Here is a 113,069-nt window from a genome sequence, read left to right as displayed (position 1 = left end):
TCCTCGGGGAAGTGGCGCGGGAAGAAGGCGCGCGCCTTCGCCAGCGAGTCGTCGCACGCCTCGGGCGACATCGGTCCGCGGAAGTCCGGTATGTGCACGCCGAGGGCGGCGGCGCCGGGGCCGAGCGGCGCTCCGGCCGCCGCGAACCCCTCCCCCGTACGCCGCCCCAGTCGTACCCGCTCGAACTGCAGCCGCCCCAACTGGTAGAGCTCGCCGCGGAAGTGCCGGGTCGGCCACCACGGCACGAGCAGTCCCGTCGTGCCGAACCGCCTGCGGTGCACGGCGAGGTTGCGGCCGAGGTCGGCGAGCGTGCGCCGGGACACGTCGTCGGGTATGCCGCGCTCGCGGTGCAGGGCGCGGGTGTACGGAAGCGCGGCGACGAGGACGAACACGGCGAAGCAGCGGCCGAGTTGTCCGGTCGTCGCCGGGAAGACCGGCAGTCCGGTGCCCGCGCCGGGCTCGTCGGTGTGCCACAGCAGTCCGCTGACGGCCCGGCCGAGCAGCTCGCGCAGCTCGTCGGACGTGTCGAACTCACGGCGCAGCATGAGGAGTTGAGCGATGTCCTCGTGCGGTACGGACAGATCGAGCAGCACGTCCGGCAGGTCGAGCGGGCCGGGTATCGCCACCGGGAGCTGCGGTATCGACGCGTCGGCCAGCGCCTCGAGCCACTCGGCGCAGGTCTCGTCGCCCTTCAGTGCTTCAAGAATCATGCCCCCAACGTAACGGCCCGCCGCGCGACGAGAGCCGCCGTGAGGTGCTGGAGGTCCGCGGGCCTGGCCGGGGAGAAGCCGGTGAGGCGGGCTATGCGTCGCATGCGGTAGTCGACGGTGTTGGGGTGGACGTGCAGGGCGGTCGCGCAGCCGCGCCGGTCCAGGCCGTGCCGCAGATACGTCTCCAGGGTGTGCAGCAACTCCGGTTTGGCGTCCAGGGGTTGAAGGAGGCGGGCGAGCCCTTCGAGGGCGACGCTGGGACGGCTGAGCTGGTAGTCGAGGAGCACGGCACCCCGCGCCGCCTGCCGGGGAACCTCCAACCGGCCGCGTTCCGCTGCGAGATACCCCGTGCCGCGTTCACCGGGAAGCCGTCCCGTCCCGCCCTCTACGGACACGGCCTGCTCGGCAGCGCGAACGAGGTCGGCGCGGGCAACGTCAAGGCCATGGCGAACGAGCACGACTTCACCTTCTGCGCCACCGACTGGATCGGCATGGCGCAGGCGGACATCCCCGTCGTCCTCGGCGCCCTCGCGGACCTGAACCGGTTCCCGGCGATCCCCGAGCGCACCGAACAGGGCATGCTGAACGCGATGTTCGTGGGCCGCGCCCTGATCCACGCCGACGGCCTGTCGCGCGACCCGGCGTTCCGCACCGCGGACGGCCGGCCGCTCATCGACACCGCGCACGGGCTCACGTACGACGGCAACAGCCAGGGCGGCATCCTGGGCGGCGCACTCGTGGCCGCCTCGAAGGACGTCCGCCGCGGGGTGCTCGGCGTGACCGGCATGAACTACGGCCTGCTGCTCAACCGCAGCGCCGACTTCGCCCCGTTCCAGCAGGTCCTCGACGTGGCGTACCCGGACAAGCTGCGCCAGCAACTCGTCCTCGCGCTCTACCAGATGGTGTGGGACCGCGGCGAGACCGACGGCTACGCGGGGACCCTCGCGAGCAACGGCGACCGCGTCCTGATGCACATCGCCTACGGCGACCACCAGGTCGCGAACGCGGCCGCCGACGTGGAGGCCCGCACTCTCGGCGCCCGCCTGGTCACCCCCGCGCTCGTCCCCGGCCGCAGCCCCGACCGGGTCCCGTACTGGGGCATCCGCCCGGCCGGACCGCTGCCCCTCCGCACGGGCTCGGCGATGGTCGTCTGGGACAGCGGCACCCCGAGCCCGCCCGTGACGAACACGCCGCCCACGGAACCGGCGTACGGCAAGGACCCGCACTCCGACCCGCGCAGTACGGCGGCGGCCCGGCAGCAGAAGGCGACGTTCCTGGAGACGGGAGCCGTGACGGACGTGTGCGGCGGTACACCCTGCCGCTCGCTGCCCACACCGTGACGTCCCGCTCGGAGGCATCATGGAAAGGAGGGGAGATGACGGCCATGCCCCACCTGATACGCACGGGTGACGAGCCGGTCACCGCCCGCAGCCCCCTGCGGCTGCGGCTCGGCCTGGCCCTGTTCGGCCTGGTCTGGACGGTGTTCGGCACCGTCGCCTTCCTGCTGGCGCACCGCCCGTGGTGGGCGCTGGCCTGCGGGGTGCTGTGGCTGGTCACGACGGTCGACCTGTTCCTGATCCTGCGCCACATCCGCCAGGGCCCGCACTACCAGCCGGGCCGCGACATACCGCCGTACAGGCGCTAGGGCCTGTACGGGCAAGTGGCGTCGTCAATCGCCGGTGGTGTCAGTCGTCGAACCGCGCCGCCGCCAGATACTCCGGCTGCGGATCGAGCGCGGCGGCGAGCCGGAAGTGGCGGCGGGCCTGCTGCGGCCGCGCCCAGCGCTCGTACGTGCGCGCCAGCGCGAAGTGCGCGAACGCGTTGTCCGGCTCGCGCTCCAGGACGATCGAGAACTCCAGCTCGGCAGCGCGCAGTTGGGCCGAGGCGAAGAAGGCGCGGGCCCTGAGCAGCCGGGCCGCCGTGTTCTCCGGGTGGGCCGCGATCACGTCGTCCAGAAGCTGCACCGCACCGCGCGGGTCGCGCGCGGCGAGCAGCTGCTCGGCGGCGCGGTAGTCGATGACGTGCGTCTCCGGGGTGGCCTCGGGCACGGTGGACTCCCTTCTGGTGTCGACGGTGTCACTCCCGTCAACACCACGGACCGTAGGGGCTATTCCTGCCCGCGGGCCGCACCGGGAACACCGGGGAGCGCCCGGTGCGGGATCGGCCCGGGTCAGCCCAGGGCCACCGCGAGCACCATCCCGGTCAGCACGAGAACCGCCCCGGCGATCATGAACCCGCGGTCGATGCCGGGCCGTTCCCCGCCGAGCACCACGGTCTCGCGCGGGTCATCGGTGTCGTACGCGAGCGTGACGACTCCCCCGGCGGGCAGCGGCCTGCGCTTGCTGGGCGGCACCGGCGAGACGACCTCCATCACGCGCCCGTCCACCGTCTCGAACTGCAGCAACGGCCGCTCGGAGCCCGGCTGCGGCTGCTTGACCAGGGCCTCCACCACGTTCCCCGCGGCCTGGATGCGGCGGGTGCGGCTGAGCCCGTACGCGCCCGCGAGGAGCGCGACGAGGCCGCCGACGGCGGTGCAGGCGGCCAGGACGATCACGCGGACGCGGCGCGCGCCCGGCGCACCAGGTCGGCCCAGACGGCGTCGACCTGCTCCGTGAGGCGCTCCAGCGGCACGTCGTTGTCGATCACCACGTCGGCGATCTCGCGGCGCTTGTCGCGACTGGCCTGCGCGGCCATCCGGGCCCGCGCGTCCTGCTCGCTCATGCCGCGCAGCCGGGTCAGCCGGTCGAGCTGCGTCTCGGGACTCGCGTCGACGACGATCACCAGGTCGTAGAGCGGCGCGAGGCCGTTCTCGGTGAGCAGCGGCACGTCGTGGACGACCACCGAATCGGGCTCGGCGGCGGCCTTGAGCTCGGCGGACCTGGCGCCCACCAGCGGGTGCACGATCTTGTTGAGCACGGCCAGCCGGTCGGGGTCGGCGAAGACGATCGACCCCAGCTTCGGCCGGTCCAGGCTCCCGTCCGGGGCGAGGACCTCGTCGCCGAACGCCTCGACGACGGCCGCGAGCCCGGGCGTACCGGGCTCGACGACCTCGCGGGCGATCTTGTCGGAGTCGATCAGAAGCGCACCGCGCTCCACCAGGAGTCTCGACACCTCGCTCTTGCCCGCGCCGATTCCTCCGGTCAAGCCCACCGACAACAAGTCCGTGCCTCCCACTCGCCTCGGCACCCCGCGGGTGCGGACGATCAGCAGACTAGTCGCCTTCGCGCTCGGCGAGGAACCTTTCGAATTCCTGCCCGATCTCGTCCGCCGACGGGATCTCCACCGGCTCCGCCAGCATGTTCCCCCGGGACTCGGCCCCGGCCGCGGCGTCGTACTGGTGCTCGAGGCCCTGGACGAGCGCGACCAGTTCCTCGTCGCCCTCCTGGATCTGACGGTCGATCTCCGTCTGCGTACGGTGTGCTTCCGTGCGCAGACCGTGCGCGATGCCCGGCAGGACCAGGCCGGTCGCGGCGGTGATCGCCTCCAGGACGGTGAGCGCGGCGTCGGGGTACGCGGACCGCGCGATGTAGTGCGGGACGTGGGCGGCGACGCCGAGGACGTCGAATCCGGCCTCCATCAGGCGGTACTCCACCAGCGCCTCCGCGCTGCCCGGCACCTGCGCCTCGTCGAAGGGGCTGCGGTGACCGGGGACCAGGTCCGTGCGGTTGCCGTGCGGGGTCAGGCCGACGGGCCGGGTGTGCGGGACGCCCATCGGGATCCCGTGGAAGTTCACCGCGAGCCGGACGCCGAGGCGCTCCATGACCTGCTGGACGGCCTCCGAGAACCGCTCCCACTCCACGTCCGGCTCCGGTCCTGACAGCAGCAGGAACGGCGCCCCGGTGGCGTCCTGGACGAGCCGCACCTCGATCGAGGGCACCTCGTAGTCGGTCCAGCGGTCGCGCTGGAACGTGAGCAGCGGGCGGCGCGCCCGGTAGTCCACCAGGCGGTCGTGGTCGAACCGCGCCACGACCTGGTGGGGCAGCGAGTCGAGGAGCCGGTCGACGATCTGGTCGCCGGTCTCACCCGCGTCGATGTATCCGTCGAAGTGGTAGAGCATGACAAGGCCGGCGGACTCCTGGGCGAGCGCCATGTCCACCACGGCGAGGCCCTTCGGCTCCCATGTGTACAAATCCTGCGCATCAAGCACTGTGACCGCTCCTCCTCGTGTTCATACGGGGAACGCACGGCAAGGGCGCGGGCATTCCCCGCCCGCGCCCTTTCTCAGCAGCCTCTTACACAGCGGTCAAGCGGAGCCGGAGTCCTTAACTCGCCATCACGCGCGCGTGCAGCTTGCTCACGGCCCGCCGCGCGGAGGTGAACGCCCCGTGCTGCCAGGCATCGGTGTAGCTCAGCCAGTCCCCCGCGAAGTACACGCGCCCGCCCGGCTCGTTGAGCGGCTTGTAGCGCACGTCGTCGGGCCCGCCGGGGGTGTTGTGCCAGGCGCCCTCCAGGTGCGGGGTCTGCCGCCAGTGGTGCGAGAACGACGAGGCAAGTTCGGTCCGGTACTTCTCGCCGTAGATCTTCACGCCCTGCGCGACGGCCCGCGCCTCCCGGGCCTTCGGCGTGAGCTTCGCGTACGCGTCGGCGTCGCCGCCGTAGTTGTAGTAGCCGATCATGACGCCGCGCTCGCCCTGGAAGCCGTACGACGGGTGCCAGATGTGGCTGAGGTCCATGTCGGTCTCGGTGATGCCGCCGTAGATCCCGTGGTCGAGCTCCCACCAGCGGGACCGGTACTCCAGGCCGATCTTCCCCGCGGACTGCGGGGTGATGGCCTCCAGGGCGCTCTGTACGCCGGAGCCGAGGTTGTGCGGGATCTTCGCGAGGATGTTGGGCGGCAGCGCGCCGACGCAGAAGTCGGCCTCGACGGACCGGGTGCGCCCGCCCTGTGTGTAGGTGACGCGCACCCCGTCGCCCTTGTCGGTGATGTTGCTGACGACGGCCCCGGTGCGCACCTTGTGGGCGCCTATGGCGCGGGTCAGCGCCTTGGGTATCTGGTCCATTCCGCCGACCGGCTGGAACATCAACATGGCCTGGTCGAAGCCGAATTCGAAGGAGAAGTAGCGTCCGACACCGCTCGCGAACACCTCCGACGCGGCCGGCACGTCGCCGAGGAGCACGCCCGGTGTACCGGTGGCGGCGGGCACGGTGGTGTAGCCGCGCCGCTCCCCGCCCTCGTACGTGAGCTTGTCGCCCAGTTCGCCGAAGTCCTTGAGGAACTCGACGAGCCGGTCCTGGTCGGCGACGGTCAACTCCATGTCGAGGGCGCCCTTGTCGCTCGCCTTGGCCAGGAGTTCCGACACGTATCCGTAGACGTCGGCCTTGGCGGTCCGGTACCGCATCGGCTTCGTCATGCCGGCGGACTCGTTGAAGATGTAGGCGTCGGCGTTGGTGTTCGTGAACACCTCGATGGGAACGCCGAGTTCGCGACAGTAGTCGAGCGTCACCATCCACTGCGGCAGCCTGGCAGGACCCGCGTTCATGTACTGCCCGTCGCTGAAGCGCGCGGTCTGCTTGTTGCCGTACAGGTCGACGGTCGAATCCCCGCCCCGCACGGTGAAGTTGCGCCCGCCGGTGCGGTCTCTCGCTTCGAGGACCGTACAGTCGTAGCCCGCCTTGCCCAGCTCGTACGCGGTGGCGAGGCCGGCGATGCCGCCGCCCACGATCACGACCTTGGCGGCGCCGCGCCCGGTCAGGGTGAAGTCCCCCGACTGCGGTGCCCGGTACGGGAGTTCACGCTGGGCGGCCTGCGCGGTGGGGGCGAGCCCCAGGGCTCCCATGGTGGCGAACATGGCGCCCGCGCCTCCGGTGAGCCCGACATTGCGGAGAAAGCCTCGCCGACTGGTCCCGGTGCCTGCCGTCTGCTGCTGTGCTGCTGCCATGTGCCCGGCTCCCTCACGATCCCGCGTGATCTTGCATGACGCGGAGATCCTGGCAACGCCCTGTTACGACACGACCGCAACTGTTGTATCCAGCATGTTTCTCTGTGCCCCGTCAGGGGCGCGGGGAACTGCGCGCTCAGCCACACACAGGGCGGCACCCGCGAACAAGGGGAAGCCCCCACGACGGGAGGGCGAAACAACAGTGGGCCCGCACCAAAAGGTGCGGGCCCACTGTCAACTACGTGCTAGCGCAGAGCGATTCAGCTCTGGCCGCCCGCCAGCTTCTCGCGCAGCGCGGCAAGCGCCTCGTCCGAAGCGAGCGCGCCCGAGGTGTCGTCCGACTCCGAGGAGTACGAACCGCCACCGGAGACGCCGGCCGGAGCCGCACCGGAGGCGCCGGCGACGGCACCCTCGGCCTCGGCCTGGGCGTCGGCCTCGCGGGACTTGATGACCTGAGCCTGGTGCTGCTCGAAGCGCTGCTGCGCCTCGGCGTACTGGGTCTCCCAGGCCTCGCGCTGGGTCTCGAAGCCCTCGAGCCAGTCGTTGGTCTCGGGGTCGAAGCCCTCGGGGTAGATGTAGTTGCCCTGGTCGTCGTAGGACGCGGCCATGCCGTACAGGGTCGGGTCGAACTCGACGGCCGACGGGTCGGCGCCGAAGGCCTCGTTGGCCTGCTTCAGCGAGAGGCTGATGCGACGACGCTCGAGGTCGATGTCGATGACCTTGACGAAGATCTCGTCGTTGACCTGGACGACCTGCTCCGGGATCTCCACGTGGCGCTCGGCCAGCTCGGAGATGTGGACCAGACCCTCGATGCCCTCGTCCACGCGGACGAACGCACCGAACGGAACCAGCTTCGTGACCTTACCCGGGACGACCTGGCCGATCTGGTGGGTACGGGCGAACTGCTGCCACGGGTCCTCCTGCGTCGCCTTCAGCGACAGGGAGACACGCTCGCGGTCCATGTCCACGTCGAGGACCTCGACGGTGACTTCCTGGCCGACCTCGACAACCTCGGACGGGTGGTCGATGTGCTTCCAGGACAGCTCGGAGACGTGCACCAGGCCGTCGACGCCACCCAGGTCCACGAAGGCACCGAAGTTGACGATGGAGGACACGACGCCGGAGCGGACCTGACCCTTCTGGAGGGTCGTGAGGAACGTCTGGCGGACCTCGGACTGGGTCTGCTCGAGCCAGGCACGGCGGGACAGGACCACGTTGTTGCGGTTCTTGTCCAGCTCGATGATCTTCGCCTCGAGCTCCTTGCCCACGTACGGCTGGAGGTCGCGAACGCGGCGCATCTCGACGAGGGAGGCCGGCAGGAAGCCACGGAGGCCGATGTCGAGGATGAGACCACCCTTGACGACCTCGATGACGGTACCGGTGACGATGCCGTCCTCTTCCTTGATCTTCTCGATGGTGCCCCAGGCACGCTCGTACTGAGCGCGCTTCTTCGAGAGGATCAGGCGGCCTTCCTTGTCCTCCTTCTGGAGAACCAGGGCCTCGATCTCGTCGCCGACCTTGACGACCTCATTGGGGTCGACGTCGTGCTTGATCGAGAGCTCGCGGCTCGGGATGACACCTTCGGTCTTGTAACCGATGTCGAGGAGAACCTCGTCCCGGTCAACCTTGACGATGACGCCGTCGACGATGTCGCCATCGTTGAAGTACTTGATCGTCTCGTCGATGGCGGCGAGGAAAGCTTCCTCGTTACCGATGTCGTTGACCGCAACCTGCGGGGTGGTGGCGGTGGTCTCGGTGCTGCTCGTCATGTGGGAAAGGGCTCCGGCGGACATTGAAGTCGGTGGGTACTGCTACGCCGGGAGCCTGTTTCGCACCGAAGAAGCCGGACAGCCTAGGAAGCACCAACCCGTGAACCGGGAGGCGCCTCGACAACCGAGGGGACATGCAACAGATGCGAGCACAGCCTGCTATGTCTGAGGTGCGCAGGCCCGCAGCGCAACTTGTAGCATACGGGGGCAGCCGGACAGGGTCAATGCGCGAAGTCGCACACCCGGGGCGGAACGCCACATACCCGGCACAAAACCTGTCGCACGAGGCTACGAGGGCCGCAGAGCCCGCTCCAGAAGCCCTCTCCGCGACGGGTTGGACGGAAGAGGCCGCAGACTAGTACGAGGGAGCCGATCATCCAAGAGTCCGGACCAATCGAAGCGTACGAGCCCGGAGCGTCGGTGGACGACGACTCGACGGCGACGCGGCGTGACGCGGGCACCACGGAGAGTGCGCGGGCCAACCGCGGCTGGTGGGACCGGAACGCGGACGACTATCAGGTCGAGCACGGCACGTTCCTCGGCGACGACCGGTTCGTGTGGGGCCCCGAGGGCCTGGACGAGGTGGAGGCCGAACTGCTCGGTCCCGCCGAGGAACTGGCGGGCAAGGACGTCCTGGAGATCGGGGCGGGCGCCGCGCAGTGCTCGCGCTGGCTCGCCGCGCAGGGTGCGCGGCCGGTCGCCCTCGACCTCTCGCACCGCCAGCTGCAGCACGCGCTGCGCATCGACGGCGGGAAGGTGCCGCTGGTGGAGGCGGACGCCGGGGCGCTCCCCTTCCTCGACGGCTCCTTCGACCTGGCCTGCTCCGCGTACGGTGCGCTCCCCTTTGTCGCGGACCCGGTGAAGGTGCTGCGCGAGGTGCACCGGGTGCTGCGGCCCGGCGGCCGGTTCGTCTTCTCCGTCACGCACCCGATCCGCTGGGCGTTCCCGGACGAGCCCGGGCCCGAGGGGCTGAGCGTCTCGGCCTCGTACTTCGACCGCACTCCTTATGTGGAGCAGGACGAGGAGGGACGGGCCGTGTACGTCGAGCACCACCGCACGGTCGGCGACCGGGTGCGCGACGTCGTGGCCGGCGGATTCCGGCTCGTGGACCTCGTGGAGCCGGAGTGGCCCGCGTGGAACACCCAGGAGTGGGGCGGCTGGTCCCCCCTGCGCGGAAACCTGATCCCGGGCTCGGCGATCTTCGTGTGCGAGCGCGACTGACCCGCCGCCTGTCCCCTTAGTCCACCGGTCCGGCCGTCGGGTCGGCCGTCAGCCACGCGGTCACCAGCAGCTCGGCCGCCTTCCTGCCGCCGTGCTGCTTGATGAGGCCTTCCTTCGCCGCGCCCCTGACGAGGACCGTGCTGCCCCCGACGGTTCCGGCGGGCGTGACGGTGAGCGTGACGACGGCCGGATTGAGGCCGCCCGCTCCGGTGCCGACGACGCCGCGGACCGCGCTGCCGCCGCCGGGGGCGGTGCCGGTGGCCGTGTCAGTGGCCAGGGCCTGGCCGTGCGCGGCGAGCAGGTGCTGTGCGTGGGACAGGGCGGAGTGCGCGGCGAGGTCCGTCTCGAGGCGGATTTCGTGTACGTCCTTCTTCAGGCGCTTGGCCGTGAAGCGGGCGCCTGCTCCTGCGCCGCCCGCGGCGTTCCCGAGCCGGCCGATCAGTTCGATGAGGGTCGCGTCTTCGTCGGGCAGTGGCATGCGTCGAGCGTAGGGGCGTGCTGGAGACTGAGGGAGTGATCCGCAGCGACCTTCTCGATCAGTTGCCCGTACGGTCCGCGCTGCCCGCTCTGCGGGATGCGCTCGACGCCGACGGGGCGGCGGTGCTCGTCGCGCCACCGGGCACCGGCAAGACGACGCTCGTGCCGCTGGTGCTCGCCGGGCTCGTGGACGCGGACGCTCCCGTGCGCCGGGTCGTGGTCGCCGAACCGCGGCGGATCGCGGCGCGGGCGGCCGCCCGGCGGATGGCGTGGCTGCTGGGCGAGAAGGTCGGGGAGCGCGTGGGGTACACGGTGCGCGGCGAGCGCCTGGTCGGGCCGCGGACGTGCGTGGAGGTCGTGACGACGGGGGTGCTGCTGCAACGGCTGCAGCGGGACCAGGAGTTGGCGGGCGTCGACGCGGTCGTGCTCGACGAGGTGCACGAGCGGCACCTGGACGCGGACACCGTCGCCGCGTTCCTGTGCGACGTACGAGAGGCGCTGCGGCCGGAGTTGGAGCTGGTCGCGGCGTCGGCGACGACGGACGCGGAGGGGTGGGCGGGGCTGCTCGGGGGCGTGCGGGTCGTCGAGGCGCAGGGCGTCTCGCACCCGGTGGAGGTGGTGTGGGCGCCGCCCGCGCGTCCGGTGCGGCCGCCGCACGGGATGCGGGTGGACCCGGCGTTGCTGACGCACGTGGCCGCGACGGTGCGGCGGGCGCTCGGCGAGCGGGACGGGGACGTGCTGTGCTTTCTGCCCGGGGTCGGTGAAATCGCCCGTGTCGCCGGGCAGTTGGGGCAGCTCGGCGACGTGGAGGTCCTGCAGGTGCACGGGCGGGCACCCGCGGCCGTGCAGGACGCGGTGCTCTCGGCGGGGACGCGGCGCCGGGTGGTCCTCGCGACGGCCGTCGCGGAGTCGTCCCTGACCGTGCCGGGCGTGCGGGTCGTGGTGGACGCGGGGCTCGCGCGGGAGCCGCGGGTGGATCACGCGCGGGGGCTGAGCGCGCTGACGACCGTACGGGCTTCGCGGGCGGCCGGGGCGCAGCGGGCGGGGCGGGCGGGACGTGAGGCGCCGGGGACGGTGTACCGCTGCTGGGACGAGGCGGAGGACGGGCGTCTTCCGCGGTTCCCGTCGCCGGAGATCAAGGTGGCGGATCTGACGGCGTTCGCGCTGCAGGCCGCGTGCTGGGGCGATCCGGACGCGGCGCGCCTTGCGCTGCTCGACGCTCCGCCCGGCGGGGCGATGGCCGCGGCCCGTTCGGTGTTGTCGGCGGTCGGGGCTGTCGAATACGGCGTCTCCGGCTCGGGGCGGGTGTCCGAGCGCGGGGTGCGGCTCGCGCGGCTCGGGTTGCATCCTCGGCTGGGGCGGGCGTTGCTCGATGCCGCGCCCGTGGTGTCCCCGAAGCGGGCGGCGGAGGTTGTCGCGCTGCTGAGTGAGGAGCCGCCGCGGGAGTACGGGGACGACCTGGGCTCGGCGTTGCGGGTCGCTCGGCGTGGGGGTGACGCCTATGCCCGGCGATGGGGTGCCGAGGTTCGGCGGCTTTCCCGGCTCGTCGGGGAAACCGCGCCTGCGGCGCGGGAGTTCACCCTCCCATCCGCCCAACTCTCCGCAGCAGAAAGCGACGGGAAGGGCGGCTCAGGCAACGGCTCCGACAACAGCTCCGACGATCACGTCGCCGGGCTCGTCGCCGCGCTCGCCTTTCCCGAGCGCATCGCCCGCCGCTCGGGCGGCTCCTACTTGATGGTGTCCGGGACCCGTGCCGACGTTCCGGAGGGTTCCGCGCTGGGGCATGCCGACTGGGTCGCCGTGGCGGTGGCCGACCGGCCGGTCGGGGCCGGGCACGCGCGCGTGCGGCTCGGGGCGGTCGTGGACGAGGAGGTGGCGCGGTGGGCGGCGGACTCCCTGCACGCCGAGGGCGACGAAGTCGCTTGGGCGGACGGGGAGTTGGTGGCCCGGCACGTGTCCAGGCTCGGGGCCGTGGAGCTGGCCGTGCGGCCGTTGAAGGAGGCCGCGCCCGGTCTCGTACGGGACGCTCTGCTGGAGGGGCTGCGGCGCGAGGGGCTCGGACTGCTGCGGTGGGACCGGGACGCGGAGGTGCTGCGGCAGCGGATGGCGTTCGTGCGGCGGCAGGCCGGGGAGCCGTGGCCCGAGATGGACGACGAGGCGCTGCTGGCCCGGGCGGACGACTGGCTGGAGCCGGAGTTGGGCGCGGCGCGGCGCCGGGCCGATCTGGGGCGGATCGACGCGGGGCAGGCGCTGCGGCGGCTGCTGCCGTGGGCGAGCGGTGCGGCACAGCGGTTCGACGAGCTGGCGCCGGAGCGGATCGAGGTGCCGAGCGGGTCGCGGGTGCGGGTGGACTACTCCGATCCCGAACAGCCGGTGCTGGCCGTGAAGTTGCAGGAGATGTTCGGGCTGAGTCAGACGCCGCGGGTGAGCGGCGTCCCTGTGCTCGTGCATCTGCTGTCCCCGGCGGGCCGGCCCGCCGCCGTCACCGCGGACCTGGTGTCGTTCTGGCGTGACGGCTACCGCGCGGTGCGGGCCGATCTGCGCGGCCGCTATCCGCGGCACCCGTGGCCCGAGGACCCGGCGACCGCGCAGCCGACGCGGCGGACCAACCCGCGCCGCTGACCGGGCCGGGCGGCCGCCGGTCAAAGGCAGGCCTCTCAGACCCCGGCCGGTTGCGGCTCCTGCACCGGGACGGACTCCGGCTCCCCCGGGCGGCGGCTGCGGGCCTCGAGCCACAGGGCGAGGGCGAGCAGCAGCACCCCGAGGATCAGGAAGCCCCACGGCAGGTACGAGGTGAGCAGCAGGACCAGGGTGCGCTGGGACTTGACCAGATCGACGGTGGACTTGATGAAGTCCTCGCGGATCTTCACGTCACCGGCGAACGCGGTGACCTTGCCCCGGTCGCCGACCAGGGAGCCGCCGCGCATCTCCTCCTTGTGCTTCTCCTCGCCGAAGACGGGGGCGCCGGTCGTGGGGTCGACGAGGAAGGTGCGCTCGGTCGTGTACCACATCTTGGTGCCGGAGTTGGCGAGGTCCTTCTGCGTGATGTTCGGGACGGGCAGCTTCTTGGGGAAGGGGACCTCCATCCACGGGATGGTCTGCTCGAAGCGGTAGACCTTGACGCCGCGGAACGTCTCGGTGCCCTTGTAGTGGATGGGCCGGGTGATGCGGGCGCGGGAGTCGAAGTACTCGTAGTCCCGCTTCTCCGTCAGGAACGGCCACTTGAACTCGATGCCCTCGCGGGTGACCGGGTCGCCGTCGACGGATTCACCGGTGGCGTGCACGGGCTCCTGACTGTGGGCGTCGAAGATGTAGCGCTCGGGGATCTGCGTGACGTACTTCCCGTCGGGGCCCACGACGTAGGCGAGTGCGTCCCAGACGACCACGTCGCGCCCGGCGCTCTTCTCGATCTTGTCGGACTCCTCGACGTTGCCCTTGAGGGTCTGGACGACGGTGAGTTTGGGGACCTGGCGCACCTGCATCGAGCCGTAGTCGATGAGGGTCGCGTTCTTCGCTTCCAGGACCATCGTCTGGTACTGGTTCGGCGGGATCTTCGCCAGGCGCGGGAACGCGTACCAGCGCATCAGCGGGGACATCGCCGTGAAGAACACGGCGAAGGCGAGCAGGATCAGGCTGGCCTTGCGGCGCATCTCGGCGGCCCTCCTCAACTACGGTCGCGCTAGGGGTGTTTGGGGATGGTGGTCAGGAGCGGTTTGGGGGACGTCTTGCCGGGCGGGGCGCCGATCGCCGTGATGGTGAGAACCAGGGCGAGAGCGACGGCGAGTCCGATCGACGCGGCGATGAGGGCGCGCATGTCCGACCTCCCTGCAACCGTGCGACACACGGGATCCAATGGAATCTGATGAGGCGTCAGGCCTCTGGGTCGGTGCACCGTAGCAATGCCGGGCCCAGATGAGAACACGTTGTACACACGACGAAGCCCCCCGGTCCCGTGGGACCGGAGGGCCTGGTGTGTCGCCCGGGTGTCAGGCGTTACGCGGAGGGGCTCGCCGACTCCGACGGGCTCGCGGAACCGCCGCCGCTCGGGGCCGCGGTCACCTTCAGCTCGACGGTGAGCGTCGCGCCGCCCGTCGTGTTGATCCGCAGCAGGAACGTGCCGGTGGCGTCGTCCGCGTACAGCTTGGGCAGCTTGAGCAGGCCGCCCTTGTCGGTCTTGAGGTCCTTGAGGGTGCGGACCGTCTTGCCGTCGGCGTCCTTGAAGTACGGGCCCTTGTCGGCCTCGGTCGCGTCGTCGGCGGACTTGATGAGGGTGGCGGTCGCGGCGACCGAGTCGGCGACCGCGCCGCCGTACGTCGCCTTCACCTCGACGGCGTCGGCGAACTCGCCGCCCGCGACGCAGCTGAGCTCCTTGTCGCTGGTGCGCACCAGCTTGTCGGCGGCGCGCGCGGTGACGGTCGCGGTGTAGTCGAGGCCCGGCAGGGAGCGGCCGATGACGGTGGCGCGGACCGTGAAGTCGCCGGTCGTCTCGCCCGCGACGAGCTTGGGCGCGGTGGCCACGCCCGCGCTGTTCGTGGTGACGAGGGCGTTGGTGGAGCCGTCCGCGAACCGCGCGTCCGTCGTGCCGACGATCGCGAACCGCACCTGCACCCGGGCGACGCCCGTGCCCTTGGCGTTCGTCGGGCGCACCGCGACCTGCTCGCCGAAGGTGTCGCCCGCCATGGCGCTGAGCTTGCCGGTCTTCGCGTCGGTGAGCTTGGTGACGGTCGACACCGGGGTGGCGGGCGGAGTGGTGGGCGGGGTGGTCGGCGGATCGGTCGGGTCGGGCGAGCCGGAGCCGCCCGAACCGCCGGAGCCGGGCGTGGTCGTGCCGGGGTTCGGCGTCGACGTGGCGGGCGGGGTGCTGGCCGACGGGGACGGCGAGGGCGACGGGGAGGCGCCCGAACCCGAGCCGCTGCCGCCGCTGGTCGGGTACTTGGGCAGCACGCCCGTACCGTTCGGCACCTGGTGCACGCCCTTGCGGTAGTACTCCAGCCAGGACAGGACGGTGTTGAGGTAGTCCGTGGACCGGTTGTAGCTGAGGATCGCCGAGTTCAGGTCGTTGGCGTCGGACAGGTCCCAGCCGTTGCGGCACAGGTAATGGCCGGTGGCGAGGGCCGCGTCGTAGATGTTGTTCGGGTCCTTCTTGCCGTCGCCGTTGCCGTCGCGGCCCGCCCATTCCCAGGTGGAGGGGATGAACTGCATGGGGCCCACGGCGCGGTCGTGGACCGTGTCGCCGTCGAAGAGGCCGCCGTCGGTGTCGCTGATGTTCGCGAAGCCCACCCCGTTCAGGACCGGGCCGAGGATGGGGGAGATCGTCGTCCCGTTCGCGTCCACGTTGCCGCCGCGGGCCTGGCCCGACTCGACCTTGCCGATCGCGGCGAGCAGCTGCCAGGGCAGGTTGCAGCCCGGCTTGGAGCTCGCGAGCTCGGCCTCGGCCTTCTTGTACGCGTCCAGGACGGTGGAGGGTATGCCCGCCTCGGCGTCGCCGCCTGCGCCCGAGCCCGGCGTGGTGGTCGGGGTGTCGGTGGGGCTGTCGAGGGGCGGCAGATCGGTGAAGTAGTCGGGTCCGGTCGCCGTGTCCGGCGTCGGCTCGTCGGTCCGGTCCGCGGTGGACTGGCCGCCCGCCTGCGGAACGGTCACGCCCGGGGCCTGGGACGCGGAGAGCGCCGCCACCGCCGCGGCCGCGACCGCCGCCGTCATCGCACCCCTGCGCAGCCGCTTGCCGAATACCGCCGCCATGCCGCGAACCCCTCCGTAGACACCGTCGTCCTACGCTCCCCAGCGCACGGACGCAGCCGACACTACGACAACTTCCGCCGCGCAGACACCCGTTCGTGCCCGTTATCTCCAGATTGGTCGCGTACGCGTTGTCGTACCCTTCGGCGCCTGCCGTTCCTGTTCTCCGGGGGGTCGCGTGCCGTTCACGATCAGTCATGCCGCTGCGGTGCTGCCCTTCGTACGGCGCGACCGGTCGGGGCGGGGGCGGTCCCCGGGGCGATGGAGTTCGGCGACGTGACGCACTCCTTCGCGGGCGTGCTCACCGTCGACGTGCCGATCGCGCTCGCCCTCGTGGGCCTGTGGCACCTGGTCCGCGATCCGCTGTTCGCGCTGCTGGCCGGTGTGCTGGTACGTCTCCGTGGTGCTCGGGGCGACGACGCACGTGGTGTGGGACGCGTTCACGCACCCCGGCCGCCGGGGCGTGCGCCTGATCCCGGCGCTCGGCGAGAACGTCGGCGGCTCACCGCTCTACTGGTAGGCGCAGTACGGGAGTTCGGCCCTTGCGCTGGTCCTGATCGCGGTGTTCGTGTGGCGGGTCCGGGCGGCCTGGTCCGCGTCCGGTCCCGCCGTGGCCGCGGCCTCGCCCCGCGAGCGCCTGCTCGCGCTCGTCCTGATCGGCGGGTGCGCGTGCGGCTGCGGGATCGCACGGGTGGCGCGCCCGCTCTCCTACGTGGAGGGGGCCGGGCTCGCATGGAAGCCCTGGGAGATCGTCCCCACGGTGTGCTTCGGGGCGGGTTCCGGTCTCGTGCTCGGCCTCGTCCTGTACGCGGTGGTGGTCAGGGCACGACGGGGAACGCTGCGGCGTCGCCGTCCGGGCCCACCAGGTCGTACGGATCGGGGAGTTCCGGTGCCCGCGGCGGAACCGAGCCGTCCGAGCGCCCGCTGATCTCGTCCGCCGGGGTGAAGCCGCGGGCGATGGCGCGGCCCTTGTTCAGACCCCGGTGGACGGCCTGCGCGACCCGCTCCACGGTGCGTACGCCGTACGACATCGACGGGTTGTCGTGGCTCAGGACGGCGAGGCGGTAGGTGCGGCCGCTGCCGGTGAAGACGCCGATGCTGTGGATCCGCCAGCCGTGCGTGGCACGCGGCAGCCAGCCGTTCTTCAGGTGGGCGCGCAGCCCCCGCGGCATGCCCGCCGTCACGCCCCACCGCTGGTCCTTGCGCACCTCGCCCATCAACTTCAGGGCGTAGGAACGGGACTTGAGGAACGAGTGGGGATTCGTCAACGCCCCGAGCAGCCGCAGCTGGTCGGCGGCGGTGGTGCGGGTCAGGCCCCAGTAGCCGTACGGGCCAAGGCTGGTGCGGGTGGTGCCGGCGCGGTTCAGGGTGGCGGCGAGGGAGGGCTGGCCCACGTCGTTCCACAGGCGGCTCGCGGCCATGTTGTCCGAACTGTGGATCATGGGGCGGATGTTGCGCCGCTCCCAGCCGGTGAGCGGGCGCCCCCACGCCTCGGCCCGCCGCAGCGTCGCCTCCATGATCAGGACCTTGACGATGGACGCCGAGTCGTACCGGATGCCTTCGCCGAGGACACAGCTCGCCCGGGTCCGGTCGTCGTACAGGGCCAGCGACACGGTGCCGCTGCGCTTGGCCAGAGCGGCGCGCAGGTCGCGGGTCAGCTGTTTCGCCAGGGCGGGGTTGTTGGGGGCGCGACAGATGGGGGTCCGCTCCGCGGCGGTCGCGGTGGGGGCGGCGCTCAGGAGTACCGCGCCCAGGAGTGCGGCTGCGGCCAGGGTGACGGTGCGTCTGTGCGGCATTGGCCCATCGTGGGGGCCGGTCCCGTGGCGGGGCGCGGTGTGACGGCTGAACGGGGGTGTGGCTTCACGCCTGCGCGCCGTGGCTCCGCCGGTGCGCCGTGGCTCCGCCGGTGCGGTGGGCGGCTGCCGGCCGGTGGGGCTTCTCGCGCAGTTCCCCGCGCCCCTGGGATGCGCACTTCGTGCGGCATCCCATCAGGGAAGGCAGCGGCGAAGCCGCAGCTTTCAGGGGCGCGGGGCTGTGTCATTAGCGGCTCCGCCGCGGGGCGCGACCAGCCCCCACCGGCCCGCACCCGGCAACGCAACAGGACCCGGCAGACGCACCCCGAAAAAACGGGGCGGCACCAACCGGCGCCGCCCCGTCATACGTCCCGCCCGCCGGAGGCTAGTGCGCCGCGGACTCCCAGTCCGTGCCGAGCCCGACCGACACGTCAAGCGGCGCCCGGAGGGCAACCGCCGCGGCCATCTCGCGCCGGACCAGCTCCTCCGCGGCCGCCGCCTCACCGGGGGCGATCTCCAGGACGATTTCGTCGTGGACCTGGAGCAGCATCCGGGAGGTGAGACCGGCCTCGGTGAGCGCCTTGTCCACGTTCAGCATCGCGATCTTCACGATGTCGGCGGCGGTGCCCTGGATCGGCGCGTTGAGCGCCATGCGCTCGGCCATCTCGCGCCGCTGCCGGTTGTCCGAGTTCAGGTCGGGCAGATAGCGGCGGCGGCCCAGCATCGTCTCCGTGTACCCGGTGGCCCGCGCCTCGTCGACGACCCGCCGCAGGTAGTCCCGTACGCCGCCGAAGCGCTCGAAGTACGTGTCCATCAGGCCGCGCGCCTCGCCCGGGTCGATGTTCAGCTGACCGGAGAGGCCGAACGCGGACAGGCCGTACGCGAGCCCGTACGACATCGCCTTGATCTTGCGGCGCATCTCCGCGTCGACCGCGTCCCGCTCCACGCCGAACACCTGGGAGGCGACCGTGGTGTGCAGGTCCTCCCCCGAGTTGAACGCCTCCAGGAGGCCCTCGTCCTCGGACAGGTGGGCCATGACGCGCAGCTCGATCTGGCTGTAGTCGGCGGTCATCAGGGACTCGAAGCCCTCACCGACCACGAAGCCGCGGCGGATGGCGCGTCCCTCGTCGGTACGGACCGGGATGTTCTGCAGGTTCGGGTCCGTCGACGACAGCCGGCCCGTCGCCGCCACCGTCTGGTTGAACGTCGTGTGGATGCGGCCGTCCGCGGCGATCGTCTTGATCAGGCCCTCGACCGTGACGCGGAGCTTGGCCTGCTCGCGGTGGCGCAGCATGATCACGGGCAGCTCGTGGTCGGTCTGCGTGGCCAGCCAGGCCAGCGCGTCCGCGTCCGTCGTGTACCCGGTCTTGGTCTTCTTCGTCTTCGGCAGGTCGAGCTCGCCGAAGAAGACTTCCTGGAGCTGCTTCGGGGAGCCCAGGTTGAACTCGTGGCCCACGGAGGCGTGGGCCTCCTTCACCGCCTGCTGCACGGCGCCCGCGAACATCTGCTCCATCGACTCCAGGTGGGCGCGGTCGGCGGCGATGCCGTGCCGCTCCATGCGCGCCAGGAGCGTGGAGGTGGGAAGTTCGATGTCGGTGAGCAGCTCGGCCGCGCCGACCTCCTTGAGGCGCTCGCCGAACGCCTCGCCCAGGTCGAGGATCGCGCGGGCCTGCACCATGAGCGCGTCGGCCTCGGCCTGGTCGTCCTCGTCGGTGCCGAAGGCCAGCTGCCCGTCGGCTGCACCCGCCGGGGCGAGCTCGCGGCCCAGGTACTCCAGGGACAGCGCGTCGAGTGCGAAGGAGCGGCGGCCGGGCTTGACCAGGTACGCGGCGAGCGCCGTGTCCATGGTGATGCCGTCCACGCTCCAGCCGTGCTCGGCGAAGACCCGCATGACCGTCTTGGCGTTGTGCAGGACCTTCGGCTTCTTCGCGTCGCCCGCCCACTTCGCGAACGCCTTCTCGTCGGCCTCGTCGAGCGCCGACGGGTCGAACCAGGCGGCCTCTCCCCCGGCGGCGGCCAGCGCGACCTCGGTCACCGAACCGGCGCCGAGCGCCCACCCGTCTCCCGCCGCCGCCCCTCCAACGAGGCGCTTTGCGCCGCCCCCCTTGTTCGTGTCGACGGTCGCCATGCCGAGGGCGGCCTTGCCGTGCTCGGCCAGCCACGGCGCCAACTCGCCGGTGGCGAGCACCTTTCCGTCCACGTCGACGCCCGGCTCGGCCGGTGCCTCCTCGGCCTCGGCGGCGCCCGGGTCGACGGCGAACAGGCGCTCGCGCAGCGACGGGTTACGGATCTCCAGGGTGTCCAGGATCATCGCGATCGCGGTGCGGTCGTACGGCGCACGCTCGAGGTCCTGGACCGTCCCCGGCAGCTCGACGTCGCGCACCATCTCGGTCAGGCGGCGGTTCAGCTTCACGGCGTCCAGGTGCTCGCGCAGGTTCGCCCCCGCCTTGCCCTTGACCTCTTCGGCGCGCTCGACCAGCTCGGCGAACGAACCGAACTGGTTGATCCACTTCGCGGCCGTCTTCTCGCCGACTCCGGGGATGCCCGGCAGGTTGTCCGACGGGTCGCCGCGCAGCGCGGCGAAGTCCGGGTACTGGGCCGGGGTCAGGCCGTACTTCTCCTCGACCTTCTCCGGCGTGAACCGCGTCAGCTCGGAGACGCCCTTGGTCGGGTACAGCACCGTCACGTGGTCCGTGACCAGCTGGAAGGAGTCCCGGTCGCCGGTGACGATGAGGACGTCGAAGCCGGCGGCCTCGGCCTGCGTGGCGAGCGTGGCGATGACGTCGTCGGCCTCGAAGCCGTCCACGGCGAAGCGCGGCGTGTGCATCGCGTCGAGCAGCTCACCGATGAGCTCGACCTGCCCCTTGAACTCGTCCGGGGTCTTCGACCGGTTCGCCTTGTACTCGGTGAACTCCGCGGAGCGCCACGTCTTGCGGGACACGTCGAACGCGACCGCGAAGTGCGTGGGCGCCTCGTCGCGCAGCGTGTTCGCCAGCATCGACGCGAAGCCGTAGATCGCGTTCGTCGGCTGGCCCGTCGCCGTCGTGAAGTTCTCCGCGGGCAGCGCGAAGAACGCCCGGTACGCCAGCGAGTGCCCGTCCATGAGCATCAGGCGGGGGCGTCCGCCTGTGCTGTTGCCTGCTGCCTCGGTCGCCGTCTTTGCTGCTTTCTCTGCCACGTCCCCGATCCTGCCAGACCCCACTGACAGTCCGGTCCACACCGGACCGACCCGGGGCGCTGTCAGCCGTCCGTGCGAGGATCGGAGACGCAGCTCACAGCACGCCCGCAGGACCCGCTCGAAGGGGAGCACGACATGGCCAGCAAGCCGCCCGCATCGGACCCGGTTCAGGACGCACCGCAGGTCGCGGCGCCGCAGCACCACGCCGCCGGGCTCCCCGCCGTCAAGCACAGCCTCAAGATGGCCCGCGAGCAGATGGGCGTGAAGCGCACGGCGCTGACGCTGCTGCGGGTCAACCAGAAGGACGGCTTCGACTGCCCGGGCTGCGCCTGGCCCGAGCCGGAGCACCGGCACGCGGCGGAGTTCTGTGAGAACGGGGCGAAGGCGGTCGCCGAGGAGGCCACGCTGCGCCGGGTGACCCCCGAGTTCTTCGCCGCGCACCCGGTCGCCGACCTGGCGAACCGGTCCGGGTACTGGCTGGGCCAGCAGGGCCGGCTCACCCACCCCATGTACCTAGCGGAGGACGCCGAGCGCTACGAGCCGGTGACGTGGGAGCGGGCCTTCGACATCATCGGCGAGGAGATCGAGGCGCTCGCCTCCCCCGACGAGGCGGTCTTCTACACGTCGGGGCGGACCAGTAACGAAGCGGCGTTCCTGTACCAGCTGTTCGCCCGCGAGTTCGGCACGAACAACCTGCCCGACTGCTCGAACATGTGCCACGAGTCGTCCGGTTCGGCCCTCACGGAGACCATCGGCATCGGCAAGGGCAGCGTCCTGCTCGAGGACCTCTACAAGGCGGACCTGATCATCGTCGCCGGGCAGAACCCGGGCACGAACCACCCGCGCATGCTCTCCGCCCTGGAGAAGGCCAAGGCCGGCGGCGCGAAGATCATCTCCGTGAATCCGCTGCCGGAGGCGGGACTCGAGAAGTTCAAGAACCCGCAGACCCCGAAGGGCCTCACCAAGGGCGCCTCGCTCACCGACCTGTTCCTGCAGATCCGCCTCGGCGGCGACCAGGCCCTCTTCCGCCTCCTGAACAGGCTGATCCTCGGCACACCCGGCGCCACCGACGACGCGTTCATCGCCGAACACACCCATGGCTACGAGGAGTTCGCCGAGGCCGCCCGCGCCGCCGACTGGACGGAGACCCTCGAGGCGACCGGCCTGTCCCGCGCCGACATCGAGCGCGCCCTGGAGATGGTCCTCGCCTCCCAGCGCACCGTCGTGTGCTGGGCGATGGGCCTGACCCAGCACAAGCACTCCGTGCCCACGATCCGCGAAGTGGTCAACTTCCTTCTGCTGCGCGGCAACATCGGCCGCCCGGGCGCGGGCGTCTGCCCCGTGCGCGGCCACAGCAACGTGCAGGGCGACCGCACCATGGGCATCTTCGAGCGGCCCGCGCCCGCCTTCCTGGACGCCCTGGAGAAGGAGTTCGGCTTCGCGCCGCCGCGCGAGCACGGCTTCGACGTCGTCCGGGCGATCCGCGCGCTGCGCGACGGCGAGGCGAAGGTCTTCTTCGCCATGGGCGGCAACTTCGTGGCCGCGTCGCCCGACACCGACGTCACCGAGGCCGCGATGCGCCGCGCCCGCCTCACCGTCCACGTGTCGACGAAGCTGAACCGCTCGCACGCCGTGACCGGCGCCCGCGCCCTGATCCTGCCGACCCTCGGCCGCACCGAGCGCGATCTGCAGGACAGTGGCGAGCAGTTCGTCACCGTCGAGGACTCCATGGGCATGGTGCACGCCTCGCGCGGCCGCCTGGCGCCCGCGAGCAGGCACCTGCTGTCCGAGCCGGCCATCGTCGCCCGCCTCGCCCGCCGCGTCCTCGGCCACGAATCCCGCACGCCCTGGGAGGAGTTCGAGAAGGACTACGCGACGATCCGCGACCGCATCGCCCGCGTCATCCCCGGCTTCGAGGACTTCAACGCGCGCGTGACTGCGACTGCTGGACGCCCTGGCGGCTTCGCCCTGCCGCACGCGCCGCGCGACGAGCGCCGCTTCCCCACCACCACCGGCAAGGCCAACTTCACGGCGGCCCCGGTCGAGTACCCGCGCCTCCCGAAGGGGCGCCTCCTGCTGCAGACCCTGCGCTCGCACGACCAGTACAACACCACCATCTACGGCCTGGACGACCGCTACCGCGGCATCAAGAACGGCCGCAGGGTGGTCCTGGTCAACGACGAGGACGCGCGCGAGCTGTCCCTCGCCGAAGGCTCCTACGTCGACCTCGTCAGCGAGTGGAGCGACGGCGTCGAGCGGCGCGCGCCCGGCTTCCGCGTCGTCCACTACCCGACGGCCCGTGGCTGCGCGGCCGCCTACTACCCGGAGACGAACGTGCTGGTCCCGCTGGACGCCACCGCGGACACCAGCAACACCCCCGCCAGCAAGTCCGTCGTGATCCGCCTGGAACAATCGGGAACCCACTGAGCGTTTGCTCAGCCAGCGTAGAAACAGCAGGCACGACGGACGGAGCCGGGCCCCATGGGCGAGCAGAACCACGTGAAGTTCCCGCAAGAGGTCATCGACGAGTACGCAGCGCTCGGCATCGACCTGACCTCCCTGTTCTCCGCCGGTCACCTCGGCACCCGCATGGGCATCGAGATCAAGGAGGCGTCCGCGGACCGCGTCGTCGCCACGATGCCCGTCGAGGGCAACACCCAGCCGTACGGCCTGCTGCACGGCGGGGCCTCCGCCGTCCTCGCCGAGACCATCGGCTCGGTCGGTTCGATGCTGCACGGCGGCATCGGCAAGCTCGCCGTCGGCGTCGACCTGAACTGCACGCACCACCGCAGCGCCCGCTCGGGCCTGGTCACCGGCGTGGCCACACCGGTGCACCGCGGGCGCACCACGGCGACGTACGAGATCGTCATCACCGACGAGCAGGACAAGCGGGTCTGCACGGCCCGCCTGACCTGCGTCCTCAAGGACTCCCCGATGAGCGCTACGAGCGAGACGGCGCCACCGGCAGCGTGAGCGACCCTGCCCCGGCGCGCACGGCCATCGTCGTGCCCGCCGGGTAGCGCAGCGTGTAGTCGTAGTCGGTCGAGATCAGCACCACGCCCAGCCGGTGCCCGGCCTTGAACACGTAGTCCTGCGGCTGCAGGTCCCAGCGCAGCCGGTACTCGCGCCCCTCGACGACCTTGGACTGGTGCGCGTACGAGACGCGGTTGCGGGCGTCCAGCCAGCCCCGCGTCACGATCTTGAAGTCGGCCGTCTGCACCGCGTGCTTCGACCGGTACGCACAGCCGGTCTCGCCCGGCGTCCCCGGCACGCCCTCGCCGTAGCAGACCTGCTGAGAGGTGTCGGTGACCGTGCCGGACGTGGCGCGGGTGTCACGGCCGTAGTCGACGAGCAGCGCGGTCACGTACGGCGACGTACCCGACAGTGACGCGCGCACGTCGACCGTCGGCACACCGTTGACGCGAACGTCCTTGTCCAGTACGCCCGTTGTGTACGCGAGCCGGTTCGGGTTCGCCGCGTCCGGCTGCGCCACCAGCTGTTCGGCGGGGACCGTGCGGCCCGCGTCCGTCAGCGACTGGACGGCGGCGGGTCTCGCGGTGCGGCCGAGCGTGCCGTCGGCGCGCAGCCGCAGCGTCGTGTCCCGGGTGCCGCGGGCTGGCCAGTCCGACTGCTGCTGCCAGCTGAAGTCGGCCTGCTCGACGTCGACTTGGGGCTCGTCGAGCACGCCGTTGTCGATGTCGTAGAGCCAGTAGTCGAACCAGTGGTGGACCTGGCGCAGCCACTCCTCCATGCGCAGCGGCATCGGGTTGGCGTGCCCGGCCTGGTGCAGCCACAGCTTGCGCGGCACGTGGTTCTCCTTCAGTGCCTGCCACAACCGTCCCGCGTTCTTGGTCTTCACGTTCCAGTCGTTGAGGCCGTGGACGACGAAGACGCCCGCCTTGATCCTGCCGGCGTCCTTGAGGTAGTCGCGCTCGTCCCAGTACGCCGACCAGTCACCGGTCGCCCGGTCCTGGTCGCGCTCCAGCGCGTCGAGGACCGGCTTGCAGATCTCGCGATCCGCGCGCGAGTACACGTACCTGGCCAGCACGTCGGTGTCCTCGCCCTGGTACGTGCCGGGCGCGACGACGCCGCCGTTCGCCCGGTAGTAGTCGTACCAGGAGGAGATCCCGGAGATCGGCACGATCGCCTTGAGGCCCTCGACTCCCGTGGTGGCGACGGCAGTTGGCAGGGTGCCGTTGTAGGAGATGCCCATCATCGCGGCGTTGCCGGTGGACCAGTCGGCGCGCACCGGGTTCCCGTCGGGGTCCCAGCCCTTGGCACGACCGCCCAGCCAGTCGATCGCGGCCTTCGCGCCCAGCGTCTCGTTGCGCCCGCCGGAGGTGGGACAGCCGGTGGAGCCGCCGGTGCCGAGGCTGTCGACCTGGGCGACGGCGTATCCGCGGGGCAGGAAGTAGTTGTCGTAGTAGCCGGAGTACGCGGTCGCAGGACCGGTCAACCCGGGCTGCCCGGAAGCCCGTTGAGGTGCCACGGGAAGGCCGTCCTCATCCAGGTCCACCCCGTGGTTCGGGACGTCGTTGCCACCCGCCCAGTACGGGCTCGCCTCGACGATCGTGGCGACCTTCAGCCGCGCCGTGTCGGTCTCCTCGGGCCGCAGGATCCGCATCCGTACGGTGTCGCGCCTGCCGTCCCCGTCGCTGTCGACCTCCGTCTGGATGTCGACCTGCTGATAGACGGCGTCGGCCCGGGAGAAGACGGGTTGCGTCTCGTGCCCCGATATCTTCAACCGCGCCTGTTCTGCGGGCTGTTGGGCGGCGTACGCGGACGGCGCGGCCAAGGTCGCGACCAGCGCGCACACCACGGCCACGCCACGCCTGCGACGTGCGCTCGTGCCGGTGGATCTCACCATCGTGCCTCCAAGGGCGCGGTACGGGAGTTCACTCGCGGGACGCCGGTATTCCACCGCGCGCAGCGACTCCCCGCCAGATGGCCTCAGTTGGGGCCGTCTGCAGGTCGGCGGGAAAGACACGGCTGCGCGCCGTGGAGGCGTCCGAGCGCACCCGACCGCTGCACCGTCATCGCCAGTCGCGCCCCGCGGCGGAGCCGCCGATGACACAGCCCCGCGCCCCTGAGATGCACGCACGTCGTGCGGCGTCCCCTCGACCAGCCCCCCACACACACACACACCCGCACCCGCACCCGCACCCGGCAACAAGACCCAGCCCCGCTCATTGGCGGAGCCCCCCACTCCGGCTTACCGTCCAGGCATGACCGGCATCGGGCCCGTCGAGCCCTACGACCCCCAGGGCACCCCTCCCGCCACGACGCACCTCGACACCATCGGCTCCAACTCCCCGCGCCTGACCGACCTTTGGACCACGCTGCCGCCGCGGCGTCGCCGCATCGCCGCCGGGATCCTCGCCCTCGCCGCGGCCACCACCGCACTGCTCGTGCTGCGACCCACCCCCGCCGACCCCACCCCCTCACCGTGGCCCGCGACCACCACGACCCTGGAGTACGACGGGCCCGCCCTGGACAACGGCGCCTTCCGCTTCACCGTGCACGTCCGCACCGGCAGTCCCGTGACCATTCGTCAGCTGGAGTCCTGGCTGCCCGAGTTGGGCGCCTCCACCACGCCCCGGCTGCCACTGACAGTGAAGCCCGGAGAGCCGGGGACCCTCACCGTGTGGTTCGCCATCTACTCCTGTTCGGGCCTGCCGCACGGCATCGACATCCCCCAACTCGACCTGGTGCTGCGCAATCAGCGCGCACAGCAGCAGCACAGTTTCCTCTTCGGCGGCGCCTTCGCCCGCGACCTGTGGTCGTTCCTCGGTGCCAACTGCGGACCCGCCCTGCCACCCGAAGCGCCGGCCCCGCCCGCCGGGAACCCCCACACCCCGCCCGGGACGATCTCACATGTAGGTAACACTCAGTTACCTCTGTCGCAATGAAGCAATGCGAACCTCAGCGCGCCGCCCGCACGCCTCCCCCGCCCCCGACCCGCCCCCGTCGCGCGCACAAACCCCGCGCACCCCGCACCGACCAAGATCAACTCAAGTTCCGTACCGGAACTGCGAGTTCTCGGCATGTGAACAACTCGGTGCCCGTGCCCCCTATCCCCTTACGCCCCAATCGTCCGCACTGCACCCACCCGAACTCGCCCCGGCATAACAAGAGCGTCACAGCCTGCCCACCGCGGCTCCCCCACCCCCTTACCTGCGCTTATAGTCACGGCCAGTCACCGCGCCGCCGGGCGCGTCCATTGCACGGCCCCTGTACCACCCAGTACGGCCCGGCGAGACTCACGGCCCCCATCCCGGGGACCGCGCCAGGGAGAGGAATGATCGTGCGACACCGTTCTCTGCTCATACTCACCACCGTGCTCACCACCGGAGCACTCACGCTGACCGCCTGCGGATCGCGCGACGACAAGGGTGACGGCGACAAGGGCGGCAGCAACACCACCGTCGTGATCGGCGTCGACGCGCCCCTGACCGGCCAGAACTCCGCCACCGGCCTCGGCATCAAGTCCGGCGTCGAGATCGCCGTCAAGGACGCCAACGAGAAGAAGCTCGTCCCCGGCGTCACCTTCGAAGTGAAGGCCCTCGACGACAAGGCCCTGCCGCCCACCGGCCAGCAGAACGCCTCGCAGCTCGTCGCCGACAAGAACGTCCTCGGCGTCGTCGGCCCCCTCAACTCCGGTGTCGCACAGACCATGCAGAAGGTCTTCGCCTCCGCCAACCTCGCCGAGATCTCGCCGTCCAACACGGCCCCGCCGCTCACCCAGGGCAAGGACTGGGTCTCCGGCAACAAGGTGCGCCCGTTCAAGACGTACTTCCGCACCGCCATCACCGACGAGGTCCAGGGCGGCTTCTCCGCCGACTACGTCTACAAGACCCTCAAGAAGAAGAAGGTCTTCGTCGTCGACGACAAGCAGACCTACGGCGCCGGCCTCGCCGGCATCTTCGCCAAGAAGTTCAAGGAGCAGGGCGGCCAGGTCGTCTCCACCGACCACGTCAACGTGGGCGACAAGGACTTCGCGACCCTCGTCACCAAGATCAAGAACTCCGGCGCCGAACTGCTCTACTACGGCGGCCAGTACGACGAGTCGCAGGTCCTCACCAAGCAGCTCAAGGACGCCGGCGCCAAGATCCCGCTCATGGGCGGCGACGGCATGTTCACCCCGACCTACATCAAGACCGCCGGCAAGGCCGCCGAGGGTGACCTCGTCACCTCCGTCGGCGTCCCCGTCGACACCCTGCCCGCCGCCAAGGACTTCATCGACAAGTACAAGGCCGGCGGCTACAAGGGCGACTACGGCACCTACGGCGGCTACTCCTACGACGCCGCCACCGCCATCATCAAGGCCATCGGCAACGTCGTGAAGGACGGCAAGGTCCCGTCCGACGCCCGCCAGAAGGTCGTCGACGAGGTCCAGAAGATCAGCTTCGAAGGCATCGCGGGCCCCGTCGGCTTCGACGAGTTCGGCGACACCAAGAACAAGCAGCTCACCCTGTACCAGGTCACCAACGGCGTGTGGAAGTCCGTCAAGACCGGCACGTACAACGCCAGCTGACTCACCATCAGCACTGAGTAGCACCCAGGGCCGCGCGGCCACGACGACCCGTCACCGCGCGGCCCTACCCCTATCCCCAGTCACTCTCCGCACCCACATGGAGGCCATGCGGTGCACACTCTGCCGCAACAGCTGGCCAACGGGCTGATTCTCGGCTCGATGTACGGCCTGATCGCCATCGGCTACACGATGGTGTACGGCATCGTCCAGCTCATCAACTTCGCCCACGGCGAGATCTTCATGACGGGCGGCTTCGGCGCCCTCACCACCTATCTCATCCTGCCCGACGGCACATCCATGTGGATTGCCCTCCCCCTCATGATCGTCGGCGGCGGACTCGTCGCCGTCCTCATCGCGGTGGGAGCGGAACGGTTCGCCTACCGCCCCCTCAGAGGCGCCCCACGCCTCGCACCCCTCATCACCGCCATCGGCCTCTCCCTCGTCCTCCAGCAGGCCGTCTTCAACTGGTACCCCGAGGCCGACAACGCCCGGAAATTCCCCCAACTCCCCGGCGGCCCCTTCAACATCACCGACAACCTCAAGATCCAGTCCGGTGAACTCTTCGTCCTCATAGCCGCCCCCCTCTGCATGGCGGCCCTCGCCTTCTTCGTCCGCACCTCCCGCACCGGCCGCGCCATGCAGGCCACCGCACAGGACCCGGACACCGCCCAGCTCATGGGCATCGACACCAACCGCATCATCGTCATCGCCTTCGCCATCGGCGGCTTCTTCGCCGCCGTCGCCGGCATCGCCTGGGGCTTCCGCGTCGGCAGCGTCAACTACGACATGGGCTTCGTCGCCGGCCTCAAAGCCTTCACCGCCGCCGTCCTCGGCGGCATCGGCAACATCTACGGCGCCATGCTCGGCGGCCTCGTCCTCGGCCTCGCCGAAGGCCTCGCCACCGCCTACATCGCCGACATCCCCGGCATGGAACAGTTCGGCGGCCAGGGCTGGGCCTCCGTCTGGGCCTTCGTCCTCCTCATCCTCGTCCTCCTGTTCAGGCCACAAGGCCTACTCGGCGAACGCGTCGCGGACAGGGCGTGACCGGCATGACCGACACCACGACGAAACCCCAGGCACCGGTGATCCCGCTGCCCGAAGGCGCCGCCCGCATCCTCATCGCCGTCGGCGCCGTCGCCACCCTCGCCTCCACCATGCTCTCCTGGACCTGGACCAGCGCCTTCCCCGGCGACCTCACCGTCACCGGCTACCCCGCAGGACTCCAACTCCTCACCCTCACCGGCGGCATCCTCACCCTCCTCTACGCCCTCACCCTCTGGAACGTACGAGGACTGCGCTGGCTCAACCCCTCCCGCGCCACCAGCCCCCTCTTCCTCATGGCCCTGGCCGCCTTCGCCGTCACCTGGTACACGGTCCTCGCCATCGCCATCGAACTCGGCGGCCTCGCCAACCTCGACCCCGGCGCCTACCTCGCCGCCGTCGCCACACTCCTCCCGGTCCTCGGCGCCCTCGCCCTGCCCCGCCCCGGCGACACCTGGAAGTCCTACTTCGCCAAGGCCGACCACATCCCCACCGCAACACCCGTACCCGCCTGGGCCGAACGCATCATCATCACCCTCGCGCTCGCCCTCGGCCTCATCGTCTTCACCTACGGCATCGGCACCCCCGACGACGAATACGGCGAAACCTTCAGCGGCTTCATGCTGCTCGTCATCTTCGCCGCCTGGGCCCTCTTCAGCGCCGGCCTCACCGACCGCTTCTCCACCCTCAACGCCCGCCACAAAGGCTTCGCCACCTCCATGGCGTTCCTCGCCGCGGCGATCTTCCCCTTCACCCAGTCCGAGGACCACAACGCCAACATCGGCGTCAACATCCTCATCTTCGCCACCGTCGCCCTCGGCCTGAACATCGTCGTCGGCCTCACCGGACTCCTCGACCTCGGCTACGTCGCCTTCCTCGGCGTCGGCGCCTACGCCGCAGCCCTCGTCTCCGGCTCCGAGTACTCCCGCTTCACCGGCACCCAATTCCCCTTCTGGGCCGCCGTACTGGTCGGCATGGGCGCCTCCCTCGTCTTCGGCATCCTCATCGGCGCCCCCACCCTGCGCCTACGCGGCGACTACCTCGCCATCGTCACCCTCGGCTTCGGAGAAATCTTCCGCATCGCCGTCAACAACCTCGACGGCTCCTCCGGCCCCAACCTCACCAACGGCCCCAACGGCATCGCCAACATCCCCGACCTCGAAATCCTCGGATTCAACCTCGGGAACCCCCACGACATCGCCGGCTTCACCCTCGGCCGCTTCGCCAACTACTTCCTCCTCATGCTGATCTTCACGGCCATCGTCGTGCTGGTCTTCACCCGCGCCGCCGACTCCCGCATCGGCCGCTCCTGGGTCGCCATCCGCGAGGACGAAACAGCGGCAACAGCCATGGGAATCAACGGCTTCCGCGTCAAACTCATCGCCTTCGCCCTCGGCGCCGCACTCGCAGGCCTCGCCGGCACGGTCAGCGCGCACGTCACCTACTCCGTCGTGCCCACCCCGTACCAGTTCGCCGGCGCCGCCCCGCCCAACTCCGCGTTCCTCCTCGCCGCCGTCGTCCTCGGCGGCATGGGAACCGTCAGCGGCCCCCTCCTCGGCGCCAGCCTCCTCTACCTCATCCCGGAGAAACTCAGCTTCCTCCAGAACTACGAACTCTTCGCCTTCGGCATCGCACTCGTCCTCCTCATGCGCTTCCGCCCCGAAGGCATCATCGCCAACCGCCGCCGCCAACTCGAATTCCACGAGACCGGCCAACTCGACATCCCCGAACAACAAAGCCTGCCCGAAGGCACCATCGGCGCCACCAAGGCGACCAAGGCAGGGGCGTGACACCACCATGACGAACACCGTGCTGGAAGCCAGCAACGTCACCATGCGCTTCGGCGGCCTCACCGCCGTCCGCTCCGTCGACCTCACCGTCAACGAAGGCGAGATCGTCGGCCTCATCGGCCCCAACGGCGCAGGAAAGACAACGTTCTTCAACTGCCTGACCGGCCTCTACATCCCCACCGAAGGCCAAGTCACCTACAAGGGCTCGGTACTCCCACCCAAACCCCACCTGGTCACCCAGGCAGGCATGGCCCGCACCTTCCAGAACATCCGCCTCTTCGCCAACATGACGGTCCTCGAGAACGTCCTCGTCGGCCGCCACACCCGCACCAAAGAAGGCCTCTGGTCGGCCCTCCTGCGCGGCCCCGGCTTCAAGAAGGCCGAACGCGCATCCGAAGAACGCGCCATGGAACTCCTGGAGTTCATCGGCCTCGCACACAAGCGAGACCACCTCGCACGAAGCCTGCCCTACGGCGAACAGCGCAAGCTCGAAATCGCCCGCGCCATGGCAAGCGAACCCGGCCTGCTGCTCCTTGACGAACCAACAGCAGGCATGAACCCCCAAGAGACCCGCGCCACCGAAGAGTTGGTCTTCGCCATCCGCGACAAGGGCATCGCCGTCCTCGTCATCGAGCACGACATGCGCTTCATCTTCAACCTCTGCGACCGAGTCGCTGTCCTGGTGCAGGGCGAAAAGCTGGTGGAGGGAACGAGCGAGGTCGTCCAAGGCGACGAACGCGTCATCGCCGCCTACCTCGGCACCCCCTTCGAAGGCGCCCCCGAGGACACAGCACTGCAGGAAGTCGAAGCGGCCGAAGTCCACGCCGCCGCCGAAGGCTCCCCGGAAGGAGAGGGCCAGTGACCGCCCTGCTCGAAGTCGAAGACCTCAAGGTCGCCTACGGCAAGATCGAAGCCGTCAAAGGCATCTCCTTCACCGTGGAAGAAGGCCAGGTCGTCACCCTGATCGGCACCAACGGAGCCGGCAAGACAACGACCCTCCGCACGCTCTCCGGCCTGCTCAAGCCCCTCAGCGGCAAGATCATGTTCAACGGACAGCCCCTCAACGGCGTCCCGGCCCACAAGATCGTCGCCATGGGCCTCGCCCACTCCCCCGAAGGCCGCCGCATCTTCCCCCGCCTGTCCATCGCCGAGAACCTCCAACTCGGCGCCTTCCTCCGCAAGGACGCGGCAGGCATCGAAAAGGACATGCAGCGCGCCTACGACCTCTTCCCCATCCTGGGAGAACGCCGCAAGCAAGCCGCAGGCACCCTGTCCGGCGGCGAACAGCAAATGCTCGCCATGGGCCGGGCCCTGATGTCCCAGCCCAAGCTCCTCATGCTCGACGAACCCTCCATGGGCCTCTCCCCGATCATGATGCAGAAGATCATGGCAACCATCGCCGAGCTGAAGTCCCAGGGCACGACGATCCTCCTCGTCGAACAGAACGCCCAGGCCGCCCTCTCCCTCGCCGACCACGGCCACGTCATGGAAGTCGGCTCCATCGTCCTCTCGGGCACGGGCCAGGACCTCCTCCACGACGAGTCCGTCCGCAAGGCGTACCTCGGCGAGGACTGACCCTCCCCTCGGCTCTACGCACATGAGGCCCGCCCCTTCTCAGGGGCGGGCCTCATTCACGTACGAGAGCGGGCGCAGGAGGTCAGCCCTTCGACGCCTTCTTCTCCGCGGCGTCCTCGATGACCGCCTCCGCAACCTGCTGCATCGAAAGCCGCCGGTCCATCGACGTCTTCTGGATCCAACGGAACGCCGCCGGCTCCGTCAGCCCGTACTCCGTCTGCAGAATCGACTTCGCACGGTCCACCAGCTTCCGCGTCTCCAGCCGCTGAGTGAGGTCCGCGACCTCCTGCTCCAACGTCTTGAGCTCGGTGAACCGCGACACCGCCATCTCGATCGCGGGCACCACATCGCTCTTGCTGAACGGCTTCACCAGGTACGCCATCGCGCCCGCGTCCCGGGCCCGCTCAACGAGGTCGCGCTGCGAGAACGCGGTCAGCATCAGCACCGGAGCGATCGACTCCTCCGCGATCTTCTCCGCCGCGCTGATGCCATCCAGCTTCGGCATCTTCACGTCGAGGATCACGAGGTCGGGCTTGTGCTCACGAGCCAGCTCGATCGCCTGCTCACCGTCACCGGCCTCACCCACGACGGTGTAGCCCTCTTCCTCGAGCATCTCTTTGAGGTCGAGGCGGATCAGGGCCTCGTCCTCGGCGATGACGACACGGGTCGTCAGCGGCGGGACGTGCGACTTGTCGTCGTCGGGCTGGGGCGACTCGGGGGCGGTCACGGGGGCGCTCCTTGGTTATGCAGGGCGGGGGTAGTGCTCCCAAGAGCGTACCTAGCTGCGGTATGGTGGTTCGCCAAGGGGGTGCCTACTCCCCTTTCTTTCTAAGGCCCCAGTACTCCAACTGGTTAGAGAGGCCGCTCTCAAACAGCGGACAGTGTGGGTTCGAATCCCACCTGGGGCACTTTTCCTTGGATTCCAAGGTCAGAACCTAGAAGCGGATGCTCACCTTCTCGTGAACATCCGCTTTTTGCTGCATGGCGTCACGATCCGCAACGCAGAGTGTCCGCATGTACGACATGGGCACACGCAAACGGGCACTCGCGCTGGTCGCGCAAGGGCGCAGCCTCAACGCCGTGAGCAAGCAGACCGGCATCTCCCGAGCGGCCATCCGCTCATGGCAATCGCGCATCGAGCCCCTCGGGCGTACAACGCCATGCCCGCGATGCCAGGACACACCAAGCCTCCCGGCCGATCCCGTCGCGTACGCCTACTTACTCGGCCTCTATCTCGGCGACGGTTGCATCAGCCATCTCCGGCGCAACACCCACTTCCTCCGCATCGCGTGCGCCGATGCCTGGCCCGGCCTGATCGACTTGTGCACCGAGGCCATGCAAGCCATCCGCCCGGACAACAAGGTCTTCCGCATCCAGAGGGAGGGTTGCCAGTACGTCACCTGCTACAGCAACCACTGGCCCTGCTTCTTCCCTCAGCACGGCCCCGGCAAGAAGCACCACCGCAAGATCGCCCTCGCCCCGTGGCAACAAGAGATCGTCGACGCGTACCCATGGGAGTTCATCCGGGGACTCATCCACTCCGACGGCTGCCGCATCACCAACTGGACCGAGAAGACCATCGGCGGCGAGCGCAAACGCTATGAGTACCCCCGGTACTTCTTCACCAACCTGTCAGCCGACATCATCCGCCTCTTCACCGACACCCTCGACGTAGTCGGCGTTGCCTGGAAGCAGGCCAACCGCCAGAACATTTCCATCGCCCGCAAAGCAGACGTAGCCCTCCTCGACCTCCACGTAGGCCCCAAACACTGACCCCGCAATGTGACCCGTCACACCACCCCCGCCCGCCCCCTGGGACCCGCCCCAATTCCCCCACCAGCTCTTGACCGCACCTCCCCCCTCACACGATGTTCGGGGTCACACCCACCCGTCGTCCGAAGAGGTACGCATGAGCCCGATCAACCGGCGCCGTTTCGTCGCGGCAGCGACAGGCGCTGCCGCGGCCGCCGTGGCCGTGAGCCCGGAGTCCGCGTTTGCCGCCGGCAGGCAGCACCACGGCAGCATCAGCGCGACGGACGAGGGTGACGTGAACTTCGACGACACGACCGACTTCACCAACGCCGACAAGGGCTTCATCGCCGCGCTCACCCCGGGCGTCGTGAAGAACTCGGACGGCAAGGTCGTCTGGGACAACGACGCGTACGACTTCCTGAAGAAGGGCGACGAGTCGGGCACCGTCAGCAAGAGTCTGTGGCGGCAGTCGCAGCTCGTCAGCAAGCAGGGGCTCTACAAGGTCACCGAGCGGATCTACCAGGTCCGCGGGCTCGATCTGTCGAACATGACGATCGTCGAGGGCGACACCGGCATCATCGTCATCGACCCGCTGATCTCCGCCGAGACGGCCGCCGCCGCGCTGAAGCTGTACCGGGACAACCGGGGCGACAAGAAGGTCACCGCCCTCATCTACACGCACCCGCACGTCGACCACTTCGGCGGCGCGTACGGCGTGCTGCCGAACGGGGCCCCGGCCGGGGTGCCGGTCGTCGCTCCCGAGGGTTTCCTCGAGCACGCGGTCTCCGAGAACGTGTACGCGGGTACGGCGATGACGCGCCGTTCCGTCTACATGTACGGCGCCCAGTTGCCCAAGTCGGCGAAGGGGCAGGTGGGTTGTGGTCTCGGGCAGAACGTGTCGCTCGGCACCGTGGGGCTCATTCCGCCGACCAAGAGCATCAGTGAGACCGGTCAGGTCGAGACGTTCGACGGGGTGCGGATCGAGTTCCAGATGACGCCGGGGACCGAGGCTCCCGCCGAGATGAACTTCGTGTTCCCCGATCTGCGGGCCGTGTGCATGGCGGAGAACGCGACGCACACGATGCACAACATCATTACCTTGCGTGGTGCGCAGGTGCGGGATGCCCGTGAGTGGGCGCATTACCTCAATGAGTCCATCGACCTGTTCGCGGGGCGCGTCGATGTCGCCTTCGCGTCGCACCACTGGCCCACCTGGGGCGGTGAGGAGATCTCCGAACTCCTCACTGAGCAGCGGGACTTGTACGCGTACATGCACGACCAGACGCTGCGGATGATCAACATCGGGATGACGGGGAAGGAGATCGCCGAGGCGATCGAGTTGCCGCCGGCGTTGCAGGGGTGGGCGAACCGTGGGTATTACGGGTCGTTGTCCCACAACGTGAAGGGCATCTATCAGCGGTACATGGGCTGGTTCGATGCGAACCCGGCGCATCTGTGGGAGCACACGCCCGTCGACGAGGCGAAGCGGTATGTGAAGGCGATGGGTGGGCGGGCCGCGACCATCACCAAGGCGAAGCTGTTCGCGCGGGAGGGTGATCTGCGGTTCGCCGCGACGCTGCTCAATCACGTCGTGTTCGCCGATCCGGAGAACAGGACGGCGAAGGCCGAACTGGCCGGGATCTACACCAAGTTGGGGTATGCGACGGAGAACGCGGTGTGGCGGAACTTCTACCTCACCGGGGCGATGGAGCTGACGGACGGGGTGAAGTCGGCAGAGTCGTCGACCGCGGGTCCGACCATGATGATGGCGTTGAGCGTCGATCAGCTCATCGATTCCGTGGCGATCCGGATCAATGGTCCGAAGGCCTGGGATCTGAGGATCAGGATGGACTGGAGCTTCCCTGCTCTGAACGCCGTCTTCCATCTGACGTTGCAGAACGGTGTGTTGACGTACAAGAGCGATGCGAAGGCCGACAGCGGTGCCGGTGTCACGCTCACCATGACCAAACCTCAGTTGCTCGCTCTGCTCGGTGGCAAGGGGCTCGGGGACATCAAGGTGTCGGGGGACGCTTCGTTGTTGCAGCAGCTGCTGGCTGTCGTCGACAAGCCGGATCCGAATTTCGCGATCGTCACGCCGTAGCCGCCTGAGGAATGAGGAATCAGGCGGGGGCCGCACCCGAGCCGATGGGGTGCGGCCCCAATTGCGTATATGCGCGGGCTACTTGGGGCTGTCGTCCTCGCCGATGTGGTGGACGCGGACCATGTTCGTCGAGCCGGAGACTCCGGGCGGGGAGCCGGCGGTGATGACGACGATGTCGCCCTTGGCGCAGCGGCCGATCTTCAGGAGTTGTTCGTCGACCTGGGCGACCATGGCGTCGGTGGAGTCGACGTGGGGGCCGAGGAAGGTCTCCACGCCCCAGGTGAGGTTGAGTTGGGAGCGGGTGGCCGAGTCCGGGGTGAAGGCCAGGAGCGGGATCGGTGAGCGGTAGCGGGACAGGCGCTTGACGGTGTCTCCGGACTGGGTGAAGGCGACGAGGAATTTGGCGCCGAGGAAGTCGCCCATTTCCGCTGCGGCGCGGGCGACGGCGCCGCCTTGGGTGCGGGGCTTGTTGCGTTCGGTGAGGGGCGGGAGGCCTTTGGCGAGGATGTCTTCCTCTGCCGCTTCGACGATGCGGCTCATCGTCTTGACCGTCTCGATGGGGTATTTGCCGACGCTGGTCTCGCCGGAGAGCATGACGGCGTCCGTGCCGTCGATGACGGCGTTGGCGACGTCGCTCGCCTCTGCCCTCGTCGGGCGGGAGTTGTCGATCATCGAGTCGAGCATCTGGGTGGCGACGATGACGGGTTTGGCGTTGCGCTTGGCGAGTTTGATGGCGCGCTTTTGGACGATCGGGACTTGTTCGAGGGGCATTTCGACGCCGAGGTCGCCGCGGGCGACCATGATGCCGTCGAATGCGGCGACGATGTCCTCGATGTTGTCGACCGCTTGGGGTTTTTCGACCTTGGCGATGACGGGGAGGCGGCGGCCTTCTTCGTTCATGATGCGGTGGACGTCTTCGATGTCGCGGCCGCTGCGGACGAAGGAGAGGGCGATGACGTCGGCGCCGATGCGCAGGGCCCAGCGGAGGTCTGCTTCGTCCTTTTCGGAGAGGGCGGGGACGGAGACGGCTACGCCGGGGAGGTTGAGGCCCTTGTGGTCGGAGACCATGCCGCCTTCGACGACTTTGGTGTGGACGCAGGGGCCGTCGACTCCGGTGACTTCGAGGCTGACTTTTCCGTCGTCGACGAGGATGCGTTCGCCGGTGGTGACGTCGGCGGCGAGTCCGGCGTAGGTGGTGCCGCAGCACTGGCGGTCGCCCTGGATGCCGTCTTCGACGGAGATGGTGAACTCGTCGCCGCGTTCAAGGAGTACGGGTCCTTCGCTGAAGCGGCCGAGTCGGATCTTCGGGCCTTGAAGGTCGGCGAGGACGCCGACGCTGCGGCCGGTCTCGTCGGAGGCCTTTCGCACGCGCTGGTAGCGCTCCTCGTGTTCGGCGTAGGTGCCGTGGCTGAGGTTGAAGCGGGCTACGTCCATTCCGGCTTCTACGAGTGCCTTGATCTGCTCGTACGAGTCGGTGGCGGGGCCCAAAGTACAGACGATCTTTGCTCGGCGCATGGTTCGAGCCTAGGCCCTACCGGTGGGTAGAGAATTGGCCGAGCGTGACTACTCAACAACCTTTGCATGAAGGGTTATTGACAAGCGTCGTTATGTTTTGAATTTGCGCGGAGCGGTGCTCGGATGAGCAATCCGGGGATGTTTGCTGGTGGTTACAGGGTGGGCGGGTGAAGGGTGAAGCGGGCGTTGACGGAGGCGTAGACGTGTTGGCGTTCGGGTTCGAGGTCGAGGGCGGGGGCCTCGGAGTCGTCGATGCCGCCTGCGAAAGCGGCGGCCTTGGACATGGGGGCCATGGCCCGGTCGAATCGGGCGCTGGGCCCTTCGGCGCCGATGTCGGCGAGTTCGACGAGGGCGGCGAGGCCGGTGCCGAGGGCGTCGGCGTATTCGCGGGCGCGCTGGACGGCTTCGTGGACGGCTTGGCGGCGGGCGGCGGCGTGCACGGGTGAGGTGGGGCGCAGGGACCACCAGGGGCCGTCGACGCGGGTGAGGTCGAGGTCGGCGAGGCGGGTGGTGAGTTCGCCGAGGGCGGTGAAGTCGGTGAGTTCGGCGCTGATGTGGACGCTGCCCTGGTAGGTGCGGATGCGTTCGCCGCGGCCGTGTTTGGTGAATTCGGGGGTGATGGAGAAGGCGCCGGTCTCGATCTTTTCGACGGCTTCTCCGTAGGTTTTGACGAGGTCGAGGACGGTGGTGTTGCGGCGGGTGAGGTCGTCGAGGGCGGTGCGGCGGTCGGTGCCGCGGGCGGTGACGGTGATGCCGATGCGGGCGAGTTCGGGGTCGGCTTCGAGGTGGGCTTCGCCGGTGACGGCGAGGCGGGGGTGCTCGGGGGTTCCGTAGGGGGTGCTCGGGTTCTGTCCGTCGTGGGTCATGGGTCCCACTTTGGCATGGTCTGGGTTCGATGGCAGGTCACCAGATCGAAACCTGTTGGGGCTGTTGCGGGTTGGGGTGCCTGGGCCAGAATCTGGCCAGTATCTACGCGCGTTACCAGGGTGCGTGATCGTACGAACGTCCCACAGTTCAGGTAGATCAGGTAGATCAGGCAGATGCAGATCAGGAGCCTTTCCATGCCGTTGAACCGCAGGTCCTTTCTGGGCAAGTCCGCCGCGACCGGTGCCGGTGTCGCGCTGACCGGTGCGGTGGTGGCGCCGTCGGCCGAGGCGGCGACCGCTGCGCACAAGCCCAAGAAGAAGAAGCGGTACTCCTTCACGGTGATGGGCACGACGGACCTGCACGGTCACGTCTTCAACTGGGACTACTACAAGGACGCCGAGTACAAGGACGCGGCGGGCAACGCGCAGGGTCTTTCGCGGATCTCGACGCTGGTGCAGCAGGTGCGCGAGGAGAAGGGCCGGCACAACACGCTGCTGATCGACGCGGGCGACACGATCCAGGGCACTCCGTTGACGTACTACTTCGCGCGCGTGGACCCGATCACGGCGGCGAACGGTCCGGTGCACCCGATGGCGCAGGCGATGAACGCGATCGGGTACGACGCGGCGGCGCTGGGCAACCACGAGTTCAACTACGGCATCGACACGCTGCGCAAGTTCGAGTCGCAGCTGAAGTTCCCGCTGCTCGGTGCGAACGCGGTGGACGCGAAGACGGAGAAGCCCGCCTTCAGGCCGTACGTGATCAAGAAGCTGCGGACGCCGCACGGCAGGGACGTGAAGGTGGCGATCCTGGGGCTGACGAATCCGGGCATCGCGATCTGGGACAAGGCGTACGTGCAGGGTGTGCTGAAGTTCCCCGGGATCGAGGAGCAGGCGGCGCTGTGGGTGCCGAAGTTGAAGTCGATGGGTGCGGACGTGGTGATCGTGTCGGCGCACACGGGTGCGTCGGGCACGTCGTCGTGGGGTGACCAGCTGCCGTACGTGGAGAACGCGGCGGCGAACGTGGCGAAGTCCGTGCCGGGGATCGACGCGATCCTCGTCGGGCATGCGCACGTGGAGATCGAGCAGCAGCTGGTGACGAACGAGGAGACCGGGAAGTCGGTCGTGCTGGCGGAGCCGCTGTGTTACGCGGAGCGGCTTGCGCTGTTCGACTTCGAGCTGGAGTGGGACAAGGGCCGCTGGTCGGTGGCGTCGGTGTCGTCGAAGCTGCTGAACTCGGCTTCGGTGGCGGACGACCCGAAGATCACCAAGCTGCTGCAGGACGAGCACGCGCTGGTCGTGAAGTACGTGAACCAGGTGGTGGGCCGGGCGACGACGACGCTGACGACGGTCGACGCGCGCTACAAGGACGCGCCGATCATCGACCTGATCAACAAGGTGCAGGCGGATGTGGTGACGGAGGCGCTGAAGTCGACGCAGTACGCGTCGCTGCCGGTGCTTTCGCAGGCGTCGCCGTTCTCGCGCACGTCGGAGATTCCGGCGGGTGACGTGACGATCCGGGATCTGTCGAGCCTGTACGTGTACGACAACACGCTGGTGGCGAAGTTGATGACGGGTGCGCAGGTGCGGGCGTACCTGGAGTTCTCGGCGGAGTACTTCGTGCAGACGGCGGCGGGTGCGGTGGTGGACGTCGACAAGATCACGAACGCGGGGAACCGGCCGGACTACAACTACGACTACGTGTCGGGTGTTTCGTACGACATCGACATCGCGCAGGCGGCGGGTTCGCGGATCAAGAACCTGAAGTTCAACGGTGCGGATCTGGATGACGCGGCGCAGTTCGTGTTCGCGGTGAACAACTACCGGGCGAACGGTGGTGGCGCGTTCCCGGGTGTGGCGACGGCGCAGGAGCTGTGGGCTGAGTCGACGGAGATCCGGACGCGGATCGCGGAGTGGGTGACGGCGAAGGGCGTCCTCGACCCGGCCGATTTCGCTTCGGTGGACTGGAAGTTGACGCGGGACGGGACGCCGGTGTTCTAGCTCGCTCGTGGGCTGCTAGCCCTGGAGTTTGACCATGGTGCCGCGCTCCCCTGCCTGTTGTCCGGGCCGGGGGGCGCGGTTTTCGTGTCCGGTGAGGCCGAACGTGGTGAAGGCGGTCCGCTGCGGCTGGGGGTAGGGGTCCTTGCCCGTCAGGGTGTTGAGGATGGTGGCGCTGCGCCAGGCGGCGAGGCCGAGGTCGGGGGCGCCGACGCCGTGGGTGTGGCGTTCGGCGTTCTGGACGTAGACCGCGCCTCCGGTGCTGCTGACGGAGTCGTCGAGGACGAGGCGGAACTGTTGGTCGATGCGGGGGCGTTCGGCGCTGTCGCGGCGGATGTAGGGGTCGAGGCCGGCGAGCATGCGGCCGAGGGGGCGTTCCCGGTAGCCGGTGGCGAGGACGACGGCGTCGGTGGTGAGGCGGGAGCGGGTGCCCTGGCGGCGGTGTTCGAGGTGGAGTTCGACCTTGGTGGTGGCGACGCGGCCCGCGGTGCGGACGCTGACGCCGGGGGTGAGGGTGGCGTCGGGCCAGCCGCCGGTGAGGGTGCGCTGGTAGAGCTCGTCGTGGATGGCGGCGATGGTGTCGGCGTCGATGCCTTTGTGGAGCTGCCATTGGGCGGGGACGAGGTGGTCGCGCTCGGCTTCGGGGAGCCCGTGGAAGTAGTGGGTGTAGTCGGGGGTGAAGTGTTCGAGGCCGAGCTTGCTGTACTCCATGGGGGCGAAGGCTTCGGTGCGGGCGAGCCAGTGGAGTTTTTCGCGGCCTGCGGGGCGGTGCTTGAGGAGGTCGAGGAAGATCTCGGCGCCGGACTGGCCGCTGCCGATGACGGTGATGTGCTCGGCGGCGAGGAGGAGTTGGCGGTTGTCGAGGTAGTCGGCGGAGTGGATGACGGGGACGGTGGGGGCGTCCGCGAGGGGTTTGAGGGGTTCGGGGACGTAGGGCTCGGTGCCGACTCCGATGGCGACGTTCTTGGTGTAGGTGCGGCCGAGGGCTTCGGCTTCGCCGTCGGCGTCGAGCTGGGTGAAGTCGACTTCGAACAGGGCGCGTTCGGGGTTCCAGCGGACCGCGTCGACCTGGTGTCCGAAGTGGAGGCCGGGGAGGTTCTCGCTGACCCAGCGGCAGTAGGCGTCGTATTCGGCGCGCTGGATGTGGAAGCGCTCGGCGAAGTAGAAGGGGAAGAGGCGCTCGCGGGTCTTGAGGTAGTTGAGGAACGTCCAGGGGCTGGCCGGGTCGGCGAGGGTCACCAGGTCGGCGAGGAAGGGGACTTGGAGGGTGGCGCCGTCGATGAGCAGCCCCGGGTGCCAGTGGAAGGCGGGGCGCTGTTCGTAGAAGGCGGTGTCGAGTTCGGTGAGGGGGTGGGCGAGGGCGGCGAGGGAGAGGTTGAAGGGGCCGATGCCGATGCCGACGAGGTCGCGGGGTGCTTCGGACTGCTGTGGGGCGGGGTGCGGGGCGGGCGCGGCTGTCATCGGGGGGTGTGTCCTTCCACCAGTTTCAGGAGGGCTTCGAGGTCGCCGGGTTGGGTGTGGGGGTTGAGCAGGGTGGCCTTCAGGTACAGCGTTCCGTCCATGCGGGCGCGGCCGAGGACGGCGCGGCCTTCGGTGAGCAGGCTGCGGCGGATGGCGGCGACGCGCTCGTCGGTGGCGCCGGTGGGCCGGAACAGGACGGTGGACAGGGTGGGGGTGTCGTACAGCTCGAAGTCGGGGTGTGCGTCGATGAGTCCGGCCAGGTGGTGGGCGAGGGCGATGACCTGGTCGGTGAGGGCGGCGAGTCCGGTGCGGCCGAGTGCTTTGAGGGTGACGGCGATCTTGAGGATGTCGGGGCGGCGGGTGGTGCGCAGGGAGCGGCCGAGGAGGTCGGGCAGGCCTGCTTCGGTGTCGTCGTCGGCGTTGAGGTAGTCGGCCTGGTGGCCGAGGGCGTCGGTGTCGGCTCGGTCGCGTACGGCGAGGAGGCCGGCGGCGACGGGCTGCCAGCCGAGTTTGTGCAGGTCGAGGGTGACGGTGTGGGCGCGGGTGAGGCCTTCGAGTCGTGCGCGGTGGCGGGTGGAGAAGAGGAGGCCCGCTCCGTAGGCGGCGTCGATGTGGAGGCGGGCGCCGTGCCGTTCGCAGACGTCGGCGATCTCGGGGAGGGGGTCGATGAGTCCGGCGTCGGTGGTGCCCGCGGTGGCGGCGACGAGTTTGGGCCCTGGCAGGTCGGTGAGGGCTTCGTCGAGGGCGGCGGGGTCGAGGGTGCCGGTGGGGGCGGGCACGGTGAGGGGGTCGGGCAGGCCGAGGAGCCAGGTGGCGCGGGCGAGGCTGTGGTGGGCGCCTGCCCCGACGAGGAGTTGGACGGGGGCGGGGTGGCGGCTGGTCTCGCGGGCGAGGAGGACGGCGAGCTGGTTGGCTTCGGTGCCGCCGGTGGTGACGAGGGCGTCGGGGCGGGGCGCGTCCGGGTAGGCCTCGCGGGCGAGGGTGCGGGTGACGAGGTCTTCGAGGGCGGAGGCGGCGGGGGCCTGGTCCCAGGAGTCCATGGAGGGGTTGAGGGCGCTCGCGGCGAGGTCGGCGGCGGTGGCGACGGCGAGCGGCGGGCAGTGCAGGTGGGCGGCGCACAGCGGGTCTGCGGGGTCGGCGGCGCCTTCGGCGAGGGCGGTGACGAGGCGGTGCAGGGCGTCGTCGGGGCCCGTGCCGTGCTCGGGCAGCAACTCGCCGGTGCGGTCGCGGAGTTGGGCAGCGACGGCGTCGGGACCGCCGGCCGGGAGGGGGCCGCCGCGGCGGGCGGCCCCCTCGTGGAGCGCGTCGAGGACGGTGGCGAGCAACGGCCGCAGGGCGTCGGGGCCTTGAGTGCCTCCGGCGAGGGGCGGCAGCGTGCTCATGCGCGGGTCCTTCTGGTGCGTGGCGGGGCTGTGGTGCACCAGTTTTGGCCCTGTCGGAGGCGGGCCGTCGGTATATGCGGGAAGGAAACCCGAAAGGGGTACTGCTGTGCGGGGAAAGCGTGTTGGTGGTGTATAGGGCCGCTGGGGTGGTTATGCCCGGAAGCCCTGGGCGTCCTGGAAGTCCTGGGCGTCCTGGACGTAGTCGGCGGCTGCCCGGCGGGTGAAGGTGCGGACGGGGTGCCGGTGATGTCGCGAACGGGCCGCGGACGGTGTCGGCGCCGCTACGGATCCGGTCGGCCCATTGCAGGGAGTTGATGGCGAAGGCGCCGGGTCGCAGGAAGGTGCGGGTGGGGCCCGCGTCACGGAGGAGGCGTTCGGCGGTGCCGTGGTGCTGTGGTGCTGTGGTGCTGGTGCACAACTGATCAGAGCGGCCCGTGCGCCCCCGACCCGGTCGAGCGCAGGTCGGGGGCGCGGGCCTGCGCCCTAAGGCGTGGGGCCCAGGTCTATTGGCCCGACCTGACCTTCAACGCGCGTGCCAGGTCGTCGAGTTGGTCGGCGAGTTTGCGGTGCAGGGCCGGGGTGGGGGTGCCTTCGGTGAGGCACTGTTCGCCGAGGCGGAGGGTGTCGGGGTCGATGGCGTACACGGGGAACGCGTACCGTCCGGCGGCTGCGGCGAGGGCGGGGCCGCGGCGGGTGGCGAGGGTGGTGGCTTCGGTGAAGTAGCGCGCTACGTAGCCGCGCAGCAGGTCGCTCTGTTCGGGCTGCCAGAAGCCCTGGGCGGTGGCGGTGAACAGGTAGTTGGACAGTTCCTGGTCGGGGTCGGCGGTGAACAGGGCGTCCCAGGCGGCTGCTTTGGCCTGCGGGTCGGGCCGGGCGGCGTGGCAGCGGGCGGCGCCTTCCTGGCCGGTGGCGCTGGGGTCGTGGGCGAGTTCGGCGTCGATGACGGCGTCGTCGACGGCGCCGAGGACGCTCATCCGGCCGAGGATGCGCCAGCGCAGTTCGGGGTCGAGCTCGGGGCCGCCGGGGACGCTGCCGCTGTCGTACCAGCCGCGGATGACGTCGGCGTACTGGGCGGCGTCGATGAGGTGGCGGACGGCGGTCAGGCGCAGCCCTGCGTTGCTGCCGTCCTCGGTGCGGCGCAGGAGGTCCTCGCACAGGGTGGTGAGGAGGGTGAGGGCGGCGGGGCGCTCGGCGGGGGTGCTGTAGCGGTCGGCGACCTGGGTGTGGGCGAAGTCGAGGACGCCCTGGACGAGGGCGAGGTCGCTCTCCTCGGCGAGGTGGGCGCCGACGGTCTCCAGGTAGGCGGCGGGCTCGAGTTCGCCGTCGCGGACCATGTCGCGCAGCGTGTTCCACAGGACGGCGCGGGTGAGGGGGTCGGGGACGCCGGAGATGCCGCGCAGGGCCGCTTCCTCGGACGCGGGGTCGAGGCGGATCTTGGCGTAGGTGAGGTCCTGGTCGTTGGGGACGATCAGGGCGGGGCGGGGGCCGTGGAACACGAGCGGCTCGCCGGGTACGTCGAGGTCGATGCGTTCGCGCAGGACGAAGGCGCGGCGGTCGGCAGGGTCGCGGTCGTAGAGGGCGACGGCGATGCGGTGGGGGCGGCTGCCCTGCTGGTCGACGGCGAGGGTCCAGCTGTCGTCGGCCTGGGTGACCCGGGCGGTGAGGGTGTCGACGCCGGTCGTGCGGAGCCAGGTGTCGGCCCAGGCGTGGACGTCGCGGCCGGTGCCGGAGGCTGCCAGGGACCCGGCGGCCAGGTTGTCGATGAAGTCGGCGAGGGTGGCGTTGGCGAACTTGTGGCGCTGGAAGTGGGTGTTGATGCCCGTGAGGAAGTCCTTCTCGCCGAGCCAGGCGACGAGTTGGCGCAGGGCGGAGGCGCCCTTGGCGTAGGAGATCCCGTCGAAGTTGAGGAGTGCGGAGGCGGTGTCGGGGACGGCCTCGGGGGCGACGGGGTGGGTGGAGGGCCGCTGGTCGGCGTCGTAGCCCCAGGCCTTGCGGGCGATGCCGAAGTCGACCCAGGTGTCGGTGTACGCGGTGGCTTCGGTGAGGGTCTGGTAGCCCATGTACTCGGCGAACGACTCGTTCAGCCAGATGTCGTCCCACCACTGGAGGGTGACGAGGTCGCCGAACCACATGTGGGCCATCTCGTGGGCGATGACCATGGCGCGGGTCTGGCGCTCGGTGTCGGTGACGGCGGAGCGGTAGACGAACTCGTCGCGGAAGGTGACGAGTCCGGGGTTCTCCATCGCTCCGGCGTTGAACTCGGGGACGAACGCCTGGTCGTAGGAGTCGAAGGGGTAGGGCTCGGTGAACTTCTCGTGGTAGCGGTCGAAGCACGCGCGCGTGGCGTCGAGGATCTCGTCGGCGTCGGCGTCGAGGTGGGGCGCGAGGGAGCGGCGGCAGTGCAGGCCGAAGGGCAGGCCGCGGTGTTCGGTGCGGACGGAGTGCCAGGGGCCTGCGGCGACGGCGACCAGGTAGGTCGACAGGAGGGGGGTGGTGGCGGCCTGCCAGCGGCCCTCCCCCAGGTGCTCGGTGACGCTGTTGGCGAGGACGGTCCAGCCGTCGGGTGCGGTGACCGTGAGGTCGAAGCGGGCCTTCAGGTCGGGCTGGTCGAAGGCGGCGAAGACGCGCTGGACGTCGTCCATGAACAGCTGCGTGTAGACGTACGTCTCGCCGTCGGTGGGGTCGGTGAAGCGGTGCATGCCCTCGCCGGTGTGCGAGTAGTGCATGACGGCGTCGACGCGCAGTTCGTGCGGGCCGGCGGTGAGGCCGGTCAGCGGCAGCCGGTTGTCGTCGAGGGCGGCGGGGCCCGTGAGGTCCAGGGGCTGCCCGTCGAGGGTGGCGGAGCGCAGTGTGGCGGGCTTGAGCTCGACGAAGGTGTCGCCCGGGGTGTGGGCGGTGAACCGGATCGCGGTGCGGGAGTCGAAGGTGTCGGCGCCGGTGGTCAGGTCGAGGTCGACCGTGTACCGCTCGACGTCGATGAGCCGGGCTCGGGTCTGCGCTTCGTCGCGCGTCAGTACGGGCATGGGGTCATGCTGCCTGATGGCACTGACAGTGGGACAGAGTGGTCCGGGGCCACGAAGCGTGGCGGCCTCGGTGGGGAGGCGTGGGCACGGGCGGGTGGAGCGGGCGGCGCCCCGGGATGTCGCGGGTGACGAATGTGCCGCGTCGGCGGCGCTCCGCGGGGCGGATGGTCCTGTGGGGCTGTGGTTCGGTGGTGGTGCTGCTGGTGCCGGCCTTCGTCGTCATGATGGTGGCGTTCGTGTGGGTCATGGGTGAGAACCACCGCAAGATGTTCGGGGGTTGAGCCCCCGGGTCACTTCTTGGTGTTCTCGGCGATCTGCTCGTGGTGGCGGATGACCTCGGAGATGATGAAGTTCAGGAACTTCTCCGCGAAGGCCGGGTCGAGCTTGGCGTTCTCCGCGAGTTGGCGCAGGCGCTCGATCTGGCGGGCCTCGCGCGCGGGGTCGGCCGGGGGCAGGGCGTGGTGGGCCTTGAGGTGGCCGACCTGCTGGGTGCATTTGAAGCGTTCGGCGAGCATGTGGACGACGGCGGCGTCGATGTTGTCGATGCTGTCGCGCAGGCGGCCGAGTTCGGCGCGGACCTCCGGGTCGACGGCCGGCTGGTCTGAGGGCGTGCTGGTGGTCATGGCGGATCAGCCTACGTGGAGCATGGGCGGGTCGTCGGGGTCGGGGATCTTGTCGGACCAGCCGCCGGGGACGGCGCGGCCCTGTTGTTCGCGGAAGCGGACGGGGGCGGTGCCGACGCGGCGGGTGAACAGGCGGGAGAAGTAGGCGGGGTCGTCGTAGCCGACGCGGCGGGCGACGGCGGCGACGGGCAGTTCGGTGGCGGCGAGGAGTTCCTTGGCGCGGCCGAGGCGGATGCCGAGGAGGTAGTCCTTGGGGCTCATGCCTGCGCCGCGGCGGACGGCGGTGCGCAGTTCGGCGGGGGTCATGCCGTGGCGGGCGGCGTGTTCGGCGACGGACAGGGGCTGGAAGGCGTCGCGGGCGAGGGCCTGGAGGACGGGGTCGCCGTCGGGGGCCATGTCGGCGCGGGCGCGGCGCAGGGCGACGAGGAGTTCGTGGACGGCGGCGCCGGTCTCGACTTCCAGGAGGGGGTTTCCGCGGCGGGCGGCGCGGGCGATGCGGCCGACGGCGGCGCGGGCCTGGGCGGCGTCGGAGAGGGGGACGAGGGGGCGGTCGGGTTCGATGTAGCCGAGTTCGGTGTAGGTGGCGGTGGCGGGCCCGGTGAAGTCGACGAAGCACTCGTCCCAGCCGGTTTCGGGGTCGGCTCCGTAGTGGTGGGGGCGGCCGGGGGTGAGCCAGATCAGGGCGGGTGCGGTGACTTTGGTGCGGCGTCCTTCGGCGTCCTGGAACCAGCCGCCGCCCGCGGTGACGACGACGGCGACGTGGTGGTCGAGGGTGCGGGGTCCGACGGTGGGCAGCAGGCCGTGCTGGAGTCCGACGCCGAGGCAGACGAGGCCGAGGCGGTGGTGGACCGGGCTGGGTGTGAAGTACCGCATCCAGGTGTGGTACGTGGACATGTGTCCCCTCCCGTGGTGGTTCGTGCGGGCGTCCCCGTCCAACATCAGCCGATCTTTGTCCATGGACCCTGTCGCCCGCCAGAGGTGATGGTGGCGGCCGGTACATCAGCGAGAGGGACCCAATGGCCGAGTTCAGGGTGGGCGAGGACGACTTCGAGGTGGACGGCAGGCCGGTGCGGCTGCTGTCGGGGGCCTTGCACTACTTCCGGGTGCACGAGGAGCAGTGGGCGCACCGGTTGCGGATGCTGCGGGCGATGGGCCTGAACTGTGTGGAGACGTACGTCCCGTGGAATCTGCACGAGCCGCGTCCCGGTGAGGTGCACGACGTGGCGGCGGTGGGGCGGTTCCTGGACGCGGCGCAGGAGGCGGGCCTGTGGGTGATCGTGCGGCCGGGTCCCTACATTTGCGCGGAGTGGGAGAACGGTGGGCTGCCGCACTGGCTGACGGGCCGGGTCGGTGCGCGGATCCGGACGCGTGACGCGGAGTACTTCGCCGCTGTGGAGCGCTGGTTCGGGGCGTTGTTGCCGCAGGTCACGGAGCGGCAGGTGGACCGGGGCGGCCCGGTGATCATGGTGCAGGTGGAGAACGAGTACGGCAGTTACGGCTCGGACCACCTCTACTTGCGTGCTCTTGCCGACCTTCTTGTCGAACTCGGTGTGACAGTGCCGCTGTTCACCTCGGACGGGCCCGAGGACCACATGCTGACGGGCGGCTCGGTGCCGGGTGTGTTGGCGACGGCGAATTTCGGCTCCCACGCGCGCGAGGGCTTCGCGACGCTTCGTAGGCACCGCCCCAAGGGGCCGCTGATGTGCATGGAGTTCTGGTGCGGGTGGTTCGACCACTGGGGCGCCGACCATGTCGTGCGGGATCCGGGGGATGCGGCGCGGGCGCTGGAGGAGATCCTGGAGTGCGGCGCTTCGGTGAATCTGTACATGGCGCACGGCGGGACGAGTTTCGGGGGCTGGGCGGGGGCGAACCGGGGTGGTGGCGCCCTGCACGACGGGCCGCTGGAGCCCGATGTGACGTCCTACGACTATGACGCGCCGATCGACGAGTTCGGCCGGCCCACCGAGAAGTTCTGGTTGTTCCGGGAGGTCCTCGGCCGGTACGCGGAGGGTCCGCTGCCTGAGGTGCCCGAGGCGCCGGCGGTGCTCGCGGGCCCGGTCACGGCGGAGCTGGGCGCGTTCACGCCGCTGGAGGGGGTCCTCGAGGCGCTGGGCGGTCCCGAGTCGGAGCATGCGACGGCGCCGTCGTTCGAGGAGCTTGACGTGGATCGCGGTCTGGTCCGGTACGCGGTGACGGTGCCGGGGCCGCGGCAGGCGTATCCGCTGCGGGCGGCCGGGCTGCGGGACGTGGCGATCGTGTACGTGGACGGGGAGCGGGCCGGGGTGCTCACGGAGGAGGAGCCGGTCCTGGAGGCGCCGGTTGCGGGGCACGCGCGCGTGGAGCTGTGGGTGGAGTCGCTCGGCCGGGTCAACTACGGGCCGCGGACGGGCGAGTCGAAGGGGATCACGGGCGGGCTGCTGCACGAGCGGCAGTTTCTGCACGGGGTGCGGGCGCGGGGGCTGCGCCTTGACGCGTTCGCGCCGGATGCGGTGGCGGGGCTGCCGTCGGGCGCGGCGGGTGACGGGGCACGGGGTCTGTACCGGGGCTCGTTCGAGGTGTCGGGGCCGGGGGACGCCTCGCTGGAACTCGCGGGCTGGGGGCGCGGGTTCGTGTGGGTGAACGGGTTCTGTCTGGGCCGGTACTGGTCGGTGGGGCCGCAGCAGTCGCTGTACGTGCCCGGGCCCGTGCTGCGGGAGGGCGTGAACGAGGTGTGGGTGCTGGAGACGGACCGGGCGGGTGAGCCGCGGGTGCGGCTGCGCTGAGACGTGCGCGAGGGGCCGGTCCCGGGTCGCGGGACCGGCCTCTCTTGGCGTGGTGGGACCGGTATGTGGTGGGACCCGTGTGTGGTGGGACCGGTGTGTGGTGGGACCGGTCGGGCTCGGTCACGGTGAACCGGTCGATGACGACCGCGCCGCGGTCGCAGGCGCTCAAGAAGGGTGCGGGCGGCGGGAGTTGGGCGCGGGAGGGGGTCTGGCGCGGGCGGCGGGCGGCCGTACCCTGGAGGCGCCGGGTCCGGGGGCGGGCCCCGGAGGGACACGGCCCGGCCGTCCCAGGGGGTGCGCGCGTGGGGAACGGCGGACCGGTGGTGCATGGCTATCCGCATCTGGAGACCGTGCGCGCGGCGATCACCGCGCTGTACAAGCGCCTCTCGTACGACACCGTGCACGCGTTCGCGGCGAGTGTCGCCCCGGCCGACGTGGCCTTCGGCGACGGGGACGATCTGCATCTGGGGGCGCAGCGGGTGGCGCACGAGCTGGTGCGGCACTATCACCTGCCGGACGCGCGGATGATCGTCGGGTTCCGGGAGATGGAGCACGCGGCGAGTGTCGAACTGGCGGCGGGGCCGGAGTACTTCATCGAGCTGAACGACCGGTTCCGCTCGCATCGGCGGGACATCGGCGCGGCCCTTGCGCACGAGGTGATGCACGTCTATCTGCACCGCCTCGGCCTGTCGTTCCCGGGGACGCGGGACAACGAGATCCTCACGGACACCGCCGCGACGTATCTGGGCGCGGGCTGGCTGCTGTTGGACGCGTACCGGGAGGACGCGGCGTCGTCGCAGAAGCTCGGCTATCTGACGCCGGAGGAGTTCGGGTACGTCCTGGCGAAGCGGTCGTTGGCGTTCGGCGAGGCGCCGGAGACGTGGTTCACCAGTGCGCAGGCGTACACGGCGTACACGAAGGGTCTGGCGCAGGCGCGGCGCGACGAGCAGCAGCCGCCGCTGACGGCGGCGGGCTGGGCGGGCCGCCGCCGGTACGCGAAGGACCGCCGCTACGCGCAGGACCACGGCCCGAACGGGCCGGCACCGGCGGGTCCCTACGCGTTCTCGACGGAGGGGCCGCAGGGCCGGTCGGGGCTGCGGGTGTCGTTCCCGTGCCCGACGTGCCACCAGCGGATCCGGGTGCCGGTCCGCGGCCGGGTGCGGGCGCGGTGCGGGCTGTGCCGCACGGTGCTGGAGTGCGACACGTAGGGCGCGGGCGGACCGCACCCGGACTCGGCTTCTCGCTCTGGGGAGTGTGTGCACCGAAATGCTTTGCGTTCGGGCGCCCACGGGGTGAGGGTCGAGGCATGAACGACGAGGTGAGGCCCGATGTCCCCGCCGTCTCCGCGCTGTACGAGGCGGTGCTCGGCGGCGACGAGGACGCGGTGGTGCGGTTGTTGCGGGCCGGGGTGCCGGGGGACGTGTGCACCGGGTCGGGGGAGAGCGTGCTGTACCGGGCGGCGATGTGCGACGAGCCCGGGATCGTACGGCTGCTGCTCGCCGCGGGGGCGGATCCGGACCGGCTGAGCGAGGGCACGGACCTGCCGCTGTGCGGGGCGGCGTGCGCCGGGCACGAGGAGGTGGTGCGGGCGCTGCTGGCGGCGGGTGCGCGGGCGGACGCCGTCGAGGAGTTGGGGTTCCGGGCGCTCACGTGGGCGGTGCAGCTGGGCCGCGAGGCGGTGGTGCGGGCGCTGCTCGACGGTGGGGCGGATCCTCGACTGCCGGGCGCGAAGGGCGAGTTGCCGCTGGTGGCGGCCGCGCGGCGCGGGTCGACCGGCTGTGTGCGGGCGCTGCTCGAGCACGGCGCGACCGGGCTTCGGGAGGCGCTGGTCGAGGCGCGGCGGTGGCGCGGGGTGGAGGTGGCCGAGGTGTTGCGGACCCAGGTCGTCGGGTCGACGGTCGACGGGGTGGGCCGGGAGGCGGTGACGGAGCGGTTCGTGGAGGACGGCGGGGTCACGGTGGCCGTGCAGCTCCTGGACGCGTCGGGGCGTCCCGCCTCGGGAGCCGAGCAGCAGACGGGCCACGCCGCGATCGCCACGCTCCTGGAGTCCGCCCTCGGCATCGCGACGCCGCCCGGCGAACTGGCGGACCGGGCGGTGGCCTGCGGCGATCCCGGCAACGACGACTGGGTGGAGGCGATGGAGGTGCTCAGGCGCCGGGGCGACGACGGGACGTTCCGCGCGGCGGCGGCGTGGTGCGCGGACCGGGATCCGCTGCGGCGGGCCTTCGGGGCGGACGTACTGGGGCAGTTGGGGGTGCCAGGACCTGACGGGTCACGGCCGTTCGAGCGCCGCACGTTTCCCGTACTCCGCGCCGGCCTCAGGTCCGCAAAACTCCGTTCCGGCCCGGCCGGGGGCGCGGGTCCGTCTCGATCAGCGGCTGCGCCGCGGGGCGCGACCAGCCACGACGGCGCAGCACCCGCGCACGAACCGGAAACCGGCAACGACGCGACCGCGTCGCAGGAGGCCGAACTCGCCGCCTTCATCAACGCGTTGGGCCACCACCGCACCCCCGCCGCCGTGCCGGAGATCGCCGCGCACGCCGCCCACCCCTCCCCCGCCGTACGCCGATCCGTGGCCCTGGCCCTGCACACCCACGCCCCCGGCGGCCACCCGGAGGCCGTCGCCGCGCTGACCGCCCTCGCGCGGGATGCCGACCCGGACGTGCGCACGTGGGCGGCGGCGGGGCTCGCCGGGTCGGGCGCGGACACGGACGAGGTCCGCGAGACGCTGACCGCCCTGCTGGACGACCCGCGGACCGACATCGCGGCGGAGGCGGCCCGTGGGCTCGCGCTGCGGCAGGACGTGCGGGCCGTGGACCCGTTGGCGCGGCTGCTGGCCCAGCTGCCGCCGGGGGACTACGCGCGGGAAGTGGCCCAGGACGCCGCCCGCGCCTTCGACGACGTACGGATCAGGAACAGGCTGGAGTGGACCCTGCCGCGCCGTGCATGACAGCGCCCTCCCGGCGGCGGGCCGGGAGGGCGTACGAAGACGGGCTCGGCGGGGTCACCCCTCAGGGGCCGCCACCGCTGTGCGCGGCAGCGCCGTGCACAGCAGGGCGCAGAGCACGCACCCGGCGGTCACCCACGGCATCGCGGTGGCCAGGGCGTCGGTGAAGCCCTGGGAGAGGTGGCGGAAGAAGACGGTGCCGACGAGCGCGGCGCCGAGCGCGCCGCCGAACTGCTGGGCGGTGGAGAAGATGCCGGAGGCGCCGCCGGCGAGTTCGGCGGGGACGGCGGACAGGACCACGTTGACCAACGGGACGACGAGGAAGCCGAGTCCGGCTCCGGCGATCACCAGGCCTGGCACCAGCGCCCAGGCCCCGGTGTGCACGGCGGCGGAGTGCGCGGCGGCGTACCAGATCCAGCCGAACCCGCCTGCCATGAGCAGAGCGCCCGCGCCGAGCACGAGCCGCCCGAAGCGCACGGCCAGGCCGTCGGCGGCGGGGGCGGTCAGGAAGCTGCCCGCGGAGAAGGCGAGGCAGACGACGCCGGCCTGCAGCGGCGTGTAGTGCTGGCCGCCCTGCAGCCAGAACGCGAAGACCAGGAAGAACCCCTGCATGCCGATGGAGAACAGGAGTTGGACGACGACGCCGACGGAGAAGGCGGGCAGCCGGAACGCCTTGGCGGGCAGCAGCGGCACGGTCCGCGGGTCGTGCCTGCGGGCCTCGAACAGGCCGAGTCCGACGACGGCGAGCACTCCGGCGGCGAGGCAGATCCAGCCCCACAGCGGCCAGCCGTTGCTCTGCCCCTGGACGAGCGGCAGCACGATGGCGACGAGACCTGCGGCCAGGACGACGCTGCCGGCGACGTCGGGGCGGCGGCCGGAGTGTTCGCGGGTGGCGGGCACCAGGACGTGTCCGGCGACGAAGGTGGCGAGGGCCACGGGCACGTTGACGAGGAACACCGACCGCCAGCCGAGGCCGAACAGGTCGGCGTCGGTGAGCAGTCCGCCGAGCACCAGGCCGATCGCGGAGGCGAAGCCGGCGACGGCCCCGTACATCCCGAAGGCGGCGCCGCGCTCCTTGCCCTGGAACATCGTGCGGAACGAGCCGATGACCTGCGGCACGAGCACGGCCGCCATGACGCCCTGCACGGCACGTGCGGCGATCAGCTGCTCCGGCGTCCGGGCGATCCCGCACGCCAGGCTCGCGACCCCGAAGCCCGCGGTCCCGGCGAGGAAGAGCCCCCGTCGCCCGAAGCGGTCCCCGAGGTGTCCGGAGACGATGAGCGTGGCGGCGAAGCCGAGCAGGTACGCGGAGACGAGCCACTGCAGGGCGCTTTCGGAGGCGCCCAGATCGCGTCCGATGGACGGCATGGCGACGTTCACGATGGTCACGTCGAGGAGGTCCATCAGTGCCGCGACCATCATCACGACGGCGGCGGCCCAACGGCGAGGGTTCGGCATGGGGACTCCCGGTGGATTTATTTCGTTCGACCTAACGAAATAGTTGCACCGAGCCCTCCGTGATCGCAACCCTTTCTTTCGGGCGAACTAAATATTGGTTACCCTGGGCCCATGACGACCAGGGACGAGAGTCAGGACCCGAGCCAGGACCCGAGCCAGGACTCCAGCCAGGACGAGGCACGCGCGGCCGCGCTCGGCGACATGATGGAGACGGGCCGCGACCACAGCGCGGCGACGATCATGTTCCACACGGCCGTCTCGGCGTCCCAGGGCCTGAACCCGACCGAGAGCAAGACGCTCGACCTGCTCGCCAAGCACGGTCCGCTCACCGCGAAGGACCTGGTGGCCCACACCGGTCTGGCCCCGGCCTCCGTCACGGGCCTGGTCGACCGGCTCGCCTCGAAGGGGTACGTACGCCGCGCCAAGCACGCCACCGACAAACGGCGCGTGGTGATCGAGCTGGACCGGGAGAAGATCTCCGAGCTGTCCGCGTTCTTCGACGACTGGGCGAAGGACGTCGTCGCGGCCTGCGACGGGTTCACGACGGAGGAACTGCGCACGGTGACCCGGTTCCTGGCGGTGATGGCCACGGTCCAGCGCGACGCGGCCGCCCGCCTCTCCGGCTGAGACCGGACGCTACGACGCCCCGTACACGGCGCCGGGTTCAGCGGCCCGCCCCACCAGCTCCCGGGCCACTTCGCCCGCGCCCGACGGCGTCCACCGCTCGGCCTTGTCGACGCTCGGACCCGGCCGCCAGCCCTCCATCACCGTGATCCGGCCGCCCTCGACCTCGAAGACCCGGCCGGTGACCCCGGCACTGGCCGGGCCCGAGCCGAGCCAGACCACCAGCGGCGACACGTTCTCCGGGGCCATCGCGTCGAAGGCGCCCGCTGCCGGCGCGGCCATCGTCTCGGCGAACGTCGCCTCCGTCATCCGCGTCCGCGCGGCCGGCGCGATCGCGTTGACCTGCACCCCGTACCGCCCCATCTCCGCTGCGGCCACCAGTGTCAGGCCGAGGATGCCCGCCTTGGCCGCGCTGTAGTTCCCCTGCCCGACCGAGCCCAACAGGCCTGCCCCGGACGAGGTGTTGACGACGCGGGCCACGGGCGTGCGGCCCGCCTTCGCCTCGGCGCGCCAGTACGCGGCCGCGTGCTTCAGCGGCAGGAAGTGGCCCTTGAGGTGGACCCGCATCACGGCGTCCCAGTCGTCCTCGTCGAGGTTGACCAGCATGCGGTCGCGCAGGAACCCCGCGTTGTTCACGAGCGTGTCGAGCCGCCCGAAGGTGTCGACGGCCGCGGCGACGAGCGAGGCGGCGCCCTCCGAGGTCGCGATGTCGGCCCCGTGCGCCACTGCCTCGCCGCCCAACGCCCGTATTTCCTCGACCACTTGAGCCGCCGGGCTGTCCGGCGCGGGGGCACCGTCGAGGCCGACCCCCAGATCGTTCACCACGACCTTCGCGCCCTCCGCGGCGTACGCGAGGGCGTGTGCGCGGCCGAGGCCCCGCCCGGCCCCGGTGACCGCGACCACCCGCCCGGCACACAACGAACCCACCGTCTGCTCCATCTCACGCCTCCTTGTTGACCGTTGCCGCATCCAGAAACGCGGGGCGCTCCCCGCCACCGTGCACGAGCAGGCTCGCCCCGGTGATGTACGACGCCGCGTCCGACGCCAGGAAGACCGCGGCCTCGCCGACCTCGCGGGGTTCGGCGAGCCGGCCGAGCGGCACGGTCGCGCCCACTGCCGCGATGCCGTCCTCGTCCCCGTAGTGCAGCGCCGACAGTTCGGTCCGCACCATGCCGAGCACCAGGGTGTTCACCCGGATCTCGGGGGCCCATTCGACGGCCATGGACCGCGCCAGGTTCTCCAGACCCGCCTTCGCCGCCCCGTACGCCGCCGAGCCCGGCGAGGGCCGGGTCCCGCTGACGCTGCCGATCATCACGATGGAGCCGCGGGCGGCGGCCAGCTGTTCGCGGGCGGCGAGGGAGGCGGTCAGCGGGGCCGTCAGGTTCAGCTCGATGACGCGCGCGTGCCGCTCGGCCTCCGAGTCGCCGAGCAGCCGGTACGGCGTGCCCCCCGCGTTGTTCACCAGGACGTCCACCCGGTCGAGCCCCGCGAACAACTCCCGCACCGCGGCCGCGTCCCGCAGGTCGACCGGCACGAACTCGGCTCCCTCCAGCGGCACTTCGGGTGCCCGTCGGGCGCAGACCACGACTCTCGCCCCGGCCCGCGCGAACGCCCCGGCGATGCCCGCGCCCACTCCCCTGGTGCCACCGGTGACGACGACGACCCGGCCCTTCAGATCCAGATCCACGTTCACCTCCCCTCCTCGTCCTCCTCGTTCCGTCGGCCCGCGCCGCCTGCTACCGTCGAGTCCGACCGCGTACCAAACAAACGTTAGGTGGAACGGTAGCCGAACACCACCCTCCCCGCCAGGAGTTCACGTATGCCAGGTACAGGCACGAACACAGGTGCAGGCACAGACACAGACGCACGCACAGGCACACGCACAGGCACAGGCACACGCAGCAGCACCGCCCTGCCGCGCCGGGCCCTGCTCGCGGCCGCGCTCGGAGTGACGGCCGCGGCCGTCGTCGCCCCCTCGGCCGCCGCCGCGTCCGGGGCGCCGCCGATCCGGCAGATCCCGTTGCAGGGCGCGGTGAACGTCCGCGACATCGGCGGACAGCGCACGTGCGACGGCCGCGTCCGGTACGGGCTCGTCTACCGCGGCGACGCGCTGGGCAAGCTCACCGACGCCGACCTGACGGCCCTGTCCGGCCTGAGGCTGCGTCAAGTGGTCGACTACCGCGTGCCGTTGGAGGTGCAGAGCGACGGCGCGGACCGTCTTCCCGCAGGGGTGACGGGCGTCTCGCGCCCGGTCACCGACAACGGTCTGTACGCGCAGATCCTCGCCGCCATCGGCTCGAAGGACCCGGTCAAGCAGGAGGAGATGCTGGGGAACGGGAAGGCGTCCGCGTTCATGCGCGCCGTGTACCCGCAGTTCGTGACCAGCGCCGACAACCGGGCGCGGTTCGGGGCGACGCTGCACGACATCGCGTACGGCGGCCGCGGCGCGCTGCTGTACCACTGCACGTCGGGCAAGGACCGCACGGGCTGGACCACGTACGTCCTGCTGCGTCTGCTCGGCGTACCCGAACAGGCCGCTGTCGCCGACTACTTGGCGTCGAACACCTTCCGTGCCGCGTACGACGCGAAGCTCCGCGAGTCCCTGAAGCAGGCGGGCCTGATGCAGAACCCGGACCTGCTGATCCCGCTCCAGGAGGTTCGCACGGAGTACCTCTCCGCGGCCCTCGACCAGGTGCGGCACGACTACGGCAGCCTCGGGCGCTACGCGACGGACGGCCTCGGAGTCGACCGCCGCACGGCGGCGCTGCTACGGGCGCGGCTCGTGGACTGACCCGGGCGCCATGGGCGCCATGGATGACATGGATGACATGCCCGGCGGCCGAACGCACAGGGGTGGGTGCCCACATGGGACACCCACCCCTGACGAGTGACTCGGAACTGCCGTGCTACGCCGCTGCCTTGCGGGGACCGCCCCGCGGGCCGCGGCCGCGACGGTTGGCGCCGGCGGCGGCACCCGTACCGGAACCGCCCGTGGCGCCGCTGCCGGCCGAACGGCGCCGGCCACCGGCACCGCCCTGCGAGGAACGCTGGCCCTCGGCACTCGCGGTACGGCCGCTGTTGGCGGCACGGCCGCCGCCCGCGGCGCCGTTGCCGGAGCCGCCGCGCGAACGGCGCGAGCGGCGCGGCTTGGACGAGGCCGACGCAGGAGCCGTGGGCTCGGGGACGGCGATGGCGACGGCGACACCGGACGGCTCGCGCGCGCCGGTGATCTTCGTCAGCTCCTCGTCCGTGGACTTGACCTGCGTCGTCCGCGGCTGGATCTTCGCGTCGCGCATCAGCCGCTGCACGTCGCGCTTCTGCTCGGGCAGGACGAGCGTGACGACGCTGCCGGACTCGCCGGCGCGGGCGGTGCGGCCGCCGCGGTGCAGGTAGTCCTTGTGCTCGGTGGGCGGGTCCACGTTCACGACGAGGTCGAGGTCGTCGACGTGGATGCCGCGCGCCGCGACGTTCGTGGCGACGAGGGCGGTGACCCGGCCGTCCTTGAACTGCTCGAGGGTGCGGTTGCGCTGCGGCTGGCTGCGGCCGCCGTGCAGCGGCGCGGCGTACACGCCGGTGGCGAGGAGCCGCTTGGCGAGCCGGTCGGCGGAGCGCTTGGTGTCGACGAAGAGGATGACGCGGCCTTCGCGGGCGGCGATCCGGGCCGTGACGGCCTTCTTGTCGGTCTCGTCGAGGACGTGCAGCACGTGGTGCTCCATCGTCGTGACGGCACCGGCCGACGGGTCGACGGAGTGCACGACCGGGTCGGTGAGGAACTGGCGCACGAGCCGGTCCACGTTCCGGTCGAGCGTCGCCGAGAACAGCATGGTCTGGCCGCCGGCCTCAACCTGCTTGAGCAGCGCGGTGACTTGGGGCATGAAGCCCATGTCGGCCATCTGGTCGGCCTCGTCGAGGACGGTGATGCGGACCCGGGACAGGTCGCAGTCGCCGCGCTCGATGAGGTCCTTGAGGCGGCCCGGGGTGGCGACGACGACGTCGGCACCGCGGCGCAGCTGGCTCGCCTGGCGGGAGATCGACATGCCGCCGACGACGGTCGTCAGACGCAGTCGCAGGGCGCCGGCGTACGGGGTGAGGGCGTCGGTGACCTGCTGGGCGAGCTCGCGCGTGGGGACGAGGACGAGTGCCAGCGGCGTCTTCGGCTCCGCCTTGCTGCCCGCGGTACGGGCGAGCAGCGGGAGCCCGAAGGCGAGGGTCTTGCCGGAGCCGGTGCGACCGCGGCCGAGGAGGTCGCGTCCGGCGAGGGAGTTGGGGAGCGTCGCCGCCTGGATGGGGAACGGCTCGGTGACGCCCTGCTCGCCCAGGGTCTTCAGGAGGGCGGCGGGCATGTCGAGGTCGGCGAAGTCGGCAACGGGAGGCAGCGCGGGAGTGGTGTTCTCCGGCATGGTGAACTCACGCGGCGGCGTGGGCTGTTGCCTGCGCTGCTGCTCGGGGGCGCGCCGCTTCCCTGCTGCTGCGGGACGGGAGGGGCGGCGGGACGGGCGGGCTGAGCTGGCCATGCGGCATGCCTTCCGGGGACTTCAAAGACAGGGGACAGCATGAGCCGGGGCCCGCACCGTGAAGGTGCGGGCCCCGGCCCGATGATGCTGTGATCAGGCGGGGAGGATGTTCTCCGCCTGGGGGCCCTTCTGGCCCTGCGTCACGTCGAACGTGACCTTCTGGCCTTCCTGGAGCTCACGGAAGCCCGAGGTGGCAATGTTCGAGTAGTGGGCGAAGACGTCGGCGCCGCCGCCGTCCTGCTCGATGAAGCCGAAGCCCTTTTCCGAGTTAAACCACTTAACGGTACCGGTGGCCATGTCATTCTCCTTGAACAGGTAGCAGCCCCCCATTCCCGAGAACGCCCCGGAAAAAACTAATGCGCCTGAGGAACATTCCCGTCAGGCGCACATAAAGTCTATGGGTACCAAAACTGCAACACGTCGATCTTAGCACGCTTCCTCACGTGCGGCGATTCCGTCCAGAACCATGGACAGGTACTGGCGGGCGATCTCCTCGGGGCTGTGCTGTCCGCCGGGCCGGTACCAGGACGCGGCGACCCAGACGGTGTCGCGGACGAACCGGTACGTGAGACGGATGTCCAGGTCCGCGCGGAACACCTGCTCGGCGATGCCGCGCTCCAGCGTCGTCAGCCACGTCTTCTCGAAGCGGCGCTGGGACTCGGCGAGGAACTCGAAGCGGTCCTGCGCGGCCAGGTGGCGCGCCTCCTTCTGGTAGATCGCGACGGCCGCGCGGTGCCGGTCGATCTCCCGGAACGACTCGGTGACCAGTGCCTCCAGGGTCTGCCGCGGCCCGAGGTCCGCGTCGAGCACGGCGTCGTAGCCGGACCACAGTTCGTCGAGGAAGGTGCGCAGGATCTCCTCGAGCATCGATTCCTTGGAGTCGAAGTGGTAGTAGAGGCTCCCGGCGAGCATCCCGGCGGCGTCGGCGATCTTACGGACGGTGGTTGCGTTGTAACCCTGTGCGGCGAACACCTCGGCGGCCGTGCCGAGGAGTTCGTGGCGCCGCTCGGGCGACGGGGCCGCCTGGCTCTTCTTCTTCGTGGACACCCGCCCATTCTTCTCACACCCGCTGTTCGCACATCCACTGCGCCTGGGGTTCAGTCCCCCGCGCTCCCCCGCTGCGCGAACACCGGCATCCGTCCGGCCGACGCGCCGCCGTCCGCCGCGATCTCCGCCCCCGTGAGGTACGAGGCGTCGTCGGACACCAGGAACGCGACGAGCCGGGCGACCTCCTCCGGCTGTCCGATGCGGCCGAGCGGGGCCGTCGTGTGCTTGCTGGAGTCGACGTGCGCGGTCATCGCCGTGTTGATGGCGCCCGGGTACACGGAGTTGACGCGGATCCCGTCGCCGCCGAGCTCCATCGCCGCGGTCCGGCTCAGGCCGCGCAGCGCCCACTTCGTGGCCCCGTACGAGCCGTGGCCCCAGATGCCCTGGAGTCCGGCCTGCGAGGAGATGTTGACGACGGCCCCGCCGCCGGCCGCCCGCAGCGCCGGAATGACGGCCTGCAGACCGAGGAACGGGCCGACGAGGTTGACCCGCAGCATCCTCTCCAGGCGTGCCGGGTCCTCGTCCGCGATCGGTGACGTCGTGTAGACGGCCGCGTTGTTGACGAGCGTGTCCAGCTTTCCGAACTCGCCCGTCGCGGTGGCCACCGCCGCGCTCCACGCCTCGGCGTCGGTGACGTCCAGCTTCAGGAACCGGGCCGCGTCCCCGATCGACGCCGCCACCCGCTCCCCCTCCTCGGCCAGGACGTCGCCGAGCACGACGCACGCCCCGCGCCGTGCCAGTTCCCGCGCGATCGACTCGCCCATGCCGCGGGCCGCCCCGGTGACCAGGGCGACCCTCCCGTCCAACCGGCTCTCACTCATCGTTCGAACGCCTCCTGTTGATCGGTCCCGGTGCGGTTCTCGCGGCGGGCCGGGGTCAGAGGCGCTCGATGATCGTGACGTTGGCCTGGCCGCCGCCCTCGCACATGGTCTGCAGGCCGAACCGGCCGCCGGTGCGCTCCAGTTCGTGCAGCAGCGTCGTCATCAGCTTGACCCCGGTGGCGCCGAGCGGGTGGCCGAGGGCGATCGCGCCGCCGTTCACGTTCACCTTCGCCGGGTCGGCTCCGGTCTCCTTGAGCCAGGCGAGGACGACCGGCGCGAACGCCTCGTTGATCTCGACGAGGTCCATGTCGTCGATCGACATGCCCGTCTTCTTCAGGGCGTACGCGGTCGCGGGGATCGGCGCGGACAGCATGCGGATGGGGTCCTCGCCGCGTACGGAGAGGTGGTGGATGCGGGCGCGCGGCGTCAACCCGTGGTCGCGTACGGCCTGTTCGGAGGCGATGAGCAGCGCTGCGGCGCCGTCGGAGACCTGGGAGGAGCAGGCGGCGGTGATGGTGCCGCCGTCCATGACGGGCTTGAGCCCGGCCATCTTCTCCAGCGTCGTGTCGCGGCGCGGACCCTCGTCCGCGGTCACGTCACCGTGGGCGACGGTCTCGCGCGCGAAGCGGCCCTCGTCGATGGCGCGCAAGGCCCGCTGGTGCGACTGGAGTGCCCACTCCTCCTGGTCGCGCCGGGTGACGCCCCACTTCTCGGCGATGAGTTCGGCGCCGTGGAACTGGTTGACCGGCTGGTCGCCGTAGCGGGCGCGCCAGCCCTCGCTGCCGAGGTAGGGGCCCTCGGTGAGGCCGAGGGGTTCGGCGGCCTGCCGGGACGCGAAGGCGATGGGGATCATCGACATGTTCTGCGTGCCGCCCGCGACGACCAGGTCCTGGGTGCCGGACAGCACGCCCTGCGCGGCGAAGTGCAGGGCCTGCTGCGAGGATCCGCACTGCCGGTCGATGGTGACGCCGGGCACCTCCTCCGGCAGGCCCGCGGCCAGCCAGGACGTACGGGCGATGTCGCCGGCCTGCGGTCCGACGGTGTCCAGGCAGCCGAAGACGACGTCCTCGACGGCGGCGGCGTCGATGCCGGTGCGGGCGACGAGTTCCTTGAGGACGTGGGCGCCCAGGTCGGCGGGGTGGACGGCCGAGAGGCCTCCCTTGCGCCGCCCGACGGGGGTGCGGACCGCTTCGACGATGTAGGCCTCGGCCATGACGATCGTTCCCTTCACAGATGTACGACATGGGGTACGGCTTGGGTCACGACGTGGGTGATGACGCGGGTGACGACGGGCGTACGGCGATCCCGTCCAGGACCGTCGACAGGTACTGGCGGGCGATCTCCTCGGGGGTGTGCCGCCCGCCCGGCCGGTACCAGGACGCGGCGACCCACACGGTGTCGCGCACGAAGCGGTACGTGAGCCGGATGTCCAGGTCGGCGCGGAACACTCCGGCCGCGACCCCGCGCTCCAGGGTGGAGAGCCAGGTCTTCTCGAACGTGCGCTGTGACGCGGCGAGGAACGCGAACCTGTCCTGCGCCGCGAGGTGCCGGGCCTCCCGCTGGTAGATCGCGACGGCGGCCCGGTGCCGGTCGATCTCCCGGAACGACTCGGTGACCAGGGCGCCCAGCGTCTCGCGCGGCCCGTGACCGGCGTCGAGCACCGCGTCGTACCGGGCCCACAGCTCGTCCAGGAAGCCGTGCAGGATCTCCTCGAGGATCGATTCCTTGGAGTCGAAGTGGTAGTAGAGGCTCCCGGCGAGCATGCCCGACGCGTCAGCGATCTTGCGGACGGTCGTGGCGTTGTAGCCCTGTGCCGCGAACACCTCGGCTGCCGTGTCGAGGAGTTGGCGGCGCCGCTCGGGCGACGGGGTCACGTGGACGCTCCTCAGGCCCGCTGGCTGCTCACGGAGACGACTTCGCCGGTGAGGTAGGAGGAGTAGCCGGAGGCGAGGAACACGATCACGTTGGCCACCTCCCACGGTTCGGCGTAGCGCCCGAAGGCTTCCTTCTCGGTGAGTTCCGCGAGGAGTTCGGCCGAGGTCACCTTCACGAGGTGGGGGTGCATGGCGAGGCTCGGTGCCACCGCGTTGACCCGCACGCCGAACTCGGCCGCCTCGATCGCGGCGCACCGGGTCAGCGCCATCACGCCGGCCTTCGCCGCGGCGTAGTGGGCCTGTCCGGCCTGGGCGCGCCAGCCGATCACCGACGAGTTGTTGACGACGACGCCGGTGCGGCCGGTGTCGCGGAAGGCGCGCAGGGCGGCGCGGGTGCAGCGGAACGTGCCGTTCAGCGTGATGTCGAGGACCCTGTCCCACTGCTCGTCGGTCATGTCGGCGAGCTGGGCTGTGCCACCGAGTCCCGCGTTGTTCACGACGATGTCGAGTCCGCCGTGCACCTCGGCGGTGTGCGCGAAGAGGGCCTGTACCTGCTGTTCGTCGGTGACGTCGCAGGCGAGGGCCGACACCCGATCGGCGCCGAACTCCTCGGCCAGGGCCTGCTCGCTCTCCTTGAGGCGGCGGGTGTGCGCGTCGCTGAGCACGACGCGGGCGCCCTCCTCCAGGAGGCGGCGTGCGGTGGCGCCGCCGATCCCGGCGCCCGCGGCGGCGGTGACGACGGCGGTGCGCCCGTCGAGCAGCCCGTGGCCGGGCACGTAGTCAGGAGCCGGGGTCATACGCGGACCTCTTTCGGCAGGCCGAGCAGGCGCTCGGCGTTGATGTTCCGCCGGATCTCGTCGGAACTCCTCGACGCTGTCCATGCCGATACGCTAACCTACCAAACACTTGTTAGGGAAGGGTGGCCGCGATGACCGACCAGACCGGGCACGACGAGACCGTGCTGTACGAGCGCAGGGGTCCGGTCGCGCACGTGACCATGAACAGGCCGCGGTACCGGAACGCGCAGAACTCGCGGATGACGTACGCCCTCGACGCGGCCTTCTACCGGGCCGCCGAGGACGACGAGGTCGGGGCCGTCGTCCTCGCGGGCGCGGGCGAGCACTTCTCCGCCGGGCACGACATCGGCACGCCGGAGCGGGACGCGCACCTCCCGTTCGAGCGGAGGGCCGGGCTGTGGTGGGACCACTCCGCCAAGCGCGGCGCGGAGTCCCGGTTCGCGCGCGAGTCCGAGGTGTACCTGGGCATGTGCAGGCGCTGGCGCGAGCTGCCGAAGCCGGTGATCGCCTCGGTCCAGGGGGCGTGCGTGGCGGGCGGGTTGATGCTGGCCTGGGTGTGCGACCTGATCGTGGCGAGCGAGGACGCGTTCTTCGCGGACCCGGTGGTGCGCATGGGCATCCCGGGCGTCGAGTACTTCGCGCACCCCTGGGTGATGCCGCCGCGGATCGCGAAGGAGTTCCTGTTCACCGGCGACCGGATGAGCGCGCGCCGGGCGTACGAGGTGGGGATGGTGAACCGGGTGGTGGGACGGGACGAACTGGCGGACAGGACAGCCGAGTTGGCGTCCCGGGTCGCCGAGATGCCGCGCCTCGGGCTCGCCCTCACCAAGCGGGCGGTGAACCAGGCGGAGGACCTGCAGGGCCTGCACGCCGGCATGGACTCGGTGTTCGGCCTGCACCACCTGGCGCACGCGCACAACGCGGAGACGGCAGCGGACCCCCTGGGCGGCATGGACGTTCGCGCGATGAAGGAGGCGGGTGCCTGATGGATCTTCGGTTCACGGCCGAGGAGGACGCGTTCCGCGAAGAGGCCAGGGCCTGGCTCGTGGCGCACGTACCGGACGAACCGCTGCCGTCCCTGGAGACCGAGGCGGGCTTCGCCGCGCACCGCGCGTGGGAGGCCGAACTGGCGGCGGACCGCTGGTCGGTGGTGTCGTGGCCCGAGGAGTTCGGCGGCCGCGGGGCCGACATCTTCCAGTGGCTGATCTTCGAGGAGGAGTACTACGCGGCGGGCGCCCCGGGACGCGTCTCGCAGAACGGGATCAACCTCCTCGCGCCCACCCTCTTCGACCACGCCACGGACGAGCAGCGGGCCCGTGTGCTGCCGTCGATGGCGAGCGGCGAGGTGATCTGGGCGCAGGCCTGGTCGGAGCCGGAGGCGGGCTCGGACCTGGCGTCGCTGCGCTCGCGGGCGGTGCGCACGGACGGCGGCTGGCTGCTGCGGGGCCAGAAGACGTGGTCGTCGCGGGCGGCCTTCGCGGACCGGGCCTTCGGCATCTTCCGCACGGACCCCGACGCGGCCAAGCCCCATCAGGGCCTGACGTACCTGATGTTCGACCTGCGCGCCCCCGGCGTCACGGTCCGCCCCATCGGCCGCCTCGACGGCAAACCGGCGTTCGCGGAGCTGTTCCTGGACGACGTGTTCGTCCCGGACGAGGACGTGATCGGGGAGGTCGGCAGGGGCTGGCGGATCGCGATGTCGACGACGGGCAATGAGCGGGGCCTGATGCTCCGCTCCCCCGGCCGCTTCCTGGCGTCGGCGGACCGGCTGCTGACGCTGTGGCGGGAGAGCGGCGCGGATCCGGCGGTGCGGGACCGGGTCGCGGACGCGCTGATCGGGGCGCGCGCGTACCAGCTGTTCACGTACGGCAACGCGTCGCGGTTCGCGGCCGGGGAGACCATCGGTGCGGAGTCGAGCCTGAACAAGGTGTTCTGGTCGGAGTACGACATCGCGCTGCACGAGACGGCACTCGAACTCCTGGGCACTGAAGGGGAGTTGGCGGACTCGGAGTGGGCGGAGGGGTACGTGTTCTCGCTGGCGGGCCCGATCTACGCGGGGACGAACGAGATCCAGCGCGACATCATCGCCGAGCGCCTGCTCGGCCTGCCGAAGGGACGCCGCTGATGAGGTTCCTCCTGGACGCGGAGCAGGCCGAGTTCGGCCGCACGCTGGACCGGATGCTCACCGCGGCGGACACGCCGGCCGTCGTGCGGGCCTGGGCGGGCGGCGACCACGCCCCGGGGCGTGCGGTGTGGGCGCGGCTCGCGGAGGCGGGGGTGTTCGCGCTCGCGGTCCCCGAGTCGTACGAGGGCATGGGCCTCCTGCCGGTCGAACTGGCCGTGTCCTACGTGGAGTTGGGGCGGCACGCGGTACCGGGCCCGGTGGTGGAGACGGCGGCGCTGGCGACGCTGCTCGCCGGGCTCCCCGATCAGGGCCCGGCCAAGGAGTGGCTGCCGCGGATCGCCTCCGGCGAGGCGCTGACCACCCTGTCGACGGGGTCGTACGCACTGGACGCGGACGCGGCCGACGCGGTGTTCGTGGCGGACGGCGACGTGCTGCGGCGGGCCGCCGGGTGCGGGCCGCTGCGGGAGTCGGCCGATCCGGCGCGCCGCCTGTTCGTGCCCGAGGGCGCTGAGGGCGCTGCGGTCGTGGCCCGCGGGCCCGCGGTGCGGGAGGCCGTGGCGCGGGCGGTGGACCTGGCCGCGTTCCTGACGGCCGCGCAGGCGCTCGGCGTGGGGCTCGAACTGCTGCGCCGCACGGTCGAGTACGCCGGTCAGCGCGAGCAGTTCGGGGTGGCGATCGGTTCGTTCCAGGCGGTCAAGCACCGGCTCGCGGACGCGCTGATCGCCCTGGAGTTCGCGCGCCCGCTGCTGTTCGGCGCGGCGCTCACGATGACGGGCCGGGACATCGCCGCGGCCAAGGCCACGGCGGGCGAGGCGGCGTACACGGCGGCCCGGGCCGCGCTCCAACTGCACGGCGCCGTGGGCTACACGCAGGAGCTGGACCTGTCACTGTGGCTGCGCAAGGCCCGGCCGCTGCGGGACGCGTGGGGCACGCCCGCCCAGTGCCGGGCCCGGGTGGCTACGCGCGCGTGACGGCGAGGATGCCGGTCAGCGAGGCCCGCGAGCCCTCGAGCCGCTCGATCCGCTCCTCGATCTCCCGCAGTTGGTCGAGGAGCATCGGCGTCAGACACGGCTCGACCTCGGACTCGCTGCCGCACACGCAGTCCAGGATCTCCGCGATGACCCGGGTGGGCAGACCCGCGTCGAGGAACGCGCGGATGCGGCGCACGGTGCGCGGCGCCGCGTCGTCGTACACGCGCTGACCACCGGCGGTGCGACCCGCACTGAGCAGCCCCTGCTCCTCGTAGTAGCGCAGCAGGCGCACGCTGACGCCGGTCGTCGCCGACAGCTCACCGATCTTCATGCCCCAACCCCCTTGCCGGTGACGTGCGTCACAGACCCTTGAACCTCACATCCATGTCAGCTCGTAGCGTCCCTGCCATGACGAACACGACGAGCACCATGTCAGGGACGAGCACCACGTCAGGGACAACCTTCGCACTCGGCTCCGATCTTCCCGTCTCCCGCATCGGATACGGGACGATGCGGCTCGCCGGAGCCCCCGGCGAGCGGTCCGGTTCGGCCGCGCCGATCTGGCGCGGGCCCACCGACAGACCCGCCGCGATCGCCCTGCTGCGGCGCGCGGCCGAGCTCGGCGTCACCTTCTTCGACACGGCCGACGCGTACGCGCTGGGCGAGAGCGAGGAGTTGGTGGCCGAGGCGCTGCATCCGTACGGGGACGGGATCACGGTCGCCACCAAGGTCGGGGTCGTGCGCCCCTCGCCGACCGAGTGGGTGCCGCTCGGGCACCCGGCGTACCTGCGCCAGCAGGCCGAACTGTCGCTGCGGCGGCTGAAGTCGGACCGCATCGACCTGCTGCAGCTGCACCGCATCGACCCGGCGTACCCGCTGGAGGACCAGATCGGTGCGCTCCGGCAGCTGCGGGACGAGGGGAAGGTGCGGCACATCGGGCTCTCCGAGGTGACGGTCGAGCAGCTGACCGCGGCGGAGGCGGTCGCGCCGATCGCGAGCGTGCAGAACCTCTACAACCTGGCGGCCAGGGACCACGAGGCGGTCGTGGACCACACCGCGGCGCGGGGCATCGCGTTCATCCCGTGGTTCCCCATCGCGATGGGCGAGCACGCGGGGCCCGACAGCCCCGTCGCGCAGATCGCGCGTGAACTCGGGGCGACGCCCGCGCAGGTGGCCCTGGCCTGGCAGCTGCACCGTGCCCCGCACATCCTGCCGATCCCCGGCACGTCCTCGCCCGCACACCTCGCGGAGAACCTCGAAGCGCTCCAACTCTCCCTCACGGAGGAGCAGTTCAAGCGGATCGACGGCTGAGGTCGCGGAGCTCGTCGGGGCCGGCCTGGAAGCGGAGTTCCTGGCCCCGGCCGTCGACCAGCTCCCTGACGAGCGCGCCGACGGGGTGTCCGCCGAGCGTGAACGGTCAGGCTGCCGCTCGGCTGTCGAGGGTGACGACGGCGACCGGCCCCTTCGCGTGCAGGTCCGCTCCACCCCGGACGACCGCGGCGTCGTAGCGCCCGAGGCTGCGCCCGAAGTCCGGTGCCGTCAGCTCCGCGCCCTCCGCGGCGAGGGCGACGACGAGCACCTCGGACGTGTGCGCGGCCAGGGGAAGCCGACCGCGGACGACGGCGACGGACGGGGGCGCGGCGAGGGCGTCCCGCCGCCACATGACGTTGAAGTTGACGACGGTACGCCCACCGAGCAGCCGGCAGTGGGTGGCCACGTCCCCGGCGAAGTCCCGTGGTTCACCAGGCGATTCGACGAGAGTGGCGACGCCGTCCACGGTCAGCTCCATCCCGTCGCCCTCGACCATGGTGAGCGTCCGGTCGACGCCGGGGAACGCGGAGAACGGCCCGTCCGCCGCCACCTCGGCGAGGCTCGCCCGCCACAGGAAGTCGTCCATGCCCGCACCGTCCGGAGCGCAGGCGATCTCCCGGGTGACGCCGCCGCCGTTCTTCCAGGCGACGGCGTCACGGCTCGCTGCGGGCAGCAGGCGTACGACGGTCTCGATCATGGGCGCCGAGCGTACCGGGTCACTCCTGCGAGCGACTATGTTGTTCGCCGCTTGCGCACCCGCTTTGCCGCTCGCCGCAGAGACCTCAGGAGCAGTCTTGGAGCCCACCCCTCAGTCCGCCACGGCACCGACGTGCTACCGCCACGCCGACACCGAGACGCACATCAGCTGCACGCGCTGCGAACGGCCCATATGCCCGGCCTGCATGCGCGAGGCCGCCGTCGGGTTCCAGTGCCCGGAGTGCGTGCGCGAGGGCAGCCGCTCGGTACGCGAACCGCGCACCCTGGCCGGCGGCCGCATATCGGCCGTGCCCCTGGTGACGTACGCGCTCATGGCCGTGAACGTCCTCGTCTACCTCGGTGAGGTGATCCGCCCGGGCATCGTCGAGCGGCTGCAGATGCTGGGGCACGGGCTCGTCGGGCCCGACGGCGCGGGGTACGTGTACCAGGCCGACCACCCCGCGGGCTTCCATCCGGAGGGGGTCGCGGAGGGTGAGTGGTACCGGCTGCTGACCGGCGCGTTCCTGCACATGCCGCCGACCGACTCCGCGTTCGGCATCCTGCACATCGTGCTGAACATGGCCTCCCTGTGGAACCTCGGCCGCATCGTCGAGTCCCAGCTGGGCCGCGTCCGCTACCTCGCGCTCTATCTCCTCTCCGCGCTCGGCAGCTCGCTCCTGGTCCTGCTGCTCGCGCCGGACACCCCGACGCTCGGGGCATCCGGCGCGATCTTCGGCCTCGGTGCGGCGTACTACGTGATCGCGCGCCGCGTCGGGGCGGACATGCGCGCCGTCAACCAGTTCATGGCGTACTTCCTGCTCTGGATGCTGATCTCCGCCGGATTCACGTCGTGGCAGGGCCACTTGGGCGGTCTGCTGACGGGCGCGGCGGTGACGGCGGCCTTGGTGTACGCACCCAAGAAGCGCCGGGGTTAGGGCCTGTCCGGGGCGGAGCCCCGTGACCTCGGCTCAGACCCGCACCCCGGCTCAGACCCGCACCCCGGCTCAGACCCCGCCGAGATCTTGAAACGCCGGCAGGGAGAACACCCGCTCCTTCCCCTCCTCCGGCATCAACTCCACGAGCGGCAGCACCAGCTCCCACAGGTCCCGCTTGTCCACCTCCCGGGCCAGCGCATCCAGGTCCTCCGCCGGCAAGGACCCCGCCACCTCGGCCACCACGACCCGCGACTGTTCGGGCAACACCCCGACCAGCGGCAGGAACTCCCCCCACAGCCCGATGGCCACCACGGCCCGCACCACACCCGCCAGAACCTCCGCGTCCCGCAGCGAGGGCAACGCGGCGACGGCCCGGCGCCGCTCCTCGTCCAGCAGCGCGACCAGCGGCAGCAGCGCCTCCCACAGACCCTGCTCGGCGACGGTCGCCACGAGGGACTCGAGCCGGTCCTCGGGCTGATCGGCGGCGAGTTCGGCGATGCGGCCGCGCTGTGCGCCGCCGACCATGCCGGCCACGCCGAGCGCCTCGGCCCACAGGCCGTCCCCGGAGGCGGAGGCGATGACGCGGGCGAGCCGCTCGTCGCCCATCAACTCGACGATCTGCCCGAGCCGTTCGGGCCGGTCGATCAGGAACCCGGTGCGCAGCACGGCCGCGTCGTCGACCTGCGGCAGGATCCGCGCGAGGGCGGAGTCGCGCAGGTGCCCGACGAACCGGCCCATCGTCAGATGGTCCCCGCGCGCGGCGAGGTCGACCGCGATCCGCACCACGAGCCCCTCGTCGAGCCGGTCGACGATGCCGGGGATGCGCCGCGGGTCGAGGTGCGCGCAGGACTCGGCGGTGAAGGCGACGGGCAGCTTCTCGATGATGTCGGCGGCACGCGCCGGTTCGAGGCGCCCGGCGACGGCGGCGGCCAGGCGCGGCCCGAGGGCCTTCTGCGAGATGGCGGCGGCGACGCCCGCGGGCACCAGCTTGGTGGCGGCGGCGATCCGGTCGAGCATGTCGGGCGCCCGGTCGAAGAGCGCGGCGACGGCCTGCTCGCGGAACCGGCGCAGATCGGTGACGGACCGCCCGTCGAGGAAGGCGAGCTCGCCCTCCTGAACGGCGAGCACCCGCTCGATCTTGCGGACTTCGGCGCGGCACTGCAGCTTGTCGGCGTTCACGATCACGCGCCTCCTAGCGGAAGAGAATGCGGCGGACGGGACCACGGGCGAGTGCGGGCACCAGCTTGAGCGCGCTCTCGGCCGCCTCGTTCAGACCGGAGGCGCGGCTCTCGCGTTCCCGCCGCAGCGCGTCGCCGAGCACGGCGACCTGCTCGGCGCTCAACTCCTCGAAGGATTCCGGGGGTTGACTCCCCAGCTCCTGCCCCAGTCGGGCCAACGCTTCGTTGCTCACAGGACCTCCCCTACGGGAACGGCGGCTGGGCCCGAGACTGACCCTGCTTTGACTTTTAGTCAATAGAGAGCGCGCACCCCTGCTGCTTCCGGGCCCGCCCGCCACACCCGTACCCCTGTGCCTTTACTGTGTGCCGCATGAAACGCGCCGGCTGTCTGGCCCTCTGCTTCCTGGCCGTGGCTCCCCTCGCCACGGCGGCCGTCTACTTCCTGTCCCCGGACGGCAGCAACGACGGCTCGCCCGCCCTGCCCAGGGCGTCGGCCACCTCGGCCACCACATACACAGACGGCAAGTCGGCGGCGGAGCGCAAGGCGGACGACGAGCTGATCGCGGACCTGCCGGCCGGCCTCGCCGCCCGCGACAAGAAGGAGCTCGCGCAGCAGCTCGTCGCGAGCGCCGAGAACTCCACCCTCAACTGGCGCGACCAGTACGGATACATAGAGGACATAGGCGACGGCCAGGGCTACACCGCGGGCATCATCGGCTTCTGCACCGGCACCCACGACCTGCTCACCCTGGTCGAGCGCTACACCAAGGCGCACCCGGACAACGGCCTGGCGCGCTATCTGCCCGCGCTGCGCAAGGTCGACGGCACGGACTCGCACGACGGCCTCGACGGCTTCCCCGCGGCCTGGAAGAAGGAGGCCGCCGAGCCCGCCTTCCGCAAGGCGCAGGAGGCCGAGCGCGACCGCGTCTACTTCGGCCCGGCGGTCCGCCTCGCCAAGCTCGACGGCCTGGGCACGCTGGGCCAGTTCATCTACTACGACGCGATGGTCTTCCACGGCCCCGGCATCGACCCCAAGGGCTTCTACGGCCTGCGCGAGGCCGCGATCAAGGAGGCCGACACGCCTTCGCAGGGCGGCAGCGAGAAGGCGTACCTCGACATCTTCCTGGACCTGCGCCGCAAGGCCATGAAGGCGCGGAAGCAGGACATCGACACCTCGCGCATCGACACGGCCCAGCGACGCTTCCTCTACGACGGGAACCGGTCGCTGAAGACGCCGTTGACGTGGCAGGTCTACGGCGAGACGTACCGAGTTCCGTAATTCACACCGATTCGGGCCCGCACACCCTCACCCGTACGTGAAGATGGTGTGTTCAATTCGTGGTGCTCACGCGCCCAACTCCCATGCCCGAAAAGGAAGTCACATGCGCATACGTCCGGCTTTGGTCACCGCCTCCGCCCTCTCCGTCTCGTCGGTGGCGGCCGTGGCCCTGCTGGGAGCGGCCCCCGCGTACGCGACCGAGTACAGCTCGACGCTGAAGATCCGCGGGGTCCAGTACGACGCGCCCGGGCGCGACGACAACCGGTGCTCCGGCGGCAACACGTCCAAGGAGTTCCTGACGATCAAGAACTTCTCGCGGAGCACGACCGTGAACCTCAAGGGGTACGTGGTCAAGGACGCGGCGGGCAACCGGTTCACGTTCACCAAGAACCACACCCTGCAGCCCGGGGACTACGTGCAGCTGCGCGGCGGCAAGGGCACGGACTCGGACGCGAAGAACGTGGCCTACCGCAACAACTGCAACTTCATGTGGAACAACGACAAGGACACGATCTACCTCTACAAGCCGTCGGGCGCCCACGCGGACACCCACGCGTACACGAAGGCGCGCAACGACGCGGACCGCAACGGCTGGATCACGTTCCACGGCTGATCGCGCCGGGTTCCGGGGTTCCGGGGGCAGACGCACCGCGACGCCCGCCCAGTCGTCCGGTCGGGGACAGTGGGGCGAGCGTCGCGCTCTGTTCCGTACGCCGTTGTACGGGACGTTCAGGGACGGGACTACGCCATGAGGGCGCGGTCCGTCGGGCGGATCGGAGCCGGCAGGTCCGAGGCGCCGGTGAGGAAGCGGTCCACGCCGCGGGCGGCCGAGCGGCCCTCCGCGATGGCCCAGACGATCAGCGACTGACCGCGGCCCGCGTCGCCCGCCACGAAGACACCCGGGACGTTCGTCTGGAACTCGGCGTCGCGCTCGATGTTGCCGCGCGCGTCGAGGTCCAGGGCGAACTGCGAGACGAGACCGTTCTCCTGGTCCGTGCCGGTGAAGCCCATGGCGAGGGTGACCAGCTGGGCGGGGATCTTGCGCTCCGTGCCCGGCTTCGGGGTCAGCTTGCCGTCGATGAACTCGACCTCGGTGAGGTGCAGCCACTGGACGTTGCCGTCCTCGTCGCCCTCGAAGTGGGTCGTGGAGACGGAGTAGACCCGCTCGCCGCCCTCCTCGTGCGCGGAGGTGACCTTGTAGAGCATCGGGAACGTCGGCCAGGGCTGGTTCGCGTTCCGGTCGTCGCCCGGGCGCGGCATGATCTCCAGCTGCGTGACCGAGGCGGCGCCCTGGCGGTGGGCGGTGCCCACGCAGTCGGCGCCGGTGTCGCCGCCGCCGATGACGACGACGTGCTTGCCCTCGGCGGTGATCGGGGGCGCCACGAAGTCGCCCTCCTGTACCTTGTTGGCCAGCGGCAGGTACTCCATGGCGAAGTGGATGCCGTTCAACTCGCGCCCGGGGACCGGGAGATCGCGCGAGATCGTGGCACCGGCGGCGATCACGACGGCGTCGTAGCGCTTGCGCAGCTTCGCGGCGTCGATGTCACGGCCGATCTCCACACCGGTGCGGAACTTGGTGCCCTCCGCGCGCATCTGCTCGATGCGCCGGTTGATGTGGCGCTTCTCCATCTTGAACTCGGGGATGCCGTACCGGAGAAGACCTCCGATGCGGTCCGCGCGCTCGTAGACGGCGACCGTGTGACCGGCCCGCGTCAGCTGCTGGGCGGCGGCGAGACCCGCCGGGCCCGAACCGATGACGGCGACGGTCTTGCCCGACAGGCGCTCGGGGATCTGCGGGGCGACGTCGCCCCGGTCCCACGCCTGGTCGATGATCGAGACCTCGACGTTCTTGATGGTGACGGCCGGCTGGTTGATGCCGAGAACACACGCCGACTCGCACGGAGCGGGGCACAGACGGCCCGTGAACTCCGGGAAGTTGTTCGTCGCGTGCAGCCGCTCCTGCGCCGCCGACCAGTCCTCGCGGTACGCGTAGTCGTTCCACTCCGGGATCAGGTTCCCGAGCGGACAGCCGTTGTGGCAGAACGGGATGCCGCAGTCCATGCAGCGGCTGGCCTGCTTGCTGATGATGGGGAGCAGGGAGCCCGGAACGTAGACCTCGTTCCAGTCCTTGACGCGCTCGCCGACGGGGCGGGTCTTGGCGACCTCGCGCCCGTGGTTGAGAAAGCCCTTGGGATCAGCCATTGGTCGCCGCCTCCATCATCTTCTCGGTGGTCTCGGTCTCGGAGAGACCGGCTCGCTCGGCGGCGCCCTTGGCGGCGAGCACTGCCTTGTACGTGCTGGGGATGATCTTGCTGAAGCGCTCCACGGAGGTGGTCCACTCGGCGAGCAGCTTCTCGGCGACCGTCGAGCCGGTCTCCTCGGCGTGGCGGCGCACCACGTCGTGCAGCCACTGCTTGTCGGTGTCGTCCAGGGCGCCGACCGCCGACTGGCTCGCGGCGTTCACGTTGTCGATGTCCAGGTCGATGACGTACGCGATGCCGCCGGACATGCCGGCCGCGAAGTTGCGGCCCGTCTCGCCGAGCACCACCGCGTGACCGCCGGTCATGTACTCGCAGCCGTGGTCGCCCACGCCCTCCGAGACGACCGTGGCACCGGAATTGCGGACGCAGAAGCGCTCGCCGGTGCGGCCGCGCAGGAACAGCTCGCCGCCCGTCGCGCCGTACGCGATCGTGTTGCCGGCGATCGTCGAGTACTCGGCGAGGTGGTCGGCGCCGCGGTCCGGGCGGACCACGATGCGGCCGCCCGAAAGGCCCTTGCCCACATAGTCGTTGGCGTCGCCCTCGAGGCGGAGCGTCACACCGCGCGGCACGAAGGCGCCGAAGGACTGACCGGCGCTGCCCGTGAAGGTGATGTCGATGGTGTCGTCGGGCAGACCGGCCCCGCCGAACTTCTTCGTCACCTCGTGGCCGAGCATCGTGCCGACCGTGCGGTTGATGTTGCGGATGGCGACCTGGGCGCGCACCGGCTGGGCGTCCTGCTGGTCGTTGGCGGCGAGGGCGTCGGCGGCGAGCTTGATCAGCTCGTTGTCCAGCGCCTTCTCCAGGCCGTGGTCCTGCGTGATCAGCTGGTGGCGCACGGCGCCGTCCGGCAGCTCGGGGACGTAGAAGAGCGGCTCCAGGTCCAGGCCCTGCGCCTTCCAGTGGTCCACCGCCCGCTCGGTGTCGAGGAGTTCGGCGTGGCCGACGGCCTCCTCGATGGAGCGGAAGCCCAGCTCGGCGAGGAGCTCGCGGACCTCTTCGGCGATGAACTCGAAGAAGTTCACGATGAATTCGGGCTTGCCGGAGAACCGGTCGCGCAGCGTCGGGTTCTGCGTGGCGATACCGACCGGGCAGGTGTCCAGGTGGCAGACGCGCATCATGACGCAGCCGGAGACGACGAGCGGCGCGGTCGCGAAACCGAACTCCTCGGCGCCGAGCAGCGCGGCGATGATGACGTCGCGGCCGGTCTTCAGCTGGCCGTCGGTCTGCACGACGATGCGGTCGCGCAGGCCGTTGAGCAGCAGGGTCTGCTGGGTCTCGGCGAGGCCCAGCTCCCAGGGCCCACCGGCGTGCTTGAGCGACGTGAGCGGCGATGCGCCCGTACCGCCGTCGTGTCCTGAGATGAGGACGACGTCCGCGTGCGCCTTGGAGACACCCGCGGCGACGGTGCCGACACCGACCTCGGAGACCAGCTTCACGTGAATGCGTGCGGCCGGGTTGGCGTTCTTGAGGTCGTGGATCAGCTGAGCCAGGTCCTCGATGGAGTAGATGTCGTGGTGCGGCGGCGGCGAGATGAGCCCGACGCCGGGCGTCGAGTGACGCGTCTTGGCGACCCACGGGTAGACCTTGTGGCCGGGCAGCTGACCGCCCTCACCGGGCTTGGCGCCCTGGGCCATCTTGATCTGGATGTCGTCGGCGTTGACGAGGTACTCGCTCGTCACACCGAAGCGCCCGGAGGCGACCTGCTTGATCGACGAACGACGGGCCGGGTCGTACAGACGCTCCGGGTCCTCGCCGCCCTCACCGGTGTTGGACTTGCCGCCCAGCTGGTTCATGGCGATGGCGAGGGTCTCGTGGGCCTCGCGCGAGATGGAGCCGTACGACATGGCGCCGGTCGAGAACCGCTTGACGATCTCGGAGACCGACTCGACCTCGTCGATCGAGATGGGCTCACGGTCGGACTTGAAGCCGAACAGACCGCGCAGCGTCATCAGCCGCTCGGACTGCTCGTTCACGCGGCCCGTGTACTGCTTGAAGATGTCGTAGCGGCGCGAGCGCGTCGCGTGCTGGAGGCGGAAGACCGTCTCCGGGTCGAACAGGTGCGGCTCGCCCTCGCGGCGCCACTGGTACTCGCCGCCGATGTCGAGCGTGCGGTGCGCGGCGGCGATGCCGCTCGCCGGGTACGCCTTGGCGTGCCGGGCGGCGACCTCCTTGGCGATGACGTCGAGGCCGGCGCCGCCGATCTTGGTGGCGGTGCCGTTGAAGTACTTCTCGACGAAGGCCTCTTCGAGACCGACGGCCTCGAAGACCTGGGCGCCGCGGTAGGAGGCGACGGTCGAGATGCCCATCTTTGACATGACCTTGAGGACGCCCTTGCCGAGCGCGTAGATCAGGTTCCGGATGGCCTGCTCGGCCTCGATCTCCTTGAGGAAGGTGCCGGCGCGGACCAGGTCCTCGACCGACTCCATCGCCAGGTACGGGTTGACGGCCGCGGCACCGAAACCGATGAGCAGCGCGACGTGGTGGACCTCGCGGACGTCACCGGCCTCGACGAGCAGGCCCACCTGGGTGCGCTGCTTCGTACGGATGAGGTGGTGGTGCACGGCGGCGGTGAGCAGCAGCGACGGGATCGGCGCGTGCTCGGCGTCCGAGTGCCGGTCGGAGAGCACGATCAGCCGGGCGCCGGCCTCGATGGCGGCGTCGGCCTCGGCGCAGATCTCCTCGATGCGGGCGGCGAGGGAGTCGCCACCGCCGGAGACCCGGTAAAGGCCCGACAGCGTCGCGGCCTTCATCCCCGGCATGTCGCCGTCGGCGTTGATGTGGATGAGCTTGGCCAGCTCGTCGTTGTCGATGACCGGGAAGGGCAGGGTCACCGAGCGGCAGGAGGCGGCCGTGGGCTCCAGCAGGTTGCCGGCCGGGCCGAGCGAGGAGCGCAGCGAGGTGACGAGCTCCTCGCGGATGGCGTCCAGCGGCGGGTTCGTGACCTGCGCGAACAGCTGGGTGAAGTAGTCGAAGAGCAGACGCGGACGCTGCGACAGGGCGGCGATCGGCGTGTCCGTGCCCATCGATCCGATCGGCTCGGCACCGGCCTTGGCCATCGGCGCGAGGATGATGCGCAGCTCTTCCTCGGTGTAGCCGAAGGTCTGCTGGCGGCGCGTGACGGAGGCGTGCGTGTGCACGATGTGCTCGCGCTCGGGCAGGTCGGAGAGCTCGATCTCGCCGGTCTCCAGCCAGTCCCCGTAGGGCTGCTCGGCGGCGAGGCCCGCCTTGATCTCGTCGTCCTCGATGATGCGGTGCTCGGCGGTGTCGACGAGGAACATCTTGCCGGGCTGCAGGCGGCCCTTGCGGACGACCTTCGCGGGGTCGATGTCGAGCACGCCGACCTCGGAGCCGAGGACGACGAGGCCGTCGTCGGTGACCCAGTAACGGCCGGGACGCAGACCGTTGCGGTCGAGAACGGCACCGACCTGGGTGCCGTCGGTGAAGGTGACACAGGCCGGTCCGTCCCAGGGCTCCATCATCGTGGAGTGGTACTGGTAGAAGGCGCGCCGGGCCGGGTCCATGGAGGCGTGGTTCTCCCACGCTTCCGGGATCATCATCAGGACGCTGTGCGGAAGCGAACGCCCACCGAGGTGGAGGAGTTCGAGCACCTCGTCGAACGAGGCGGAGTCCGAGGCGTCCGGCGTACAGATCGGGAAGATGCGCTCGAGCTTCTCCGCACCGAAGAGCTCGGAGGCGAGCTGCGACTCACGCGCACGCATCCAGTTGCGGTTGCCCTTGACGGTGTTGATCTCACCGTTGTGCGCGACGAAGCGGTACGGGTGCGCGAGCGGCCACGACGGGAACGTGTTCGTGGAGAACCGGGAGTGCACGAGCGCGACGGCCGACGCGAAACGGCGGTCGGACAGATCGGGGAAGAACGGCTCGAGCTGGCCGGTGGTCAGCATGCCCTTGTAGACGATGGTGCGGGCGGAGAGCGACGGGAAGTACACGTCGGCCTCGCGCTCGGCGCGCTTGCGCAGCACGAACGCCTTGCGGTCGAGAACGATGTCCTTGGCGGAGCCGTCCGCGTCCGCGACGAAGATCTGCCGGAAGACGGGCATCGTCGAGCGGGCGGTGGCACCGAGCAGCTGCGGAGCGACGGGAACCTCACGCCACCCCAGAACGGTCAGGCCCTCTTCACCGGCGATCGTCTCGATCTGCGAGACGAAGGACTCGGTGTCCTCCTCGGGCAGGAAGGCGATACCGACGGCGTACGCACCGGCCTCGGGCAGGTCGAAGTCGACCGCCTCGCGCAGGAAGGCGTCCGGAACCTGGGACAGGATGCCCGCGCCGTCACCCGAGTCGGGCTCGGAGCCGGTGGCACCGCGGTGCTCCAGGTTGCGCAGAACCGTGAGCGCCTGCTCGACCAGCGTGTGGCTCGCCTCGCCGGTGAGGGTGGCCACGAAACCGACGCCGCAGGCGTCGTGCTCGTTGCGCGGGTCGTACATGCCCTGGGCGGCAGGGCGAGCATCCATGTGCGACCAGTTCTGGCCGGTGGAGTGCTGGGACGGCTGGCGCGGCGTACGCATCGGCTCTCCCGTCGTCGTCGTGGCATTTGAAAGTGCCGAGGGACGACGTTGGCCCTCTGCGAAATACGTGCTGCGGCAAAATTTCGTGCAGGTTACATGATGGAGCGAATCCCGGGAACCGGAAGCGTCGTTCCAACATGCGGACACCGCACGGGGTGGCGGCGGCAAGAGAAGGCCTTGGGCAGATCGATGACCGGGGGCCTGGCGCGCCGCGGGCCTCATTGCCCACAGCGCTTACGGCTCATGCCCCGTCGTCAAGTAACCGAAACCGCCTGGTAACGACTACTTATACAAGGCCCTGTATAGCCATCATCGGGCCGTGTCACGCCACCGTCAACCAGCAAAAGTCCCGAAGACGCTTCCCAGGAGATACGTCACACCGGCCGCGGCACCGCCCAGGGCCAACTGCCGCAATCCGCTGAACCACCAGGACCGCGCCGTCACCTTGGCCACGACGGCCCCGCACGCGAAGAGTCCGACGAGCGCCAGCAGGACGGCCGGCCACAGCACGCTCACCCCCAGCAGATAGGGCAGTACGGGAATCAGGGCGCCCAGCGCGAACGACCCGAAGGACGAGACGGCCGCGACCATCGGCGAGGGCAGATCGCTCGGATCGATGCCGAGCTCTTCCCGCGCATGGATCTCCAGGGCCTGCTCGGGATCCTGGGACAACTGCCGCGCGACCTCCCGCGCCAGCTCGGGCTCGACGCCGCGCGACATGTACAGCTCGGCGAGCTCGCGCTCCTCATCGGCGGGATGCTTCCTCAACTCCCGCCGCTCGACATCGAGTTCGGCCTCGACCAGCTCACGCTGGGAGGCCACGGAGGTGTACTCACCGGCCGCCATGGAGAACGCGCCGGCGGCAAGCCCGGACAGCCCGGTGATGATGACGGTCTGCTGCGAAGCGGCCCCGCCGGCGACACCGGCCATCAGCGCGAAGTTGGAGACGAGCCCGTCCATCGCACCGAACACGGCCGGGCGCAGCCAGCCGCCGTTGACGTCGCGGTGGGTGTGGTTGTCCCGGTGCGCGTCGTGCAGCGTCGCCTCGGTCTCGATGATGGCCATGCCTGTGTTCCCCGCTCCCCTGTGGTGCCTTCTCTACGAGCTCGAAAGTACGCGCGAGAAATCGCCTCCGCTAGCAAGGAAGGCCGTACTTACCTGCGGTTTTGCGCCCTGCGCAACGCGATGAGCAGTCGCTGACCTCGATCTTCCCGAGCTCACCCGTGAGATGGATCACGCGCCGCTTCCCCGTGGTTCATCCGACGGACCGGGAAACATGTCCGAAATGTTCTCCTGGAAGAGAGCACAGGCACCCCATGAGCGTCAGCGTCGACCCCGATCCGTTCGCCGACGGCACCGCGTCCCACGCCAGGCTGCGCACGATCCCGCCCCCACAGCCGCCCGGCGCGATCTCCCCGCGGGACCGGGCCCGCGGAGCGCTCCTCGGCCTCGCCGTCGGCGACGCGCTCGGCGCGCCCGCCGAGAACATGAAGCCGTCTCAGATCCGGGAACGCTGGGGCCGCATCGAAGGGTTCGTGTCCCCCGACCCGGCGGGCACCGACGACACGGAGTACGCGATCTTCTCCGGCCTCCTCCTCGCGGAGCACGGCGCGGGCCTCACCGTCACCCATGTCGAATCGGCGTGGCACACCTGGATCGCGGACCAGGACGAGGGCCCCTTCAAGGGGGCGGGCTTCAGCGAACGCGGCACCCTCGAGAACCTGCGCCGCGGCCTCGCCGCCCCCATCTCCGCTCAGCACCGCCATGCCTGGAGCGACGGCCTTGCCATGCGGGCGGCGCCGTTCGGGGTGTACGCGGCGGGGCACCCGGCAGAAGCGGCCCGCCTCGTCGCGATCGACGGCTCGGTGTCGCACGACGGGGAGGGCATCCACGGAGGCCGCGCCGTGGCAGCCGGTGTGGCCGCCGCCATGGTGAGCCACAACCCGGACGCGGTGGTCCAGGCGGCGCTCTCCGTCATCCCCGACGACTCCTGGACGGCACGCTCCCTGCACCGCGCGGTGACGGCGGCCCGCCGGGCCCGACGCGACCCCGACGCCACCCAGCTCTCCATGGAACGTGCCGTACGCAAGGCGGTCGTCATCGGCGGCTACCCCTGGACGGACCTGGCCCCGGAGGCCGTGGGTCTGGCCTTCGGGGCGTTCGCGGTGGCCCGCGGCGACTTCCGCGAATCGGTCCTCACGGCGGTGAACATGGGCCGCGACGCGGACACCACCGCGGCCGTGGCCGGAGCCCTCTCGGGCGCCCTCTGCGGCGCGACCGCGATCCCGCCCCACTGGTCCACAGCGATCGGCCCGTCCCGCGGCACGTGCCTCCCGTCGATGGCGGGCCGCCATGTCCTGGACGTGGCGGACCAGTTGACCCCGGGCCTTGCGGGAAATGAGGGGTCGGGGTGCGGCCTTGCTTGAACGGTCACCCGGAGTTCGAGTCTCCGACCGGGGTCGGGCTGGGCCCCTGTTGTATCGCGCACCCGGCGCTCGGGTGCCTCCCCCAGACTCCGTCCGGGGGACCCCCAGCCCACCCTGCCGCCCCAGGCGGCAGACTGCCCAAGGCGGGGCGGGGGCGACCGGATACCCAGGGGCGGGGGCGCCCCGCAGCCGAAGGCGGGGTGGGCTCAGCCCGCATCGAAGGGTGCGGTCCCACCGGCGGTTGGCCGCTCGACGACATGAGGGGACGTGTCGGGGTGCCCCCGCAGGACACCGCAGGCACCCAACCCGGGACGCCGCGCCGTAGGCGCACACGCGACGGTGACCGGAGCCCGGCCGAGGAGGTACCCCGACACGGCCCCGCCCCACAACGAAAGCAACAGCGCACCGAACCCGGCCGGATATCAGCAGCCCGGCCCCGCCCCACCTCCTGAATCCCCCTGAAAGGCGACCCCCATGACCGCCCCGCCCCCGCCCCCGCCGAACCGAACGGCCCGCATCGAAGGCCTGCTCCTCGGAATCGCCGCCGGGGACGCGGCCGGCTGGCCGTCGGGACGACACCGCGCGGCGCGACTCCCCGACTGGACCCGCCGCCTCACCCGCGAACTCGACACCTTCGCCGAGCAGAACGCCACCACCACCCTCCCCGTCCCCATCGCCCTGAACCAACCCTCGGAACCCCTCCGCCTGGGCCCGTCGGACGACGCCGAATGGGCAGCGTTCACCGCCCACGCGATCCTCGACCCCGACGTCCCCGTCCGCACCGCGATCGCCCGCGCCTGGCACACCCTCGCCGCCGACATCGCCACCGCCGCGGCCCAGGCCGACGAGATCGAGTCGGCCGGCATCCCGCTGCGCGCCCGCATCTCCGTACGCGCGGGCCTCGGCAACCTCGCGGCGGGCCTGCACCCGCCCGCCACCGGCCACGACAACCCGCACTACTTCGACGACGCGGCCTGCGTCCGCGCCGCCGTCCTCGCCGTGGTCCACCCCGCAGAGCCCCAACTCGCCGCGGATCTGGCCGAGTTCGACGCCCGCTACACCCAGGACGGCGACGGCGTGCACGGAGCGCGAGCGATGGCCGCGGCCGTCGCGAGCGCCCTCGGCGGCGCCCCCGTGGACGTCTGCGTGGACGCCGCGCTGGCCCAGCTCCCGCCGGGCACCGAGATCCACCGCAACGCGCACCGGGCCGTGGACCTGGGCCGCGCCGCCGCAGCCGCCCGCCCGGGCCTGCCCGGCAACGCCTTCGCCCTCGTCCCCGTCCTGGAGCACGAGATCGTCGACCACGTCTACAGCTACGGCATCGCCGCCGCGGAGACCGTCCCGGTCGCCCTCGCCGTGGCGACCGCCGCCGGGGGCGAGGTCGTCGAGGCCGTGCCCACCGCGGCGTGCCTGTCGCGCGTCGCCGACTCGGCCCCGGCCCTGGCAGGTGCCCTGACGGGAGCGATCGGCGGCGCCGGGGCCCTCCCCGAGACGTGGCGCGAGGCCTGCCGCACGCTCGCGGGCTGCGCGCTGCCACGCCTGGCAGGCACGGACCTCACGAAGGTGGCGCAGCATCTGTCCCACTCCACTTCCAACTCCCGCCCCCTGGAAGGAACTTCACGATGACCACCGCCCCCACGACCGCAACCGCCGCCACCACCACATCCGCATCCGCATCCGCATCCCTGGAAGACCGAGTCACCGGCACCCTGATCGGCGCCGCGGTGGGCGACGCGCTCGGCGGCCCGGTCGAGGGCTGGACCCCGGAGGCGATCGCGGAGCGGCACGGCGGCCGGGTGCGCGGCATCGTGGAGCCGTTCCACAAACAGGACTGGAAGACGGCCCGCCCCATCGCCCCGTACCACAAGGGCGACGGCCACGTCACCGACGACACCCTCATGACGCACGCCCTGATCCGCGTCTACGAGAAGGTCCGCGACCACCTGGACGCGTACTCCGTCGCCGACCACCTGGTCCCGGACCTGATCACAACTCCCCGCTGGATCCCGGAACTCGAGGCCGAAGCCCTCCCCCTCCAGCGCATCTTCCTCGCCGAGAAGTGGATCGTGGCACGCATCCACTACGGCCACGTGGACCCCCGCGAGGCAGGCGTCGGCAACATCGTCAACTGCGGCGCGGCGATGTACATGGCCCCGGTCGGCGCGGTCAACGCGGGCCATCCGCAGGCCGCGTACGACGAGGCCCTGGACATCGCGGGCGCCCACCAGTCCTCGTACGGACGCGAGGCGGCCGGGGTCTTCGCCGCGGCGGTGGCGGCCGCGTACAAGCCGGGCGCGACCCCCACCTCGGTGATCGACGACGTCCTGCCGCTGGCGAAGGACGGCACGCGGGCGGCGATCGAGGCGGTCTGCGAAACGGCGTCACACCACGACGACTTCGAGTCGGCCCTGGTCCCGCTCCGCAACGCGATCGCCCCCTTCGACACGGTCGGCCCCGACTACCGCAAACCGTCCCTGGGCGCCCGCCGCCCCTCCCGCCTCCACTCCATCGAGGAACTCCCCGTCGCGCTGGGCATGTTGCTGGTCGGCGGCGGCGACTTCAGCCACACGGTCCTCGGCTCGGTCAACTACGGCCGGGACTGCGACTCGATCGCGACGATGAGCGGGGCCATCGTCGGGGCGCTGCACGGCGAGAGCGCGGTGCCGGAGGAGTGGAGCACGGAGGTGGCCCGGGCGAGCCGCCTCGATCTGCACGCCCCGGCCGTGTCCCTGGCCCGCGTCACCCGCGAGGTGCACGGGCGGGATCTGGAGCGGCGCCGTGCGCACGAGGCGGCGTTCGCGGCGATCGCGGGACTGTGAGGACGGCGATGCTGCGTCTGACCTGGGTACAGCCGGAGGACCTGCTCGGCCACGAGCTGCGGCAGGCGGCGCAGGACGGCCGGGACGCGTCGTCGGTCGAGGACCGCTGGCTGCGGGCGGGCGGCCCCCCGGCGCCGCCCCGCGCCGGAGCTTCACCGCACCCGGCACCGCCTCAACTCCGTACTCTGGCCGGGCAGTTGCTGGACGAACTGGCCGCTCTCCCCTCCCCCTCGGCCGCGGCCGAGCCCACCGACCTGCCCGCAATCAAGGCGGCCTGCCCCACCTGGCCGCACTCCCCCTCTCTCCCTCACGGGACGACGCACCCGGTGTCGTACGACGCCCTGCACGCCGCATGGCTGGGCCGGGCCGCCGGATGCCTGCTCGGCAAGCCGGTGGAGAAGCTGCCCCTGGAGGGCATCCGGGCCCTGGCCCGCGCCACCGGCAACTGGCCGCTCACCACCTGGTTCACGGCGGTGGGCCTCGACCCGGAACTGGCCGCCGCCCACCCCTGGAACCGCCGCAGCGCCCCCACCTCCCTCGCCGAGAACATCGACGGCATGCCGGAGGACGACGACCTCAACTACCCGCTCCTCGCACTGCTGTTGCTCCAGCGCCACGGCCCGCGCTTCACCACGGACGACGTGGCGCGGCTCTGGCTGGACGAGCTGCCCGCCGGGCGCACCTTCACCGCCGAGCGCATCGCGTACCGCAACCTCCTCGACGGCATCGAACCGCCCGCCACGGCGACCCACCGCAACCCGTTCCGCGAGTGGATCGGCGCGCAGATCCGCGCCGACGTCTTCGGCTGGACCAACCCGGGCGACCCGGCCCGCGCCGCCGAGCTGGCCCACCGGGACGCGGTGCTGACGCACACCGCGAACGGCGTGTACGGGGCGATGTTCACGGCCGCCGCCCTCGCGGCCGCCGCGTCGGGCACGGTCGACGTGCACGGCGCGCTGCGCACCGGCCTCACGGTCGTACCGCCCGATTCCCGATACGCGAAAGCGGTCCGGCTCGGGATCCAACTGGCCCACGCCCAAGCCGACTTCAGCGCGGTCGTCGACGAACTGCACCGCACCTACGCGACCCACCACTGGGTCCACGTCCTGCCGAACGCCGCCCTGCTCGCCGCCGCCCTCACCCACGCCGACGGCGACTTCGCCGGCTCCGTCTGCCGCGCGGTGTCGGGCGGCTGGGACACCGACTCCAACGGCGCGACGGCCGGTTCGCTCACCGGGCTGCTCGCCGGACACCCCGATGCGCTCGGCGAGCGCTGGACGGCTCCGCTGAAGAACCGCCTGGCCACCTCGGTCGCCGACTTCGACGGCATCGGCTTCGACGAACTGGCCCGACTCACCCTGAAGGCAGGCGCATGACACCCCCTCAACTCCCGTCTCCCCAGGGCCCCTTGACGGGGTTGCGCGTCCTCGACCTGGCCACGCTCTTCGCAGGACCGCTGTGCGCCACGATGCTCGGCGACTTCGGCGCGGAGGTCATCAAGATCGAGCATCCGCGCAAGCCCGATCCGTCCCGCGGCCACGGCCCGTCCAAGGACGGCATCGGCCTGTGGTGGAAACTCCTCGGCCGCAACAAGCGGAACCTCACGCTCGACCTCTCCACCCCCGGCGGCCGCGAGGTCCTCCTCCGGCTGGCGGCCGAGTCCGACGTCGTCATCGAGAACTTCCGCCCCGGCACCCTGGAGAAGTGGCACCTCGGCTGGGACGAGCTGAGCGCCGCCAACCCCCGTCTGGTGCTGGCCCGCGTCACCGGCTTCGGCCAGTTCGGGCCGTACGCGCGCCGCCCCGGATTCGGCACCCTCGCGGAGGCGATGAGCGGTTTCGCCGCGATCACGGGTCCGCCCGACGGGCCCCCGACGCTGCCCCCGTTCGGCCTCGCCGACTCCATCGCCGCGCTCGCCACGTCGTACGCCGTCATGGCGGCACTCCGCGGCCGGGACCTGACGGGCCACGGCCAGGTCGTCGACCTCGCGATCATCGAGCCGATGCTGGCGGTCCTCGGCCCGCAGCCCCTCTGGTACGACCAGCTCGGCTACGTACAACCGCGCACCGGCAACCGCTCCACGAACAACGCGCCCCGCAACACCTACCGTACGAGCGACGGCAGTTGGGTCGCCGTCTCCACCTCGGCGCAGTCGATCGCGGAGCGCGTGCTGCGGCTCGTCGGCCGCCCCGAGTTCATCGACGCGCCGTGGTTCACGACGGGTTCGGGCCGCGCGGCCCACGCGGACGAGCTGGACGAGGCGGTCGGCGGGTGGATCGCCGCGCACACCCGCGACGAGGTGCTCGCCGCCTTCGAGAAGGCGGAGGCCGCCATCGCCCCGGTCCAGGACATCCGCGACGTCATGGCCGACGAGCAGTACGCGGCCCTCGGCTCCGTCACCGAACTCCCCGACCCCGACCTCGGCACGGTCAAGATGCAGAACGTCCTCTTCCGCCTCTCCGAGACCCCGGGCGCCATCCGCTGGACCGGCCGCGCACACGGCGCCGACACGGACGAGATCCTCGGGGACCTCGGCCTGTCCCCGGCCGACATCGACACACTCCGGGAGGCGGGCGCGGTATGAGCACGACGGACACGATGAGCACGTACCTGACCTGGCTGTACGTTCCCGGGGACCGGCCCGAGGTCGTCGCGAAGGCGCTCGGCTCGGGCGCCGACGTGGTCCTCGTCGACCTGGAGGACGCGGTCGCCCCCGACCGCAAGGCGTACGCCCTCGACGCCACCGCCGAGCTGCTCGCCGACAAGCACGACGTGCCGGTGCACGTCCGTGTCGACGCGCTCGACGGCCCGCTCGCCGAGCAGCAGGTGCGCCGGCTCACCCCGCTCCCCGGCCTGGACGCGCTGCGCCTGCCGAAGGTCCACGACCCGGCCGACCTGACCCGGGTCACCGGCTGGGCGGCGGGTCAGGCATCCGAAGTCCCGCCCCTGTACGCCCTGTTGGAGTCCGCGCTCGGCGTCGAGCACGCCTACGCGATCGCCTCCCACCCCGGCGTCCACGGCATCGCCCTCGGCGAGGCGGACCTGCGCGCCGACCTCGGGGTGACGGACGCGGCGGGCCTCGCCTGGGTACGCGGCCGCGCCGTGGTGGCGGCCCGCGCGGCACGCCTCCCGGCGCCGCCCCAGTCGGTCTTCCCCGACGTCCGCGACATGGCGGGGCTCGCCCGCTCCTGCACCCGGGGCCGTGCGCTCGGCTTCTTCGGGCGTACGGCGATCCATCCGCGTCAGCTCCCGGTGATCGAGGAGGCGTTCCGTCCGACACCGGCGGAGGTGGCGGCGGCCCGCGACATCGTCCGCGCGGCGGAGGCGAACGCGGGGGCGCTGGCGCTGGCGGACGGGCGGTTCGTGGACGCGGCGGTGGTGGCGGGGGCTCGGCGCGTCCTGGCTCTCGCGCAACGATGAGGGCGCCGGACCATCCGGTCCGGCGCCCTCATCGACGTACAGCAGAAAACCGTCAGGCCTTCTTGGCCTCGGCAGATTCCTCGGCCTGGTCGGGCTCCTCAGCCTTGTCCAGCTTCACCGCCCCGTCGGAAGAGTCGGCGGCGTCCGCGGAATCGCCCGCATCGGCATCCTCCGCAGCGGCATCGTCCTGCTGCTCGCCGGAGGCCACCGCGGCGGGTTCGACGATCTCCTCGCGGCCGGGCCGCGTCTTCGCCGAGATGACCAGGTAGATCACGGCGAGCAGGAAGACGAAGATCGCCGTCCAGTTGTTGAGGCGCATGCCGAGGATGTGGTGCGCGTCGTCCACCCGCATGTACTCGATCCAGAAGCGGCCCACGCAGTACGAGGCGACGTACAGCGCGAACGCCCGCCCGTGCCCCAGCTTGAACTTCCGGTCGGCCCAGATGACGAGCACCGCGACGCCGATGCACCACAGCGACTCGTACAGGAACGTCGGGTGGTAGTAGCCCGGCACCCGGCCATCCGTGTCCGAGGTGATGTGCAGCGCCCACGGGACGTGGGTCTCGCGGCCGTACAGCTCCTGGTTGAACCAGTTGCCCCAGCGGCCGATGGCCTGGGCGAGGGCGATGCCGGGGGCGAGGGCGTCGGCCCACGCCGGGAGCGGGATGCCACGGCGGCGGCAGCCGATCCAGGCGCCCACCGCGCCGAGCGCGATGGCGCCCCAGATGCCGAGGCCGCCCTCCCAGATCTTGAAGGCGTCCACCCAGTCACGGCCGTCGCTGAAGTACAGCTCGTAGTCCGTGATCACGTGGTACAGGCGACCGCCGACCAGGCCGAAGGGCACCGCCCAGACCGCGATGTCGGCGACCGTGCCGGCCCGCCCGCCGCGGGCGATCCAGCGCTTGTTGCCGAGCCAGACGGCCACGAAGACGCCGATGATGATGCAGAACGCGTAGCCGCGCAGCGGGATGGGTCCGAGGTCGACCACTCCGCGCGACGGACTGGGAATGTAGGCAAGTTCCATGGCAGGGTCGACGCTACCGTGCCGGGCGGCGCGCTCGTCGGGCAGCCCGGCAACGGCTCCATTACGACTTCCGTGACGTACGGGTCAGGACGTGTTCAGGACTTGCTCAGGACTTGTTGGTGTCCTGCACGGCCTTCTTCAGCTTCTCCGGGGTCATGGTCTTGTCGTCCATGATGTTCTTCCCGTCGAGCAGCACGGTCGGGGTGCCCGTGTACTTGGCGTCCTGGAACGCCTGGTAGCTCTTCTTGATCCAGCTGTTGTGCGTGCCGTCGTTCACACATGACGTAAAGGTGTCGGTGACCAGGCCGTCGACCTTTCCGGCCAGCTCGATCAGCTTGCTGTTGTCGGCGTACGTGTCGTCGGTCTCCTTCGGCTGGTTCTCGTACAGCACGTCGTGGTACGCGGAGAACTTGCCCGCGTCCTGCGCGCACGCCGCCGCGTTCCCCGCGCGCAGGGAGCCGCTGCCGCCCAGGTTCGCGTCGATCAGCGTGACCGTGTGGTACTCGGCCTTCAGCTGACCGGAGTCGGTCAGCTCGTGGATCGTCGATCTGTACGTGTCCTCGAAGGCCTTGCACGCGGGGCAGCGGAAGTCCTCCCACACCGTGAGCGTCGACTTGGCGCCGTCCTTGCCCACCGGGATCGCCAGGTCGTCCTTGCCGGTGGCGCCCTTGGGTGCGACGACGGGCCCTGACGTGTCGCTGCTGGAGTCGTCGCCCGAATTGGCCGCGACGACACCGATCACGGCGGCCAGGCCGAGCACACAGACGACGGCCGCGCCCACGATCAACGTCCTGCGCCGCTTCTCCGCGGCCTTCTGCTTCTCGCGCTCCTCGGCCAGCCGGTCGCGGGCCGCGCGCTTTCCCTCACGGTTCTTCTCGCTCACACCCGCCCAAACGAACCGGGGAGGCACGAGCGTGCCTCCCCGGTCCCACTTCCACCCGTACGGGCTACGTGACTACGACTGCGCGCCGTCCCGTACGCCGGCCGCGAGGTCGGCGGCGAGCGCGCGGACCGCGGCGAGCCCCGCCTTCTCGTCCTCGGCGTCCAGCATCCGCTGCACGAAGGCCGAGCCGACGATGACGCCGTCCGCGAAGCCGGCGACCTCCTTGGCCTGGGCGGCGTTGGACACACCGAGGCCGACACAGACCGGCAGGTCGGTGGTGGCCTTGGTGCGGCGCACCAGTTCCTGGGCCTGGTTGCCGACGGACTCGCGGGTGCCGGTGACGCCCATCAGCGAGGCCGCGTAGACGAAGCCGGAACCGGCCGCCGTGATGGTGGCCAGGCGCTCGTCCTTGCTGCTGGGCGCCACGACGAAGACCGTCGCGAGGCCCTGCTTCTCGGCGTGCTCCCTCCACTGCGCCGACTCCTGCACCGGCAGGTCGGGCAGGATGCAGCCCGCGCCGCCCGCCTCGGCGAGCTCGGCGGTGAAGCGCTCGATCCCGTAGATGTAGATCGGGTTCCAGTACGTCATGACGAGGACCGGCTTGCCGGTGGCCTCGAACGCCTCACGGACGGTCCGCATGACGTCCTTGATCTTGAGGCCGCCGCGCAGCGCGATGTCGTCGGCGGTCTGGATGACCGGCCCGTCGAGCACCGGGTCGGAGTGCGGCAGGCCGACCTCGACCACGTCGGCGCCGCCGTCGAAGGCGGCCTTGATCGACTCGATGCCGCCGTCGACGGTCGGGAATCCGGCGGGCAGGTAGGCGATGAGGGCGGAGCGGCCCTCGGCCTTGGCGTTCGCCAGGGTGTCGTCCAACAGCTGGATGTTGCCGCTCACTTGGAGTCCCCCTCGATCTCGGCCTGCTCGCCCGCAGCGTCGGCGGCGACGGTGCCATCCGTGTCGTACAGGCCGAAGTAGCGCGCGGCCGTGTCCATGTCCTTGTCGCCGCGCCCGGACAGGTTGACGATGATCAGCCCGTCCTTGCCGAGCTCCTTGCCGACCTCGAGCGCGCCCGCGAGGGCGTGTGCCGACTCGATCGCCGGGATGATGCCCTCCGTGCGCGACAGCAGGCGCAGGGCCTGCATCGCCGCGTCGTCGGTGACGGCCCGGTACTCGCCGCGGCCGCTGTCCTTGAGGTGGGCGTGCTCGGGGCCGATGCCCGGGTAGTCGAGTCCGGCCGAGATCGAGTACGGCTCGGTGATCTGGCCCTCCTCGTCCTGGAGGACGTACGACCGTGAGCCGTGCAGGATGCCGGGGTTGCCCGCGGTCAGGGTCGCCGCGTGCTCGCCGGTCTCGATGCCGTGCCCGGCGGGCTCGCAGCCGATGAGGCGGACGTCGGCGTCCGGGATGAAGGCGTGGAACAGGCCGATGGCGTTGGAGCCGCCGCCGACGCAGGCGATGGCCGCGTCGGGCAGGCGCCCGGCGCGCTCCAGGATCTGGCGGCGGGCCTCGACGCCGATGACGCGGTGGAAGTCGCGGACCATGGCGGGGAACGGGTGCGGTCCTGCGACCGTACCGAAGAGGTAGTGCGTGCGGTCCACGTTGGCGACCCAGTCGCGGAACGCTTCGTTGATGGCGTCCTTGAGGGTGCGGCTGCCGGACTTCACGGCGATGACCTCGGCGCCCAGCATGCGCATCCGGGCCACGTTCAGGGCCTGGCGCTGGGTGTCGATCTCGCCCATGTAGATGGTGCATTCGAGGCCGAACAGCGCGCAGGCGGTGGCCGTGGCGACGCCGTGCTGGCCCGCGCCGGTCTCGGCGATGACGCGGGTCTTGCCCATGCGCTTGGTGAGCAGGGCCTGGCCGAGCACGTTGTTGATCTTGTGCGAGCCGGTGTGGTTCAGGTCCTCGCGCTTGAGGTAGACCGTCGCGCCACCGGCGTGCTCGGCGAACCGGGGCACCTCGGTGAGGCTGCTGGGGCGGCCGGTGTAGTGGACGAGGAGGTCGTCGAGCTCGCGGGCGAACTCGGGGTCGTTCTTGGCCTTCTCGTACTCGACGGCGACCTCGTCCACGGCGGCGACGAGCGCCTCCGGGATGAACTTGCCGCCGAACGCGCCGAAGTAGCCCTCGGCGCTGGGGACCTGACCGTCGGGGTCAGGGATGAAGTACTCGCTGGGCATGCGGAAACCTCACGGTGGGTTCGGATGATGACTAAACGCCGTGGGGGCATGGGTGTTACGTCGGCTGCGGGCTGTATCTGGTTGCTCGCGCCGTTCCCCGCGCCCCTAGAGGGGCGCTTGCCATCGCATGCCGTTGATCTGGCCCGGCTCGCTGCCGATGTGGTAGCGCACCCTGCGACCGCGCACACGCCGCGCCGGGGCCCGGCAGCCGCGAGGGCGGCAGCCGGGGGCGAGGCGGGCGGAGATCGGCATGGTGCGGGTCAGCTCCGTCCGTGGCGCAGGGCCGGGTGGGCGCCCGCGGCGACCAGGTCGGAGACGGCGGAGCGGGGGTCGCGGCCGGTCACCAGGGACTCGCCGACCAGGACCGCGTCGGCGCCCGCGTTGGCGTACGCGATCAGGTCGTGCGGGCCGCGCACGCCGGACTCGGCGACCTTGACGATGTGGTCCGGGATGTCCGGGGCGACGCGCTCGAAGGTGCCCCGGTCGACCGTGAGGTCCTTGAGGTTGCGGGTGTTGATGCCGATGACCTTGGCCCCGGCGTCCACGGCCCGCTCCACCTCGTCCTCGTCGTGCGCCTCGACGAGCGGCGTGAGGCCGATGGACTCGGCGCGCTCGATGAGGGACTCCAGGGCGGGCTGGTCGAGGGCGGCCACGATCAGCAGGGCGAGGTCGGCGCCGTACGCGCGGGCCTCCCACAGCTGGTACGAGGTGACGATGAAGTCCTTGCGCAGGACCGGAATGTCGACCTTGGCGCGGACCGCTTCGAGGTCGGCGAGGGAGCCGCCGAAACGTCGCTGCTCGGTGAGGACCGAGATGACGGCGGCGCCGCCCGCCTCGTAGTCGGCGGCGAGGCCGGCCGGGTCGGCGATCGCCGCGAGGGCGCCCTTGGAGGGGCTGGACCGCTTGACCTCGCAGATGACCTTGACGCCGTCGCCGCGCAGGGCCGCGATCCCGTCCTTGGCCGCGGGAGCCTTCGCCGCGCGCTCCTTGAGCTCGTCGAGGCTGACGCGCGCCTGCCGTTCCGCGAGGTCGGCACGGACTCCGTCGATGATCTCGTCGAGCACACTCACGCGAGCGGACTCCTCTCAAGCAGTTATCGGGGCAACCGAGTGGTCACTGTGATGGTATCCGCAGGAGGGCGAAGGCTCCGCATCCGGTTGACGGCGATCCCACTACCTGGACGTTTGCCGTTGATCAAGGATGCAGGAAGCCACCGAAGGGCAGGTTCCGGACAACCGTGAAGGCCAGCACGACCACGCCGAGCACCCACATGTGTACGCGGCCGAGGCCGAGGCTCAGCCGCCCGCCGCGGGCCGAGCGGAGCGCCCACACCGTCCACAGGACCGCGAAGAGGGCGTAGCCGGCGACCGCGAGCGCGTTGGCGCCGAGGGCCGTGCCGAGGTCGCCGTGCACGATCGCGTGGGCGCTGCGCAGACCACCGCAGCCCGGGCAGAAAATGCCGGTGATGCGCAGGAGCGGGCAGACCGGGTAGTGGCCGGGCTCGTTCGGGTCGACGGTGCCGACGTAGGCGAAGGCGGCGGCGACACCGCCGAGGATGCCGAGGGGCACGGCGAGGCGGCGCAGGGTGCCGGTGGCAGTGCCGGTGGCAGCAGCAGGGGCAGTGGCTTCGCTGTCGGTGGTCTCGACGGTCACCCGGTGCATTCTGCCCCGGTGGCGTGCACTTCGCTTCTCGGGAGAACGCCGGGAAACGCAAAGGGGCGGTGCGGCGAACCCGTCGCCGCACCGCCCCTGTCACGTACCGAAAGGCGTCAGGCCTCCGAGCCCGCGGCCTGCGGGGTCGCGGTCACCGTGGACGGCAGCTTCAGCTCGGCGCGCTTCGGCTTGCCGAGACCGGCCGCGCTCATCGCACCGCCGACGATCGGGGCGAGGACCAGCAGGCCCATGCCGACCCAGAAGCCGACCGGCTGCACCATCACCATGAAGGCGCCCGCGACGATGAACCCGATGAAGGCGATGATGACACCGGTCCAGGCGGCCGGGGTGTGTCCGTGGCTGCTGTCCGCCATGGCTTGCTCCTCGTTGCTTATGGCCTATGCGTACGCAGGGCGTACGACGTTCACATGCATTGTCCCGTACGCGCGCGTACGGGACGAACGCGGGGTCAGGCAGCGCCCGTCGGGTCCTCGCCGCGATCGAGGGCCTTCCACAGCTCCTCGGGGCGGTCCGGGTCGACGGCCTTCTGCTGACGGGGCCGGGGGGCGCCGCCGCGCTCGTACCGGCCGCCCATCGAGGGCCAGGCCGCCCCGTAGACGACGGCGAGGATCCCCGCGATCAGGATCAGCGCACCGCCGCCGGCCGCGACGTACGGCCAGGCGGTGTGGGTGAGGGCGTCGATGGTGGAGGCGGAGTTGCCGGAGGCCGCGGCCGCCTTCTCGTCGAGTGCCGAGCTGTCGCCCGCGCCGAGCACGGCGGCGGCGACGGCGCCCGCGCCGCTCAGCGCGAGCAGTGCGGCGACGAGGATGCGGCCCGCCTTGCGCACCGCGAAGACGGCGACGAGGGCGGCGAGGCCCACTATGGCGAGCGCCGCGGGGACGCCCGTCACGTCGCTGCCCTTGGCGGCCAGCGGCAGCTTGCCGCCGGCGACGGCGGCGACGCCGGAGCACCACTCCTGGCGGGACGCGAGCAGCGCGACCGCGGCGCCCACGGCCCCGAGGAACAGGGCGACGCCGAGACTGCGCCGGCTGTTGTTGCTCGGCCCGGCGGTCTCGGAGGCTTCGGTACGGGGGTGCGGTAGGGCTGTCACGTACTCCACTATCGCCTGTCTGTACAGCTGCGTGTGCCCCGGGGGCGGGAGGCGTGGGTCACTACACATCCGCCGACACGTCCGCCGGCGTGCCGAGCCGGTTCGCCGTGTGGACGGCGCGCAGCACCGCGGCGGCCTTGTTGCGGCACTCGGTGTCCTCGGCGACGGGGTCCGAGTCGGCGACGACGCCCGCGCCCGCCTGCACGTAGGCGGTGCCGTCGCGCAGCAGCGCGGTGCGGATGGCGATGGCGGTGTCGGAGTCGCCGGCGAAGTCGAGGTAGCCGACGCAGCCGCCGTACAGGCCGCGCCGGGACGGTTCGAGTTCGTCGATGATCTGCATCGCGCGCGGCTTGGGGGCGCCGGAGAGGGTGCCGGCGGGGAAGCAGGCGGTGAGCACGTCGAAGGCGGTGCGGCCGTCCGCGACCTGCCCGGTGACCGTCGACACGATGTGCATGACGTGCGAGTACCGCTCGACGGACATGAAGTCGACGACCTCGACGGAGCCGGGTTCGCAGACGCGGCCCAGGTCGTTGCGCCCGAGGTCGACGAGCATCAGGTGCTCGGCGCGCTCCTTGGGGTCGGCGAGGAGTTCGTCGGCAAGTGCCTGGTCGGCCTGGGGAGTTGCGCCGCGCGGTCGCGTCCCCGCGATGGGGTGGACCATGGCGCGCCCGTCCTCGACCTTGACGAGGGCCTCGGGCGACGAGCCGACGACGTCGAACCCGTCGAAGCGGAACAGGTACATGTACGGCGACGGGTTGGTGGCCCGCAGGACGCGGTAGACGTCCAACGCGCTTGCCGTGCAAGGGGTTTCGAAGCGCTGGGAGGGTACGACCTGGAAGGCCTCGCCCGCCCGGATCCGCTCCTTGATGTCCTCGACGGCGTCCTGGTAGTCCTTGCCGCCCCACAGGGCGGTGAACTGCGGGAGTTCGGAGGGCGGAAGCGCGGCCGGGGCGGAGTCGACGGGCTTGCCGAGGTCGGCCTCCATCGCGTCGAGCCGGGCGACCGCGTCCGCGTAGGCCTCGTCGACGCCCGTCTCGAGGTCGTTGTGGTTGATCGCGTTGGCGATGAGCAGGACCGAGCCGTCCCAGTGGTCGAGGACCGCGAGATCGCTGGTGAGGAACATCGTCAGCTCGGGCAGCCGCAGGTCGTCGCGGTCCCCCGGGCCGATCTTCTCGAGGCGGCGCACGATGTCGTACCCGAGATAGCCGACCATGCCGCCGGTGAACGGCGGCAGGCCCTCGTAGCGCGGGGTGTGCAGCGTCTCGACGGTGGCGCGCAGGGCGGCGAGCGGGTCGCCGTCGACGGGGACGCCGACCGGCGGGGTGCCCAGCCAGTGGGCCTGCCCGTCGCGCTCGGTGAGGGTGCCCGTGGACCGTACGCCCACGAACGAGTAACGGGACCAGGAGCGGCCGTTCTCCGCGGACTCCAGGAGGAAGGTGCCGGGCCGCTCGGCGGCGAGCTTGCGGTACAGGCCGACCGGAGTGTCACCGTCCGCGAGGAGCTTGCGGCTGACGGGGATCACTCGGCGGTCGGTCGCGAGCTTGCGGAAGGTCTCGAGATCCATGGCGACCGACCTTACTGGGCGAGCGGGAGGACGTCGGCGTCGAAGCAGGTCCGCGCCCCTGTGTGGCAGGCGGCGCCGACCTGGTCGACCTTGACGAGGACGGTGTCCGCGTCGCAGTCCAGGGCCACCGACTTCACGTGCTGGAAGTGGCCCGAGGTGTCGCCCTTGACCCAGTACTCCCGGCGGCTGCGCGACCAGTACGTGCACCGCCCGGTGGTCAGGGTCCGGTGCAGCGCCTCGTCGTCCATCCAGCCGAGCATCAGCACCTCGCCGGTGTCGTACTGCTGGGCGATGGCGGGGACCAGGCCGTCGGCGCTGCGCTTGAGGCGGGCGGCGATGGCCGGGTCGAGGCTGTTTGCGGGGAGCTCGCTGGTCATACGTGCCATTGTGCCGCGCTGCGCGGGCCCCTTTGACGGACGTCCACTGTCCGGACTCCGGGGGCGGTCGTAGGCTTTCGTTCATGTCGACCCATGCCAAGCGTGAACGACTTCTCCTCGCGGATCTGTTGGAGGCGGTGGGCCCGGAGGCCCCCACCCTGTGCGAGGGCTGGACCGCCCGCGACCTCGCGGCCCACGTGGTGGTGCGCGAGCGCCGCCCCGACGCGGCCGGCGGGACCCTGGTGAAGCAGCTCGCGTCCCGTCTGGAGCGGGTGCAGGGCGAGTTCGCGGACAAGCCGTACGAGGAACTGATCCAGCTGATCCGGACGGGCCCGCCGCGGTTCTCGCCGTTCTCCCTCAAGCAGCTCGACGAGGCGGCGAACGTGGTGGAGTTCTACGTCCACACCGAGGACGTGCGCCGCGCGCAGGACGACTGGTCGCCGCGCGAGCTCGACCCGGTCTTCTCCGACGTGCTGTGGTCACGGCTCGAACGGGTGGCCCGGATGATGGGCCGCAAGGCGCCGGTCGGCCTCGTGCTGCGCCGGCCCGACGGGCAGACGGCCGTCGCCCACAAGGGAGCCCCGGTGGTCACGGTCACCGGTGAGCCGTCGGAGCTCCTGATGTACGTCCTCGGTCGCCAGGACGCGGCGGCTGTGGAGCTTGAGGGGGACAAGGCCGCGATCACCCAGCTGAGCGAGACGAAGGCGCTGGGCCTGTAGCGGCAGGCCCGGCCGAGGAAAGGCGCCCATGATCAAGATCGCCATGACCCAGGTCTACGTCGATGACGTGGCCAGGGCCCACACGTTCTACACGGACGTGCTCGGCTTCGAGACCCGCAACCACATCGACCTGGGCGACGGCACGCTGTTCGTGACGGTGGGCGCGGCCGGTGCGCAGCAGGACCTGGAGCTCCTCCTGGAGCCGGGCCAGGGCCCGATCGCCGAGCCGTACCGCGCCGCCCTGCGCGAGGCGGGGCTGCCCTGCATCGTGTTCGCGGTGGAGGACGTCGCGGCCGAGCACGAGCGGCTGCAGAAGCTGGGCGTGACGTTCACGCAGGGCCCCAAGGAGGAGGGCCCGGTGATCACCGCGGTGCTCGACGACACGGTGGGCAACTACGTCCAGCTGATGCAGCCGGTCAGCTGACCCGCTGCACGAGCGGGGTTTCAGGGGCGTGCTCTGAGGGCCGGTCGACCCTGACCCGCGCCCACAGCAGCACGCCGACCGCGAGACCGGCGACGCCCGGCAGCCAGGCCACCGCGCCGCTGGGCAGGGCGCCCGCCACGAGGCCGGTGAGCGCCGCGGCCAGTTGCAGGGCGAGCGACTGGACGGACAGGGCGGTGGCGCGGCCGGAGCTGTCGGTGCGCCGGTGCAGGAAGACGTTGAGGCTCGGGGAGATCGCGCCGAGGCCGATGTAGACCAGGACGTAGCCGACGGCGGCCAGGGCCACGGTCCCGGTCGCGGCGGTGACGCAGAGCAGCGTCAGGCCGAGCAGGGCGGTCAACTCGCCTGCCAGGACGGCCCGTTCACCGCTTTTGACGCGGCGTGCCGCCCAGGGGGCCATCCGGTTGCCGAACGCAGTCCCGCAGAAGCCGGCGCAGGCCAGACCCGCGTAGAGGAGTGCGCCCGAGGACGCGGCGCCGGTGGCGTCGGCGGCGCGGGACGGGGTGAACAGCTCGACGACGCCGAGCGCGCAGCCGGTGGCCGCCGTCGTGAGCATGATGCGCGCGACCAGGCCGTCGCGGGTGGTGAGCCGGATGCCGCCGGCCACGGTGCGCGGCACGTCGGCGAGGACGGCGCGCAGGGTGACGGCCGGGCGCGGCGGCTCGGGCAGGGCGAACAGCACGTGGACGACGTAGCCGACGCAGCAGGCGGCGCCCGCCAGGAGGGGGACGGACAGCGGCGTCACGAAGCCGCCGGTGGCCCGCTCGAGGCGGCCGCCGAGGTCGGGGCCGAGGCCGAGCAGCCAGGGCACGAGACCGCCGAGGACCGTACCGAGGGCGAGCGCGACGGACGAGGCCGCGGAACCGCGGGACAGGCCGTCGCGCAGATCGGCGTCGGGGCCGAGGCGGGCGTGCACGGTGTCGACGTACCAGGCTTCGGCGGGGCCGCTGTTGAGGGCGCGCCCCGCACCCTTGAGGGCCATGGCCAGGGCGAACACCCAGGTGGCTGTGGACAGTGCGGTCATCGTGAGGGCGATGACCGCGAGCAAGCCGGACGCGGCGAGCACGGTGCGGCGGCCTATGACGTCGGAGAGTCCCCCGGTGGGCAGTTCGAGCCCGGCGGCCGTCAGGGAGTGCACGGCGAACAGGGCGGCGATGGTGGACACGGCCACGCCCCGGTCGGTGAGGAGCAGCACCTGTACGGGGATGGAGAGCCCGGTGGGGAACCAGAACAGGAAGTTCACCGCGACGAAGCGGCGGCGGGCGGTGTCCGCGTCGAGGATCGTCACCGTCGTCACGGCCTGACCGGGAACGCGTACAGGTGGACGGAGACCGTCTCGCGACCCTCGGGGTCCGCGCTCTTGCCCCGCTCGGTGTAGCGCTGGACGACGGCGTGCAGCTCGTCCTTGAGCTCCTTGAGCTCCTCCGGATTGAGCCTGGCCAGGAAGTCCGAACTGTCGGACGCGTCCTGCCAGTCGGCGCTCCAGCCGGCCTTCTGGTCCAGGAAACGCAGGTAGTGCTCGCGGCGTCCCTCGTACATGACGCGGTTGAGGGCGGTGTGCGCGGCGGCGCCCTCGGGGCTGTCGCGGAAGTCGGAGACTTCGATGCGCAGGGACTCCTGGGCGGGCTTCCACCAGCGCTCCCGGCCGTCGCCGCCCTCGTGCTCGGCCTCCTCGATCAGTCCGTGGTCGGCGAGCTTGCGCAGGTGGTAGCTGATCAGCGAGACGGCCGTGCCGTCGTCGAGGTCGTCGGCGAGCTGGGACGCGGTGCCGGTGCCCCGCATGTACAGCAGGCCGTAGAGCCGCATCCGCAAGGGGTGACCCAAGGCCTTGAGCGTGGCCACGTCGGTGATGCGCCGGGTTTCCGTCATGACGACAACCGTAAATGCGAAAGAAAAATTGCGCAACTAATCTTTCGCAGTTTTTCCTTCCTAAGTGCCGGCGCCCCTTCCCGCTAAGTGCCGGCGCCCCTTCCCGACTCCTGGTGGTCCACGAGGCGGGCCAGCTCCACGCGGGAGCGGACGCCCAGCTGCGCGAAGACGTTGCGCAGGTGGTGATCGACGGTGCGCGGGCTCACCGACAGGCGCAGTGCGACCTCGCGGTTGGTGGCGCCCTCCGCCACGCAGTGCGCGATCCGCAGCTGCTGCGGGGTCAACTCGGCCAGCCTGCCCGGGGGTTGAGCCCGCCCAGAGGTCTCGCCGGCGGCCCGCAGTTCGGCTGTGGCACGGGCCGCCCAGACCCCGGCGCCGCACCGCTCGAAGGTCACGAGGGCGTCGCGCAGCAGCGCCCGGGCACGGGCGGGGCGTCGGACGCGGCGCAGCCAGGCGCCGTACAGGAGGGCGGTGCGGGCCCGTTCGAAGTCGCCGCCCGCGCGGTCGTGGCGGGCCAGGGCCTCGGTGAAGCGGGCTTCCGCGAGAGCGGGGGCGTCGGCCTCCCCGCCCTCGCCGCCCTCGCCGCTCGCGCCGCTCGCCAAGAGGGCCTGGCAGCGGGCGAGTTGGGCCGGTGCCTGGGGGTCGTACCCGCGCTCGGCCCACACCGCGAACGCGCCGAGCGGGCCCTTCGCCGGGCCCGGCGCACCGGCCTGGACCGACGCCTCCACGAAGCACGGCACCGCCAGCATCCGCACCGCGAAGTGCCCGCACCGCGGCCCCGGTGTCACGAGCGGGCCGAGCCGGGCCGCCGCCTCGGCCGCCCGGCCGCGCGCCAAGTCGGCCCGGGCGAGCGCCCATTGGGTGAGGGCGGCGGTCTGTACGAGGCCGTGCCGGGCGGCGATGTCCTGCGCGGCCCCGGCGTGCCGGGCGACCGTCGCGGCGTCGCTGTCGAGGGAGGCGACCAGGGCGAGGATCGCGTGCTGCGGGGCGAGGAGGTTGCGCTGGCCCGTGGCGCGCGCGGCCCGCATCCCCTCCTCGGCGTGGGCCCGGGCCCGGCCGTGCCGCCCCGCGCGCAGTTCGCCGTACGCGAGCAGCTCCAGGGCGCGCGGCACCTCGGGCCGTGCGTCGTGGGCGCGGGCCGCGGCGAGGGCCTGGCCGCCGAGCCGGCAGGCCGCGGCCACGTCTCCGGCGACCAGCGCGGCGGCCCCCGCCCTGAGCAGCGCCTGCGGGGCTCCGGCGTCGTCCGCGGCGGCATCGTCCGCGGCGGCGACGACCCTGCGCAGCGCGGTCCGGCCCGCCGCGTACCGCTCGTCGAGCGCGGCGGACATGCCGAATCCGTAGTCACCGGCGACGGCCCCCGCGCGCGGCCCCTGGACCGCCTCCCGGTAGGCGTCCGCGTCACCGAGCGCCCAGGCCGCCTCGGCCGCGGCGAGCCGGGCGTCGCGGGCGCCCGAGGGGCAGAGCCGGGCGGCGAGCAGGAGCAGGGCGCGGGCGTCGGCCACCGGCCCGTCGCGCAGGGCGAGCATCCCGTGCACCAGGGCGGCCCGACCCCTGAGGGCGTCCGAGTGGGTCAACTCCCGTATCTGGCCGAGGAGTTCGCGTGCGCGGTGCGGGCGGCCCGCGAGCCGTGCCTGCTCGGCGGCGGCGACGAGCAGGTCCGCCTGCTCGCCCGGGTCCGCGGTGCGGGCCGCCGCGTGGGCGAGGGCCGTGGCGCGTTCGCCGTGCGGCGGGCCCGCCAGCCGGGCCGCGGCGGCGAGGGCCGCGCCGGCCTCGGCGTCCGGGTAGGGCGCGGCGAGCGCCCGGTGCAGCAGCGCGGTCAGCCGTGGCCCCTCCCCCGCGGCGGCCTCCGCCAGCAGACGGTGCGCGGCCCTGCGGGGTGCGGGGCGCGCCGCGTCGTACACGGCCCGCCGCCCGGGCAGCCGCAGGCGTCCGTCCGCGTGCCGCTGAAGGCCCGCGCGCTCGGCGGCGTCCAGAGCGTCCGCGCCGAGACCCGCGGCGACGGCGGCCCGCAGCACGAGCCTGCCGTCCACGCACGGCTCCTCGGGGTCGCTCTCGTACGCGGCTGCGGTGAGCAACAGGACTCGTCTCGCGGTCACTCGACTCACCGTAGGCGTCAACTCCCTTGCCCGCAGCACTGGTTGGGCCAGGACCCAAGCCGCCCGGGCGACGCTGTGCCCGCGCACAGCGCCGCCCTCACGTCATGACGTGTGCGGGCAGTTGCCCCGGTACTCCGCGATCGTGAGGCTCGCTCGGGGCAGCGGGCAGAGGAACTGCTCGTAGCGGGTGTCGTTGTCGATGAAGCGCTTCAGCCACGAAATGCTGTACTTCGCGATCGTGGTGTTGGCGGAGTTCGGGGTGAAGTGCGTGGCACCGCGCAACTCCAGGTAGGCCTTGTCGAGCGAGCTCGGCAGGCTCCCGTAGAACGGCTCGGAGTGGGTGGCGACCGGCGCGATGGTGTCGCCGTCGGCGCCCACGATCAGCGTCGGCGTCTGTATCTCGGGCCAGGTCTTGTCGGTGTTCCAGCCGGTGAGCGGTATCGCGGCCTGCAGCGAGGGCCTGCTCTTGGCGGCTTCGAGGGTGCCGCCGCCGCCCATGGAGTGACCCATCACGCCGAGACGGCTGGTGTCGATGCGGCCGCGCACGGCGCTCGACTGCGTCAAGTAGTCCAGGGCGGCGAGGAGTTGACGGCCCCGGCTGTCGGGCTGGTCGAGCGTGGTGTTGGTGTCGATCGTGAAGACGACGAAGCCCTGCGAGGCCAGACGCGGACCGAGCCAGGCGATGGACGACTGGTACGCGGTGTAGCCCGGGGAGATCGCGACGGCGCCGAACGTGCCGTCGGCGGTGGAGGTCGGGTAGTAGACGGTGCCGCCGCCGAACCCGCTGACGCTCAGCGCCGACACGGAGGTCTGCGAGACGGCGTACGGTCCGCGGGCCGCCTCGATGCTCGACGCGGTCGGCGCGGGGCCGCGTTCATAGGGGTTGTCCGCGGCCGCGTGGGCGGTGAGGCTCTGCGAGGTGGCAAGGCCGCCGAACGCGAGGAGGGCGGCAAGTCCCGTACGGATCAGGCGGGTTCGGGCTCGGGTTCGCATCCTGTGCACGATGCGGGTTCCTCTCGGAAGGGCGGGCGCCCGTCCCGGAGCGCCGCCGCTGTCATGGACAGCGGCAACAGTCCCGCGGCACCCGCCCCCACCGCATCGGCGAAATCACCGGTCACGCCGGCGAGTTGGAGAGGAAACCCACCCCCGCGGAGCTCACCGCACCGGGTGGCCCGCCTCCCGCAGCGCCCCCTTCACCTCACCGATCCGCAGATCGCCGAAGTGGAAGACGGAGGCCGCGAGCACCGCGTCCGCGCCCGCCGCGACCGCCGGGGCGAAGTGCTCGAGGCGGCCCGCGCCACCGGACGCGATCACCGGGACGGTCACGTGCTTGCGCACGGCCTCGATCATCTCGATGTCGTAGCCGTCCTTGGTGCCGTCCGCGTCCATCGAGTTGAGCAGGATCTCGCCCGCGCCCAACTCGGCGGCCCGGTGCGCCCATTCGACGGCGTCGATGCCGGCGGACCTGCGCCCGCCGTGCGTCGTCACCTCGAACGAGCCCGACTCCGTGCGCCGCGCGTCCACCGACAGCACGAGCACCTGCCGCCCGAAGCGCTCCGCGATCTCCCGGATCAGGTCGGGGCGGGCGATGGCGGCCGTGTTGACGCCGACCTTGTCCGCGCCGGCCCGCAGCAGCTTGTCGACGTCCTCGGCGGTCCGTACGCCGCCGCCGACCGTGAGCGGGATGAAGACCTGCTCGGCGGTGCGGCGCACCACGTCGTACGTGGTCTCGCGGTTGCCGCTGGACGCGGTGATGTCCAGGAACGTCAGCTCGTCGGCGCCCTCGGCGTCGTACACCTTGGCCATCTCGACGGGGTCGCCCGCGTCGCGCAGGTTCTGGAAGTTGACGCCCTTGACGACGCGGCCGCCCTCGACGTCGAGGCAGGGGATGACGCGGACGGCGAGGCTCACTGTGCCACCTCTCGAACCTCTCGGAAGGCCTCGACCTCGACCTCGACGACCAGCGACGGGTCGACGAAGCCGGAGACGATGAGCATGGACGCGGCGGGGCGGACGGTGTCGAAGAGCTCCTTGTGGGCCCGGCCGACCTCGTCCACGTCCCGCGCGTGCGTGAGGTACATGCGGGTGCGGACGACGTCCTCGCGGCCGAGGCCGAGCTGCCCGAGCGCGTCGATCGCCACGTTGAAGGCGTTCACCGCCTGCTCGTACGGGCCGCCCTCGGCGATCACCCCGTTGACGATGGACGTGCAGCCGGAGACCAGGACGAGCCCGTTCGGCAGCTCGACGGCGCGGGCGTAGCCGAAGGTCTCCTCGTAGGAGACGTCGGACTGCACCCGGCGTACCCCGCTCATACGGAGACCGCCTCCAGGGCCTCCTCCAGCGTGAACGCCTTGGCGTACAGCGCCTTGCCGACGATGGAGCCCTCGACGCCGAGCGGGACGAGCTCGGCGATGGCGCGCAGGTCGTCCAGGGAGGAGACGCCGCCGGACGCGACGACCGGGCGGTCCGTCGCCGCGCACACGTTCTTCAGGAGCTCCAGGTTCGGGCCCTGCAGCGTGCCGTCCTTGGCGATGTCGGTGACGACGTAGCGCGCGCAGCCCTCGGCGTTGAGGCGCTCCAGCGTCTCGTAGAGGTCGCCGCCGTCGCGGGTCCAGCCGCGGCCGCGCAGCGTCGTGCCGCGCACGTCGAGGCCGACCGCGATCTTGTCGCCGTGCTCGGCGATGACCTTGGCGACCCACTCGGGGGTCTCCAGGGCGGCGGTGCCGAGGTTGACGCGGGTGCAGCCGGTGGCGAGCGCGGCGGCGAGGGTGTCGTCGTCGCGGATGCCGCCGGACAGCTCGACCTTGATGTCCATGGCCTCGGTGACCTCGCGGATCAGCGCCCGGTTGTCGCCGGTGCCGAACGCGGCGTCCAGGTCGACCAGGTGCAGCCACTCGGCGCCGGAGGTCTGCCAGGCGAGGGCGGCCTGGAGCGGGGAGCCGTAGGAGGTCTCGCTGCCGGACTCGCCGTGCACGAGGCGGACGGCCTGGCCGTCGCGGACGTCGACGGCGGGAAGGAGTTCGAGCTTGTTCACAGAGGTGCTCACAGAGGTGTTCGCAGAGGTGCTCACAGCGTTCCGATCCAGTTCTTGAGCAGCTGGGCTCCGGCGTCGCCGGACTTCTCGGGGTGGAACTGCGTCGCCCACAGCGCGCCGTTCTCCACGGCGGCCACGAACGGCGTGCCGTGCGTGGACCAGGTGACCTTGGGGGCACGGATGTGCGGGTTGAGCGTTTCCAGCTCCCACTGCTGTACGGCGTAGGAGTGCACGAAGTAGTAGCGCTCGTCGGCGTCGAGCCCGGCGAACAGCTCCGAGTCGGCGGCAGCCTCCACCGTGTTCCAGCCCATGTGCGGGACGACGTCGGCCTTGAGCGGTTCGACGGTGCCGGGCCACTCGTCGAGGCCCTCCGTCTCGACGCCGTGCTCGATGCCCCGCGCGAACAGGATCTGCATGCCGACGCAGATGCCCATCACGGGGCGCCCGCCGGACAGCCGGCGGCCGACGATCCAGTCGCCGCGCGCCTCGGTGAGGCCCTTCATGCAGGCGGCGAAGGCGCCCACACCGGGGACGAGCAGCCCGTCCGCGTTCATGGCCTTGTCGAAGTCGCGGGTGATCTCGACGTCGGCGCCCGCGCGGGCGAGGGCGCGCTCGGCGGAGCGCACGTTCCCGAAGCCGTAGTCGAAGACGACAACTTTCTTGTCAGTCATGGCAGTGGGGATCAATTCCAGTAGTCGAGCCGCAGTACGCCCGCGAACAGGCACATGGCGGCGCCGATCGAGAGGAGCGTGATCAGGCTCTTGCCCATGCCCTGCTTGACGAACGAGTAGACGCCGCCGAGCAGGAACAGGCCGAGGACGATGAGGACGGTCGCGAGGCCGTTCATGACTAGAGGGCGCCCTTCGTGGAGGGGAGGATGCCGGCGGCGCGCGGGTCGCGCTCGGAGGCGTAGCGCAGGGCACGCGCGAGGGCCTTGAACTGGCATTCCACGATGTGGTGCGCGTTGCGCCCGTACGGCACGTGGACGTGCAGGGCGATCTGCGCCTGCGCGACGAACGACTCCAGGATGTGCCGGGTCATCGTCGTGTCGTACTCGCCGATCATCGGCGCCATGTTCTCGGGCTCGGTGTGCACGAGGTACGGGCGGCCTGAGAGGTCGACGGTGACCTGGGCGAGCGACTCGTCCAGCGGGACGGTGCAGTTGCCGAAGCGGTAGATGCCGACCTTGTCGCCGAGCGCCTGCTTGAAGGCGGCACCGAGCGCGAGGGCGGTGTCCTCGATGGTGTGGTGCGAGTCGATGTGCAGGTCGCCCTCGGTCTTGACCGTGAGGTCGAAGAGGCCGTGGCGGCCGAGCTGGTCGAGCATGTGGTCGTAGAAGCCGACACCGGTCGACACCTCGACCTTGCCGGTCCCGTCCAGATCGATCTCGACGAGGACCGAGGTCTCCTTCGTCGTACGTTCCACTCGTCCTACGCGGCTCATGCGCCAAGCTCCTGATTGTTCATGTGGGCCTTCTTCACTTCGCGGGCCGCGTCCAGGAACGCGTCGTTCTCTTCGGGGGTGCCGACGGACACCCGCAGTCGTCCCGGCACCCCGTTGTCACGGATGAGGACTCCGCGGTCGAGGACGAACTGCCAGACGGCGTGCGGGTCCTGGAAGACGCCGAACTGGATGAAGTTGGCGTCGGCGACGGTCACGTCGAAGCCGAGGCCCGTCAACTCGGCGACCAGGCGGTCGCGTTCGCTCTTCAGCTGCTCGACGTAGCCGAGCAGGGTGTCGGTGTACTCCAGGGCGGCGAGTGCCGTGGCCTGGTTGACGGCCGACAAGTGGTAGGGCAGGCGCACCAGTTGGACCGCGTCGACCACGGCCGGGTCGGCGGCCAGGTAGCCGAGGCGCAGGCCCGCGGCGCCGAACGCCTTGGACATGGTCCGCGAGATCACCAGGTTCGGGCGGCCGTCGAGGAGCGAGAGCAGCGAGTCGCCGTGGCTGAACTCGGTGTACGCCTCGTCGACGATCACCATCGCACCCCGGCCCGCGGCCTCGTACAGGGCGAGGACGTCCGCGGGCTCCACCGCGTTGCCCGTCGGGTTGTTGGGGCTGGTGATGAAGACGACGTGCGGCCTGTGCGTGCGGATCGCCTCGATCGCGGCGGGCACGTCGAGGGAGAAGTCGTCGCGGCGCGGGGCGCTGACCCAGCCGGTGTTCGTGCCGCGGGCGAGCAGCGGGTGCATCGAGTACGAGGGCTCGAAGCCGAGGGCGGTGCGCCCTGGGCCGCCGAACGCCTGGAGGAGCTGCTGGAGCACCTCGTTCGACCCGTTGGCCGCCCAGACCTGGTCGCGGGTGACCGCGTACCCGGTGGTGCGGGTGAGGTACTTGGCGAGTTCCGTACGCAGCTCGACCGCGTCCCGGTCCGGGTAGCGGTTCAGGTTCCTGGCCGCTTCGGCGACGCGCTCGGCGATCCGGGCGACGAGCGGCTCGGGCAGCGGGTACGGGTTCTCGTTCGTGTTCAGCCGGACGGGGACGTCCAACTGCGGTGCGCCGTAAGGGGACTTGCCGCGCAGTTCGTCGCGTACGGGAAGGTCGTCGATGCCGGTCACTGGGTCTTCGACTCCTTCGACTCCTTCGACTCCTTCGACTCCTTCGGGACCTTCCACTCGAAGCGGGCCTTGATCGCCGCGCCGTGGGCGGGCAGGTCCTCGGCGTCCGCGAGCGTGACCACGTGGTGGGCCACGTCGGCGAGGGCGTCCTTCGTGTAGTCGACGATGTGGATGCCGCGCAGGAAGGACTGGACGGACAGGCCGGAGGAGTGGCAGGCGCAACCGCCCGTCGGGAGCACGTGGTTGGAGCCCGCGGCGTAGTCGCCGAGCGAGACCGGGGCCCACGGGCCGACGAAGACCGCCCCCGCGTTCTTCACGCGTCCGGCGAGCGCGGCGGCGTCGGCCGTCTGGATCTCCAGGTGCTCGGCGCCGTACGCATCGACGACCTTCAGGCCGTCCTCGAGGGAGTCGACGAGGACGATCGCGGACTGCTTGCCCTTCAGGGCGGGCACGATCCGGTCCTCGATGTGCTTGGTGGCCGCGACCTGCGGCTCCAGCTCCTTCTCGACGGCTGCCGCGAGCTCCTCGCTGTCCGTGACGAGCACGGCGGCGGCCAGCGGGTCGTGCTCGGCCTGGCTGATCAGGTCGGAGGCGACGTGCACCGGGTCGGCCGTGGCGTCCGCGAGGACCGCGATCTCGGTCGGCCCGGCCTCGGCGTCGATGCCGATGAGGCCGGTGAAGTAGCGCTTGGCCGCGGCCACCCAGATGTTGCCGGGGCCGGTGACCATGTTCGCCGGGGCGCAGGACTCGGTGCCGTACGCGAACATCGCGACGGCGGTGGCACCGCCCGCGGCGTACACCTCGTCGACGCCGAGCAGCGCGCACGCGGCCAGGATCGTCGGGTGCGGAAGGCCGTCGAACTCGGCCTGCGCGGGCGAGGCGAGGGCGATCGACTCGACCCCGGCCTCCTGCGCGGGCACCACGTTCATGATCACGGACGAGGGGTAGACGGACCGGCCGCCCGGCGCGTAGAGCCCGACGCGCTCGACCGGTACCCACTTCTCGGTGACGGAGCCGCCGGGCACGACCTGCGTGGTGTGGCTGGTACGGCGCTGCTCGCGGTGGACGATGCGGGCCCGGCGGATGGACTCCTCCAGGGCCGCGCGCACGGCGGGATCGAGGTCGGCCAGGGCCTTGTCCAGCGCCTCGGCCGGCACCCGCACGGACGCGAGCCGCACCCCGTCGAACCTCTCCGCGTACTCGATCAGCGCCGCGTCGCCACGATGATGCACGTCCTCGCAGATCGGACGCACCTTCTCCAGGGCGGCCGTGACGTCGAAGTCGGCACGGGGCAGCAGCGAGCGCAGGGCCTGACCCTCGGGGAGGGCGGCGCCGCGCAGATCGATTCGAGAGATCACGCACCAATTCTCTCAGACGCGTCTTTGCCGCCGGTCGCCCGTATCAGTGACTGATACACGTCCGGTTTCAGCCGTTGTTCCCGCACCGGAGGACGACCTTCACCAGTAGCGTTCAGGCGGTCACCGAGCGGGCATGAACGGTTGTACGAAACTCGCGAGTAGCAGGGGCGTACGGGGAGGCAGGACAGTCGTGGTCGATGTGACGACGACCGGTGGCGGCGGCGTCGACGGGGATGTGCCGGACGGGCTGAGCGCCGCGGAAGTCGGGATGTGGCAGGCGTTCCGCAACGGCAGCGTCTACGACCTGCGCAGTGGTGACCGGGACGTGGACGATCCGCACGGCGGGCACGCGTGGGGTCCCGAGCGCAGCGTGCGGGCGCGGATCGTGGCCTGGCTGCTGCTCGACGGGCCGCCCGCGCTCTCCGGCCGGGTCTCCTCCCTCAAGCTCCAGGGCGTGCAGATCACCGACGTGCTGGACCTGGCGGGCGGCAGCGTCGTCCCGTACGTGGAGCTGAAGGGCTGCCGCTTCGAGAAGGAGGTGCTGCTGCCGGAGGCGCACTTCACGACGGTGCGGCTCGTCGACTGCTCGGTGCCGCGCCTGGAGGGCGCCCGGGTGCGCACCGAGGGCGACCTCCACCTCCCCCGCTGCCGCTTCCACAGCGGCATCCGGCTGACCGACGCCCACATCGGCACGGACCTGCTGCTCAACCAGGCCGTCGTGTTCCGCGACCGGCGCGGCAAGTCGATCATGGCGGACGGGTTGTCCGTCGGGCAGGACCTGCAGGCCGAGATGCTGGAGACACACGGCGAGGTCAGCCTGCGCGGTGCCACCGTCGGCGTCTCGCTCTCGCTGCGCGGCAGCAGGCTCAGCAACACCCAGGGGCGCCGCGCCCTGAACGCCCCGCAGATGACGGTCGAGCGCACCCTGTACCTGACCCCCGCGGGCCTCGGCAATCCGCTGCAGACCAGCGGCTCGACCCCGGCCCGCGGCACCCGCGTGCAGCGCTTCGAGTGCGTGGGCGGGGTCCGGCTCGACGACGGACGGTTCGGCGACGCGGTCGATCTGGACTCGGCCCGCTTCACCCTGGAGAACGACCAGGAGGTCTCGCTGCGCCGCATCCAGACCCCCGAGCTGCGCTTCCTCGGGGAGCAGCCGCAGCGCGGCAGGGTCGTGCTGTCCGGTGCGAAGGTCGTCAACCTGGTGGACAAGGCGGCGAGCTGGCCCGGGCCGCCCGGCGGACGGCTGCGGATGGGCGGGTTCGCGTACGAGAACCTGATCCCGTTCGGCCCGTTCCCGCTCACCCTGCGCCTGAACTGGGTGTCGTCGGCGACCCCCGAGTACAGCCCGGAGCCGTACGAACGCCTCGCCACGGTGCTGCGCAACAGCGGCGAGGACGCCGACGCCCGCGAGGTCCTGCTCGCCAAGCAGCGCCGCCGCCGCGAGACGCTGCCGCCCGCGGCGAAGGTGTGGGGCTACATCCAGGACTGGACGGTGGCCTACGGGTACCGTCCCGGCCGGGCCGCGGTGTGGATGGCGGTGCTCTGGGCGGTCGGGGCGTTCGCTTTCAGCCATGCCTCGCACCCCCCGATGAAGCCGGGCGAGGGCCCGCACTGGGACTCGGCCCTGTTCGCCCTCGACCTGCTGCTGCCGGTGATCGACCTCGGCCAGTCGGCCAGCTGGCAGCTGCGCGGCGGCTGGCAGTGGGCCGCGGCGGTCCTGGTGATACTGGGCTGGATCCTGGCGACGACGGTGGCGGCGGGCGCGACGCGGCTGCTTCGCAGAAGCTAGAACAGAGATTCCAGACCCGGCTCGCACAACCATCCACCTGCCTGAACCGTCATCCCACAGGCACATCCACCCTGGTACGTAGAGGAGGCCCCCGTGCCGTTCATACGTGCCTTCGTCCGCACAGCCCGCATGATCCGCCACACCGGCGGCCTCTCCGAGGGACTGTGCCCGGACCACGAGGTCCTGCTCGACGCCCCGGACGAACGCCTCGCGCCGGCCCTGGTCGCCGCGGGCGGCGGCGAGTACGGCCCGGCCGCCAAGGTCCTCGCCCACACCCGCGAGGCCGCCGAGTGGGAGAACCGCGACCGCTACGTCCTGCGCCTGGCCGCGTTCGCCGCCTCCCGAGCCGAGTGGTTCGACGCCTGGCAGTACGCGTCGCCGCACGACCCCGACCTGCTCCTGGTCAAGGCCCAGCTGGCCGTCGACCGCGCCTTCGCGTCCCCGGCCCGCGCCGAACTGCTCCGGGAGGTCACGCCGCTGCTGCTCGCCGCGGCGCAGGCGGACCCCCGCGACCCGGTCCCCTGGCGGGTCTCCCTCGACCACGCCCGCGGCACGAACGCCCCGCACACCGACTTCGAGGACCTGTGGGCGCAGGCGGTCCGCCGCTCCCCGCACCACTACGGCTGCCACGTCGCCGCGCTGCGGTACCTGTCGGCCGCCTGGTACGGCTCGCACACCGAGTGCTTCGACTTCGCCGAGCGGGCGGCCCAGGACGCGCTGCCCGGCTCGCTCCTGAAGGCGCTGCCGGCCCGCGCCGCGTTCGCGTACCTGACGACGGGCACCCCGCGCGGCATCCCGCGGGCCCGCCTGGACGCGGCCGCAGATCTCGCCGTGGAGCTCTCGGCCGCGTACGACCGGGGCGATCCCTGGCCTGCGGAGGTGCGCAATCTGCTGACCTGCGTCCTCGTCGAGCTGGAGCGCTGGCCGGACGCGCTCGCGCAGCTGCGGCTCATCGGCCCGTACGCGACGTCGTTCCCCTGGGACCGGCTCGCGGAGGATCCGCTGGGCCACTTTCTGGAGCTGCGCGACGGGGTGCGCCTCGAGGTCGCGGCGGCGCTGCCGCTGCGCGGCGGACCTGCCGGCTCCGGCGACCATTACGCTTGAGCGTCGTGACCACCGTCCGGCTTCCGCTCTTCCCGCTCAACTCGGTGCTGTTCCCGGGACTCGTCCTCCCGCTGAACATCTTCGAGGAGCGTTATCGCGCCCTGATGCGCGACCTGTTGAAGGCATCCCCCGATGCCCCGACCGGCCCCGACACCGACCCGTCCGTGTCCGAGGAGCCGCGCCAGTTCGTCGTCGTGGCGATCCGTGACGGGCACGAGGTCGCGCCCAGCGGCGCCGGGATGCCCGACGACGTCACGACGAAGGAGGCGGGCGCGGGCCCGGCGGCCGGTTTCGGCGACGACCTCCTCGCGTCCTTCCACGCCGTCGGCTGCATCGCGGACGCGGCGACGATCCGGGAGCGCGCCGACGGCAGCTTCGAGGTCCTGGCCACCGGCACCCGCCGGGTCAAGCTGCACTCGGTGGACGCTTCAGGCGCGTATCTGACGGCGGAGGTCGAGGAGCTGCCCGAGGAGGACGGCGACGAGGCGGGGGCCCTCGCCGAGGGCGTGCTGCGGGCGTTCCGCTCGTACCAGAAGCGCCTCGCGGGTGCCCGCGAGCGGTCCCTGACGACGGGCGCCGAGCTGCCCGACGAGCCGTCGGTGGTGTCGTACCTGGTGGCGGCGGCCGCCGTCCTCGACGTCCCCACCAAGCAGCGCCTGCTGCAGGCCCCGGACGCGGCGTCCCGGATGCGCGACGAGCTGAAGCTGCTGCGCGCCGAGACGGCGATCATCCGGCACCTGCCGTCGCTGCCCGCGACGGAACTGACGCGACAGGCGACCAGCCTCAACTGACCTTAAGGAACGGGCACGTTGGCGAAGAAGGCCAAGAAGCAGCAGCAGTCCGGGGGCACCCCCGCCACGGTGGCGCTGACCGCCGCGGGCACGGACTTCACGGTGCACGCGTACGACCACGATCCGTCCCACCCCTCGTACGGCGAGGAGGCCGCCGAGGCGATGGGCGTCTCCCCCGACCGCGTCTTCAAGACGCTCGTCGCGGACGTCGACGGGCACCTCACCGTGGCCGTCGTGCCGGTGGCGGGCCAGCTCGACCTGAAGGCGCTGGCCTCCGCGGTCGGCGGCAAGCGCGCGGCGAT

The 113,069-nt window shown here is 71.2% G+C and carries 102 protein-coding genes, 1 tRNA gene and 2 pseudogenes (2 of these 105 cut by a window edge); 42 read left to right on the top strand and 63 right to left on the bottom strand.

All coding sequences use genetic code 11. The annotated features are described in order from the left end of the window. Nucleotides 1-710 carry the 5' portion of an acyltransferase domain-containing protein gene (locus ACIBUY_RS22550; RefSeq protein ID WP_399153434.1) on the bottom strand. 280 nt of this gene lie to the left of the window's left edge, so only the first 710 of its 990 coding nucleotides appear in the window; its start codon is at nt 708-710; the stop codon falls past the left edge of the window. Continuing rightward, a pseudogene (locus tag ACIBUY_RS22545) lies at nt 707-1,000 on the bottom strand (PucR family transcriptional regulator); the annotation flags it as partial. The pseudogene ACIBUY_RS22545 and the gene ACIBUY_RS22550, both read right to left, overlap by 4 nt. Between ACIBUY_RS22545 and ACIBUY_RS22540 the strand changes: the two are divergent. Continuing rightward, nucleotides 989-2,050 (top strand): annotated as a pseudogene (locus ACIBUY_RS22540) (hypothetical protein); the annotation flags it as partial. The pseudogenes ACIBUY_RS22545 and ACIBUY_RS22540 overlap by 12 nt on opposite strands. Before the next feature lie 35 nt (nt 2,051-2,085). Continuing rightward, entirely contained in the window at nt 2,086-2,355 is a 270-nt protein-coding gene (locus tag ACIBUY_RS22535; protein WP_399153433.1) for a DUF6343 family protein, read from the top strand. Between the two features lie 40 nt (nt 2,356-2,395). Here the strand turns inward: ACIBUY_RS22535 and ACIBUY_RS22530 are convergent, their stop codons facing one another. The 6 genes from ACIBUY_RS22530 to rpsA all read right to left on the bottom strand — a co-directional run bounded on the left by ACIBUY_RS22530 (nt 2,396) and on the right by rpsA (nt 8,358). Next, nucleotides 2,396-2,758, bottom strand: coding sequence for a tetratricopeptide repeat protein (locus tag ACIBUY_RS22530; protein ID WP_365564096.1), 363 nt, complete (start codon nt 2,756-2,758; stop codon nt 2,396-2,398). Nucleotides 2,759-2,880: 122 nt separating this feature from the next. Further along, nucleotides 2,881-3,264, bottom strand: a complete 384-nt coding sequence (locus ACIBUY_RS22525) for a DUF3592 domain-containing protein (protein ID WP_365564099.1) — start codon at nt 3,262-3,264, stop codon at nt 2,881-2,883. After that, nucleotides 3,261-3,869: a dephospho-CoA kinase gene (gene coaE, locus ACIBUY_RS22520; protein WP_365564596.1), complete on the bottom strand. Its 609-nt coding sequence runs from the start codon at nt 3,867-3,869 to the stop codon at nt 3,261-3,263. The genes ACIBUY_RS22525 and coaE overlap by 4 nt, the downstream gene beginning before the upstream one ends. Before the next feature lie 52 nt (nt 3,870-3,921). Continuing rightward, a complete protein-coding gene (locus ACIBUY_RS22515) occupies nt 3,922-4,857 on the bottom strand; it encodes a PAC2 family protein (protein WP_399153432.1) in 936 nt (311 codons plus the stop codon). A gap of 115 nt (nt 4,858-4,972) precedes the next feature. Next, nucleotides 4,973-6,499, bottom strand: a complete 1,527-nt coding sequence (locus tag ACIBUY_RS22510) for a flavin monoamine oxidase family protein (RefSeq protein WP_399153498.1) — start codon at nt 6,497-6,499, stop codon at nt 4,973-4,975. A gap of 350 nt (nt 6,500-6,849) precedes the next feature. After that, nucleotides 6,850-8,358, bottom strand: coding sequence for a 30S ribosomal protein S1 (gene rpsA / locus ACIBUY_RS22505; protein WP_365564104.1), 1,509 nt, complete (start codon nt 8,356-8,358; stop codon nt 6,850-6,852). A gap of 372 nt (nt 8,359-8,730) precedes the next feature. Between rpsA and ACIBUY_RS22500 the strand changes: the two genes are divergently transcribed. Then, a complete protein-coding gene (locus ACIBUY_RS22500; RefSeq protein WP_399153497.1) occupies nt 8,731-9,579 on the top strand; it encodes a class I SAM-dependent methyltransferase in 849 nt (282 codons plus the stop codon). A 16-nt stretch (nt 9,580-9,595) separates the two neighbouring features. Here the strand turns inward: ACIBUY_RS22500 and ACIBUY_RS22495 are convergent, their stop codons facing one another. Beyond that, nucleotides 9,596-10,057: a hypothetical protein gene (locus ACIBUY_RS22495; protein ID WP_365564109.1), complete on the bottom strand. Its 462-nt coding sequence runs from the start codon at nt 10,055-10,057 to the stop codon at nt 9,596-9,598. 35 nt (nt 10,058-10,092) lie between these two features. Between ACIBUY_RS22495 and hrpB the strand changes: the two genes are divergently transcribed. Further along, nucleotides 10,093-12,678, top strand: coding sequence for an ATP-dependent helicase HrpB (hrpB, locus tag ACIBUY_RS22490; RefSeq protein ID WP_399153496.1), 2,586 nt, complete (start codon nt 10,093-10,095; stop codon nt 12,676-12,678). A gap of 35 nt (nt 12,679-12,713) precedes the next feature. On the opposite strand, the gene ACIBUY_RS22485 is transcribed toward hrpB, so the two are convergent. The 3 genes from ACIBUY_RS22485 to ACIBUY_RS22475 all read right to left on the bottom strand — a co-directional run bounded on the left by ACIBUY_RS22485 (nt 12,714) and on the right by ACIBUY_RS22475 (nt 15,795). Continuing rightward, complete coding sequence (locus tag ACIBUY_RS22485; RefSeq protein ID WP_365564112.1) at nt 12,714-13,706, bottom strand: DUF3068 domain-containing protein; 993 nt, start codon at nt 13,704-13,706, stop codon at nt 12,714-12,716. A gap of 29 nt (nt 13,707-13,735) precedes the next feature. Beyond that, nucleotides 13,736-13,870, bottom strand: a complete 135-nt coding sequence (locus tag ACIBUY_RS22480) for an SPW_0924 family protein (protein ID WP_365564115.1) — start codon at nt 13,868-13,870, stop codon at nt 13,736-13,738. 179 nt (nt 13,871-14,049) lie between these two features. Then, nucleotides 14,050-15,795: a lytic murein transglycosylase gene (locus ACIBUY_RS22475; protein WP_399153431.1), complete on the bottom strand. Its 1,746-nt coding sequence runs from the start codon at nt 15,793-15,795 to the stop codon at nt 14,050-14,052. Nucleotides 15,796-16,150: 355 nt separating this feature from the next. Here ACIBUY_RS22475 and ACIBUY_RS22470 point away from each other — a divergent pair, with 355 nt between their 5' ends. Next, nucleotides 16,151-16,312, top strand: coding sequence for a DUF4184 family protein (locus ACIBUY_RS22470; protein WP_365564602.1), 162 nt, complete (start codon nt 16,151-16,153; stop codon nt 16,310-16,312). A 298-nt stretch (nt 16,313-16,610) separates the two neighbouring features. Here ACIBUY_RS22470 and ACIBUY_RS22465 read toward each other — a convergent pair whose 3' ends face one another. Further along, a complete protein-coding gene (locus ACIBUY_RS22465; RefSeq protein ID WP_399153430.1) occupies nt 16,611-17,588 on the bottom strand; it encodes a serine hydrolase in 978 nt (325 codons plus the stop codon). 382 nt (nt 17,589-17,970) lie between these two features. Continuing rightward, nucleotides 17,971-20,694 (bottom strand): DNA polymerase I, encoded by a 2,724-nt coding sequence (polA, locus tag ACIBUY_RS22460; RefSeq protein ID WP_399153495.1) that lies wholly within the window; start codon nt 20,692-20,694, stop codon nt 17,971-17,973. Between the two features lie 204 nt (nt 20,695-20,898). Between polA and ACIBUY_RS22455 the strand changes: the two genes are divergently transcribed. Together ACIBUY_RS22455 and ACIBUY_RS22450 are read left to right on the top strand one after the other, a co-directional pair. Continuing rightward, a complete protein-coding gene (locus ACIBUY_RS22455; protein WP_365564124.1) occupies nt 20,899-23,190 on the top strand; it encodes an FdhF/YdeP family oxidoreductase in 2,292 nt (763 codons plus the stop codon). A 54-nt stretch (nt 23,191-23,244) separates the two neighbouring features. Further along, entirely contained in the window at nt 23,245-23,736 is a 492-nt protein-coding gene (locus tag ACIBUY_RS22450; protein WP_365564127.1) for a hotdog fold thioesterase, read from the top strand. Here the strand turns inward: ACIBUY_RS22450 and ACIBUY_RS22445 are convergent. Then, entirely contained in the window at nt 23,705-25,630 is a 1,926-nt protein-coding gene (locus tag ACIBUY_RS22445) for a Xaa-Pro dipeptidyl-peptidase (protein ID WP_399153429.1), read from the bottom strand. The two genes, ACIBUY_RS22450 and ACIBUY_RS22445, sit on opposite strands and share 32 nt — an antisense overlap. Before the next feature lie 358 nt (nt 25,631-25,988). Here ACIBUY_RS22445 and ACIBUY_RS22440 point away from each other — a divergent pair, with 358 nt between their 5' ends. The 6 genes from ACIBUY_RS22440 (at nt 25,989) to ACIBUY_RS22415 (ending at nt 32,703) form a co-directional block, all read left to right on the top strand. Then, nucleotides 25,989-26,672 carry a hypothetical protein gene (locus ACIBUY_RS22440; protein ID WP_365564132.1) on the top strand — a complete coding sequence of 228 codons (684 nt, stop codon included), beginning with the start codon at nt 25,989-25,991 and terminating at the stop codon, nt 26,670-26,672. A 389-nt stretch (nt 26,673-27,061) separates the two neighbouring features. Then, nucleotides 27,062-28,297 carry a branched-chain amino acid ABC transporter substrate-binding protein gene (locus ACIBUY_RS22435; RefSeq protein ID WP_399153428.1) on the top strand — a complete coding sequence of 412 codons (1,236 nt, stop codon included), beginning with the start codon at nt 27,062-27,064 and terminating at the stop codon, nt 28,295-28,297. A gap of 111 nt (nt 28,298-28,408) precedes the next feature. Next, nucleotides 28,409-29,341, top strand: coding sequence for a branched-chain amino acid ABC transporter permease (locus ACIBUY_RS22430; RefSeq protein ID WP_365564137.1), 933 nt, complete (start codon nt 28,409-28,411; stop codon nt 29,339-29,341). A 5-nt stretch (nt 29,342-29,346) separates the two neighbouring features. Next, nucleotides 29,347-31,128 (top strand): branched-chain amino acid ABC transporter permease, encoded by a 1,782-nt coding sequence (locus ACIBUY_RS22425; RefSeq protein WP_365564139.1) that lies wholly within the window; start codon nt 29,347-29,349, stop codon nt 31,126-31,128. Nucleotides 31,129-31,135: 7 nt separating this feature from the next. Continuing rightward, complete coding sequence (locus ACIBUY_RS22420; protein WP_365564141.1) at nt 31,136-31,990, top strand: ABC transporter ATP-binding protein; 855 nt, start codon at nt 31,136-31,138, stop codon at nt 31,988-31,990. Then, nucleotides 31,987-32,703: an ABC transporter ATP-binding protein gene (locus tag ACIBUY_RS22415; protein WP_365564144.1), complete on the top strand. Its 717-nt coding sequence runs from the start codon at nt 31,987-31,989 to the stop codon at nt 32,701-32,703. The genes ACIBUY_RS22420 and ACIBUY_RS22415 overlap by 4 nt, the downstream gene beginning before the upstream one ends. 82 nt (nt 32,704-32,785) lie before the next feature. Here ACIBUY_RS22415 and ACIBUY_RS22410 read toward each other — a convergent pair whose 3' ends face one another. Continuing rightward, nucleotides 32,786-33,430 carry a response regulator gene (locus ACIBUY_RS22410; protein ID WP_365564146.1) on the bottom strand — a complete coding sequence of 215 codons (645 nt, stop codon included), beginning with the start codon at nt 33,428-33,430 and terminating at the stop codon, nt 32,786-32,788. A 106-nt stretch (nt 33,431-33,536) separates the two neighbouring features. Between ACIBUY_RS22410 and ACIBUY_RS22405 the strand changes: the two genes are divergently transcribed. The 3 genes from ACIBUY_RS22405 (at nt 33,537) to ACIBUY_RS22395 (ending at nt 36,556) form a co-directional block, all read left to right on the top strand. Continuing rightward, a tRNA-Leu gene (locus ACIBUY_RS22405) sits at nt 33,537-33,611 on the top strand. A 106-nt stretch (nt 33,612-33,717) separates the two neighbouring features. Further along, nucleotides 33,718-34,476: a transcriptional regulator gene (locus ACIBUY_RS22400; protein WP_399153427.1), complete on the top strand. Its 759-nt coding sequence runs from the start codon at nt 33,718-33,720 to the stop codon at nt 34,474-34,476. Between the two features lie 136 nt (nt 34,477-34,612). After that, a complete protein-coding gene (locus ACIBUY_RS22395; protein WP_399153426.1) occupies nt 34,613-36,556 on the top strand; it encodes an alkyl/aryl-sulfatase in 1,944 nt (647 codons plus the stop codon). Between the two features lie 78 nt (nt 36,557-36,634). On the opposite strand, the gene pyk is transcribed toward ACIBUY_RS22395, so the two are convergent. Continuing rightward, nucleotides 36,635-38,071 (bottom strand): pyruvate kinase, encoded by a 1,437-nt coding sequence (gene pyk, locus ACIBUY_RS22390; RefSeq protein ID WP_365564155.1) that lies wholly within the window; start codon nt 38,069-38,071, stop codon nt 36,635-36,637. A 152-nt stretch (nt 38,072-38,223) separates the two neighbouring features. After that, nucleotides 38,224-38,937 carry an SIMPL domain-containing protein gene (locus ACIBUY_RS22385; protein ID WP_365564157.1) on the bottom strand — a complete coding sequence of 238 codons (714 nt, stop codon included), beginning with the start codon at nt 38,935-38,937 and terminating at the stop codon, nt 38,224-38,226. Nucleotides 38,938-39,132: 195 nt separating this feature from the next. Between ACIBUY_RS22385 and ACIBUY_RS22380 the strand changes: the two genes are divergently transcribed. Next, nucleotides 39,133-40,938, top strand: coding sequence for a bifunctional metallophosphatase/5'-nucleotidase (locus ACIBUY_RS22380; RefSeq protein ID WP_399153425.1), 1,806 nt, complete (start codon nt 39,133-39,135; stop codon nt 40,936-40,938). A gap of 15 nt (nt 40,939-40,953) precedes the next feature. On the opposite strand, the gene ACIBUY_RS22375 is transcribed toward ACIBUY_RS22380, so the two are convergent. From ACIBUY_RS22375 to pepN, 3 genes are all read right to left on the bottom strand, one after another. Beyond that, nucleotides 40,954-42,396: a lysine N(6)-hydroxylase/L-ornithine N(5)-oxygenase family protein gene (locus tag ACIBUY_RS22375; RefSeq protein WP_399153424.1), complete on the bottom strand. Its 1,443-nt coding sequence runs from the start codon at nt 42,394-42,396 to the stop codon at nt 40,954-40,956. Next, on the bottom strand, nt 42,393-43,778 hold the full coding sequence (locus ACIBUY_RS22370; protein ID WP_365564165.1) for an aminotransferase class V-fold PLP-dependent enzyme: 1,386 nt from the start codon (nt 43,776-43,778) through the stop codon (nt 42,393-42,395). The genes ACIBUY_RS22375 and ACIBUY_RS22370 overlap by 4 nt, the downstream gene beginning before the upstream one ends. 503 nt (nt 43,779-44,281) lie before the next feature. After that, nucleotides 44,282-46,801 carry an aminopeptidase N gene (gene pepN, locus ACIBUY_RS22365; protein ID WP_399153423.1) on the bottom strand — a complete coding sequence of 840 codons (2,520 nt, stop codon included), beginning with the start codon at nt 46,799-46,801 and terminating at the stop codon, nt 44,282-44,284. A gap of 125 nt (nt 46,802-46,926) precedes the next feature. On the opposite strand from pepN, the gene ACIBUY_RS22360 reads away from it, so the two are divergent. Beyond that, on the top strand, nt 46,927-47,082 hold the full coding sequence (locus ACIBUY_RS22360) for a hypothetical protein (protein WP_365564173.1): 156 nt from the start codon (nt 46,927-46,929) through the stop codon (nt 47,080-47,082). A gap of 9 nt (nt 47,083-47,091) precedes the next feature. On the opposite strand, the gene ACIBUY_RS22355 is transcribed toward ACIBUY_RS22360, so the two are convergent. Then, the gene (locus ACIBUY_RS22355) at nt 47,092-47,424 is read right to left on the bottom strand and encodes a chorismate mutase (RefSeq protein WP_365564175.1); all 333 of its coding nucleotides are present in this window, start codon (nt 47,422-47,424) and stop codon (nt 47,092-47,094) included. 6 nt (nt 47,425-47,430) lie between these two features. Continuing rightward, a complete protein-coding gene (locus ACIBUY_RS22350) occupies nt 47,431-48,318 on the bottom strand; it encodes a helix-turn-helix domain-containing protein (protein WP_399153422.1) in 888 nt (295 codons plus the stop codon). 122 nt (nt 48,319-48,440) lie between these two features. Here ACIBUY_RS22350 and ACIBUY_RS22345 point away from each other — a divergent pair, with 122 nt between their 5' ends. The 3 genes from ACIBUY_RS22345 (at nt 48,441) to ACIBUY_RS22335 (ending at nt 53,136) form a co-directional block, all read left to right on the top strand. Continuing rightward, entirely contained in the window at nt 48,441-50,186 is a 1,746-nt protein-coding gene (locus ACIBUY_RS22345; RefSeq protein WP_399153421.1) for a beta-galactosidase, read from the top strand. Nucleotides 50,187-50,488: 302 nt separating this feature from the next. Continuing rightward, a complete protein-coding gene (locus tag ACIBUY_RS22340; RefSeq protein WP_399153420.1) occupies nt 50,489-51,394 on the top strand; it encodes a hypothetical protein in 906 nt (301 codons plus the stop codon). Nucleotides 51,395-51,492: 98 nt separating this feature from the next. Further along, a complete protein-coding gene (locus ACIBUY_RS22335) occupies nt 51,493-53,136 on the top strand; it encodes an ankyrin repeat domain-containing protein (protein ID WP_399153419.1) in 1,644 nt (547 codons plus the stop codon). A gap of 54 nt (nt 53,137-53,190) precedes the next feature. Here ACIBUY_RS22335 and ACIBUY_RS22330 read toward each other — a convergent pair whose 3' ends face one another. Continuing rightward, a complete protein-coding gene (locus ACIBUY_RS22330; protein ID WP_365564188.1) occupies nt 53,191-54,591 on the bottom strand; it encodes an MFS transporter in 1,401 nt (466 codons plus the stop codon). Between the two features lie 111 nt (nt 54,592-54,702). Here ACIBUY_RS22330 and ACIBUY_RS22325 point away from each other — a divergent pair, with 111 nt between their 5' ends. Further along, complete coding sequence (locus ACIBUY_RS22325; RefSeq protein WP_365564191.1) at nt 54,703-55,218, top strand: MarR family transcriptional regulator; 516 nt, start codon at nt 54,703-54,705, stop codon at nt 55,216-55,218. 9 nt (nt 55,219-55,227) lie between these two features. Here ACIBUY_RS22325 and ACIBUY_RS22320 read toward each other — a convergent pair whose 3' ends face one another. Together ACIBUY_RS22320 and ACIBUY_RS22315 are read right to left on the bottom strand one after the other, a co-directional pair. Further along, nucleotides 55,228-56,154 carry an SDR family oxidoreductase gene (locus tag ACIBUY_RS22320; RefSeq protein ID WP_365564193.1) on the bottom strand — a complete coding sequence of 309 codons (927 nt, stop codon included), beginning with the start codon at nt 56,152-56,154 and terminating at the stop codon, nt 55,228-55,230. Nucleotide 56,155: 1 nt separating this feature from the next. Next, on the bottom strand, nt 56,156-56,896 hold the full coding sequence (locus ACIBUY_RS22315) for an SDR family oxidoreductase (RefSeq protein WP_365564605.1): 741 nt from the start codon (nt 56,894-56,896) through the stop codon (nt 56,156-56,158). Nucleotides 56,897-57,163: 267 nt separating this feature from the next. Here ACIBUY_RS22315 and ACIBUY_RS22310 point away from each other — a divergent pair, with 267 nt between their 5' ends. After that, nucleotides 57,164-58,006: a tyrosine-protein phosphatase gene (locus ACIBUY_RS22310; protein ID WP_399153418.1), complete on the top strand. Its 843-nt coding sequence runs from the start codon at nt 57,164-57,166 to the stop codon at nt 58,004-58,006. Between the two features lie 115 nt (nt 58,007-58,121). Here ACIBUY_RS22310 and ACIBUY_RS22305 read toward each other — a convergent pair whose 3' ends face one another. From ACIBUY_RS22305 to ACIBUY_RS22275, 7 genes are all read right to left on the bottom strand, one after another. Beyond that, nucleotides 58,122-59,729: a DEAD/DEAH box helicase gene (locus ACIBUY_RS22305; RefSeq protein WP_399153417.1), complete on the bottom strand. Its 1,608-nt coding sequence runs from the start codon at nt 59,727-59,729 to the stop codon at nt 58,122-58,124. 93 nt (nt 59,730-59,822) lie between these two features. After that, nucleotides 59,823-60,026, bottom strand: a complete 204-nt coding sequence (locus ACIBUY_RS22300; protein ID WP_005318814.1) for a cold-shock protein — start codon at nt 60,024-60,026, stop codon at nt 59,823-59,825. 129 nt (nt 60,027-60,155) lie between these two features. Then, nucleotides 60,156-60,776, bottom strand: coding sequence for a TetR/AcrR family transcriptional regulator (locus tag ACIBUY_RS22295; RefSeq protein ID WP_365564201.1), 621 nt, complete (start codon nt 60,774-60,776; stop codon nt 60,156-60,158). A gap of 50 nt (nt 60,777-60,826) precedes the next feature. Beyond that, a complete protein-coding gene (locus ACIBUY_RS22290) occupies nt 60,827-61,597 on the bottom strand; it encodes a glucose 1-dehydrogenase (RefSeq protein WP_365564204.1) in 771 nt (256 codons plus the stop codon). 55 nt (nt 61,598-61,652) lie between these two features. After that, nucleotides 61,653-62,810: an acetyl-CoA C-acetyltransferase gene (locus ACIBUY_RS22285; protein WP_365564206.1), complete on the bottom strand. Its 1,158-nt coding sequence runs from the start codon at nt 62,808-62,810 to the stop codon at nt 61,653-61,655. A gap of 46 nt (nt 62,811-62,856) precedes the next feature. Beyond that, a complete protein-coding gene (locus ACIBUY_RS22280; RefSeq protein ID WP_399153416.1) occupies nt 62,857-63,471 on the bottom strand; it encodes a TetR/AcrR family transcriptional regulator in 615 nt (204 codons plus the stop codon). Between the two features lie 11 nt (nt 63,472-63,482). Beyond that, nucleotides 63,483-64,268, bottom strand: a complete 786-nt coding sequence (locus tag ACIBUY_RS22275; protein ID WP_365564211.1) for an SDR family oxidoreductase — start codon at nt 64,266-64,268, stop codon at nt 63,483-63,485. A 131-nt stretch (nt 64,269-64,399) separates the two neighbouring features. Between ACIBUY_RS22275 and ACIBUY_RS22270 the strand changes: the two genes are divergently transcribed. Genes ACIBUY_RS22270 through ACIBUY_RS22260 form a run of 3 tightly spaced genes read left to right on the top strand, consistent with a single transcriptional unit; the run spans nt 64,400 to nt 67,364 of the window. Then, on the top strand, nt 64,400-65,254 hold the full coding sequence (locus ACIBUY_RS22270; protein ID WP_365564214.1) for an enoyl-CoA hydratase: 855 nt from the start codon (nt 64,400-64,402) through the stop codon (nt 65,252-65,254). Further along, complete coding sequence (locus tag ACIBUY_RS22265) at nt 65,254-66,393, top strand: acyl-CoA dehydrogenase family protein (protein ID WP_365564217.1); 1,140 nt, start codon at nt 65,254-65,256, stop codon at nt 66,391-66,393. The genes ACIBUY_RS22270 and ACIBUY_RS22265 overlap by 1 nt, the downstream gene beginning before the upstream one ends. After that, complete coding sequence (locus ACIBUY_RS22260; protein WP_365564220.1) at nt 66,393-67,364, top strand: acyl-CoA dehydrogenase family protein; 972 nt, start codon at nt 66,393-66,395, stop codon at nt 67,362-67,364. Before ACIBUY_RS22265 ends, ACIBUY_RS22260 begins: the two co-directional genes overlap by 1 nt. Here ACIBUY_RS22260 and ACIBUY_RS22255 read toward each other — a convergent pair. Next, nucleotides 67,351-67,695 (bottom strand): MerR family transcriptional regulator, encoded by a 345-nt coding sequence (locus ACIBUY_RS22255; RefSeq protein WP_365564222.1) that lies wholly within the window; start codon nt 67,693-67,695, stop codon nt 67,351-67,353. The genes ACIBUY_RS22260 and ACIBUY_RS22255 overlap by 14 nt on opposite strands. Before the next feature lie 77 nt (nt 67,696-67,772). On the opposite strand from ACIBUY_RS22255, the gene ACIBUY_RS22250 reads away from it, so the two are divergent. Beyond that, nucleotides 67,773-68,675, top strand: a complete 903-nt coding sequence (locus ACIBUY_RS22250; protein ID WP_365564225.1) for an aldo/keto reductase — start codon at nt 67,773-67,775, stop codon at nt 68,673-68,675. Between the two features lie 106 nt (nt 68,676-68,781). On the opposite strand, the gene ACIBUY_RS22245 is transcribed toward ACIBUY_RS22250, so the two are convergent. Beyond that, nucleotides 68,782-69,372: a HutD family protein gene (locus tag ACIBUY_RS22245; RefSeq protein ID WP_365564228.1), complete on the bottom strand. Its 591-nt coding sequence runs from the start codon at nt 69,370-69,372 to the stop codon at nt 68,782-68,784. A gap of 97 nt (nt 69,373-69,469) precedes the next feature. Here ACIBUY_RS22245 and ACIBUY_RS22240 point away from each other — a divergent pair, with 97 nt between their 5' ends. Beyond that, the gene (locus ACIBUY_RS22240) at nt 69,470-70,306 is read left to right on the top strand and encodes a rhomboid family intramembrane serine protease (protein WP_365564231.1); all 837 of its coding nucleotides are present in this window, start codon (nt 69,470-69,472) and stop codon (nt 70,304-70,306) included. A gap of 69 nt (nt 70,307-70,375) precedes the next feature. On the opposite strand, the gene ACIBUY_RS22235 is transcribed toward ACIBUY_RS22240, so the two are convergent. Together ACIBUY_RS22235 and ACIBUY_RS22230 are read right to left on the bottom strand one after the other, a co-directional pair. Continuing rightward, entirely contained in the window at nt 70,376-71,485 is a 1,110-nt protein-coding gene (locus tag ACIBUY_RS22235; protein WP_399153415.1) for a hypothetical protein, read from the bottom strand. Nucleotides 71,486-71,498: 13 nt separating this feature from the next. After that, on the bottom strand, nt 71,499-71,717 hold the full coding sequence (locus ACIBUY_RS22230) for a hypothetical protein (protein ID WP_365564237.1): 219 nt from the start codon (nt 71,715-71,717) through the stop codon (nt 71,499-71,501). A gap of 137 nt (nt 71,718-71,854) precedes the next feature. Here ACIBUY_RS22230 and ACIBUY_RS22225 point away from each other — a divergent pair, with 137 nt between their 5' ends. Next, nucleotides 71,855-72,763, top strand: coding sequence for a chitosanase (locus ACIBUY_RS22225; RefSeq protein ID WP_399153414.1), 909 nt, complete (start codon nt 71,855-71,857; stop codon nt 72,761-72,763). A 103-nt stretch (nt 72,764-72,866) separates the two neighbouring features. Beyond that, entirely contained in the window at nt 72,867-73,376 is a 510-nt protein-coding gene (locus tag ACIBUY_RS22220; RefSeq protein ID WP_399153413.1) for a lamin tail domain-containing protein, read from the top strand. Nucleotides 73,377-73,504: 128 nt separating this feature from the next. Here ACIBUY_RS22220 and ACIBUY_RS22215 read toward each other — a convergent pair whose 3' ends face one another. The 3 genes from ACIBUY_RS22215 to ACIBUY_RS22205 form a co-directional block, all read right to left on the bottom strand. Further along, nucleotides 73,505-74,965 carry a glutamate synthase subunit beta gene (locus ACIBUY_RS22215; RefSeq protein ID WP_365564246.1) on the bottom strand — a complete coding sequence of 487 codons (1,461 nt, stop codon included), beginning with the start codon at nt 74,963-74,965 and terminating at the stop codon, nt 73,505-73,507. Continuing rightward, entirely contained in the window at nt 74,958-79,553 is a 4,596-nt protein-coding gene (gltB, locus tag ACIBUY_RS22210) for a glutamate synthase large subunit (RefSeq protein WP_399153412.1), read from the bottom strand. The genes ACIBUY_RS22215 and gltB overlap by 8 nt, the downstream gene beginning before the upstream one ends. A 333-nt stretch (nt 79,554-79,886) precedes the next feature. Next, nucleotides 79,887-80,618 carry a VIT1/CCC1 transporter family protein gene (locus ACIBUY_RS22205; RefSeq protein ID WP_399153411.1) on the bottom strand — a complete coding sequence of 244 codons (732 nt, stop codon included), beginning with the start codon at nt 80,616-80,618 and terminating at the stop codon, nt 79,887-79,889. 251 nt (nt 80,619-80,869) lie between these two features. Here ACIBUY_RS22205 and ACIBUY_RS22200 point away from each other — a divergent pair, with 251 nt between their 5' ends. The 6 genes from ACIBUY_RS22200 to ACIBUY_RS22175 all read left to right on the top strand — a co-directional run bounded on the left by ACIBUY_RS22200 (nt 80,870) and on the right by ACIBUY_RS22175 (nt 88,218). Next, nucleotides 80,870-81,979, top strand: coding sequence for an ADP-ribosylglycohydrolase family protein (locus ACIBUY_RS22200; protein ID WP_399153410.1), 1,110 nt, complete (start codon nt 80,870-80,872; stop codon nt 81,977-81,979). A gap of 474 nt (nt 81,980-82,453) precedes the next feature. Beyond that, nucleotides 82,454-83,605, top strand: coding sequence for an ADP-ribosylglycohydrolase family protein (locus ACIBUY_RS22195; protein WP_399153409.1), 1,152 nt, complete (start codon nt 82,454-82,456; stop codon nt 83,603-83,605). Beyond that, the gene (locus ACIBUY_RS22190; RefSeq protein WP_365564260.1) at nt 83,602-84,798 is read left to right on the top strand and encodes an ADP-ribosylglycohydrolase family protein; all 1,197 of its coding nucleotides are present in this window, start codon (nt 83,602-83,604) and stop codon (nt 84,796-84,798) included. The genes ACIBUY_RS22195 and ACIBUY_RS22190 overlap by 4 nt, the downstream gene beginning before the upstream one ends. Before the next feature lie 8 nt (nt 84,799-84,806). Continuing rightward, nucleotides 84,807-86,174 carry an ADP-ribosylglycohydrolase family protein gene (locus ACIBUY_RS22185; protein ID WP_365564262.1) on the top strand — a complete coding sequence of 456 codons (1,368 nt, stop codon included), beginning with the start codon at nt 84,807-84,809 and terminating at the stop codon, nt 86,172-86,174. Next, nucleotides 86,171-87,382: a CaiB/BaiF CoA transferase family protein gene (locus tag ACIBUY_RS22180; protein ID WP_399153408.1), complete on the top strand. Its 1,212-nt coding sequence runs from the start codon at nt 86,171-86,173 to the stop codon at nt 87,380-87,382. Before ACIBUY_RS22185 ends, ACIBUY_RS22180 begins: the two co-directional genes overlap by 4 nt. After that, nucleotides 87,379-88,218 carry a CoA ester lyase gene (locus ACIBUY_RS22175; RefSeq protein WP_365564267.1) on the top strand — a complete coding sequence of 280 codons (840 nt, stop codon included), beginning with the start codon at nt 87,379-87,381 and terminating at the stop codon, nt 88,216-88,218. Before ACIBUY_RS22180 ends, ACIBUY_RS22175 begins: the two co-directional genes overlap by 4 nt. A gap of 52 nt (nt 88,219-88,270) precedes the next feature. Here ACIBUY_RS22175 and lgt read toward each other — a convergent pair whose 3' ends face one another. The 11 genes from lgt to hisI form a co-directional block, all read right to left on the bottom strand. After that, the gene (gene lgt, locus ACIBUY_RS22170; RefSeq protein ID WP_365564270.1) at nt 88,271-89,242 is read right to left on the bottom strand and encodes a prolipoprotein diacylglyceryl transferase; all 972 of its coding nucleotides are present in this window, start codon (nt 89,240-89,242) and stop codon (nt 88,271-88,273) included. A gap of 106 nt (nt 89,243-89,348) precedes the next feature. Next, nucleotides 89,349-90,125: a thioredoxin domain-containing protein gene (locus ACIBUY_RS22165; RefSeq protein ID WP_365564273.1), complete on the bottom strand. Its 777-nt coding sequence runs from the start codon at nt 90,123-90,125 to the stop codon at nt 89,349-89,351. 72 nt (nt 90,126-90,197) lie between these two features. Further along, nucleotides 90,198-91,019 carry a tryptophan synthase subunit alpha gene (trpA, locus tag ACIBUY_RS22160; protein WP_399153407.1) on the bottom strand — a complete coding sequence of 274 codons (822 nt, stop codon included), beginning with the start codon at nt 91,017-91,019 and terminating at the stop codon, nt 90,198-90,200. Further along, nucleotides 91,016-92,302, bottom strand: coding sequence for a tryptophan synthase subunit beta (trpB, locus tag ACIBUY_RS22155; RefSeq protein ID WP_365564278.1), 1,287 nt, complete (start codon nt 92,300-92,302; stop codon nt 91,016-91,018). The genes trpA and trpB overlap by 4 nt, the downstream gene beginning before the upstream one ends. Nucleotides 92,303-92,407: 105 nt before the next feature. Next, entirely contained in the window at nt 92,408-92,554 is a 147-nt protein-coding gene (trpM, locus tag ACIBUY_RS22150; protein WP_399153406.1) for a tryptophan biosynthesis modulator TrpM, read from the bottom strand. A gap of 8 nt (nt 92,555-92,562) precedes the next feature. After that, complete coding sequence (gene trpC, locus ACIBUY_RS22145) at nt 92,563-93,372, bottom strand: indole-3-glycerol phosphate synthase TrpC (RefSeq protein ID WP_365564281.1); 810 nt, start codon at nt 93,370-93,372, stop codon at nt 92,563-92,565. A 124-nt stretch (nt 93,373-93,496) separates the two neighbouring features. Then, nucleotides 93,497-93,964, bottom strand: coding sequence for a DUF2752 domain-containing protein (locus tag ACIBUY_RS22140; protein ID WP_399153405.1), 468 nt, complete (start codon nt 93,962-93,964; stop codon nt 93,497-93,499). Between the two features lie 107 nt (nt 93,965-94,071). Continuing rightward, on the bottom strand, nt 94,072-94,329 hold the full coding sequence (locus tag ACIBUY_RS22135) for an HGxxPAAW family protein (protein WP_365564286.1): 258 nt from the start codon (nt 94,327-94,329) through the stop codon (nt 94,072-94,074). Nucleotides 94,330-94,424: 95 nt separating this feature from the next. Continuing rightward, entirely contained in the window at nt 94,425-95,075 is a 651-nt protein-coding gene (locus ACIBUY_RS22130) for a TIGR02234 family membrane protein (protein WP_399153404.1), read from the bottom strand. A gap of 52 nt (nt 95,076-95,127) precedes the next feature. Beyond that, the gene (locus ACIBUY_RS22125) at nt 95,128-96,630 is read right to left on the bottom strand and encodes an anthranilate synthase component I (protein WP_399153403.1); all 1,503 of its coding nucleotides are present in this window, start codon (nt 96,628-96,630) and stop codon (nt 95,128-95,130) included. Between the two features lie 11 nt (nt 96,631-96,641). After that, on the bottom strand, nt 96,642-97,007 hold the full coding sequence (hisI, locus tag ACIBUY_RS22120) for a phosphoribosyl-AMP cyclohydrolase (RefSeq protein ID WP_365564294.1): 366 nt from the start codon (nt 97,005-97,007) through the stop codon (nt 96,642-96,644). A gap of 83 nt (nt 97,008-97,090) precedes the next feature. Between hisI and ACIBUY_RS22115 the strand changes: the two genes are divergently transcribed. Both ACIBUY_RS22115 and ACIBUY_RS22110 read left to right on the top strand, forming a co-directional pair. Beyond that, on the top strand, nt 97,091-97,726 hold the full coding sequence (locus ACIBUY_RS22115; RefSeq protein WP_365564296.1) for a TIGR03085 family metal-binding protein: 636 nt from the start codon (nt 97,091-97,093) through the stop codon (nt 97,724-97,726). Between the two features lie 28 nt (nt 97,727-97,754). After that, nucleotides 97,755-98,150 carry a VOC family protein gene (locus ACIBUY_RS22110; protein WP_365564298.1) on the top strand — a complete coding sequence of 132 codons (396 nt, stop codon included), beginning with the start codon at nt 97,755-97,757 and terminating at the stop codon, nt 98,148-98,150. On the opposite strand, the gene ACIBUY_RS22105 is transcribed toward ACIBUY_RS22110, so the two are convergent. From ACIBUY_RS22105 to hisD, 12 genes are all read right to left on the bottom strand, one after another. After that, a complete protein-coding gene (locus tag ACIBUY_RS22105) occupies nt 98,143-99,465 on the bottom strand; it encodes an MFS transporter (RefSeq protein ID WP_399153402.1) in 1,323 nt (440 codons plus the stop codon). The two genes, ACIBUY_RS22110 and ACIBUY_RS22105, sit on opposite strands and share 8 nt — an antisense overlap. Beyond that, nucleotides 99,462-100,037 (bottom strand): ArsR/SmtB family transcription factor, encoded by a 576-nt coding sequence (locus ACIBUY_RS22100; protein ID WP_399153401.1) that lies wholly within the window; start codon nt 100,035-100,037, stop codon nt 99,462-99,464. Before ACIBUY_RS22100 ends, ACIBUY_RS22105 begins: the two co-directional genes overlap by 4 nt. Nucleotides 100,038-100,120: 83 nt before the next feature. Beyond that, a complete protein-coding gene (locus tag ACIBUY_RS22095) occupies nt 100,121-102,133 on the bottom strand; it encodes a LuxR C-terminal-related transcriptional regulator (protein WP_399153400.1) in 2,013 nt (670 codons plus the stop codon). 102 nt (nt 102,134-102,235) lie between these two features. Then, complete coding sequence (locus ACIBUY_RS22090; protein WP_365564308.1) at nt 102,236-103,126, bottom strand: dienelactone hydrolase family protein; 891 nt, start codon at nt 103,124-103,126, stop codon at nt 102,236-102,238. 162 nt (nt 103,127-103,288) lie between these two features. Continuing rightward, nucleotides 103,289-104,044 (bottom strand): imidazole glycerol phosphate synthase subunit HisF, encoded by a 756-nt coding sequence (gene hisF / locus ACIBUY_RS22085; RefSeq protein WP_365564310.1) that lies wholly within the window; start codon nt 104,042-104,044, stop codon nt 103,289-103,291. After that, on the bottom strand, nt 104,041-104,445 hold the full coding sequence (locus ACIBUY_RS22080; protein ID WP_399153399.1) for a Rid family hydrolase: 405 nt from the start codon (nt 104,443-104,445) through the stop codon (nt 104,041-104,043). Before ACIBUY_RS22080 ends, hisF begins: the two co-directional genes overlap by 4 nt. Further along, nucleotides 104,442-105,167 carry a bifunctional 1-(5-phosphoribosyl)-5-((5-phosphoribosylamino)methylideneamino)imidazole-4-carboxamide isomerase/phosphoribosylanthranilate isomerase PriA gene (priA, locus tag ACIBUY_RS22075; RefSeq protein ID WP_399153494.1) on the bottom strand — a complete coding sequence of 242 codons (726 nt, stop codon included), beginning with the start codon at nt 105,165-105,167 and terminating at the stop codon, nt 104,442-104,444. The genes ACIBUY_RS22080 and priA overlap by 4 nt, the downstream gene beginning before the upstream one ends. 32 nt (nt 105,168-105,199) lie before the next feature. Then, on the bottom strand, nt 105,200-105,838 hold the full coding sequence (gene hisH, locus ACIBUY_RS22070) for an imidazole glycerol phosphate synthase subunit HisH (protein WP_365564316.1): 639 nt from the start codon (nt 105,836-105,838) through the stop codon (nt 105,200-105,202). 11 nt (nt 105,839-105,849) lie between these two features. Beyond that, complete coding sequence (locus tag ACIBUY_RS22065; RefSeq protein WP_365564319.1) at nt 105,850-106,014, bottom strand: hypothetical protein; 165 nt, start codon at nt 106,012-106,014, stop codon at nt 105,850-105,852. 2 nt (nt 106,015-106,016) lie between these two features. Next, nucleotides 106,017-106,610: an imidazoleglycerol-phosphate dehydratase HisB gene (gene hisB, locus ACIBUY_RS22060; RefSeq protein ID WP_365564322.1), complete on the bottom strand. Its 594-nt coding sequence runs from the start codon at nt 106,608-106,610 to the stop codon at nt 106,017-106,019. Further along, the gene (locus tag ACIBUY_RS22055; RefSeq protein WP_399153398.1) at nt 106,607-107,725 is read right to left on the bottom strand and encodes a histidinol-phosphate transaminase; all 1,119 of its coding nucleotides are present in this window, start codon (nt 107,723-107,725) and stop codon (nt 106,607-106,609) included. Before ACIBUY_RS22055 ends, hisB begins: the two co-directional genes overlap by 4 nt. Further along, a complete protein-coding gene (hisD, locus tag ACIBUY_RS22050) occupies nt 107,722-109,083 on the bottom strand; it encodes a histidinol dehydrogenase (protein WP_399153397.1) in 1,362 nt (453 codons plus the stop codon). Before hisD ends, ACIBUY_RS22055 begins: the two co-directional genes overlap by 4 nt. A 268-nt stretch (nt 109,084-109,351) precedes the next feature. On the opposite strand from hisD, the gene ACIBUY_RS22045 reads away from it, so the two are divergent. The 4 genes from ACIBUY_RS22045 to ybaK form a co-directional block, all read left to right on the top strand. After that, nucleotides 109,352-110,872: an oxidoreductase gene (locus tag ACIBUY_RS22045; protein ID WP_365564609.1), complete on the top strand. Its 1,521-nt coding sequence runs from the start codon at nt 109,352-109,354 to the stop codon at nt 110,870-110,872. 93 nt (nt 110,873-110,965) lie between these two features. Further along, nucleotides 110,966-111,976: a hypothetical protein gene (locus ACIBUY_RS22040; RefSeq protein WP_399153396.1), complete on the top strand. Its 1,011-nt coding sequence runs from the start codon at nt 110,966-110,968 to the stop codon at nt 111,974-111,976. A 5-nt stretch (nt 111,977-111,981) separates the two neighbouring features. Next, nucleotides 111,982-112,767, top strand: coding sequence for an LON peptidase substrate-binding domain-containing protein (locus ACIBUY_RS22035; protein ID WP_365564329.1), 786 nt, complete (start codon nt 111,982-111,984; stop codon nt 112,765-112,767). An 18-nt stretch (nt 112,768-112,785) separates the two neighbouring features. Continuing rightward, nucleotides 112,786-113,069: the 5' portion of a Cys-tRNA(Pro) deacylase gene (gene ybaK / locus ACIBUY_RS22030; RefSeq protein ID WP_365564331.1), read on the top strand. 220 nt of this gene lie beyond the right edge of the window; only the first 284 of its 504 coding nucleotides appear in the window; it begins with the start codon at nt 112,786-112,788; its stop codon lies beyond the right edge, outside the window.

Source organism: Streptomyces sp. NPDC050085 (assembly GCF_044460595.1).
Classification (GTDB): domain Bacteria; phylum Actinomycetota; class Actinomycetes; order Streptomycetales; family Streptomycetaceae; genus Streptomyces.
This window is presented reverse-complemented; position numbering and strand designations above follow the sequence as displayed.

Bases quoted from the DNA above. Each gene is read 5' to 3' on its own strand.
- ACIBUY_RS22250 (WP_365564225.1), top strand. From the start codon at position 67,773: ATGACGAACACGACGAGCACCATGTCAGGGACGAGCACCACGTCAGGG.
- ACIBUY_RS22255 (WP_365564222.1), bottom strand. From the start codon at position 67,695: ATGAAGATCGGTGAGCTGTCGGCGACGACCGGCGTCAGCGTGCGCCTG.
- ACIBUY_RS22175 (WP_365564267.1), top strand. From the start codon at position 87,379: ATGAGCACGACGGACACGATGAGCACGTACCTGACCTGGCTGTACGTT.
- ACIBUY_RS22200 (WP_399153410.1), top strand. From the start codon at position 80,870: ATGAGCGTCAGCGTCGACCCCGATCCGTTCGCCGACGGCACCGCGTCC.
- ACIBUY_RS22325 (WP_365564191.1), top strand. From the start codon at position 54,703: ATGACGACCAGGGACGAGAGTCAGGACCCGAGCCAGGACCCGAGCCAG.
- ACIBUY_RS22185 (WP_365564262.1), top strand. From the start codon at position 84,807: ATGCTGCGTCTGACCTGGGTACAGCCGGAGGACCTGCTCGGCCACGAG.
- ACIBUY_RS22115 (WP_365564296.1), top strand. From the start codon at position 97,091: ATGTCGACCCATGCCAAGCGTGAACGACTTCTCCTCGCGGATCTGTTG.
- ACIBUY_RS22375 (WP_399153424.1), bottom strand. From the start codon at position 42,396: ATGACAGCCGCGCCCGCCCCGCACCCCGCCCCACAGCAGTCCGAAGCA.
- ACIBUY_RS22355 (WP_365564175.1), bottom strand. From the start codon at position 47,424: ATGACCACCAGCACGCCCTCAGACCAGCCGGCCGTCGACCCGGAGGTC.
- ACIBUY_RS22225 (WP_399153414.1), top strand. From the start codon at position 71,855: ATGAAACGCGCCGGCTGTCTGGCCCTCTGCTTCCTGGCCGTGGCTCCC.
- ACIBUY_RS22485 (WP_365564112.1), bottom strand. From the start codon at position 13,706: ATGCGCCGCAAGGCCAGCCTGATCCTGCTCGCCTTCGCCGTGTTCTTC.
- ACIBUY_RS22445 (WP_399153429.1), bottom strand. From the start codon at position 25,630: ATGGTGAGATCCACCGGCACGAGCGCACGTCGCAGGCGTGGCGTGGCC.
- ACIBUY_RS22335 (WP_399153419.1), top strand. From the start codon at position 51,493: ATGAACGACGAGGTGAGGCCCGATGTCCCCGCCGTCTCCGCGCTGTAC.
- gltB (WP_399153412.1), bottom strand. From the start codon at position 79,553: ATGCGTACGCCGCGCCAGCCGTCCCAGCACTCCACCGGCCAGAACTGG.
- ACIBUY_RS22370 (WP_365564165.1), bottom strand. From the start codon at position 43,778: ATGAGCACGCTGCCGCCCCTCGCCGGAGGCACTCAAGGCCCCGACGCC.
- ACIBUY_RS22110 (WP_365564298.1), top strand. From the start codon at position 97,755: ATGATCAAGATCGCCATGACCCAGGTCTACGTCGATGACGTGGCCAGG.
- trpM (WP_399153406.1), bottom strand. From the start codon at position 92,554: ATGCCGATCTCCGCCCGCCTCGCCCCCGGCTGCCGCCCTCGCGGCTGC.
- ACIBUY_RS22245 (WP_365564228.1), bottom strand. From the start codon at position 69,372: ATGATCGAGACCGTCGTACGCCTGCTGCCCGCAGCGAGCCGTGACGCC.
- ACIBUY_RS22205 (WP_399153411.1), bottom strand. From the start codon at position 80,618: ATGGCCATCATCGAGACCGAGGCGACGCTGCACGACGCGCACCGGGAC.
- ACIBUY_RS22455 (WP_365564124.1), top strand. From the start codon at position 20,899: ATGGCCAGCAAGCCGCCCGCATCGGACCCGGTTCAGGACGCACCGCAG.
- ACIBUY_RS22480 (WP_365564115.1), bottom strand. From the start codon at position 13,870: ATGCGCGCCCTCATCGCCGCGTCGATCGGACTCGCCGTCGCTCTCGCC.
- ACIBUY_RS22215 (WP_365564246.1), bottom strand. From the start codon at position 74,965: ATGGCTGATCCCAAGGGCTTTCTCAACCACGGGCGCGAGGTCGCCAAG.
- ACIBUY_RS22100 (WP_399153401.1), bottom strand. From the start codon at position 100,037: ATGACGGAAACCCGGCGCATCACCGACGTGGCCACGCTCAAGGCCTTG.
- ACIBUY_RS22270 (WP_365564214.1), top strand. From the start codon at position 64,400: ATGACCGACCAGACCGGGCACGACGAGACCGTGCTGTACGAGCGCAGG.
- ACIBUY_RS22395 (WP_399153426.1), top strand. From the start codon at position 34,613: ATGAGCCCGATCAACCGGCGCCGTTTCGTCGCGGCAGCGACAGGCGCT.
- ACIBUY_RS22400 (WP_399153427.1), top strand. From the start codon at position 33,718: ATGTACGACATGGGCACACGCAAACGGGCACTCGCGCTGGTCGCGCAA.
- ACIBUY_RS22135 (WP_365564286.1), bottom strand. From the start codon at position 94,329: ATGGCGGACAGCAGCCACGGACACACCCCGGCCGCCTGGACCGGTGTC.
- ACIBUY_RS22420 (WP_365564141.1), top strand. From the start codon at position 31,136: ATGACGAACACCGTGCTGGAAGCCAGCAACGTCACCATGCGCTTCGGC.
- ACIBUY_RS22380 (WP_399153425.1), top strand. From the start codon at position 39,133: ATGCCGTTGAACCGCAGGTCCTTTCTGGGCAAGTCCGCCGCGACCGGT.
- ACIBUY_RS22300 (WP_005318814.1), bottom strand. From the start codon at position 60,026: ATGGCCACCGGTACCGTTAAGTGGTTTAACTCGGAAAAGGGCTTCGGC.
- hisH (WP_365564316.1), bottom strand. From the start codon at position 105,838: ATGACTGACAAGAAAGTTGTCGTCTTCGACTACGGCTTCGGGAACGTG.
- ACIBUY_RS22510 (WP_399153498.1), bottom strand. From the start codon at position 6,499: ATGTTCGCCACCATGGGAGCCCTGGGGCTCGCCCCCACCGCGCAGGCC.
- ACIBUY_RS22350 (WP_399153422.1), bottom strand. From the start codon at position 48,318: ATGTCCACGTACCACACCTGGATGCGGTACTTCACACCCAGCCCGGTC.
- polA (WP_399153495.1), bottom strand. From the start codon at position 20,694: ATGCTCATGGACGGGCACTCGCTGGCGTACCGGGCGTTCTTCGCGCTG.
- lgt (WP_365564270.1), bottom strand. From the start codon at position 89,242: ATGGAACTTGCCTACATTCCCAGTCCGTCGCGCGGAGTGGTCGACCTC.
- ACIBUY_RS22475 (WP_399153431.1), bottom strand. From the start codon at position 15,795: ATGGCGGCGGTATTCGGCAAGCGGCTGCGCAGGGGTGCGATGACGGCG.
- pyk (WP_365564155.1), bottom strand. From the start codon at position 38,071: ATGCGCCGAGCAAAGATCGTCTGTACTTTGGGCCCCGCCACCGACTCG.
- ACIBUY_RS22345 (WP_399153421.1), top strand. From the start codon at position 48,441: ATGGCCGAGTTCAGGGTGGGCGAGGACGACTTCGAGGTGGACGGCAGG.
- ACIBUY_RS22290 (WP_365564204.1), bottom strand. From the start codon at position 61,597: ATGAGTGAGAGCCGGTTGGACGGGAGGGTCGCCCTGGTCACCGGGGCG.
- ACIBUY_RS22425 (WP_365564139.1), top strand. From the start codon at position 29,347: ATGACCGACACCACGACGAAACCCCAGGCACCGGTGATCCCGCTGCCC.
- ACIBUY_RS22495 (WP_365564109.1), bottom strand. From the start codon at position 10,057: ATGCCACTGCCCGACGAAGACGCGACCCTCATCGAACTGATCGGCCGG.
- ACIBUY_RS22195 (WP_399153409.1), top strand. From the start codon at position 82,454: ATGACCGCCCCGCCCCCGCCCCCGCCGAACCGAACGGCCCGCATCGAA.
- ACIBUY_RS22535 (WP_399153433.1), top strand. From the start codon at position 2,086: ATGACGGCCATGCCCCACCTGATACGCACGGGTGACGAGCCGGTCACC.
- ACIBUY_RS22220 (WP_399153413.1), top strand. From the start codon at position 72,867: ATGCGCATACGTCCGGCTTTGGTCACCGCCTCCGCCCTCTCCGTCTCG.
- ACIBUY_RS22065 (WP_365564319.1), bottom strand. From the start codon at position 106,014: ATGAACGGCCTCGCGACCGTCCTCATCGTCCTCGGCCTGTTCCTGCTC.
- trpB (WP_365564278.1), bottom strand. From the start codon at position 92,302: ATGCCCAGCGAGTACTTCATCCCTGACCCCGACGGTCAGGTCCCCAGC.
- ACIBUY_RS22140 (WP_399153405.1), bottom strand. From the start codon at position 93,964: ATGCACCGGGTGACCGTCGAGACCACCGACAGCGAAGCCACTGCCCCT.
- ACIBUY_RS22465 (WP_399153430.1), bottom strand. From the start codon at position 17,588: ATGCCGCACAGACGCACCGTCACCCTGGCCGCAGCCGCACTCCTGGGC.
- ACIBUY_RS22125 (WP_399153403.1), bottom strand. From the start codon at position 96,630: ATGGATCTCGAGACCTTCCGCAAGCTCGCGACCGACCGCCGAGTGATC.
- ACIBUY_RS22265 (WP_365564217.1), top strand. From the start codon at position 65,254: ATGGATCTTCGGTTCACGGCCGAGGAGGACGCGTTCCGCGAAGAGGCC.
- ACIBUY_RS22450 (WP_365564127.1), top strand. From the start codon at position 23,245: ATGGGCGAGCAGAACCACGTGAAGTTCCCGCAAGAGGTCATCGACGAG.
- ACIBUY_RS22190 (WP_365564260.1), top strand. From the start codon at position 83,602: ATGACCACCGCCCCCACGACCGCAACCGCCGCCACCACCACATCCGCA.
- pepN (WP_399153423.1), bottom strand. From the start codon at position 46,801: ATGCCCGTACTGACGCGCGACGAAGCGCAGACCCGAGCCCGGCTCATC.
- ACIBUY_RS22260 (WP_365564220.1), top strand. From the start codon at position 66,393: ATGAGGTTCCTCCTGGACGCGGAGCAGGCCGAGTTCGGCCGCACGCTG.
- ACIBUY_RS22080 (WP_399153399.1), bottom strand. From the start codon at position 104,445: ATGAGCGGGGTACGCCGGGTGCAGTCCGACGTCTCCTACGAGGAGACC.
- ACIBUY_RS22330 (WP_365564188.1), bottom strand. From the start codon at position 54,591: ATGCCGAACCCTCGCCGTTGGGCCGCCGCCGTCGTGATGATGGTCGCG.
- hisB (WP_365564322.1), bottom strand. From the start codon at position 106,610: ATGAGCCGCGTAGGACGAGTGGAACGTACGACGAAGGAGACCTCGGTC.
- ACIBUY_RS22435 (WP_399153428.1), top strand. From the start codon at position 27,062: ATGATCGTGCGACACCGTTCTCTGCTCATACTCACCACCGTGCTCACC.
- ACIBUY_RS22385 (WP_365564157.1), bottom strand. From the start codon at position 38,937: ATGACCCACGACGGACAGAACCCGAGCACCCCCTACGGAACCCCCGAG.
- ACIBUY_RS22090 (WP_365564308.1), bottom strand. From the start codon at position 103,126: ATGCGAACCCGAGCCCGAACCCGCCTGATCCGTACGGGACTTGCCGCC.
- ACIBUY_RS22045 (WP_365564609.1), top strand. From the start codon at position 109,352: ATGTGGCAGGCGTTCCGCAACGGCAGCGTCTACGACCTGCGCAGTGGT.
- ACIBUY_RS22305 (WP_399153417.1), bottom strand. From the start codon at position 59,729: ATGGCCAGCTCAGCCCGCCCGTCCCGCCGCCCCTCCCGTCCCGCAGCA.
- ACIBUY_RS22320 (WP_365564193.1), bottom strand. From the start codon at position 56,154: ATGGAGCAGACGGTGGGTTCGTTGTGTGCCGGGCGGGTGGTCGCGGTC.
- ACIBUY_RS22275 (WP_365564211.1), bottom strand. From the start codon at position 64,268: ATGACCCCGGCTCCTGACTACGTGCCCGGCCACGGGCTGCTCGACGGG.
- rpsA (WP_365564104.1), bottom strand. From the start codon at position 8,358: ATGACGAGCAGCACCGAGACCACCGCCACCACCCCGCAGGTTGCGGTC.
- ACIBUY_RS22180 (WP_399153408.1), top strand. From the start codon at position 86,171: ATGACACCCCCTCAACTCCCGTCTCCCCAGGGCCCCTTGACGGGGTTG.
- ACIBUY_RS22285 (WP_365564206.1), bottom strand. From the start codon at position 62,810: ATGGCCGAGGCCTACATCGTCGAAGCGGTCCGCACCCCCGTCGGGCGG.
- hisI (WP_365564294.1), bottom strand. From the start codon at position 97,007: ATGACCAGCGAGCTCCCCGCAAACAGCCTCGACCCGGCCATCGCCGCC.
- ACIBUY_RS22440 (WP_365564132.1), top strand. From the start codon at position 25,989: ATGACCGGCATCGGGCCCGTCGAGCCCTACGACCCCCAGGGCACCCCT.